The 115,343-nt window shown below is 36.3% G+C and carries 119 protein-coding genes (1 of these 119 running past the window's edge); 111 read left to right on the forward strand and 8 right to left on the reverse strand.

The window, feature by feature from the left end; all coding sequences use genetic code 11:
- The 59 genes from fliF to dapA all read left to right on the forward strand — a co-directional run.
- Window positions 1–1,228: flagellar basal-body MS-ring/collar protein FliF (fliF, locus tag VIG73_RS09845; protein WP_331641445.1), on the forward strand; the 1,228-nt coding region annotated here is incomplete at its 5' end.
- Window positions 1,229–1,238: 10 nt separating this feature from the next.
- On the forward strand, window positions 1,239–2,252 hold the full coding sequence (fliG, locus tag VIG73_RS09850) for a flagellar motor switch protein FliG (protein ID WP_331641446.1): 1,014 nt from the start codon (window positions 1,239–1,241) through the stop codon (window positions 2,250–2,252).
- On the forward strand, window positions 2,245–2,982 hold the full coding sequence (fliH, locus tag VIG73_RS09855) for a flagellar assembly protein FliH (protein WP_331641447.1): 738 nt from the start codon (window positions 2,245–2,247) through the stop codon (window positions 2,980–2,982). The genes fliG and fliH overlap by 8 nt, the downstream gene beginning before the upstream one ends.
- Entirely contained in the window at window positions 2,979–4,298 is a 1,320-nt protein-coding gene (fliI, locus tag VIG73_RS09860) for a flagellar protein export ATPase FliI (protein ID WP_331641449.1), read from the forward strand. The genes fliH and fliI overlap by 4 nt, the downstream gene beginning before the upstream one ends.
- Window positions 4,298–4,738: a flagellar export protein FliJ gene (gene fliJ, locus VIG73_RS09865; RefSeq protein ID WP_331641451.1), complete on the forward strand. Its 441-nt coding sequence runs from the start codon at window positions 4,298–4,300 to the stop codon at window positions 4,736–4,738. The genes fliI and fliJ overlap by 1 nt, the downstream gene beginning before the upstream one ends.
- A 5-nt stretch (window positions 4,739–4,743) precedes the next feature.
- Entirely contained in the window at window positions 4,744–5,337 is a 594-nt protein-coding gene (locus VIG73_RS09870; RefSeq protein WP_331641453.1) for a MotE family protein, read from the forward strand.
- Window positions 5,338–5,364: 27 nt separating this feature from the next.
- Window positions 5,365–6,714, forward strand: coding sequence for a flagellar hook-length control protein FliK (locus VIG73_RS09875; RefSeq protein ID WP_331641455.1), 1,350 nt, complete (start codon window positions 5,365–5,367; stop codon window positions 6,712–6,714).
- A gap of 8 nt (window positions 6,715–6,722) precedes the next feature.
- Entirely contained in the window at window positions 6,723–7,175 is a 453-nt protein-coding gene (gene flgD, locus VIG73_RS09880; RefSeq protein ID WP_331641457.1) for a flagellar hook assembly protein FlgD, read from the forward strand.
- 5 nt (window positions 7,176–7,180) lie between these two features.
- Complete coding sequence (locus tag VIG73_RS09885; RefSeq protein WP_331641459.1) at window positions 7,181–7,552, forward strand: TIGR02530 family flagellar biosynthesis protein; 372 nt, start codon at window positions 7,181–7,183, stop codon at window positions 7,550–7,552.
- Window positions 7,553–7,628: 76 nt separating this feature from the next.
- Window positions 7,629–8,498: a flagellar basal body rod protein FlgG gene (gene flgG, locus VIG73_RS09890; protein ID WP_331641461.1), complete on the forward strand. Its 870-nt coding sequence runs from the start codon at window positions 7,629–7,631 to the stop codon at window positions 8,496–8,498.
- Window positions 8,499–8,652: 154 nt separating this feature from the next.
- Window positions 8,653–8,871, forward strand: a complete 219-nt coding sequence (locus VIG73_RS09895; protein ID WP_331641463.1) for a flagellar FlbD family protein — start codon at window positions 8,653–8,655, stop codon at window positions 8,869–8,871.
- Window positions 8,864–9,286, forward strand: coding sequence for a flagellar basal body-associated FliL family protein (locus VIG73_RS09900; protein ID WP_331641465.1), 423 nt, complete (start codon window positions 8,864–8,866; stop codon window positions 9,284–9,286). The genes VIG73_RS09895 and VIG73_RS09900 overlap by 8 nt, the downstream gene beginning before the upstream one ends.
- A gap of 44 nt (window positions 9,287–9,330) precedes the next feature.
- Window positions 9,331–10,329 carry a flagellar motor switch protein FliM gene (gene fliM, locus VIG73_RS09905; protein ID WP_331641467.1) on the forward strand — a complete coding sequence of 333 codons (999 nt, stop codon included), beginning with the start codon at window positions 9,331–9,333 and terminating at the stop codon, window positions 10,327–10,329.
- On the forward strand, window positions 10,319–11,458 hold the full coding sequence (gene fliY / locus VIG73_RS09910) for a flagellar motor switch phosphatase FliY (protein ID WP_331641469.1): 1,140 nt from the start codon (window positions 10,319–10,321) through the stop codon (window positions 11,456–11,458). Before fliM ends, fliY begins: the two co-directional genes overlap by 11 nt.
- Window positions 11,459–11,469: 11 nt before the next feature.
- The gene (locus VIG73_RS09915; protein WP_331641471.1) at window positions 11,470–11,832 is read left to right on the forward strand and encodes a response regulator; all 363 of its coding nucleotides are present in this window, start codon (window positions 11,470–11,472) and stop codon (window positions 11,830–11,832) included.
- Window positions 11,833–11,838: 6 nt separating this feature from the next.
- Window positions 11,839–12,477, forward strand: a complete 639-nt coding sequence (gene fliO, locus VIG73_RS09920) for a flagellar biosynthetic protein FliO (protein WP_331641473.1) — start codon at window positions 11,839–11,841, stop codon at window positions 12,475–12,477.
- Window positions 12,470–13,135, forward strand: a complete 666-nt coding sequence (gene fliP, locus VIG73_RS09925; protein WP_331641475.1) for a flagellar type III secretion system pore protein FliP — start codon at window positions 12,470–12,472, stop codon at window positions 13,133–13,135. Before fliO ends, fliP begins: the two co-directional genes overlap by 8 nt.
- A gap of 23 nt (window positions 13,136–13,158) precedes the next feature.
- On the forward strand, window positions 13,159–13,428 hold the full coding sequence (gene fliQ / locus VIG73_RS09930) for a flagellar biosynthesis protein FliQ (protein WP_331641477.1): 270 nt from the start codon (window positions 13,159–13,161) through the stop codon (window positions 13,426–13,428).
- 7 nt (window positions 13,429–13,435) lie between these two features.
- Window positions 13,436–14,215 (forward strand): flagellar biosynthetic protein FliR, encoded by a 780-nt coding sequence (gene fliR, locus VIG73_RS09935; protein WP_331641479.1) that lies wholly within the window; start codon window positions 13,436–13,438, stop codon window positions 14,213–14,215.
- 1 nt (window position 14,216) lies between these two features.
- The gene (gene flhB / locus VIG73_RS09940; protein WP_331641481.1) at window positions 14,217–15,314 is read left to right on the forward strand and encodes a flagellar biosynthesis protein FlhB; all 1,098 of its coding nucleotides are present in this window, start codon (window positions 14,217–14,219) and stop codon (window positions 15,312–15,314) included.
- The gene (flhA, locus tag VIG73_RS09945) at window positions 15,311–17,344 is read left to right on the forward strand and encodes a flagellar biosynthesis protein FlhA (protein ID WP_331641483.1); all 2,034 of its coding nucleotides are present in this window, start codon (window positions 15,311–15,313) and stop codon (window positions 17,342–17,344) included. Before flhB ends, flhA begins: the two co-directional genes overlap by 4 nt.
- Window positions 17,341–18,453: a flagellar biosynthesis protein FlhF gene (gene flhF / locus VIG73_RS09950; protein WP_331641485.1), complete on the forward strand. Its 1,113-nt coding sequence runs from the start codon at window positions 17,341–17,343 to the stop codon at window positions 18,451–18,453. The genes flhA and flhF overlap by 4 nt, the downstream gene beginning before the upstream one ends.
- The gene (locus VIG73_RS09955; protein ID WP_331641487.1) at window positions 18,446–19,315 is read left to right on the forward strand and encodes a MinD/ParA family protein; all 870 of its coding nucleotides are present in this window, start codon (window positions 18,446–18,448) and stop codon (window positions 19,313–19,315) included. The genes flhF and VIG73_RS09955 overlap by 8 nt, the downstream gene beginning before the upstream one ends.
- Window positions 19,316–19,320: 5 nt before the next feature.
- Window positions 19,321–20,379, forward strand: coding sequence for a chemotaxis-specific protein-glutamate methyltransferase CheB (gene cheB, locus VIG73_RS09960; RefSeq protein ID WP_331641489.1), 1,059 nt, complete (start codon window positions 19,321–19,323; stop codon window positions 20,377–20,379).
- Between the two features lies 1 nt (window position 20,380).
- The gene (locus tag VIG73_RS09965; RefSeq protein WP_331641491.1) at window positions 20,381–22,408 is read left to right on the forward strand and encodes a chemotaxis protein CheA; all 2,028 of its coding nucleotides are present in this window, start codon (window positions 20,381–20,383) and stop codon (window positions 22,406–22,408) included.
- 29 nt (window positions 22,409–22,437) lie between these two features.
- Window positions 22,438–22,917 carry a chemotaxis protein CheW gene (locus VIG73_RS09970; protein ID WP_331641493.1) on the forward strand — a complete coding sequence of 160 codons (480 nt, stop codon included), beginning with the start codon at window positions 22,438–22,440 and terminating at the stop codon, window positions 22,915–22,917.
- A gap of 4 nt (window positions 22,918–22,921) precedes the next feature.
- Window positions 22,922–23,557: a chemotaxis protein CheC gene (locus tag VIG73_RS09975; RefSeq protein ID WP_331641495.1), complete on the forward strand. Its 636-nt coding sequence runs from the start codon at window positions 22,922–22,924 to the stop codon at window positions 23,555–23,557.
- Window positions 23,550–24,047 (forward strand): chemotaxis protein CheD, encoded by a 498-nt coding sequence (locus tag VIG73_RS09980; RefSeq protein ID WP_331641497.1) that lies wholly within the window; start codon window positions 23,550–23,552, stop codon window positions 24,045–24,047. Before VIG73_RS09975 ends, VIG73_RS09980 begins: the two co-directional genes overlap by 8 nt.
- A gap of 30 nt (window positions 24,048–24,077) precedes the next feature.
- Complete coding sequence (locus tag VIG73_RS09985) at window positions 24,078–24,857, forward strand: FliA/WhiG family RNA polymerase sigma factor (protein ID WP_331641499.1); 780 nt, start codon at window positions 24,078–24,080, stop codon at window positions 24,855–24,857.
- A 28-nt stretch (window positions 24,858–24,885) separates the two neighbouring features.
- On the forward strand, window positions 24,886–26,256 hold the full coding sequence (locus tag VIG73_RS09990; RefSeq protein ID WP_331641501.1) for a FapA family protein: 1,371 nt from the start codon (window positions 24,886–24,888) through the stop codon (window positions 26,254–26,256).
- Window positions 26,257–26,270: 14 nt separating this feature from the next.
- Window positions 26,271–26,579, forward strand: a complete 309-nt coding sequence (locus VIG73_RS09995; RefSeq protein ID WP_331641503.1) for a hypothetical protein — start codon at window positions 26,271–26,273, stop codon at window positions 26,577–26,579.
- Between the two features lie 10 nt (window positions 26,580–26,589).
- Entirely contained in the window at window positions 26,590–27,036 is a 447-nt protein-coding gene (locus VIG73_RS10000; RefSeq protein WP_331641505.1) for a DUF6115 domain-containing protein, read from the forward strand.
- A 182-nt stretch (window positions 27,037–27,218) separates the two neighbouring features.
- Window positions 27,219–27,989: a 30S ribosomal protein S2 gene (rpsB, locus tag VIG73_RS10005; RefSeq protein WP_331641507.1), complete on the forward strand. Its 771-nt coding sequence runs from the start codon at window positions 27,219–27,221 to the stop codon at window positions 27,987–27,989.
- Between the two features lie 102 nt (window positions 27,990–28,091).
- Window positions 28,092–28,976 carry a translation elongation factor Ts gene (gene tsf / locus VIG73_RS10010; protein ID WP_331641509.1) on the forward strand — a complete coding sequence of 295 codons (885 nt, stop codon included), beginning with the start codon at window positions 28,092–28,094 and terminating at the stop codon, window positions 28,974–28,976.
- Window positions 28,977–29,050: 74 nt separating this feature from the next.
- A complete protein-coding gene (gene pyrH, locus VIG73_RS10015; RefSeq protein WP_331641511.1) occupies window positions 29,051–29,773 on the forward strand; it encodes a UMP kinase in 723 nt (240 codons plus the stop codon).
- Between the two features lies 1 nt (window position 29,774).
- A complete protein-coding gene (gene frr, locus VIG73_RS10020) occupies window positions 29,775–30,332 on the forward strand; it encodes a ribosome recycling factor (protein WP_331641513.1) in 558 nt (185 codons plus the stop codon).
- Between the two features lie 228 nt (window positions 30,333–30,560).
- Window positions 30,561–31,328 (forward strand): isoprenyl transferase, encoded by a 768-nt coding sequence (locus VIG73_RS10025; RefSeq protein WP_331641515.1) that lies wholly within the window; start codon window positions 30,561–30,563, stop codon window positions 31,326–31,328.
- Window positions 31,329–31,346: 18 nt separating this feature from the next.
- Window positions 31,347–32,123: a phosphatidate cytidylyltransferase gene (locus VIG73_RS10030; RefSeq protein ID WP_331641517.1), complete on the forward strand. Its 777-nt coding sequence runs from the start codon at window positions 31,347–31,349 to the stop codon at window positions 32,121–32,123.
- A 101-nt stretch (window positions 32,124–32,224) separates the two neighbouring features.
- On the forward strand, window positions 32,225–33,490 hold the full coding sequence (rseP, locus tag VIG73_RS10035) for an RIP metalloprotease RseP (RefSeq protein ID WP_331641519.1): 1,266 nt from the start codon (window positions 32,225–32,227) through the stop codon (window positions 33,488–33,490).
- Between the two features lie 74 nt (window positions 33,491–33,564).
- Complete coding sequence (locus VIG73_RS10040) at window positions 33,565–37,854, forward strand: PolC-type DNA polymerase III (protein WP_331641521.1); 4,290 nt, start codon at window positions 33,565–33,567, stop codon at window positions 37,852–37,854.
- A gap of 369 nt (window positions 37,855–38,223) precedes the next feature.
- A complete protein-coding gene (rimP, locus tag VIG73_RS10045) occupies window positions 38,224–38,697 on the forward strand; it encodes a ribosome maturation factor RimP (protein ID WP_331641523.1) in 474 nt (157 codons plus the stop codon).
- A gap of 14 nt (window positions 38,698–38,711) precedes the next feature.
- Complete coding sequence (gene nusA / locus VIG73_RS10050; RefSeq protein ID WP_331641525.1) at window positions 38,712–39,806, forward strand: transcription termination factor NusA; 1,095 nt, start codon at window positions 38,712–38,714, stop codon at window positions 39,804–39,806.
- Between the two features lie 12 nt (window positions 39,807–39,818).
- Window positions 39,819–40,091, forward strand: coding sequence for an RNase P modulator RnpM (rnpM, locus tag VIG73_RS10055; protein ID WP_331641528.1), 273 nt, complete (start codon window positions 39,819–39,821; stop codon window positions 40,089–40,091).
- Entirely contained in the window at window positions 40,084–40,386 is a 303-nt protein-coding gene (locus VIG73_RS10060) for a YlxQ family RNA-binding protein (protein ID WP_331641693.1), read from the forward strand. Before rnpM ends, VIG73_RS10060 begins: the two co-directional genes overlap by 8 nt.
- 22 nt (window positions 40,387–40,408) lie before the next feature.
- Entirely contained in the window at window positions 40,409–42,490 is a 2,082-nt protein-coding gene (gene infB / locus VIG73_RS10065) for a translation initiation factor IF-2 (protein ID WP_331641530.1), read from the forward strand.
- Entirely contained in the window at window positions 42,487–42,765 is a 279-nt protein-coding gene (locus VIG73_RS10070; protein ID WP_331641532.1) for a DUF503 domain-containing protein, read from the forward strand. Before infB ends, VIG73_RS10070 begins: the two co-directional genes overlap by 4 nt.
- A 27-nt stretch (window positions 42,766–42,792) precedes the next feature.
- Window positions 42,793–43,134, forward strand: a complete 342-nt coding sequence (gene rbfA / locus VIG73_RS10075) for a 30S ribosome-binding factor RbfA (protein WP_331641534.1) — start codon at window positions 42,793–42,795, stop codon at window positions 43,132–43,134.
- 99 nt (window positions 43,135–43,233) lie between these two features.
- Complete coding sequence (gene truB, locus VIG73_RS10080; RefSeq protein WP_331641536.1) at window positions 43,234–44,124, forward strand: tRNA pseudouridine(55) synthase TruB; 891 nt, start codon at window positions 43,234–43,236, stop codon at window positions 44,122–44,124.
- A 27-nt stretch (window positions 44,125–44,151) separates the two neighbouring features.
- On the forward strand, window positions 44,152–45,096 hold the full coding sequence (locus tag VIG73_RS10085) for a bifunctional riboflavin kinase/FAD synthetase (RefSeq protein WP_331641538.1): 945 nt from the start codon (window positions 44,152–44,154) through the stop codon (window positions 45,094–45,096).
- A gap of 129 nt (window positions 45,097–45,225) precedes the next feature.
- Window positions 45,226–45,495: a 30S ribosomal protein S15 gene (rpsO, locus tag VIG73_RS10090; protein WP_331641540.1), complete on the forward strand. Its 270-nt coding sequence runs from the start codon at window positions 45,226–45,228 to the stop codon at window positions 45,493–45,495.
- Between the two features lie 117 nt (window positions 45,496–45,612).
- The gene (gene pnp / locus VIG73_RS10095) at window positions 45,613–47,733 is read left to right on the forward strand and encodes a polyribonucleotide nucleotidyltransferase (RefSeq protein WP_331641542.1); all 2,121 of its coding nucleotides are present in this window, start codon (window positions 45,613–45,615) and stop codon (window positions 47,731–47,733) included.
- A 105-nt stretch (window positions 47,734–47,838) separates the two neighbouring features.
- Window positions 47,839–48,777 (forward strand): polysaccharide deacetylase family protein, encoded by a 939-nt coding sequence (locus VIG73_RS10100; protein WP_331641545.1) that lies wholly within the window; start codon window positions 47,839–47,841, stop codon window positions 48,775–48,777.
- A 28-nt stretch (window positions 48,778–48,805) separates the two neighbouring features.
- The gene (locus tag VIG73_RS10105; protein WP_331641547.1) at window positions 48,806–50,032 is read left to right on the forward strand and encodes a pitrilysin family protein; all 1,227 of its coding nucleotides are present in this window, start codon (window positions 48,806–48,808) and stop codon (window positions 50,030–50,032) included.
- 55 nt (window positions 50,033–50,087) lie between these two features.
- Window positions 50,088–50,321: a YlmC/YmxH family sporulation protein gene (locus tag VIG73_RS10110; RefSeq protein ID WP_331641549.1), complete on the forward strand. Its 234-nt coding sequence runs from the start codon at window positions 50,088–50,090 to the stop codon at window positions 50,319–50,321.
- A 165-nt stretch (window positions 50,322–50,486) separates the two neighbouring features.
- A complete protein-coding gene (gene dpaA / locus VIG73_RS10115; RefSeq protein ID WP_331641551.1) occupies window positions 50,487–51,380 on the forward strand; it encodes a dipicolinic acid synthetase subunit A in 894 nt (297 codons plus the stop codon).
- Window positions 51,370–51,960: a dipicolinate synthase subunit B gene (locus VIG73_RS10120; protein WP_331641553.1), complete on the forward strand. Its 591-nt coding sequence runs from the start codon at window positions 51,370–51,372 to the stop codon at window positions 51,958–51,960. Before dpaA ends, VIG73_RS10120 begins: the two co-directional genes overlap by 11 nt.
- A gap of 47 nt (window positions 51,961–52,007) precedes the next feature.
- Window positions 52,008–53,054, forward strand: a complete 1,047-nt coding sequence (gene asd, locus VIG73_RS10125) for an aspartate-semialdehyde dehydrogenase (protein WP_331641555.1) — start codon at window positions 52,008–52,010, stop codon at window positions 53,052–53,054.
- A 46-nt stretch (window positions 53,055–53,100) separates the two neighbouring features.
- Window positions 53,101–54,336 carry an aspartate kinase gene (gene dapG, locus VIG73_RS10130; RefSeq protein WP_331641557.1) on the forward strand — a complete coding sequence of 412 codons (1,236 nt, stop codon included), beginning with the start codon at window positions 53,101–53,103 and terminating at the stop codon, window positions 54,334–54,336.
- Window positions 54,333–55,196, forward strand: coding sequence for a 4-hydroxy-tetrahydrodipicolinate synthase (gene dapA, locus VIG73_RS10135; RefSeq protein ID WP_331641559.1), 864 nt, complete (start codon window positions 54,333–54,335; stop codon window positions 55,194–55,196). The genes dapG and dapA overlap by 4 nt, the downstream gene beginning before the upstream one ends.
- A gap of 64 nt (window positions 55,197–55,260) precedes the next feature.
- On the opposite strand, the gene VIG73_RS10140 is transcribed toward dapA, so the two are convergent.
- Together VIG73_RS10140 and VIG73_RS10145 are read right to left on the reverse strand one after the other, a co-directional pair.
- Complete coding sequence (locus tag VIG73_RS10140; protein WP_331641561.1) at window positions 55,261–55,488, reverse strand: YlzJ-like family protein; 228 nt, start codon at window positions 55,486–55,488, stop codon at window positions 55,261–55,263.
- Entirely contained in the window at window positions 55,485–56,213 is a 729-nt protein-coding gene (locus VIG73_RS10145; RefSeq protein WP_331641563.1) for a ClpP family protease, read from the reverse strand. The genes VIG73_RS10140 and VIG73_RS10145 overlap by 4 nt, the downstream gene beginning before the upstream one ends.
- Before the next feature lie 174 nt (window positions 56,214–56,387).
- Here VIG73_RS10145 and VIG73_RS10150 point away from each other — a divergent pair, with 174 nt between their 5' ends.
- From VIG73_RS10150 to VIG73_RS10290, 29 genes are all read left to right on the forward strand, one after another.
- Window positions 56,388–58,640 (forward strand): FtsK/SpoIIIE family DNA translocase, encoded by a 2,253-nt coding sequence (locus VIG73_RS10150; protein WP_331641565.1) that lies wholly within the window; start codon window positions 56,388–56,390, stop codon window positions 58,638–58,640.
- A gap of 232 nt (window positions 58,641–58,872) precedes the next feature.
- Entirely contained in the window at window positions 58,873–59,589 is a 717-nt protein-coding gene (locus VIG73_RS10155; RefSeq protein WP_331641567.1) for a GntR family transcriptional regulator, read from the forward strand.
- Between the two features lie 93 nt (window positions 59,590–59,682).
- Complete coding sequence (locus VIG73_RS10160; RefSeq protein WP_331641569.1) at window positions 59,683–60,789, forward strand: BMP family protein; 1,107 nt, start codon at window positions 59,683–59,685, stop codon at window positions 60,787–60,789.
- A gap of 160 nt (window positions 60,790–60,949) precedes the next feature.
- Complete coding sequence (locus VIG73_RS10165; protein ID WP_331641571.1) at window positions 60,950–62,482, forward strand: ABC transporter ATP-binding protein; 1,533 nt, start codon at window positions 60,950–60,952, stop codon at window positions 62,480–62,482.
- Window positions 62,479–63,531, forward strand: a complete 1,053-nt coding sequence (locus VIG73_RS10170; protein WP_331641574.1) for an ABC transporter permease — start codon at window positions 62,479–62,481, stop codon at window positions 63,529–63,531. The genes VIG73_RS10165 and VIG73_RS10170 overlap by 4 nt, the downstream gene beginning before the upstream one ends.
- Window positions 63,528–64,484, forward strand: a complete 957-nt coding sequence (locus VIG73_RS10175) for an ABC transporter permease (RefSeq protein ID WP_331641576.1) — start codon at window positions 63,528–63,530, stop codon at window positions 64,482–64,484. Before VIG73_RS10170 ends, VIG73_RS10175 begins: the two co-directional genes overlap by 4 nt.
- A gap of 103 nt (window positions 64,485–64,587) precedes the next feature.
- A complete protein-coding gene (gene yfmF / locus VIG73_RS10180; protein ID WP_331641578.1) occupies window positions 64,588–65,880 on the forward strand; it encodes an EF-P 5-aminopentanol modification-associated protein YfmF in 1,293 nt (430 codons plus the stop codon).
- Window positions 65,873–67,156 (forward strand): EF-P 5-aminopentanol modification-associated protein YfmH, encoded by a 1,284-nt coding sequence (yfmH, locus tag VIG73_RS10185; protein ID WP_331641580.1) that lies wholly within the window; start codon window positions 65,873–65,875, stop codon window positions 67,154–67,156. The genes yfmF and yfmH overlap by 8 nt, the downstream gene beginning before the upstream one ends.
- A gap of 10 nt (window positions 67,157–67,166) precedes the next feature.
- The gene (gene ymfI / locus VIG73_RS10190) at window positions 67,167–67,883 is read left to right on the forward strand and encodes an elongation factor P 5-aminopentanone reductase (RefSeq protein ID WP_331641582.1); all 717 of its coding nucleotides are present in this window, start codon (window positions 67,167–67,169) and stop codon (window positions 67,881–67,883) included.
- Window positions 67,884–67,967: 84 nt separating this feature from the next.
- Window positions 67,968–68,216, forward strand: coding sequence for a DUF3243 domain-containing protein (locus VIG73_RS10195; protein ID WP_331641584.1), 249 nt, complete (start codon window positions 67,968–67,970; stop codon window positions 68,214–68,216).
- Window positions 68,217–68,413: 197 nt separating this feature from the next.
- Window positions 68,414–69,193, forward strand: a complete 780-nt coding sequence (locus VIG73_RS10200; RefSeq protein ID WP_331641587.1) for a YmfK family protein — start codon at window positions 68,414–68,416, stop codon at window positions 69,191–69,193.
- Between the two features lie 22 nt (window positions 69,194–69,215).
- Window positions 69,216–70,109 carry a helix-turn-helix domain-containing protein gene (locus VIG73_RS10205; RefSeq protein ID WP_331641590.1) on the forward strand — a complete coding sequence of 298 codons (894 nt, stop codon included), beginning with the start codon at window positions 69,216–69,218 and terminating at the stop codon, window positions 70,107–70,109.
- A 77-nt stretch (window positions 70,110–70,186) separates the two neighbouring features.
- The gene (gene pgsA, locus VIG73_RS10210; RefSeq protein WP_331641592.1) at window positions 70,187–70,765 is read left to right on the forward strand and encodes a CDP-diacylglycerol--glycerol-3-phosphate 3-phosphatidyltransferase; all 579 of its coding nucleotides are present in this window, start codon (window positions 70,187–70,189) and stop codon (window positions 70,763–70,765) included.
- Window positions 70,765–72,018 (forward strand): competence/damage-inducible protein A, encoded by a 1,254-nt coding sequence (locus tag VIG73_RS10215; protein WP_331641594.1) that lies wholly within the window; start codon window positions 70,765–70,767, stop codon window positions 72,016–72,018. The genes pgsA and VIG73_RS10215 overlap by 1 nt, the downstream gene beginning before the upstream one ends.
- A gap of 149 nt (window positions 72,019–72,167) precedes the next feature.
- Window positions 72,168–73,211 carry a recombinase RecA gene (recA, locus tag VIG73_RS10220; protein ID WP_331641596.1) on the forward strand — a complete coding sequence of 348 codons (1,044 nt, stop codon included), beginning with the start codon at window positions 72,168–72,170 and terminating at the stop codon, window positions 73,209–73,211.
- Between the two features lie 283 nt (window positions 73,212–73,494).
- Window positions 73,495–75,060, forward strand: coding sequence for a ribonuclease Y (gene rny, locus VIG73_RS10225; RefSeq protein ID WP_331641598.1), 1,566 nt, complete (start codon window positions 73,495–73,497; stop codon window positions 75,058–75,060).
- A 105-nt stretch (window positions 75,061–75,165) separates the two neighbouring features.
- Window positions 75,166–75,963 (forward strand): TIGR00282 family metallophosphoesterase, encoded by a 798-nt coding sequence (locus VIG73_RS10230; protein WP_331641600.1) that lies wholly within the window; start codon window positions 75,166–75,168, stop codon window positions 75,961–75,963.
- 105 nt (window positions 75,964–76,068) lie between these two features.
- On the forward strand, window positions 76,069–76,329 hold the full coding sequence (locus VIG73_RS10235) for a stage V sporulation protein S (RefSeq protein ID WP_146935820.1): 261 nt from the start codon (window positions 76,069–76,071) through the stop codon (window positions 76,327–76,329).
- A 157-nt stretch (window positions 76,330–76,486) separates the two neighbouring features.
- Window positions 76,487–78,061, forward strand: coding sequence for a tRNA (N6-isopentenyl adenosine(37)-C2)-methylthiotransferase MiaB (gene miaB / locus VIG73_RS10240; RefSeq protein WP_331641604.1), 1,575 nt, complete (start codon window positions 76,487–76,489; stop codon window positions 78,059–78,061).
- The gene (locus VIG73_RS10245; RefSeq protein ID WP_331641606.1) at window positions 78,062–78,502 is read left to right on the forward strand and encodes a RicAFT regulatory complex protein RicA family protein; all 441 of its coding nucleotides are present in this window, start codon (window positions 78,062–78,064) and stop codon (window positions 78,500–78,502) included.
- A 140-nt stretch (window positions 78,503–78,642) separates the two neighbouring features.
- Window positions 78,643–79,206, forward strand: a complete 564-nt coding sequence (gene cotE / locus VIG73_RS10250) for an outer spore coat protein CotE (RefSeq protein ID WP_331641608.1) — start codon at window positions 78,643–78,645, stop codon at window positions 79,204–79,206.
- 136 nt (window positions 79,207–79,342) lie between these two features.
- Window positions 79,343–81,901: a DNA mismatch repair protein MutS gene (gene mutS, locus VIG73_RS10255; RefSeq protein WP_331641610.1), complete on the forward strand. Its 2,559-nt coding sequence runs from the start codon at window positions 79,343–79,345 to the stop codon at window positions 81,899–81,901.
- Between the two features lie 167 nt (window positions 81,902–82,068).
- Entirely contained in the window at window positions 82,069–83,904 is a 1,836-nt protein-coding gene (mutL, locus tag VIG73_RS10260; RefSeq protein WP_331641612.1) for a DNA mismatch repair endonuclease MutL, read from the forward strand.
- 59 nt (window positions 83,905–83,963) lie between these two features.
- The gene (locus VIG73_RS10265; RefSeq protein ID WP_331641614.1) at window positions 83,964–84,413 is read left to right on the forward strand and encodes a DNA starvation/stationary phase protection protein; all 450 of its coding nucleotides are present in this window, start codon (window positions 83,964–83,966) and stop codon (window positions 84,411–84,413) included.
- Between the two features lie 27 nt (window positions 84,414–84,440).
- Entirely contained in the window at window positions 84,441–85,376 is a 936-nt protein-coding gene (gene miaA, locus VIG73_RS10270) for a tRNA (adenosine(37)-N6)-dimethylallyltransferase MiaA (RefSeq protein WP_331641616.1), read from the forward strand.
- 41 nt (window positions 85,377–85,417) lie between these two features.
- The gene (gene hfq / locus VIG73_RS10275) at window positions 85,418–85,636 is read left to right on the forward strand and encodes an RNA chaperone Hfq (protein ID WP_331641618.1); all 219 of its coding nucleotides are present in this window, start codon (window positions 85,418–85,420) and stop codon (window positions 85,634–85,636) included.
- A 107-nt stretch (window positions 85,637–85,743) separates the two neighbouring features.
- The gene (spoVK, locus tag VIG73_RS10280) at window positions 85,744–86,679 is read left to right on the forward strand and encodes a stage V sporulation protein K (protein ID WP_331641621.1); all 936 of its coding nucleotides are present in this window, start codon (window positions 85,744–85,746) and stop codon (window positions 86,677–86,679) included.
- Between the two features lie 70 nt (window positions 86,680–86,749).
- Window positions 86,750–87,994, forward strand: coding sequence for a GTPase HflX (gene hflX, locus VIG73_RS10285; RefSeq protein WP_331641623.1), 1,245 nt, complete (start codon window positions 86,750–86,752; stop codon window positions 87,992–87,994).
- Complete coding sequence (locus VIG73_RS10290) at window positions 87,991–89,238, forward strand: methionine gamma-lyase family protein (protein ID WP_331641625.1); 1,248 nt, start codon at window positions 87,991–87,993, stop codon at window positions 89,236–89,238. The genes hflX and VIG73_RS10290 overlap by 4 nt, the downstream gene beginning before the upstream one ends.
- Window positions 89,239–89,282: 44 nt before the next feature.
- On the opposite strand, the gene lexA is transcribed toward VIG73_RS10290, so the two are convergent.
- On the reverse strand, window positions 89,283–89,906 hold the full coding sequence (gene lexA, locus VIG73_RS10295) for a transcriptional repressor LexA (protein WP_331641627.1): 624 nt from the start codon (window positions 89,904–89,906) through the stop codon (window positions 89,283–89,285).
- Window positions 89,907–90,346: 440 nt separating this feature from the next.
- On the opposite strand from lexA, the gene VIG73_RS10300 reads away from it, so the two are divergent.
- The 9 genes from VIG73_RS10300 to VIG73_RS10340 all read left to right on the forward strand — a co-directional run bounded on the left by VIG73_RS10300 (window position 90,347) and on the right by VIG73_RS10340 (window position 96,884).
- Window positions 90,347–90,985 (forward strand): YneB family resolvase-like protein, encoded by a 639-nt coding sequence (locus VIG73_RS10300; protein WP_331641629.1) that lies wholly within the window; start codon window positions 90,347–90,349, stop codon window positions 90,983–90,985.
- A 273-nt stretch (window positions 90,986–91,258) separates the two neighbouring features.
- Complete coding sequence (locus VIG73_RS10305; protein ID WP_331641631.1) at window positions 91,259–91,492, forward strand: DUF896 domain-containing protein; 234 nt, start codon at window positions 91,259–91,261, stop codon at window positions 91,490–91,492.
- Between the two features lie 129 nt (window positions 91,493–91,621).
- A complete protein-coding gene (gene tkt, locus VIG73_RS10310; RefSeq protein ID WP_331641633.1) occupies window positions 91,622–93,625 on the forward strand; it encodes a transketolase in 2,004 nt (667 codons plus the stop codon).
- A 126-nt stretch (window positions 93,626–93,751) separates the two neighbouring features.
- Window positions 93,752–94,204, forward strand: coding sequence for a sporulation inhibitor of replication protein SirA (gene sirA, locus VIG73_RS10315; protein ID WP_331641635.1), 453 nt, complete (start codon window positions 93,752–93,754; stop codon window positions 94,202–94,204).
- A gap of 51 nt (window positions 94,205–94,255) precedes the next feature.
- On the forward strand, window positions 94,256–94,477 hold the full coding sequence (locus tag VIG73_RS10320) for a YneF family protein (RefSeq protein ID WP_146935852.1): 222 nt from the start codon (window positions 94,256–94,258) through the stop codon (window positions 94,475–94,477).
- A gap of 218 nt (window positions 94,478–94,695) precedes the next feature.
- Window positions 94,696–95,400 carry a cytochrome c biogenesis CcdA family protein gene (locus VIG73_RS10325; protein WP_331641638.1) on the forward strand — a complete coding sequence of 235 codons (705 nt, stop codon included), beginning with the start codon at window positions 94,696–94,698 and terminating at the stop codon, window positions 95,398–95,400.
- A gap of 140 nt (window positions 95,401–95,540) precedes the next feature.
- Entirely contained in the window at window positions 95,541–95,981 is a 441-nt protein-coding gene (locus VIG73_RS10330; protein WP_331641640.1) for a Na(+)/H(+) antiporter subunit B, read from the forward strand.
- Between the two features lie 32 nt (window positions 95,982–96,013).
- Window positions 96,014–96,370 (forward strand): response regulator, encoded by a 357-nt coding sequence (locus tag VIG73_RS10335; RefSeq protein ID WP_331641643.1) that lies wholly within the window; start codon window positions 96,014–96,016, stop codon window positions 96,368–96,370.
- Between the two features lie 31 nt (window positions 96,371–96,401).
- Window positions 96,402–96,884 carry a cytochrome c biogenesis protein CcdC gene (locus VIG73_RS10340; RefSeq protein ID WP_331641645.1) on the forward strand — a complete coding sequence of 161 codons (483 nt, stop codon included), beginning with the start codon at window positions 96,402–96,404 and terminating at the stop codon, window positions 96,882–96,884.
- 30 nt (window positions 96,885–96,914) lie between these two features.
- Here VIG73_RS10340 and VIG73_RS10345 read toward each other — a convergent pair whose 3' ends face one another.
- Window positions 96,915–97,385, reverse strand: a complete 471-nt coding sequence (locus tag VIG73_RS10345; RefSeq protein WP_331641647.1) for a DUF2621 family protein — start codon at window positions 97,383–97,385, stop codon at window positions 96,915–96,917.
- A gap of 203 nt (window positions 97,386–97,588) precedes the next feature.
- Between VIG73_RS10345 and VIG73_RS10350 the strand changes: the two genes are divergently transcribed.
- The 6 genes from VIG73_RS10350 to VIG73_RS10375 all read left to right on the forward strand — a co-directional run bounded on the left by VIG73_RS10350 (window position 97,589) and on the right by VIG73_RS10375 (window position 103,714).
- Window positions 97,589–98,680: an ATP-binding protein gene (locus VIG73_RS10350; protein ID WP_331641649.1), complete on the forward strand. Its 1,092-nt coding sequence runs from the start codon at window positions 97,589–97,591 to the stop codon at window positions 98,678–98,680.
- Between the two features lie 287 nt (window positions 98,681–98,967).
- On the forward strand, window positions 98,968–101,670 hold the full coding sequence (acnA, locus tag VIG73_RS10355; protein WP_331641651.1) for an aconitate hydratase AcnA: 2,703 nt from the start codon (window positions 98,968–98,970) through the stop codon (window positions 101,668–101,670).
- Window positions 101,671–101,812: 142 nt separating this feature from the next.
- Window positions 101,813–102,382 carry a TlpA disulfide reductase family protein gene (locus tag VIG73_RS10360; RefSeq protein ID WP_331641653.1) on the forward strand — a complete coding sequence of 190 codons (570 nt, stop codon included), beginning with the start codon at window positions 101,813–101,815 and terminating at the stop codon, window positions 102,380–102,382.
- A 117-nt stretch (window positions 102,383–102,499) separates the two neighbouring features.
- Complete coding sequence (gene tlp, locus VIG73_RS10365) at window positions 102,500–102,727, forward strand: small acid-soluble spore protein Tlp (protein WP_331641655.1); 228 nt, start codon at window positions 102,500–102,502, stop codon at window positions 102,725–102,727.
- 253 nt (window positions 102,728–102,980) lie between these two features.
- The gene (locus VIG73_RS10370; RefSeq protein ID WP_331641657.1) at window positions 102,981–103,412 is read left to right on the forward strand and encodes a thioesterase family protein; all 432 of its coding nucleotides are present in this window, start codon (window positions 102,981–102,983) and stop codon (window positions 103,410–103,412) included.
- Window positions 103,412–103,714: a hypothetical protein gene (locus VIG73_RS10375; RefSeq protein WP_331641660.1), complete on the forward strand. Its 303-nt coding sequence runs from the start codon at window positions 103,412–103,414 to the stop codon at window positions 103,712–103,714. The genes VIG73_RS10370 and VIG73_RS10375 overlap by 1 nt, the downstream gene beginning before the upstream one ends.
- Window positions 103,715–103,917: 203 nt before the next feature.
- Here VIG73_RS10375 and VIG73_RS10380 read toward each other — a convergent pair whose 3' ends face one another.
- The 4 genes from VIG73_RS10380 to plsY form a co-directional block, all read right to left on the reverse strand.
- Window positions 103,918–104,211 (reverse strand): hypothetical protein, encoded by a 294-nt coding sequence (locus VIG73_RS10380; RefSeq protein WP_331641663.1) that lies wholly within the window; start codon window positions 104,209–104,211, stop codon window positions 103,918–103,920.
- Window positions 104,192–104,455 carry a membrane protein insertion efficiency factor YidD gene (gene yidD, locus VIG73_RS10385; protein WP_331641665.1) on the reverse strand — a complete coding sequence of 88 codons (264 nt, stop codon included), beginning with the start codon at window positions 104,453–104,455 and terminating at the stop codon, window positions 104,192–104,194. The genes VIG73_RS10380 and yidD overlap by 20 nt, the downstream gene beginning before the upstream one ends.
- The gene (gene folE2 / locus VIG73_RS10390; RefSeq protein WP_331641668.1) at window positions 104,452–105,390 is read right to left on the reverse strand and encodes a GTP cyclohydrolase FolE2; all 939 of its coding nucleotides are present in this window, start codon (window positions 105,388–105,390) and stop codon (window positions 104,452–104,454) included. The genes yidD and folE2 overlap by 4 nt, the downstream gene beginning before the upstream one ends.
- Window positions 105,391–105,489: 99 nt before the next feature.
- The gene (plsY, locus tag VIG73_RS10395) at window positions 105,490–106,071 is read right to left on the reverse strand and encodes a glycerol-3-phosphate 1-O-acyltransferase PlsY (protein ID WP_331641670.1); all 582 of its coding nucleotides are present in this window, start codon (window positions 106,069–106,071) and stop codon (window positions 105,490–105,492) included.
- Between the two features lie 182 nt (window positions 106,072–106,253).
- On the opposite strand from plsY, the gene VIG73_RS10400 reads away from it, so the two are divergent.
- The 8 genes from VIG73_RS10400 to VIG73_RS10435 form a co-directional block, all read left to right on the forward strand.
- Window positions 106,254–106,670 (forward strand): CoA-binding protein, encoded by a 417-nt coding sequence (locus VIG73_RS10400; RefSeq protein ID WP_331641672.1) that lies wholly within the window; start codon window positions 106,254–106,256, stop codon window positions 106,668–106,670.
- 163 nt (window positions 106,671–106,833) lie between these two features.
- A complete protein-coding gene (gene parE, locus VIG73_RS10405) occupies window positions 106,834–108,789 on the forward strand; it encodes a DNA topoisomerase IV subunit B (protein WP_331641674.1) in 1,956 nt (651 codons plus the stop codon).
- A 15-nt stretch (window positions 108,790–108,804) separates the two neighbouring features.
- Window positions 108,805–111,261 carry a DNA topoisomerase IV subunit A gene (gene parC / locus VIG73_RS10410; protein ID WP_331641676.1) on the forward strand — a complete coding sequence of 819 codons (2,457 nt, stop codon included), beginning with the start codon at window positions 108,805–108,807 and terminating at the stop codon, window positions 111,259–111,261.
- Window positions 111,262–111,400: 139 nt separating this feature from the next.
- Window positions 111,401–111,949, forward strand: a complete 549-nt coding sequence (locus tag VIG73_RS10415) for a TetR/AcrR family transcriptional regulator (RefSeq protein ID WP_331641694.1) — start codon at window positions 111,401–111,403, stop codon at window positions 111,947–111,949.
- A 112-nt stretch (window positions 111,950–112,061) separates the two neighbouring features.
- Window positions 112,062–113,204, forward strand: coding sequence for an acyl-CoA dehydrogenase family protein (locus VIG73_RS10420; protein ID WP_331641678.1), 1,143 nt, complete (start codon window positions 112,062–112,064; stop codon window positions 113,202–113,204).
- 14 nt (window positions 113,205–113,218) lie between these two features.
- Complete coding sequence (locus VIG73_RS10425; protein ID WP_331641680.1) at window positions 113,219–114,571, forward strand: acetyl-CoA carboxylase biotin carboxylase subunit; 1,353 nt, start codon at window positions 113,219–113,221, stop codon at window positions 114,569–114,571.
- Window positions 114,572–114,584: 13 nt separating this feature from the next.
- On the forward strand, window positions 114,585–114,797 hold the full coding sequence (locus VIG73_RS10430) for an acetyl-CoA carboxylase biotin carboxyl carrier protein subunit (protein ID WP_331641682.1): 213 nt from the start codon (window positions 114,585–114,587) through the stop codon (window positions 114,795–114,797).
- A 15-nt stretch (window positions 114,798–114,812) separates the two neighbouring features.
- Window positions 114,813–115,343, forward strand: partial view of an enoyl-CoA hydratase-related protein gene (locus VIG73_RS10435; RefSeq protein ID WP_331641683.1) — the 5' portion only. It continues 246 nt past the right edge of the window; only the first 531 of its 777 coding nucleotides appear in the window; its start codon is at window positions 114,813–114,815; its stop codon lies beyond the right edge, outside the window.

The following is a 115,343-nucleotide window of genomic DNA, read 5'->3' on the forward strand; positions in this document are numbered from 1 at the left end:
TGCTATGCAAACAGAATTAGCTAACCTCATAAAAGGTATTGACGGCATTCAAGATGCTCAAGTGATGATTAACATACCTAAAGACCCATTGTTTGTAAATGAAGAAACCGAACCTGCAAGTGCATCAATCGTATTACATACAGAACCAGGATATCAATTTGAAGGTAACCAGATTAATGCGCTATATACACTCGTTTCAAAAGCCGTTCCCAATTTAGCACAAGAGAATATTGCCATTATGAACCAGTACTTTGAATATTTCGATCTCGATGACATAAGGAGTTCGGCATCAAAGCAAGATGCACATACATACCAGCAATCCATTAAAAAGGATGTCGAACGTGACTTACAGCGTCGTGTTCAACAAATGTTAGCTACGATGGTAGGAAGTGAAAATGTTGTTGTATCGGTTACTGCTGATATCGACTTTACACAAGAAAATCGAGTAGAAGAAATTGTTGAGCCGATAGACGAGGAAAATATGGAAGGGTTACCTGTTAGCATCGAACGGATCCAGGAAACATATAGTGGAAACCCTGATGAAGTTGGTGGCATTACCGGTACAGGAGAAGAAGATATTGCGGGATATCAAGGGATAGATGAGACGGCTGATGGTGATTATGAACTGGTAAAAGAAACGATAAATAATGAATTTAATAGAATACAAAAAGAAATTGTAGAAAGTCCATACAAAATTAGAGATCTCGGCATTCAAGTAGCTGTTAATAATGTTAGATTACGTGATGGTGAGAATATTGAATATCTGACAGCTCAAGAACAAAATGTTGTCGAAGAAGGCATTGCAAGCATACTTGAATCAATGGTGCAAACATCAATTGATAAAACATATGAAAATGACGAAGTTGGTGAAGATGTCATAAATGAAGGTCATATTTCTGTTGTTTTTCAAGAATTTACCGAAAAGCCTTTAACAACAGGCGAACCATCACAGTCATTGCCAACCTGGGTCTATTTCGTCGGCGGAGGATTATTATTACTCGTTATCATATTAATCATTCTCTTAGTTCGCCGTAAACGAGCATCTGAAACGGAAATGGACTATGTTGAAGATGTACCGATGATTAAAAACGAAGAAACATCTATTAGTGACATAGAAATTGATCAGAATTCAGACCAAGTCGTCCGGAGAAAGCAATTAGAAAAAATGGCAAAAGAAAAACCAGAAGAGTTCGCAAAACTATTAAGAAGCTGGATTGGGGAAGAATAGGAGGGATATCATGGCAAGAAAACGAAGTACATTAACTGGTAGACAGAAAGCAGCAATCTTATTAATATCCCTCGGCCCTGATATTTCTGCACAAATATATAAATATCTAACTGAAGAGGAAATTGAAAAATTAAGTTTAGAAATATCGTCTGTGAAAAAGGTAGATTCAGATATAAAAGAGGAAATTATTGATCAGTTTCATCAAATCGTCCAGGCTCAGGACTTTATATCTCAAGGCGGCATTGGTTATGCGAAAACAGTTTTAGAAAAAGCTTTTGGGAAGCAAGAAGCATCAAATATTATTAATCGGCTAACCCAATCTTTACAAGTACGTCCATTTGACTTTGCTAGAAAAGCTGATCCACAACAAGTACTTAATTTTATTCAAAATGAGCATCCACAAACGATTGCACTTGTTTTATCCTATTTGGATCCAGAACAAGCGGGACAAATTCTGTCTGAATTACCACAAGAAGTGCAAGCGGATGTAGCAAAACGAATTGCAACGATGGATTCTACATCACCAGAGATCATTAGCCAAGTTGAACATGTGCTAGAGCGCCATATCTCGTCTTCCTTTACAGAAGATTATACACAAGCAGGTGGTATTCAGGCCGTTGTTGAAGTACTTAATGGAGTCGATCGGAGTACAGAAAGAACAATCTTAGACGCATTAGAGGTCCAAGATCCTGAATTAGCCGAAGAAATTAAAAAGCGGATGTTTGTCTTTGAAGATATTGTCATATTGGATAACCGAGCCATTCAACGTGTGATTCGTGAAGTTGATAATGAAGATTTGCAATTAGCTTTAAAAGTTTCTAGCGAAGAAGTAAAGGAACTCGTCTTTCAAAATATGTCAAAACGAATGGCAGAAACATTCAAAGAAGAAATGGAGTTTATGGGCCCCGTTCGATTGCGTGATGTTGAAGAGGCACAGACTCGCATTGTATCTGTTATACGTCGCTTAGAAGAAATTGGTGAAATCATTATAGCTCGCGGTGGAGGAGACGATATCATTGTCTAATATATCGCTAAGACAGATTAAGATTAAGCCCATTCAACCTTCTGTTCGAGATGTTCTAAAAAAAGAACAAATAGATGATGAATCTAGTAATCTTTTCGAACAAGTAAAACACGCTAAAACAGAACTAGAGCAGATAAAAGAGCAACAAAAACAACTTATAGATGCGACAAACCGAACAATACAAGAAGAAAAAAGTAAATGGGCGGATGAAAAGAAGCTGCTTAAAGAACAGGCTCATAAAGAAGGATATAGAGAGGGATTTAATCAAGGTGAACAACAAGGGCGCGAACAATACGATAAAGCGATACGACATATAAACAAACTAAGCCATCAAGCCCTAGAAGACTATGATCAAACAATTGCTCAAGCAGAACCAGATATCCTTCATATCGCTGTAAACATAGCGAGTAAAATTTTACAACATACATTAAAAGACGATCCTCGCTTATTTCAAGAACTTGTAAAAAAGGCGATTACGGATATAAAAAACAAGCAGCTGATTACAATCCATGTCTCAGAACAACAATTTGGGATGATGCTAGAACAAAAAGATGAGCTCATGCGCATATTAGAGCATGATAGTAAGCTTTCTATTAAACTTAATAAAGATTTGCCAGATTTCGGATGCCAAATCGAACATAAAGCCGGCATGTTAGATATCGGAATTGACACCCAGCTAAATGAAATACGACATGTTTTAAATGAATTCGTATTGGAGAATCGTCAATGAATATAGGAGCAATTACATCATTAATTGAAGAAACAACGACTTATAAATCATACGGTAAAGTGATTCAGGTTATTGGGCTTATGATTGAATCACTTGGTCCACGCGCCCATATCGGTGAGGTATGCTATATCCATACAGAAAATGAACAAAAACAGCCAGTTATGGCAGAGGTTGTTGGGTTCAAAGAGGATAAAATTATTTTAATGCCTTATACAGAAGTCAATGAAATTGCTCCAGGTTGTTTAGTGGAATCAACAGGTAAGCCATTAACTATTAAAGTGGGAAGAAGTTTATTAGGTCATGTTATCGATCCATTAGGAAAAAACTTAGATCAAACCATTCTACCAAATGGACTGCAAGATTATGTTACCGATCAAATCCCGCCTAACCCCATGCTTAGAAGCCCAATTAATGAGCCGATTCAAACTGGTGTCAAGTCAATCGACTCACTATTAACGGTTGGAAAAGGGCAACGGATTGGGCTATTTGCAGGTAGTGGTGTTGGAAAAAGTACGCTATTAGGTATGATTGCTAGAAATAGTAATGCCGATATTAATGTCATCGCCTTAATTGGAGAACGTGGTCGTGAGGTTCGGGAATTTCTTGAAAAAGAACTAGGTGAAAGTGGCTTAAAAAAATCGATTGTAGTTGTTGCTACATCAGACCAACCCGCTTTAATGCGGATTAAAGGTGCCTATACAGCGACAGCTATTAGTGAATATTTTCGCAATCAAGGATATGCTGTTAACTTACTTATGGACTCTATTACCCGTGTTGCTATGGCGCAAAGAGAAGTTGGCCTTGCAACAGGTGAGCCACCGACAACAAAGGGTTATACGCCATCTGTTTTTAATATATTACCAAAGCTCTTAGAACGAACAGGAACCGGTGAAAAAGGGACGATAACAGCATTTTATACAGTTCTTGTTGATGGAGATGATATGAATGATCCGATTGCTGATGCAGTTAGAGGGATATTGGATGGCCACCTTATTTTAGATCGTAAATTAGCTGAACGAGGTCATTTTCCGGCTATCAACATATTGAAATCGATAAGTCGTGTCATGAATCAAATTGTCGATACAGATCATATTAAAACGGCTCAACAAATGCGTAACTTCCTAGCAACGTTTGAAGAAAATCGAGAATTAATTCAAATTGGAGCATATAAAAAAGGAACTAATCGTGATATCGATCAAGCTATTCTAATGCAACCCAAAATAGAAGCATTTTTAAAACAAGGTATTAATGATTATCATTCGTTTCAAGAAACAGTAAAAATGATGGGTGATCTGATTCATGGGAGGAATCATTAATGACCACTAATAATGTGTTTTCTAAACTACTTGATTTAAAAGAAAGAGAAAAAAAGAATGCCCAAAAAGCCTATCATCGGTCTATGGAGAATTTTGAAGACGTTGCTATGAATCTTTACACATTACTGAAAAAGAAAGAAGACGCCGAACAAGCATATGATACATCGCTTCAAGGCAACATGACAATCGAAGAAATTAGAAGGCAAAACCGTTATATCAATACACTAACAAAGCAAATTGCGGCAGTACAATATGATGTACAAATGGCAAGACAAGATATGGAAACAAAACAAACCCAATTAACGGATGCCTATGTTGAAGTTAAAAAATATGAAAAAATCATTGAATACCGTGAAGAAGATAGAAAACAAAAACTTAAGAAAACAGAGCTTCAGACAATGGACGATATTTCAATCCGCCAATACTTAGCGACTAGGTGAAATAGATGAGTAATCAATATAATGAAAAAGAGAATAAAATGAACCCGTTAGTTTGGTTTTTCTTTGCAATTATTGTTCCCTTGATCGTAGCTATTACATTAGCATTTATTATCATTGCGGTGACAGGATTCGATGCTTGGGGTTGGGTTAAATCTACTGGTAAAAATATTCCGGTGATTTCTTCTTTAATACCAGCTGATGAAAACGAGAAGCGAGAAGCATTAGAAAAAGAACAAACCGAATTAGTTTTAAAAGAAAAAGAACAAGAAATTGAAGATTTATTATTAGAAAATAATGATTTAAAGGCTCAAATAAAACAAATGAAACAAAAACAAGCAAAACTTGAAAAATCAATCGAAACGAATCTTGAATCAAGGAATCTTAAAGAAGATGATACAAATCAAGTGGACCAATTTGTTGGGGCGTTCAAAGATATGAAGGCTGAGCAAGGGGCGCAAATCATTGAAAATATGAATGAGGAATCAGCACTATCCTTGCTTAAGAAAATGCCGAATAAAGTACGAGGGAAAATACTAGAGGCGATGGACTCTAAAAAAGCCGCCATATTAACTGAAAAGCTGATTGATTTCAATGAATAATCACTGCTTTAGGAGGAGGTGAGGGAAATGATAGATAAATTATTGTTTACGAATCACTTTACGTCTCATAATCAACCGAAACATCATAAAAATAACACGGAAACAAATGGTAATAAACTACTGTTTATGGATAACCTGCTTGAAGCACAAGAAACATTAAGCAAGCCAATTCAAGATATTGATTTTACTGAACAGCTTGCTCGAAAAAACAGCATAAAAGAAGCCGTACTATCAAAGCCACTTGTAGAAACAGATCAGCAAATTTTTGACATGATGGATGATGAAATAAATCAACAAGATGTTATCCGAGATATTATGTCTACCGTTATATATGATGATGTTAAACAAATCGCTGATCATGACATATCACCAGAGCAGATGAAGGATGAAAATGAGACTCTTTCTATCTCGATGTTACAACATCTTCCAATAAAAAACGTACAGCCCTTAACAACAAATGAAAATATGACTGATGGTACATATGATTTGTTATATCAGACAATCGAAAAAATTGCAGAACTGATAACTAAACCAAATGACGAACAGCTAATGATGAAAGCTGTCGCATTAGTTAAAGAGTGGCTAAACCATGGAAGGGTGTATTCAAATCAGGCTATACTTTCGGAGACAATGAATACAACTAAAGCCTTAGAAATTTGGCAACAACTTGTTCGACGTTTTGAACAAAGAGATCATCAATTGATTTCAAGAGGATATGGCATTGAATCACGTGTTACAACATCAGAAATTACAAAGTGGCTCTCATTATTAATAACAAACAACATGAAGAACAATGAATATCAAATTCCTAAAGGCGATTCATTCCATACACATCAAGCTGATAGTCAAGAAATCCTTAAACAAAAAGCAGTTATCGAACAACCAATTCAATCCTTACCGCCCGTTGCTATGTCAAATGTTGAACAATATATTGTTCATGTGAATCACGGTTCCCAGCAACATAATGGTGTAGAGATTATTAAGCAATTAGAGAAGATAATCAACGTGAGTCAATTTATGATTAAACCAGGGAAAACCCAATTATCTATTTCATTTAGGCCTGAAAATCTAGGGGAGATGATGCTTCGTTTTACACAAATAAATGGTGAAACGACTGTAAAGATTGTTGTCACAACACAGGTTGCACAAAAAGCGCTTGAAGCCAACATGCATCAACTCAAACATTTGTTCATGCCACACCAAGTAGTAATTGAAAGACAAGATATGGCTATGAATCAAACGATCGAAACAGAACAAGAAGCGGAAGATTTTAATCAAAATCAACATGAACAAGAACATAACCAATCAGAGCAGCAGAAGGAATCGAGTCATCATTTTGAAACAGAATTAGAGCAATTTTTGAATGAGAAAGTGTAGGTGTTTCGATGAATACAATAGATAAATCTTCTTTATATTTAAGTAATCAGCCAAAAACACGTGTCCCAAGTCCTGAATTAGGAAAAGATGAATTTTTAAAAATTTTAATGACACAATTACAAAATCAAGATCCTTTAAACCCAATGGAAGATCGTGACTTCATCGCACAAATGGCATCTTTTTCAACGTTGGAACAAACAATGAACATGGCAAATTCAATTGAAACACTCGTTCAAAGTCAGCTCGTTTCTCCTGTTATACAGTACAGTCATATGATAGAGAAAATTGTAACATATCATCAACATGACGAAGAAACAGGAAAAATAATTGGAAAAGAATCAAGCCAAGTCGTTGCTGTTAGTCAAAAAGACGGATGGGCAATCTTAGAATTAAAAAACGGAGATCAAGTCTATGCAGACGCGGTACTGGAAGTGAGGGATTCCGTTAAAGGAAGTGATTGAAACATATGGATGAAAAAGTTAAACACGTTCAACCATTTCACTTCATGCCAGTAAAAACTGTTCCTTTAAAACAGAATAAAAACGATAAGACAACGTTTAATGAATTATTAAAGGATGAACAAATCAAGATGAGTAAACATGCCCAAGAGCGTTTTTTAGAAAGAAATATAGAAATTGATGAAAAACAATGGAAAAAAATTGCTCATCATATGCAACAAGCTAAACAAAAAGGGATTACAGATTCATTAGTGATTTTAAATCATGCCACACTTCTTGTAAGTACTAAGAACAATACGATTGTGACCGCATTAGATCACAATGAAGTGAGCAATCGAATCTTTACGAATATCAATGGAGCGATTGTTATTAATGATTAAGGCTGGACCCGATTGGGGAGCCAACTAACTGTGAAATGACCGAAACAGTTAAATTATATTAAAGGAGACTGATAACATGTTACGTTCAATGTATGCTGGAATTTCTGGGATGAAAAACTTTCAAACAAAATTAGATGTCATTGGTAATAATATTGCAAATGTGAACACCTCCGGATTTAAAAAAGGACGTACAACATTTCAAGATATGATGAGTCAAACGGTTGCAGGTGCACAAGGGCCAACTGAAAACCGTGGAGGAGTAAACCCATCGCAAGTTGGTCTTGGCTCACAATTAGGTACAATCGATAATGTTCATACACAGGGGTTCCGCCAAACTACAAATAACCCACTTGATTTTGCAATTGAAGGTGATGGGATGTTCGTTGTGGCAAGTGGGAATATCCCTAATGATATTTTTGCTGATGGTGCCGATGATGTGGCTATTCATTATACACGAGCTGGGAATTTTTACTTAGATGAAGATGGTTATATTGTTAATCCACAAGGACTCTACTTAGTCGGATTTCAAGCAAATGATACGAATGATGATATAACAAATAATCATGGGAGAATTCAGTTACCTGAAGGATTTAAAAGCTTCAGTGTGCAAACAAATGGAACGATTTCATATATTGATGAGACAGGTGAACCTAAAGTGGCAGGGCAAGTGGCACTTGCTTTATTCTCAAATGCACCAGGATTAGAAAAAGCTGGAAGTAATCTCTTTTTAGACAGTAATAATGCGGGTCGCTACAATACGTTACAGCGTCCTGAGACAGATGCAGGTGCAGGTGCTATTGTTAGTAATTCACTCGAGATGTCTAATGTGGATTTAGCCGAAGAATTTACAGAAATGATTACCGCACAGCGTGGTTTTCAGGCCAACACAAGAATCATTACGACATCGGATGAAATATTACAGGAATTGGTTAATTTAAAACGATAACAAGGAGGCGAGGGCTGGGAAAAAATAATATGCTCAAGTTAAAGGCAAATATTGTATTATTTTAGCGATATATTTATTCGAAGCGGTGTATATACACTTCGTTCGAACTTTTTCTTAACAAAACACTTTTTGTCCCAGTCCTACCAATTAAAAAATGATTCAACTGACACGTCTTAATAATGATCAATTTACATTAAATGCCTGTATGATTGAACAAGTTCAATCATTTCCTGATACAACCATTACATTAATCAATGGTAAGAAACTTGTTGTCAAAGAATCAGAGACAGAAGTCATACAATTGACCACTAAATTTTATAAACAGGTTGGTCTTGTTCCATTTACTGAGAAAGCTGGTGATTTGGATGAATAAGTTTTTAAAAGTGATGCTCATGTCACTAATCGGATTAGTTTTTGTAACTGGTGTTGCTGTCATTATCGTTTTATATATTCTTGATAAAGAGGAAACTAAAGGAAAAGGGATGACCATCGATGAAATTGTAGAGTATTCCTATGAAACACCTGAAGTAACAACAGATCTGGATGATGGGACTTTTGTACGGATTCAATTTCAAATACTGACAGATGGGAAGAAGGCAAGAGAAGAATTAGAAAAGCGTGAATTTCAAATAAAGAACATTTTACTAAAAGAGCTATCTCTTATGGATGAAGAACATTTTAAAAAAGATTTAACAGGCATTGAAAAGTCATTACAAGAAAAATTAAATGAAGTGATGGTCGATGGAAAGATTACTGACGTTTATACAATCAGTAAAATCACGCAATAGATACATATAGAATACGTTATTTTCTCCATAATGGAGGTGGGATTTTGGTTGATGAAGTATTATCACAAAACGAAATTGATGCACTATTATCTGCATTGTCTACCGGAGAAATGGATGCAGAAGAGTTGAAACAAGAAGAAGAAAATAAAAAAATCCGCGTTTATGATTTTAAACGAGCCTTACGATTTTCAAAGGATCAAATTCGAAGTATTGGGCGCATATATGAAAACTATGCTCGTCTATTGACAACGTACTTATCTGGACAGTTAAGAACTTACGTGAATATTACGGTTGCATCTGTCGACCAGTTACCTTATGAAGAGTTTATTCGTTCAATCCCTAAGATGACAATATTAAATGTTTTTAGTATGGAACCATTAGATGGCAAAATCATCATGGAAGTAAACCCAAATATAGCTTATACAATGCTTGATCGAATGCTAGGGGGACAAGGAACGAGTAGTGCAAAGGTAGATTCATTAACAGAAATTGAAACGATTATTATGACACAGTTATTTGAAAAAACGAGCACTATATTGAAAGAAGCATGGTCTTCTCTCATAGATATTGATCCTAACTTAGACGAATTTGAGAATAACCCACAGTTCCTCCAAATGGTTTCGCCAAATGAAACGGTTGTTGTTGTTTCTTTTAATACAACGATTGGAGAAGTTAGTGGCATGATTAATATCTGTATCCCACATATGGTGTTAGAACCAATCATACCGAAACTTTCTGTACATTATCAAATGCAGACGGAAACGAAGGAACGGGATCCGGAAGCTTATGCGAAAATATCGGAAAACCTTAAACGATCAACAGTAGAAGCCAAAGCGATTCTAGGAGAAACTACTATAAATATTCAACAGTTTCTAAATCTAGACACCGGTGATTTGATTACCTTAAATCGTTCAATAGAGGATCCAATCGCATTGAAATTAAACGATATTCCTAAATTTAATGTACAGATTGGTAAGGTAGGTCATCATGTGTCTGTTCAGATATTGGAAGAAATAGAAGGGGGAGAAGAGCATGATAGATGATGGAATGCTTTCTCAAGATGAGATTGATGCACTCTTAAATATAGGATCTGATGATTATGATGAAAATAATGATCAAGTCCTAACGAGCATTGAAGAAGATACAATTGGGGAAATTGGTAATATTTCATTTGGGAGTTCAGCAACAACACTTTCAACATTACTTGGCCAAAAAGTTGAAATAACGACACCTGAAGTTTCAATTGTTAGCCGAGCTGATATAAATGCAACGTTTAATTTTGACCATGTATGTGTCTCAGTACAATATGTAGCAGGATTTTCAGGAGACAATTTATTTGTGATTAAAACACATGATGCAGCTGTAATCGCAGATATTATGCTTGGTGGAACTGGAGAAAACCCTGAATCAGAGTTAAACGAAATCCATCTTAGTGCTGTTCAAGAGGCAATGAATCAAATGATGGGAACCGCTGCAACGAGTATGTCGACTGTTTTTGAAAAGAAAGTTGATATCTCACCACCGAAAATAGAAACAAAGACAGTGGAAGAGTTAGAAAAAATGAATTCGCTCGGTGATAACGAATTATTAGTAAAAGTAGCCTTTCAATTAAAAGTGGGTGATTTAGTCGATTCAAAAATCATGCAAGTGATTCCATTCCCATTTGCAAAGGAAATGGCTAATGAGCTATTAGATATGTCACAAGCAGAACGAGAAATAAGTGCAACAGAGACTGTTATTGGTGAACAAGAACATGATGTAATAAATGAACAGCCAGTTTCGGTTACGCAAGTAGACCAAAAAGTCCAACAATCAAGTCAGTTTATCGGACAACCTGTTAACAAAGGGAATGCCCATGTTGAAAAAGCTGTGCTTTCGGAATTCCCAAATGTTCAGTTAGAGAAACAAGAACAGAGAAACCTGGATATGCTTTTAGATATTCCACTAAGAGTCACAGTAGAACTCGGACGCACAAGAAGAACCGTTAAAGATATATTAAGCTTAACATCAGGTTCTATCGTCGAACTCGACAAGCTTGCAGGTGAGCCCGTCGATATCTTAGTCAATGAAAAATTAATTGCTAAAGGTGAAGTTGTCGTCATTGATGAAAATTTTGGTGTAAGGATCACAGATATTATGAATCAGTCAGATCGAATAATGAATTTGAAATAGGGGGAGTTTTCATGGGTAAAAGAATATTAATTGTTGATGACGCTGCATTTATGCGCATGATGATTAAAGATATATTAACAAAGAATGGTTTCGAAGTTATAGGTGAAGCACAAGATGGTGCACAAGCTGTTGAAAAGTATGAAGAACTATCACCTGATTTAGTTACAATGGACATTACAATGCCGGAAATGGATGGGATTACTGCATTAAAGAAAATTAGAGAAAAAGATCCAGCCGCTAAAATTATAATGTGTTCGGCAATGGGCCAACAAGCAATGGTTATTGATGCCATTCAAGCAGGGGCAAAAGACTTTATTGTTAAACCCTTTCAAGCAGATCGTGTTATTGAAGCGATTCAAAAAGTTTTGGAGTAGACACTTATGAAAAAAGTGAGTCATAAAAGATGTACGATCGTCACGATAATCGGAATCATGATATTCATCTTATTTCCGATTATTTCTTATGCAGAAACAAATGTGGAGGATTGGTTAGACCAAGAAAAAACAGATGATTCGACCCAGACAGAAACGCCTGAGCAAGTTGATTCGACGAAGTCGATTTCGGGAACGTCAAGTTTAATAGGTGGGATTATTAAAACAATCGTTCTATTAGGCTTGATACTTGCCCTAATCTATCTATCACTTAAATTTCTAAATAAGAAAAATCGTTTGTTTCAACACTCAAATACATTGGAAAATCTTGGAGGCATACCACTTGGTCAAAATAAATCAATTCAAGTCATTCGTATTGGTGAAAAAATGTATCTCATTGGTGTAGGGGATAATGTCCAATTACTTCAAGAAATTGACGATGTAGCAACTAGAAAAGAATTGCTCGATCGTGCTAGCCAAAAACAGACTTACACACCTGCTAAGCTTTTAGAAAGATTAAAAAAACAGCCTAACACAGAAGAGAACAACAATTTTTCTAAATTGTTTCAAGAAGAATTAACGAAAATGAAACAACGAAGAGAAACGATTAAACAGCAGCATGATCAAGGGAAAGATGTAAATGAATGATATGATAGAACTCTTTTCTAGTTCGAATCCAGAATCAATTGCGACATCAATTAAGCTATTATTATTACTTACGGTATTATCACTTGCACCGGCTATTTTAATTTTGATGACAAGCTTTACGAGAATTATTGTTGTTTTATCATTTGTTCGTACGTCTTTGGCAACGCAACAAATGCCACCGAACCAGGTGTTAATCGGATTGGCGCTATTTATGACTTTTTTCATTATGGCGCCCACTTTTTCAGATGTATATGATGATGCATTAAAACCATTATTTGATGATGAATTAACACTTGATGAAGCATATGACCGGGCAAGTGAACCAATGAAAGAATTCATGGCAAAACATACACGTCAAAAAGATTTAGCATTATTTATGAACTACAGTCAGTTGGAAAAACCGGAGTCCATTCAGGAAATTCCACTTACAGCATTAGTACCAGCGTTTGCTATCAGTGAATTGAAAACGGCTTTTCAGATGGGTTTTATGATTTTTGTTCCCTTTTTAATTATTGATATGGCGGTTGCTAGTGTCTTAATGTCTATGGGGATGATGATGTTACCACCCGTTATGATTTCATTACCGTTTAAGATATTATTGTTTGTTCTTGTTGATGGTTGGTATTTAATTACGCATTCTATCTTATCCGGTTTTTAATTTATATAAAGAAGGTGTATCTGGTGACAACGGAATTTGTTTTAGGACTTGCCGAAAAGGGAATCTGGACAATCATTCAAGTCACGGGGCCGCTTTTAATACTTGCATTATCTGTCGGGTTATTAGTTAGTATCTTGCAGGCAACAACACAAATACAGGAACAAACGTTAGCATTTATACCGAAAATCATCGCTGTTTTAGTAGGAATGGTGTTTTTTGGACCGTGGATGCTATCTAAAATGGTCGAATTTACAGTCGAACTCTATAAAAATATTAACTTATTTGTAGGGTAAAGATATGATGTTAGAGTTATTAAATTTATCATTGTTCCCTGTGTTTTTACTTGTGCTTGTCCGGATTTTGGCATTCTTTATCGTCACGCCATTGTTTTCATATCGAACGGTTCCTACTCTTTTTAAAATAGGAATGAGTTTTTTCTTAGCTCTAGTCTTTACCGCTACGCTTCCACTAACGTCACTTGTTTTTGAGGAGCCTTATATCATTATCTTTTTAAAGGAAATAGTTGTCGGATTAATGCTTGGTTGGCTCAGTTATATGGTTGTTTCCGCTGTTCAAATTGCTGGTGGCTTCATTGATTTTCAAATGGGATTTGCCATTGCGAATGTTGTTGATCCACAAACTGGTGCTCAAAGTCCGATCATTGGCCAATACTTTTATATGATTTCACTATTATTCTTATTATCGGTTGATGGGCATCATTTGTTAATCGATGGTATCTATGGAAGTTTTCAAGTTGTTCCAATTGATAAACTGATCACATTCAATCAAGAATCTATCGTGACATTTATCATCCAAACGTTTAGTCAAATGTTTATTATTGCTTTTCAGATTGCTATACCGATTGTTGGATGCCTTTTTTTAGTGGATTTGGCACTTGGAATTATTGCAAGGACTGTCCCGCAACTGAATGTCTTTGTCGTCGGATTACCATTAAAGATTTTTGTCAGTTTTATCGTGTTGTTCCTTTTCATGGCACTTTATATTTCACTTTCAAAAAAGCTCTTTCAAACAATGTTCGAAACATTACATGGTTTAATGCAGCTAATCGGAGGTGCCTAAGGTGTTACGACTTGATTTACAATTTTTTGCTGGAGAAAAAACCGAAAAAGCAACACCGAAAAAAAGACAAGATGAACGTAAAAAAGGGAAAGTTGCTAAAAGCCAAGATGTCAATACCGGCATTTTATTACTGTTTTCATTTATTATTCTATTCGTATTTGGACCACAGATTGTCGATGGGATGATGTCCTTATATACCCATACATTTACCGAGAACATTCATAGGGACGTGACCGAACAATCCGTCCATGAGATTTTTTCTGAAGCGACGTTCGCAGTCGCCAAATGGCTACTTCCTATTATGGTGATCGCTATTATCGCTGGACTTAGCTCCAACTTATTGCAAATTGGTTTTTTGTTTACGACAGAACCATTAAAATTCGACTTAAAAAAAATCGATCCCGTTCAAGGGGCAAAGCGGATTTTTTCTATCCGTGCTCTTGTTGAACTGCTTAAATCATTATTGAAAATTGTTGTTATCGCCGCTATTACTTTTATGGTTATTTGGATCTATAAAGATGATATGATGATGCTCGCTTTTAAAGATATATATGGAGCGACAGCGTTTTTCGGTAAAACAACGATCATCATGGGTATTTCAGCTTCAATTGGACTACTAATTTTATCTGTATTTGATTATGCCTATCAACGTTATGATTACGAAAAGAACATGCGAATGTCAAAACAAGATATTAAAGATGAACATAAAAATATTGAAGGGGATCCACTGATTCAATCAAAAATAAAGGAAAAGCAACGTCAAATGGCTATGCAACGTATGATGAGTGATGTTCCAAAGGCTGATGTGATTATTACAAACCCGACGCATTTCGCCGTTGCACTTAAGTATGATGAAACAAAAGCACCAGCACCATATGTGGTGGCTAAGGGATCAGATTATCTAGCCTTGAAAATTAAAGAAATTGCAAAAGTACATAATGTGATCACAGTAGAAAACCGGCCATTGGCGCGTTCGCTATACCATCAAACCGATATTGGTGAATGCATTCCAGAACAAATGTTTCAGGCCGTTGCCGAAGTGTTAGCCTATGTTTACCGAGTAGAAAAAAAGCTAGGCAATAAGGAGAGAAATCGATGAAGGCTAAAGATTTATCAGTATTACTAGGTGTTATATTAATTATTATTATGCTTGTTATTCCGCTACCAGGTTGGTTATTAAGTGTCCTCATCTTATGCAATATTTCGTTGGCGCTTATCGTCATCCTTGTTTCGATGAATACACAAGAGCCGTTACAATTTTCCATTTTCCCTTCTCTCTTGTTGCTATTAACATTGTTTCGCTTAGGTTTAAACGTATCGACGACAAGGTCTATTCTATCTAAGGCTGACGCTGGTGGTGTCGTTGATACATTCGGAAGCTTCGTTATTGGAGATAATCCACTTGTTGGTTTTGTTGTTTTTATTATTTTAGTCATTATCCAGTTTTTAGTTATAACAAAAGGGGCCGAACGTGTTTCAGAAGTATCGGCACGATTTACGCTAGATGCGATGCCTGGTAAACAAATGAGTATTGATGCCGATTTAAACGCGGGTCTTATTTCAGAACATGAGGCAAGAGAACGTAGAGAAAAAGTTGAAAATGAAGCAGATTTTCATGGATCGATGGATGGCGCAAGTAAATTTGTTAAAGGCGATGCCATAGCAGGTATTATTATCGTCTTAATTAATATTGTCTTTGGGATTATTATTGGTATGGTCCAAATGGATTTAACTTTTCAAGAATCTATTAATACATTTATGCGATTAACGGTAGGGGATGGCTTAGTAAGTCAAATCCCAGCCTTACTGATTTCGACTGCTACGGGCATTGTCGTGACAAGAATATCTACAGAGGGAAATCTAGGTAGTGATGTAACAGATCAACTTTTACAATACCCTCGACTTTTATTTATTGCAGCTGGAACCATTTTCTTGCTTGGCCTAACGCCAATTAACTTTCTCTTAACAACATCAATTGCAAGTGTCTTAGCGCTGTCAGGTTATTTATTGTTGAAAAAACCTGCAAAGGGTACGGAAGATCCTTTAGAAGAAGAGGATCAATCAGAGTCAGAGGCAATGAAAGCACCAGAAAATGTTGTGGAACTGATTAGCATGGATCCGATTGAATTTGAGTTCGGTTATGCGCTCATCCCATTAGTTGACACGAAGCAAGGGGGCGACTTACTTGATCGTGTCGTGATGATTCGCAGACAATTAGCGATTGAGCTAGGACTTGTCATTCCAGTTGTAAGGATTCGTGACAATATCCAATTAAATCCTAATGAATATAAAATTAAGATTAAGGGTAATGAAGTTGATAGCGGGGAATTGTTATTGAATCATTATTTAGCAATGACACCTGATTTGGAAGACGACAGTATCGATGGAATTGAAACGAAAGAACCGGCATTTGGCTTACCGGCTAAGTGGATTAGTGAGGAATTAAAGGATGAAGCAGAGATGTTAGGCTATACAGTTGTTGATCCGCCATCTGTTGTTTCAACCCATTTAACAGAAATAATTAAAAAACACGCGCATCATTTGCTAGGGCGACAAGAAACAAAACAACTGATTGACCATCTCAATGAATCATATCCAATTTTAGTAGACGAAGTGACTCCTGATCCATTGGCTGTTGGAGATATTCAGAAAGTATTAAGTAAGTTACTTAAGGAAAATATATCGATTCGTAATTTACCCGTTATTTTTGAAACATTGGCAGATTACGGGAAAATGACAAATGACTCTGATTTATTAACAGAGTATGTGAGACAATCTTTGTCATCACAAATTACATCGCAATTTGTTAAAGAAGATCAATCACTAAAAGTAGTAACCCTTTCTGCAAAAGTTGAAACGTTGTTTGCCGAAAGTATCCAACAAACCGAGCATGGAAATTATTTGGCGATGGACACGAGCTATCAAGAACAAATTTTGCATTCTGTTAAAGAACAAGTTGATCAGCTATCTATACAGCAAGAAACACCAATTATTCTTTGCTCACCTCCGATTCGAATGTATGTGAGACAACTCTTGGAACGCTTTCTTCCACAAGTGGTTGTCCTGTCGTATAACGAACTAGAAGCACATGTCGAAGTCCAAAGCATAGGGGTGGTGGATGTTAAATGAAATTGAAAAGATTTGTTGTCAAGAACATGCCTGAAGCGATACAACTCATTCGTAAAGAGCTAGGGCCTGATGCAGTTATACTACAGTCGAAGGAAGTAAAGCAAGGTGGATTTCTAGGGCTATTTAAAAAAAGAAAGCTAGAAGTGATTGCTGGACGGGATCCAAACCCTATCCAACATGGTATAAATAGTCAAAAAGCAACTCAGAAAATACCAATCAAACAGACGCGTTTGGTAGAGAATCATATTTTAGAAGAAATACGACAATTGAAAAATTATGTTCAAGATCAAACCCAAACACAATCTGTTATATTCCCAGACCAATATCAAGCAGTCTATGAATATTTAATCTACCAAGAAATGGACCATAATCATGCCGAACGTATGATAAAAGCAGTGATGGAAAAGCACCAATTTAAACAAAAAGAAATAACAAGACACATCGTCGGGGAAGATACGTTGAATGAAATTGAAAATCAACTCTTCCATTATGTAGGTGAAGGTATTACCTATGATAAAAAGATAGTCCATTTCGTTGGTCCAACAGGTGTTGGTAAGACAACAACGTTAGCTAAAGTAGCTGCGAAGAGCATCCTACAACATAAAAAAAGGGTAGCATTTATTACAACAGATACATATCGAATTGCTGCAGTAGAACAATTAAAAACATATGCCAAAATATTAGATGCTCCACTAGAAGTTGCTTATTCAGTTGAGGATTATAAAAAAGCACTTGAGAAATTTATGATATACGATTTAATTTTAGTCGATACGGCTGGGCGAAACTTTCGTGAAGATAAATATATGAATGAAGTAAAAAATAGGATTAATTTCCATCAAGATATCGATATTTATCTCGTTTTATCTTTGACTGCTAAACCGAATGACTTACGCTATATCGGTGAACAATTTGCCGATATTCCAATCAAGGAATTAATATTTACAAAGTTAGATGAGACGCGCCAATATGGTAGTATGATTTCATTTGCTATAAGACATGAAAAAAAAATCGCCTATATAACGAATGGACAAGCTGTCCCGGATGATATTATGGTCCCAACTTCAAGACAAATGAGCGAGCTCATTATGGAGGATTACTTGAATGCATGATCAAGCTACAAATCTGCGTCAACAATTAGATTCAGTAAAACAACATCCCTTAGCGAAGACAATCGCCTTTGTTAGTGGCAAAGGTGGTGTTGGTAAATCAAATATCGCACTTAATTTCGCTATAGAATTACAGAAAAGACATAAAAGCGTTCTATTAATAGATTTAGATATTGGGATGGGTAATATAGAAGTTATGTTAGGGTTACAAGCTCAGTATTCAATCGTTGATCTATTAGAGTCGCATTATCGGCTTCAAGATATTATACAGAACGGACCGAACGGGTTATCATTTATTGCTGGTGGTTCAGGTCTTCTAGACATTTTTTCTATGAATGAACAAGACTTCTCTTTCTTTTATGAAGAATATAGTCAAGCGGTCAGACAGTTCGATTATATTTTATTTGATATGGGTGCAGGTATTAATGAATGGAGTGTGTCTTTTATTCTAGCTGCTGATGAATGTGTTGTTGTCACAACACCTGAGCCGACTGCGATAACAGATGCTTACAGCATGATTAAACATTTACTCCAACGTAATGAGAAGTTACCAATGTCGATCATCATGAATCGAGTGTCTGAAGTGAGGAAAGGTGAAAAAACTGCCCAACAATTTCAACACATCGTTGAGAAGTTTTTGAACTATAACATTGTGATAAGGGGTGTCATTCCATATGATACACAAGTTACAAAAGCCGTTATTAAACAAACACCATATCTTCTATTAAATGAACGATCTCGAGCATCTCAAGCAATTAAACGCCTTGTCGACCTTTATACATCAACAAGTGACTCGGTAGAACAAACGGCAAATAATCCGTTATCGTTTATTGATAAACTTAAAACGTTTCTAAGAAAGAGGTAACCTGTATGTCGTCCATTAAAATCGTCGTTATTATTCATTCTCCAGAAGTTTTACAAATGGTTTTAAAATCTCTTTCGGAACGACAAGTTGAAGTCGTCGCAGTCGCTACAAATGGTGTTGAAGGATTTAATAAAGTGATTAAATATTCACCTGATATTGTTTTACTCGATTTAGAAATACCGGCTATGGATGGTGCACGCGTATTGAAAAATATGTTAGCTAAAAAATCCTTACCCGTTATTGTATTTGGTAGTGATACACCAAACGGCCGCTCAGCTATTAAACAGGCTTTAAAGACAGGTGCTATGGACTTTATCAAAAAACCTCGGGGAGAACTCGATGATGCAACATTTGATTGCTTGCAAACGGAATTAATCAATAAGATTACGACAAGTACAGAGCTACTACCAACAGAGGAACAAATCGCTAAAATCTCAGATCTTTCGCCTATCATGACGATGGAGAAAAATCGCTATCAATCACTTATTGTGATTGGTACATCGACTGGGGGACCGCGAGCACTACAAACCGTTTTAACGAATTTACCAGACGATTTTAATACACCGATATTAATTGTCCAGCATATGCCCCCAGGTTTTACTAAATCCTTAGCAGAACGTCTTAATCACCTATCTCCTGTTCATGTAAAAGAAGCGGAAGATGGTGAGAGGATTAAAGAAAAAACGGCATATATTGCCCCCGGTGGAAAACATATGACAATTAAACAAATCGCTACAAAACAAGTCATACAGCTAAGTATTGAACCAAATGATCATATTCATCGTCCATCAGTCGATGTCCTATTTCGTTCCTTAGCACATATTGACCAAGTAAATAAAATTGCTGTCATTTTAACTGGAATGGGTAAGGACGGAAAGGAAGGAATTATTCAGTTGAAAAAACACGATTCCCAATCAATAATTATTAGTCAATCGAAGGATAGTTCAATTGTGTATGGAATGCCAAAAGCAGCCGTTGAAACAAATCTTGTTGATTATACAATACCACTTGGTCAAGTTAGTCATACGCTCGTTCAGTTAGTAAAAAAACTTGGAGGGAATTAAGATGGATACAACCCAATACTTAAGTATATTTATTGATGAAAGTACGGAGCATCTTAATACGATGTCTGATTATATGTTAGAGTTAGAGAAAAACCCATCGGACAAATCCATCATTGAAGAAATCTTCCGAGCTGCTCATACTTTAAAAGGGATGTCAGCCACAATGGGATATAACGATATGGCGGACTTAACTCATAAACTTGAAAATGTTTTTGACGCCATTCGCTATGATAAACTAAATGTTCAAGTTGACATGATGGACGTATTATTTGAGGTGCATGAACAATTATTAGCAATGGTTGAAGATATTGCAAATGGTGGTACTGGTGAACAAGATATTTCTGATTTAGTAACTAAATTAGAACAACTGGAAAAAGGAGAACAACCTGGTCCTATCTCAGAATCACCTACTAAGGAAGATATTCATCAGGAAACCTCGTATGAACAAGCAATAACTGATTTAGATGAATTCGAATTATCAATTCTCAATGAATCTTCTGAGCGCGGATTTAGTAATTACGAAATTACTGTTCAACTAAGTGAAGACTGTTTACTAAAAGCAGCGAGAACATTTATGGTTTTTGAAGTACTTGAGAAACATGGTGAAGTCATTAAGGCAGACCCACCTGTGAATGATTTAGAAGAAGAGAATTTTGATTTTCGGTTTAAAGTGTTATTTATAACTAAACATCCAGAGGACGAATTGAAAAAGAAATTAAAGAAAATTTCCGAAGTAAACGACGTCATCATAAGTTCATTTTCTATTAATGCGTATAAAAAAGAAAAAGAAAAACAACTAGAAACGAATCAAAAGGACATCAAGAAAAAGAAAAAAGCAAAAGAAAAATCGCCATCTTCTCCTGCAGGACGTCAGGTTTCGAAAACGATTCGTGTTAATATTGAACGGCTCGATATTCTCATGAATTTATTTGAAGAGCTTGTTATTGACCGAGGGCGCTTAGAGCAGATTGCTAGTGAGTTAAATCATCAAGAGTTACAAGAAACCGTAGAGCGTATGACAAGAGTGTCAGGTGATTTGCAAAATATTATTTTAACGATGCGAATGGTTCCTGTTGAACAAGTATTTAGTCGTTTTCCAAGAATGATTCGCAAATTAAGTCGCGAAATGAATAAAGATATTGCTATTAAAATTATTGGAGCAGAAACAGAGCTAGATCGAACTGTTATCGATGAGATAGGTGATCCACTTGTCCATCTATTACGGAATGCCGTTGACCACGGAATAGAAAAGCCAGAAGAACGCAGAAGAAAAGGTAAACCCGAACAAGGAACAATTGAGTTAAAGGCATACCATAGTGGAAACCATGTTTTTATTGAAATTACAGATGATGGCGCGGGTATTAATAGAGAAAAAGTGCTAAAGAAAGCAATAGAAAATGGCGTTATCCATGAAAGTCAAGCTGATACGCTGAAAGATCAAGAAGTATATGAATTAATTTTAGCGAGTGGCTTTTCAACGGCTGAAGTTGTATCGGATGTTTCTGGGCGTGGTGTCGGCTTAGATGTTGTACGTACAAAAATAGAATCTTTAGGTGGTCGTGTCTCGATTGACTCTGAATATGATAAGGGTTCTGTATTCTCGATTCAACTCCCATTAACCTTATCAATCATGTCAGTACTCTTAGTAGAAATTGAAAAAGAAAAGTATGCAATTCCATTATCGTCCATTATTGAAACAGCGATTATTGAGAAAAAGCAAATTTTATCTGCTCATCATAAGAAAGTTATCGATTTTCGTGGAAATGTTGTCCCACTGGTGTTTTTAAAAGACATTTTTGATGTACCACAACAATCTAATCATGAAGAAGATGAGTACGAATCCATTGTTATTGTTAAAAAAGGTGAAAAAATGGCTGCTCTTGTTGTTGATTCATTTATTGGGCAGCAAGAGGTCGTATTAAAATCACTAGGCAAATATTTACAAGATGTCTTTGCTATTTCAGGGGCAACCATATTAGGTGATGGTCAAGTAGCACTCATAATTGATACAAATGCTCTTGTAAAATAAATAAATAATGATGAAGGGAGATTGTCTTGATGGAACATACAGAATCTGAGGATAAAAAAGTTATCGTTTTTCAGTTAGGTGAAGAAGAATATGTGATTCCGGTACGCCACGTCGGTGGAATTGAACGATTACATTCAATTACTAGAGTTCCAGGAACTGCTAACTATATTAAAGGTGTTATTAATCTACGTGGAGTTGTTACACCGATTATTGATCTAAGGACGCGCTTCGGTATGGAATCTAAACCGTATAATGAAGCTACTAGAATCATTATCGTCCATGTGAATGAGATAGAAGTTGGCTTTATTGTTGATGGCGCAAATGATGTGATTGATTTACCAGATGAAGCGATCGAACCTTCACCAGACGTTATTGGAACAGAAGTATATGATTATATTCGTGGTGTTGCCAATATGAACGAACGATTACTCATCTTATTAGACCTTGAACAAGTATTAACACAACAAGATGTCGAACAGGCCCAACAATTATCTCAGATGGAAGGTTAGAAAAATGGATATGTTCTTAACTTCGATTCAAAAGGACGTGCTACGTGAAATCGGTAATATTGGTGCAGGTAATGCTGCCACGTCTTTATCACAACTATTGCAGAAGAAAATAGATATGGAAGTGCCGTCAATACGGATTGTTGCTCTTAATGAACTGATTGAACAAATTGGTGGACCTGAGCAAATCATTGCAGCTACCGTCTTTCGTGTTGAAGGAGACGCACCAGGAACGGTCTATTTTATCATGTCAATAACAGAAGCGGAAAATCTCGTCCATGAATTATTACATGATAATATATCGATTTTTGACTCTGAAACAATGAAGCAAAACGAGATGGCAACCTCGGTCCTAAAGGAAATCGGAAATATATTAACTGGCGCGTATCTTTCTGCGTTATCTGATTTTACAAGGCTTGATATGCGTCCATCAATTCCTTATCTAGGCATTGATATGGCAGGTGCGGTTATTGTTGATGGTTTATTAGAATTATCCGAAGTTGTTGATTATGCATTGATTATTGACACGAAGATAAGTAGTAATGACCCGACAAATGGAATAAATGGACAATTTTTCTATATTCCGGATGCTGATTCCTTTAATAAGTTATTTTCTTCATTGGGGATTAATGGGCATGAATAAACATGATCAAATCATTAAAGTCGGAATAGCTGATTTAAATATCGCCAAAGCTCCAGACAAAATTCGCACCTCTGGATTAGGCTCATGTGTAGGTGTCATTATTTACGATGAAAAGATGAAACTAGGTGGACTTGCCCATATCATGCTACCAGACTCACAACAAGCGAAATTAACGAATAAAAACAATTACAAATATGCCGATACAGCCATTCAAATATTAGTTAAGAAAATGCTTCGACATGGAGCTAGACAGTTTGCATTACAAGCTAAACTTGCTGGTGGGGCCCAAATGTTTAAGTTTGCTAATGGCAATGACATGATGCGAATTGGACCACGGAATATTGCAGCCGTTAAAAAAATACTAGCCCAGTACCGCATACCGATTATTGCTGCAGATGTTGGTGGTAGTAGTGGTAGAACAATCGAATTTGATCCAGCAACGAATCGATTAAAAATACGAACGGTTAATAAAGGTGAAACTTTTATATGAGTTCTATTAATAGAGAGGAGTATCATTATCGTGTCATTAAATCTATCTTCTCTAGAGGAAAAACTATGGGACAATTGGACAACAGATAAAGGAAGTGATGCGGCAAATCAATTAATAGATAATTATATGTATCTCGTGCATTTTCATGTTGAAAGAATTGCGACACATCTACCACCAAATGTTATAAAGGATGACTTAATCAGCTTTGGGATGGTAGGGTTGTATGATGCTATCAAAAAATTTGAACGTAAACGTGGATTAAAATTCGATACATATGCTTCATTCCGGGTTAGAGGCGCCATTATTGACGGGTTGCGAAAAGAAGACTGGGTACCCCGATCCATGCGAGAAAAAATGAAAAAAGTTGAAGAAGCTTCACGTCTACTTGAACAGAAATTTCAAAGACAACCAACAGCTAAAGAAATAGCTAAAGAGGTCAATATGACGATTAATGAAGTTGAAACTGTCATGCGAGATACGCTCTTTTCTAATATTATGTCTATTGATGAACAGCTGAATGAGCATTATTCGGATCAAAAAGAAGGGATTGGAAATGCCATACCTGACCCTATGGTTGTCCAACCTGAAGAACAACTCATACAGCATGAGTTACTCGATGAACTCGAAGATGCTTTAAAAACATTAAATAAAAATGAGCAATTAATTATTAATCTATTTTACCATGAAGAATTGACTTTTACTGAAATAGGTAAAATACTAGAATTAACGACATCACGAATTTCTCAAATTCATAAAAAGGCTATTTTCAAATTAAATAAAACCCTCTTAAAATTAATTGAACACGGATAACAAAATGATAATAAAGGAGATAAAGGCTATGGAGGACATGGGATCTTATTTCTTTATTGAATATACACGTGACCGAATGCAAGCAGAACTCCATTGTAAACAAGACCTAACAAAACTCCCAGAAACAATAAAAGAAGAGGATTTATTGCGGTTTCTAAACAAGAATCAAATTAAACATGGTATTATTCGAAAACACACGAAACAATTTGAGGTAGATTTATCGACAATTACCTTTCCTATATTGATCGCAAAGGGAACGGACCCAAAACATGGAACAGATGGGACAATTACTTATACAGTTCAAACAACAGAGCAAGTAAAAGAACATGATGTTTGGAATTTTCGTGAAGTCATGCAGATTCCAATGGTTAACAAAGGTGACAAACTGGCTGTCATAGCATTACCTAAACAAGGTGAACAAGGAATAGATATATTCGGCAATCCAATCCCTGCCAAAAAAGGCAAACCTGTTTTATGCCGCGCCGGTAAAAACGTTATTTTTAATGAAGATGAATTAACTTTTTATGCAAGCGCTTCAGGACAAGTAAGTGTAGCTAATCACACCATTCACGTTCATGATGTTTATGAAGTGCATGAATCATTGTCAATGAAAATAGGTAATCTTAATTTTAATGGTTCAGTTATCATTCATGGTGATGTCCCATCGGGCTATTCAGTCAAGGCGGATGGCGATATTAAAATTTACGGAATGGTAGAAGCGGCAGAAGTTGTTAGCGGGGGATCTGTTTATATATCAGAAGGAATGGCTGGTTTGAAAACTGGAAAAATAGATGCAGCTGTCGATGTTCATATTGGATATGTTAATCAAGGCAACATTAGATGTGGGCGCAATTTATTCGTTGAAAATTCTATTTTGCATAGTGATTGTAAGGCAAAAAATACAATTTATTGCCAACGTGGGAATATCATTGGTGGGCAAGTAAATGCGGAAGAGAAAATTGAAGTAAATGACCTGGGAAACCGAATGAATACACAGACTGAAATATATTTAGGAAATCAAAATACGTCGGATCAGAGTTTAAAGACTTTATTGTCAGAGCGAAAGCAAGCCGAAGCAACTGTAAAGCAATTAGAAATGATTGGTCAGAAAATTATTCGCTCGAAAGACCAGATGAATCCCGAGCAATTAAAATTGATGTTAAGTAGGCAACAACATTCGCTTAAAAAGACAAAACAACAGATTGATGATATCAATCAGCAAATTGTAGAACAAGCACAACTAGTGGATGAAACAATTGATAGAGAAATCATTGTAAGAAATAATCTCTATGCTAATACAATTCTAATCTATGGAAAGTATAGACATACTGTTGATAAAGATCAACAACATATGAAAATCACTTGGAATAATAATGAGTTTAATTTTCAACCTTTATAAAGGACGTGATTGAAATGGGCTTAAAAGCAATTGAAATGCAAGTCGCTTTACCACGAACTCAAAATGCAGGTAAATCAGCAGATCATATGCAGAAGCAACATCAACAATTTCAAGACACGTTAGCGCAAAGTCAGCTTGAAAAAGAAAAGGTAAAACGTAAACAAGTTCAAACATATAGTGAAGTTCGTGATCCCGTCATAAAAGATGAAAACAAACAGAATCAAAAAGAACAGCTATTACCAACAAAACAACAGAATAAACGACGTAAACAATCCCATGCCCAGCACCCCTATTTGGGAAACAGGATTGATTTAACGAAGTAAGGAGAAGGCAATGACTTTTTTTCTGTTAACAATTAGCTTTTTGTTACATGCGATTTCAATCTATTTAATCTATCATTTATATGTATTAAATAAACAAAATGAACACGAAAATCATACGGAAATCATACGTATCTTTGACACATATCTCAAGGAAATAAAAGAAGAAAACAAACGACTATTATCATATAATAATAATGAAGACCGCATCCTTGAAAACGAACCAGTTACCAATTCAAAGCCGAAGCATAAAGAACATCACCTGTTATATGATGAAACGGACTCAAACCATATTACTGATTTCTTAAAAGAAAAACCAAATGATTCAATTGAAACATCCATACATGCTAAAGTGTTACAGCTCTATCAGAAAGGTTTGAGTGTTGAGGAAATTGCTAAACAATTAGATTGTGGTAAGACAGAAGCTGAATTAATAATAAAATTTTACGGATCAAGATAATATAATGCTTGCTTGACTGAAGTTGTTATGGTATAGTAATTTTTGGTGTAACATGATGTCTATTATAAAGCATAGACATAGATAAATACACACGTTTATGGATTTGTTGCTAGGTGCCAGGTAACTGGTCGGTCTACAAACATGAAGTAAACGGAGGAATAAAACCAATTAGGAGGATTATTATGTCAATCATTTCAATGAAACAGCTTTTAGAAGCTGGTGTTCATTTCGGACACCAAACACGCCGTTGGAATCCGAAAATGAAGAAGTATATCTTTACTGAGCGTAATGGAATTTACATCATTGACTTACAAAAAACAGTCAAAAAAGTAGAACAGGCGTACAACTTTGTTAAAGATATTGCTGCTAATGGAGGTACCGTATTATTTGTTGGTACTAAAAAACAAGCGCAAAACACGGTTAAAGAAGAAGCAACACGTTCTGGTATGTACTATGTCAACCAACGTTGGTTAGGCGGTACATTAACAAACTTTAAAACAATCCGTAAAAGCATTAATCGCTTAAAATCAATTGAGCGTATGGAAGAAGACGGCACATTCGACGTTCTACCTAAGAAAGAAGTCGTCGACCTATTAAAAGAAAAAGCACGTCTCGTGAAATTCCTTGGTGGAATTAAAGAGATGAAAAAGCTTCCAGATGCTATTTTTGTCATTGATACACGTAAAGAACGCATCGCAATTGCTGAAGCACGTAAATTAAATATCCCGATTATCGGAATTGTTGATACAAACTGTGATCCGGATGAAGTAGATTATGTTATTCCAGCAAACGATGATGCGATTCGTGCAGTGAAACTGTTAACATCGAAAATGGCGGATGCCATCCTTGAAGTTAAACAAGGTGAAGAATTAGATGAAGTTGAAGCCGAAAAAGCAAAGACTGATGAAAAAGAAACAAACAAAGAAGAAACAGTAGAAACAACACAAGAGTAATGATGAAAGGTGATAAGGGGGAATACCTTTTATCACCTTTTTTAAAGACATGATTCATTTTTTGAAAATGGAACAGGATAATAATAAGGGAGGATTTAACAAATGGCAATAACAGCTAAAATGGTAAAAGAATTACGTGAAAAAACAGGTGCAGGAATGATGGATTGTAAAAAAGCACTTGTTGAAACAGATGGTAATATCGATGCTGCTGTTGACTACCTACGTGAGAAAGGTATTGCAAAAGCAGCTAAAAAGGCAGATCGTATTGCTGCTGAAGGAGCTACATATGTAGAAGTTGACAACAATACTGCGGCTCTATTAGAAGTAAACTGTGAGACTGACTTCGTAACGAAAAACGACCAATTCCAAAAGTTACTAACAGAACTTGGTAAGCATATCGTTTCACAAAAGCCAGCAACTGTAGAAGAAGCATTACAACAAAAACTTCACGGTGATGGTGACACGGTTGAAACTTACATCAACTCAATGATTGCAACAATAGGTGAGAAAATCTCTCTTCGCCGTTTTGAAATCATTAATAAAACAGATAATGATGTGTTTGGTTCATACCTTCATATGGGTGGCAGAATTGGTGTATTAACTCTTATTGAGGGAACAACTGAAGAAGAAGTTGCAAAAGATATCGCTATGCACGTAGCCGCTTCAAATCCACGTTATGTTTCTCGAGACGATGTTCCAGAAGAAGAAGTAAACCATGAACGTGAAATATTAAAAACACAAGCATTAAACGAAGGAAAACCAGAGCATATTGTTGAAAAAATGGTTGAAGGTCGTCTAGGTAAATTCTTTGAAGAAATTTGTGTACTTGACCAACCATTTGTTAAAGATCCAGATGTTAAAGTTAAAAAACATGTCGCTAACCACGGTGGAACAATGAAAACATTCGTTCGTTATGAAGTAGGCGAAGGAATGGAAAAACGTGAAGAAAACTTTGCCGAAGAGGTTATGAGTCAAATTAAAAAATAAGTCATAGGGAACACAATGTTCCCTATTCTTGTATAACATCTAATCTTTTTAAAAAACTTGCTATGGAGGTTATTATGACAACAGCTTATTACCGCAGAATTGTATTGAAATTAAGTGGAGAAGCCCTAAGTGGTGAACAAGGTTTTGGAATCGAACCAAAAGTAATCCAATCCATCGCAAACCAAGTGAAAGAAGTGGCAGATTTAGGTGTTGAGATTGCTGTCGTTGTCGGTGGTGGAAATATTTGGCGTGGAAAAGTTGGTAGTGAGATGGGAATGGATCGAGCTACTGCGGATTATATGGGCATGCTTGCTACCGTAATGAATTCATTAGCTTTACAAGATGCATTAGAGAAAATCGGTATTCCAACACGTGTTCAGACATCAATTGAAATGCGTCAAGTAGCTGAACCGTATATAAGAAGAAAAGCTATTCGTCATCTTGAAAAGAAGCGTGTTGTCATATTTGCTGCCGGTACTGGAAACCCATATTTTTCAACAGATACAACAGCTGCATTACGGGCAGCAGAAATCGAAGCAGAAGTTATTTTAATGGCTAAAAACAATGTTGACGGTGTCTATACAGATGATCCGAAAATCAATAAAAACGCACAGAAATATGACAATCTCTCATACTTAGATATGTTGAATGAAGGATTAGGTGTGATGGATTCAACAGCGTCAACCCTCTGTATGGATAATGATATACCTTTAATTGTTTTTTCGATTACAGAAGAAGGAAATATTAAACGTGTTGTTCAAGGGGAAACCATTGGAACAACGATAAGGGGGAATTAAGATGAGTTCGGAAATTTTTAAAGCAATGCGTGAAAAAATGGAACAAGCGATTCAAGCATTTTCTAGGAATATTGCCACTGTACGTACCGGTAGAGCAAATCCTAATATTCTCGATAATGTCTATGTTGATTATTATGGTGCAGCCACACCACTTAATCAACTAGCGACGATTTCAACACCAGAAGCAAGACTTCTATCTATTACACCATATGATAAATCCGTTATTAGCGACATTGAAAAAGCGATTCAAAAAGCTGATCTTGGCTTATCACCATCTAGTGATGGTCATATTATTCGTATTAATATTCCTGCATTAACAGAAGAACGCAGAAAAGACTTGGTTAAAATTGTTGGGAAGTACGCAGAAGAAGGTCGCATTCAAGTACGTAATTTCCGCCGTGAAGCAAATGATGAGTTGAAAAAGTTAGAGAAAAATGGCGATATTACAGAAGACGAGTTACGAACATTCCAAGATGATGTTCAAAAAGAAACAGACGAATACATCGCAAAAATTGATGAACTGACGAAAGAAAAAGAAGCAGATATTATGGAGGTTTAACCCATAAATATCCTGTTTTAAATAGAGCCCTCTTTGTATAAGGGGGCTTTTGTGTTATTATTGGCTAGCGGGCATCAAAATTAAAGAATTGCACCATTAATTGCTAATTTATAATACAAACTTAATTGGTAATGTATTATAATAAGATGTATATAACTTTTCATTTATTCATATCAAATATATAAGATGTATTCCGCATGTAATTCAATAATAATCGGAGGACAAATTATGTCATTTAGACTTCCTTTTTTAAGAAAAAGAGAAAAAGAATTTCAAGAATCAGGTAAACTAAAAAATATCCCTTCTCATGTTGCCATCATCATGGATGGAAATGGCAGGTGGGCCAAAAGACGTGGATTTCCTAGAGTAGCTGGTCATAAAGAAGGTATGGAGGCGACCCAGCGTGCTGTACGTGCAGCAACAAAATACCATGTTGATACATTAACTTTATTCGCATTTTCAACTGAAAACTGGAAACGCCCAACTTCCGAAGTAGACTTCTTAATGCGTCTCCCCAAAGAATATTTACATATATATTTACCAGAGTTAATGGAAAAAAATGTACGTATTGATACAATTGGTGATTTAGCTCATTTACCAAAACATACACGAGAAGCAGTGAAAAATGCTAAAGAGCAATCGAAAGATAATGATGGTATGTTACTAAATTTCGCGATTAATTACGGATCACGGTTAGAAATCGTACGTGCGGTTAAACAATTAATCAAAGACTATAAAGACAATCAAATAGCGATTAAAATAGACGATTTAGATGAAGAGACTTTTTCTAAATACTTATATACTAACGGATTGAGTGATCCCGATTTACTTATACGTACAAGTGGAGAACAACGTTTAAGTAACTTTTTATTATGGCAGTGTGCATATTCTGAGTTTTATTTTACAGATGTCCTATGGCCTGATTTTACAGAAGAAGTTTTTTACGAAGCATTACTTGATTATCAAAAACGGAAAAGGCGCTACGGAGGAATTTAATAAGGTGTGTCATAAATTATGAAACAACGGATAATTACAGCGTTTATTGCATTACTCATATTTGTTCCAATATTAATATATGGGAAACTCCCTTTTATTATTTTGACCTATTTAATGGCATCTATTGGCTTATTTGAGCTACTACGAATGCGTAACATATCGATAAGTTCATTTCCAGCTATCATAACACTCATTTTCCTGTGGTTTTTACTGTTACCGAACACGGTCGAATTAAGCCTCGGAAAAACAGAAATAGTCATTTTTTATGTCATTATTATGTTGTTCTATACGGTTCTTTCAAAGAATCGTTTTAGCTTTGACGAAGTAGGATTTACATTAATAGCGATGCTCTATTTGACGATGGGCTTTTTGTTTTTTATGGAGACCCGTTTAGAAAGTTTAGCTTATGTGTTCTATTTATTAGTCATCGTCTGGTCAACAGATACGGGAGCTTATTTTACTGGTCGTGCTTTAGGTAAACATAAATTATGGCCGGATATTAGCCCAAATAAGACTATAGAGGGCGCCATTGGCGGTATTGTTTTTGCTTGTGTATTTGGTTTGGTTTTCCAACTCATCTACCCACTTCCATTACCTAAACATGTTATGTTAACAGCCACAATCTTTCTATCGATGGCTGGTCAAATTGGTGATCTAGTTGCTTCAGCTTATAAAAGGCATTATGATGTAAAAGATTCTGGAAAGTTACTTCCGGGACATGGTGGCATACTAGACCGAATGGACAGTTTATTATTTGTGTTTCCTATATTTCATATTATTTACGTTTTGCTGTAAACTAGAAAGAGACGCCTGTTCAACAAAGTATGTTTCGATAATAAAGTAGATATTGATATAATAAGGCGTAATAAATGATTGCGAAAAGGTAGGTGCCTGCATTGAAAACAATTTTGGCTTTTATTTTCATGTTTGGTTTACTCGTTTTTATCCATGAATTTGGCCATATGATTTTTGCTAAGCGTGCAGGAATGCTTGTACGTGAATTTGCTATTGGATTTGGGCCAAAAATTTTCTCGTTCAAAAAAAATGAAACAGTTTATACGATCCGTCTCCTACCAATGGGTGGATACGTAAGAGTGGCAGGAGAAGATCCGGAAATTATCGAATTAAAGCCAGGCCATCATATCGGTTTGGAGTTTAATGATGGTGGCAAAGTAAATAAAATTATCGTCAATAATAAAGCAAAACACCCAAATGCTCGGGTGATCGAAGTAGAACATGTTGATTTAGATCATCAGCTAGTCATTGAGGGCTATGAAGTAGATGATCATGAAGAGAAACATGTCTTTTCCGTAGATGAGAAAGCATTTTTTATCATGGATGAAAATGAAACACAAATTGCACCATATGATCGGCAGTTTGCATCAAAAACGCTTGGACAACGTGCAATGCAATTATTCGCAGGCCCGATGATGAACTTCCTTTTAGCGATTGTTATTTTCTTTATTTTAGGTTTTACAGAAGGTGTTCCGGTAGAACAAGCTAAGATTGACCAAATACAGCCAGGAAGTCCTGCTGAACAAGCTGGATTTGAAAACGGTGATGAAATTATTAAAATCAACGGGACAATAATTGAAAGCTTTACCGATTTTCAATCATTTGTGCGTGAAAACCCAGGTACCGAATTAGATATGACTGTTCAACGAGAAGGTGATCAAGTCGAATTATCTGTCGTACCTAATGCGGTTTATATAGAAGAGATAGATGAAGAATTTGGTCAGATTGGCGTATACCAAGCCTTTCATAAATCTGCTATTGGTACAGTAAAATATGGGTTTACAAAAACATATGAAATTACAACATTAATCCTGACCAATTTAGGGAAGTTAATCACTGGGCAATACTCCATTGATATGTTGTCAGGACCTGTTGGGATATATGATGCAACTGACCAAGTGGTCAAATCTGGTATATCGAACTTCTTTATGTGGACGGCTATTTTAAGCATTAATTTAGGGATTATTAATCTCGTTCCATTACCAGCTTTAGATGGAGGAAGACTGCTATTTATTGCGATTGAAGCTGTTAGAGGAAAACCAATTGATCCCCAAAAGGAAGGCCTTGTTCACTTTATAGGATTTGCTATGCTCATGTTACTCATGATTATCGTAACATGGAATGATATTCAAAGATTATTTCTTTAATATTAATGTGTTTAGGACGCCCTTGTCTTTTGTTTGACAAGGGTTCACCTATTTGAAGCACTGGGGGAAGAACAATGAGTATGTCAACAAATGATAAAATGAAGATCTTATTAGATCAAATTGGATTGTCTCACTTAGAACAAACATATTTTAAAGATGCGAAACTAACGCAACTCGATGTTTTTAAACAAGAAAAGTTATGGCATTTTCATATTGAAATCGAGACGCTACTGCCATTTAATATATTTCAATCCTTTTTATCCGCAATAAAAAAATCCTTTCAAAATCTAACTCAAGTAACGTTTACTTTCTATACCCAATCAAAGGAATTTGATACCGAGCAAATAGCGGAGTATTGGAAATACTTTACACAAGTGACAGATTTATCTCCAGCATACAAAGATTTTATTCTACAGCAAATACCTGTTATTCAAAATCAAAAGATATCAATTAAAGCTCGAAACGATGCTGAGGCCGTAGCAATTAAAAAACGGCTTGAAAGTGATTTTCAAACATTTTGTAAAAGGATTGGCGCCCCTCTTTTTTCTTTAGATGTCCAAGTTGCTAATCAGGAAAATAATATTCGTAAGTTTAAAGAAGAACAAGCATTACAGGATCAAGAAATGGTCCTTAAAACGATTCGCCAAAAAGAAAAACGCGAGAAAGATAAACATCATGCTGAGAAAAACCGTACCTTTACGATTGGTTATCAAATTAACGATGAACCGATACAGATGGAAAATATTATCGAGGAAGAACGTCGTGTAACTGTACAAGGTTATATATTTTCAGTCGATATTCGTAAATTACGCTCTGGGCGCAGTCTATTAATCGTTAAAGCAACAGATTATACAGACTCATTAACAATTAAAAAGTTCTCTCGTGGAGAAGAAGATGCCGAGATTTTTGAACAATTAAAAAAGGGCATTTGGATTAAAGCACGTGGTAGTATCCAAACTGATATGTATACGAATGAATTAACGATGATGGCGAATGATATGAATGAAATCAAAGTAGCGACCCGAGTAGATACAGCACCAAAAGATGGAAAGCGTGTTGAATTACATGCTCATACGACAATGAGTCAGTTGGATGCTGTTGTTTCACCTAGTCGACTTGTTGAACAAGCTGCAAAATGGGGGCATTCAGCTATTGCAATCACAGATCATGCTGCTGTCCAAGGATTTCCAGAGGCACATAATGCAAGTGAGAAACATAATATTAAAGTTATTTATGGTGTCGAAGCTAATCTTGTAGATGATGGTATTCCGATTGCTTATAACGAGGCAGATGTTACGCTCGACGCAGCAACATATGTCGTATTTGACGTTGAAACAACTGGATTATCAGCTGTCTATGACACGATTATCGAAATTGCTGGTGTAAAAATACATCGCGGTGAAATAGTCGATCGTTTCGAATCTTTTGCTAATCCACATCATCCATTATCACAAACAACAATCGACTTGACTGGAATTACTGATGATATGGTAATGGATGCACCAGAAATAGGTGATGTTCTAAAAGACTTTCATGCCTGGGCGGGTGATAGTATACTTGTAGCTCATAATGCTAGTTTTGACATTGGATTTTTAAATCAAGGATATAAAAGAATCAACTATGATAAAATTACTCAACCTGTCATTGACACGTTAGAATTAGCGCGCTTTCTTTTTCCGGAACTACGAAATCATCGTTTAAATACATTATGTAAACATTTAAATATTGAGTTAACCCAACATCACCGCGCGATTTATGACGCGGAAGCAACAGGATATTTATTATGGAAGCTTGTTGAAAAATTATTAGAACAAGAGATTGATAATCATCAGTACCTTAATAATCATATGGGTGAAGGCGATGCCTATAAACGCTCCCGGCCATTTCATTGCATTATTTTAGCAAAGGATGAAATAGGTTTAAAGAATCTTTATAAACTCGTATCATTCGCCCATATAGACTATTTTTATAGGGTCCCACGCATACCGCGCTCCTTATTAGAAAAATATCGTGATGGACTCTTAATCGGTTCGGCATGTGATCAAGGTGAAGTATTTGAAACAATGATGCAACAGTCCATGGATGATGCAGAGCGAGTAGCTGAGTTTTATGACTATATCGAAGTTCAGCCACCAAGCAATTATACACATCTCATTGAGAAAGAATTAGTCCAAAATGAAGCACAAATACTAGACATTATCCGTAAGCTAGTAGAACTCGGAAATAAAATGGATAAACCGGTTGTTGCGACAGGCAATGCCCATTATATTGAAAACCATGAAAAACAGTATCGACAAATATTAATTGCTTCTCAAGCTGGTAATCCGTTAAATCGTCATCGGTTACCAGATACTCCGTTTCGGACAACCGATGAAATGCTTGATGAATTTCATTTTCTTGGTGAGACATTAGCTGAAAAGATTGTTGTAAAAAATACCAATCTCATTTCAGAAATGATTGAGGATATCTCGCCAATCAAGGAAGACCTTTATACACCGACAATCGAGGGAGCAGATCAAGAAATACGTCATCTCTGTTATACAAAAGCTAAATCAATCTATGGTGATCCAATACCAGAAATTGTAGAGAAACGGTTAGAAAAAGAATTATCGAGCATCATTAATCATGGATTTGCTGTCATTTATTTAATATCACATAAACTCGTGAAAAAATCTCTCGATGATGGCTATCTTGTAGGTTCAAGGGGATCAGTCGGTTCATCATTAGTCGCTACAATGACAGATATAACCGAAGTGAATCCTTTACCACCTCATTATGTATGTTTGACATGTCACTATCATGAATTTATTACAGACGGTTCATATGGTAGTGGATTTGATTTACCAGATAAAGAATGTCCTAATTGCGGAAATGAATTAACTAAGGACGGACAAGATATCCCATTTGAAACATTTTTAGGTTTTAAGGGGGATAAAGTACCAGATATTGACCTTAACTTCTCAGGACAATATCAACCGAAAGCCCATAATTATACGAAGGTTTTATTTGGCGAGGATAATGTATACCGCGCAGGAACAATCGGTACAATTGCCGAAAAAACAGCTTATGGGTATGTGAAAGGTTATGCTTCAGACCATTCTCTCGTTCTAAAAGGTGCAGAAATTGATCGGCTTGTACAAGGATGTGCTGGTGTTAAACGAACAACGGGACAACATCCAGGTGGAATTATTGTTGTACCAGATGAAAAAGAGATATTTGATTTTACACCGATTCAATATCCAGCTGATGATAGAAATAGTGAATGGAGGACAACACATTTTGATTTCCATTCAATCGAAGATAATTTATTAAAACTAGATATTCTTGGACATGATGACCCAACAGTCATTCGAATGCTACAAGATTTAACCGATATTAATCCGAAAACAATCCCAGTGGACGATCCAGAAGTGATGAAAATATTTTCAGGTCCTGAGCCGCTCGGGGTAACACCTGAACAAATAAATGATTGTCATACAGGGACTTTAGGTGTTCCAGAATTCGGAACTAGATTCGTGCGCCAAATGTTGGAAGACACGAAACCAACTACTTTTTCAGAACTCGTTATTATTTCAGGACTTTCACATGGGACTGATGTATGGTTAGGGAATGCTCAAGAACTTATCAATGAAGGAATATGTGAACTCCCTGATGTTATCGGATGCCGTGATGATATTATGGTCTATTTAATGCAAAAAGGGCTAGAAGCGTCAACAGCTTTTAAAATCATGGAATCCGTCCGTAAAGGTCGCGGTCTAACAGATGAATGGATTGAAGAGATGAACAAACACGGTGTCCCTGGCTGGTATATTGAATCATGTAAAAAAATAAAATATATGTTCCCGAAAGCCCATGCCGCCGCATATGTTTTAATGGCTGTACGGATTGCATACTTTAAAGTGCATCACCCAATTTATTTTTATGCAGCATATTTTTCAGTTCGTGCAAATGATTTTGATTTAGATACAATGATAAAAGGTGCAGATGCAATCAGACAACGTGTGACTGAAATAGATCAAAAAGGAAATGATGCGACACCAAAAGAGAAGAGTTTGTTAACTGTATTAGAGGTCGCACTTGAAATGTGTGAGCGGGGCTACTTCTTTAGTAAAGTTGATTTATATCGTTCAAGTGCAACAGATTTTATCGTTGAAGGAAATTCACTTATCCCACCATTCAATGCGGTAGATGGCTTAGGCACAAATGCGGCACTTAATATTGTGAAAGCAAGGGAAGAAGGAGAATTTCTCTCCAAAGAGGATTTACGTGAACGTAGTAAGATTTCAAAAACAGTTTTAGAATATCTCGATCAACATGGATGTTTAGAAGGAATGCCAGATCAAAATCAACTATCCTTATTTTAAATGGATTAGATTACGAAAATGGTATGAGTACATTTTTTATGGGGTTATCATTCAATTATCTAACAAATTAGGAGAAAAGAGGAAAATCAAACAGGTGGGGGAGTTCTCGTATATACTGACAGATTTATTACAATGACGAGGTTTGCATGTTTACTTATACTATGTTATAATTCCTTTGTAGCTAAGGAATTTTCGAGAAAAGAGTGGGTGATCCCCACTCTTTCTTCATACATTGTGCTTACACCAGCTTCCCTTGCCACTTTTCAATAGGCAAGGGTTTTATATTGAATGGTTTAAATGACCCTCGTGTAGAAGAATTGTAAATCGTACATAATAATACAAACGACATATTGTAAAGGAGGAAGACAATTGGGACGACAAGATATTATTAATATGACGGAGGAAATCGTTACGCCTATTTTACAAGAAGAAAATTTAGACTTAGTTGATATTGAATATGTCAAAGAAGGAAAAGACTTCTTCTTACGTATTTTCATCGACAAAGAGGGTGGTGTCGGTTTAAATGAATGCGAGCTCGTATCAGAAAAGCTCAGTGAACAATTAGATCAACATGATCCGATAAAAGGTGCCTATTTCTTAGAAGTCTCCTCACCAGGGGCAGAACGTCCATTAAAGACAAAGGCTGATTTTGAAAAACATGTGAATAAAAATATCTATGTCTCTTTGTATGCACCGATAGATGGTGAAAAGGAATATGAGGGAATATTAACACGTTTTGAAGATGACACTGCAACAATAGAATATAAAGTTATGACTAGAACAAAGGAAGTTAGCATTCCATTTGATAAAATTGCTCAAGCGAGATTAGCAGTTGTATTTTAAGGGGGAATAAACGAGTGAGTAGTCAACTGTTTGATGCAATCGATGCGTTAGCAAAAGAAAAAGGAATTGAAAAAGAGACATTACTAGAAGCATTAGAGGCCGCGTTGATTTCTGCATATAAGAAGAATTTTCAATCAGCAACAAATGTACGCGTAGAATTAAATGAAGACAAAGGTAGCATGCAATTGTTTTCTCGAAAAACAGTTGTTGAAGAAGTGGAAGATGAACAACAAGAAGTGAATCTTGAGGAAGCACAATCACTTGATCCGAATTATGAATTAGGCGATGTGATTGAAGTAAAAGTAACGCCGAAAGACTTCGGGCGTATTGCTGCCCAAGCTGCTAAACAAGTTGTAACACAACGGGTGCGCGAAGCAGAACGAGGTGTTATTTATCATGAATACATCGATCGTGAAGAAGATGTGATGACTGGTATTATTCAACGCCACGATTCACGCTTTGTTTATGTTGACCTTGGTAAAATTGAAGCAAAACTTCCACTATCTGAACAAATGAGTAATGAACAATATCATGCTCATGATCGGATAAAAGTATATGTAACGAAAGTTGAAAACACGAATAAAGGTCCACAAATTCTTATTTCTCGATCGCATCCGGGTTTATTAGTAAGATTGTTTGAGATGGAAGTTCCGGAGATATATGATGGAGTTGTAGAAATCAAATCAGTTGCGAGAGAAGCTGGAGACCGTTCAAAAATCGCAGTTCATGCAGAAGATCCGGAAATTGATCCAGTTGGGTCATGTGTCGGTCAGAAAGGACAGCGCGTGCAGGCTATAGTAGATGAACTTAATGGTGAAAAAATTGACATTGTTGAATGGTCTGAAGACCCTACTGTATACGTTTCAAACGCATTAAGTCCATCGAAAGTCATCGATGTCATTCTTGATGAAGATGAACGAGCAACAACGGTAATTGTACCTGACTATCAACTATCATTAGCAATTGGAAAGCGTGGACAAAACGCACGCTTAGCGGCAAAGTTAACTGGTTGGAAAATCGATATTAAAAGTGAATCAGAAGCCTTAGAAGAAGGGATTTTAAACGAAACAGACACTTATTCTGACATGGAAGAAGATTTGTTTGAATAAGGAGGGATTCAGATGGTTAAGAAAAGAAGAATACCGCTACGTAAGTGTGTTGTCACATCTGAAATGAAATCTAAAAAAGATATGATTCGCATTGTACGGGATAAAGAAGGAAAGGTATCTGTTGATCCAACTGGTAAATTGAGTGGACGGGGCGCCTATGTTTCTAAAGACTTGGTTGTGATTGATCAGGCAGAAAAAACAGGTGTATTAAAACGCCATCTGAATACAGATATCGACCAGCATATCTATGATGAATTGCGACAATTCGTTGATTCCGATGAATAATAAGCCGTATTTAAACCTTATTGGATTGGCATATCGAGCACGTAAATGCTCACTAGGTGAAGAAGCGATTATTAAGGATATACAAGAAAGTCGGGCTAAGTTAGTTCTCTTGGCGAATGATACAGGGAAACAGACGAAAAAGAAAATGACTGATAAATGTCATTTTTATAATGTTCCCCTTTATGTAGTTGATGATCGTGACACATTGTCAAAAGCAATTGGAAAAACAGATCGTGTTGCTATTGCAATACTTGATGACGGTTTTGCCAACAAACTTAAGACATTATTAGATTAGAAATTATTTTGGGGGTGAATATATGCGTAAAATGCGTATATATGAGTATGCAAAACAAGCAAAATTATCAAGCAAAGAAATCATTCAACACTTGAAGGAATTAAACATTGACGTATCTAACCATATGTCTACGATTACTGAGGATGTCGTGCAAAAGTTGAATCAAAAATTAAATCCAAAAAAAGAACAAAACAAACCGAAGTCAGAAGTAAAAACAAAACCTACAGAAAGTAAGCAACAAAAGAAAAAACACGAAAATAAAAAAGCAAGAAGCGCGAATAAAAAGAAAAAACAGAAACACGTACAGCAAGAACAAAGTAAACAACAGAAACCGAAAGAACAACCATCAACCCCGAACAAAATTGTATATAGTGGCACACTAACTGTTAGTGAACTGGCTAAAAAATTAAACAAAGATTCATCTGAAATTATTAAGAACTTACTCTTTTTAGGTGTTATGGCAACTAAAAATCAAGATTTAGATGATGATGCGATTGAACTCATTTGCTCAGAATACAATGTGGAAGTAGAAAAGGAAATCATTCTTGAAGATACGGACTTTGATAAATATATTCAAGAAGATAATCCAGAAGACTTACAAGAAAGACCAGCTGTTGTAACCATTATGGGTCATGTTGACCATGGTAAAACAACATTACTAGATGCGATTCGCCAATCTAAAGTAACGGCGGGTGAAGCTGGCGGTATTACACAACATATCGGTGCTTATCAGATTGAAGTCGAAGATAAGAGAATCACATTTTTAGATACACCGGGACACGAAGCTTTCACAAGCATGCGTTCACGTGGTGCAGAAGTAACGGACTTGGCTATCTTAGTCGTTGCTGCCGATGACGGTGTCATGCCACAAACTGTCGAAGCATTAAATCACGCCAAAGCCGCTGAAGTACCAATCATAGTAGCGGTCAATAAAATGGATAAAGAGACGGCAAATCCTGAAAGAGTAATGCAGGAATTAACAGAATATGAAATCATCCCTGAGGATTGGGGTGGCGATACCATTTTTGTACCGATTTCTGCACTAACAAATCAAGGAATCGCTGAACTCCTTGAAATGATATTACTCGTTGCTGAAATGCAAGAACTAAAAGCAAATCCTAAAACACATGCATTTGGCACTGTAATCGAAGCAGAACTTGACCGTGGCCGCGGGGCAGTTGCTACATTATTAGTTCAAAATGGTACACTTCATGTCGGAGATGCAATTGTTGTTGGTAATACATTTGGCCGTGTTCGTGCGATGCTCAATGATATTGGAAGACGGGTCCAAGAAGCAGGTCCATCAACACCTGTGGAAATAACTGGATTGAATGAAGTACCACAAGCAGGAGATCAGTTTCTTGTTTTCGCAGATGAGAAAAAATCTCGCCAAATAGGTGAGGCAAGGCATCAACAAGCTATTTTAGAAACTCGAAGCGAACATACAAAAGTAAGCCTTGACGACTTATTTGAGCATATTAAACAAGGTGAAATGAAAGCTGTTAAAGTCATCATAAAGGCAGATACCCAAGGTTCTGCTGAAGCACTTGCTGCTTCACTTCGCAAAATCGAGGTAGAAGGCGTGCGCATTGACATCATTCATTCTGGTGTTGGTGCTATTAATGAATCAGATATTTCATTAGCATCTGCTTCAAACGCTGTCGTTATTGGCTTTAATGTTCGCCCTGATGTAAATGCAAAGAAAGCAGCAGAAACTGAAAAGGTCGATGTACGTCTCCATCGAGTCATCTATAAGGCCATTGAGGAAATTGAGGCAGCTATGAAAGGTATGCTTGATCCAGAATATGAAGAACAAGTGATTGGTCAAGCAGAAGTACGTGAAACATTTAAAGTATCCAAGATTGGAACAATTGCTGGATGTTATGTCACAGATGGAAAAATCACACGTGATTCTGGTGTACGTTTAATCCGTGACGGTATTGTCCTTTATGAAGGCGAAATCGGTACATTAAAGCGATTTAAGGATGATGTCCGAGAGGTCGCACAAAACTATGAATGTGGTTTAACAGTGGAGAATTTTAATGATATTAAAGAAGGGGACATCATAGAAGCATTCATTATGAAAGAAATCGAACGTGTATGATTATATACGCCGAAGTAGAATGTCTATTGTATGAAGGGAACTCATTAAAACATAAACGGTCTCTGTTAAAGAAAGTGATGACTAAACTTAAAAACGAATTTAATGTTGCTATTGCTGAACTAGATTTTCATGATTTATGGCAACGTACGAAATTAGGTATTGTTACGATTTCGAATGAAAAGGCACATGCAGAGAAAGTGATGCAAACTGTATTGCAAATGATCGATACCTTTCCGGAATTGGAACGTACGTTAACGGAAATCGAACATGTGTGAGATATGGTATAAGTTGAGGTGAGAAGTGTGAGTAAGATTCGTGCAAATCGTGTTGCTGAACAAATGAAGAAAGAACTTGGCGATATTTTAACACGAAAAATTAAAGACCCACGCATCGGATTTGTAACTGTGACTGATGTTGAAGTAACGGGTGATTTACAACAAGCTACTGTTTATGTTTCGATTTTAGGGAGTGAGGAAGAGAAAAAGGAAACTCTTCTTGGCCTATCAAAGGCAAAAGGATTTATTCGCTCCGAAATCGGTAGTCGCATTCGCCTACGCAAAACACCTGAAATCACGTTCGAGTTTGATGAGGCATTAGAATATGGCAATCGCATTGAAACCATTTTAAAGAAATTGGATCAATGAGCATGTGTAGATGGTCAAAATAAGAGTAAAATTAATCTGACTTATCTTGGATAAGATAAGTCAGATTTTTCCATAACATGCTTAAAATGGGGTGGAAAGATGGACGGAATATTACCATTATGGAAACCAAAAGGGATGACTTCTCACGATTGTGTGATTCAAATAAGAAAGATGTTTAAAACAAAAAAAGTCGGTCATACAGGGACACTCGATCCAGAAGTTGAAGGGGTTTTACCGATTTGTATTGGAAAAGCTACAAAAATCGTCCCCTATCTAATGGATACAACAAAAACATACGTCGCTGAAGTAACATTAGGTGTGGCTACTGAAACGGAAGATGCGCATGGTAAGGTAATCGAACAAGCGGATATTGAAAAACCACTTACAGTTGCAGATATTGACGACACATTACAGTCTTTTGTTGGGGAAATAACGCAAATACCACCCATGTATTCAGCTGTCAAGGTAAAAGGAAAACGGCTTTATGAATATGCACGCGAAAATAAAATGGTGGAGCGCCCTGAACGACAGGTAACTATTTATCAAATCACTCGTAAAGAAATATCTGATGATCGTCATGTTTTCTCCTTTGAAGTCGTCTCTTCTAAAGGAACTTATATTCGGACTTTATGTGTTGATATAGGTCGGAAGCTCGGATATCCAGCACATATGTCACATCTCGTAAGAACTGAAACTGGGGCATTTCATAAAGAAAATTGTGTCACATTTGATATGATAGAACGAGCAGTACTCAAGCAAAAACAAATGGATTTACTAGTTCCTATTGGTGATGGACTGAAACATTTACAAAGAATAACGGTTGACGCTCTTACAAAACAAAGGGTATTATATGGACAGAAATTACCAATACTGGATCAATTATCTACAGATAAACCATTTGCTATTTTTTATGAGAATGAATTGCTTGCAATCTATCAAAAAGATCAAAATAATCCTAAGCAAATACGGGCATTACGCGTTTTTAATTGAACTGGAAAGCGTAGGTGATGATGTAAATTGAGAACGATTGAATTAACTTACCCACATATATTATCAGAGGATAGTTTACCGGAAACAGTCGCAGCAATCGGCTTTTTTGATGGGATACATAAGGGACATCAAGAAGTAATAAATGCTGCGATTTTAAAAGCAAGAGAAAAAAACATGGAAAGTGCTGTTATTACATTTCATCCTCATCCGTCAGTTGTTTTAAATAAACAAAAGAAAAACGTTAAATATATTACACCTATTCGTCAAAAACAGGAAATTTTACAACAAATGAACGTTGACCGTTTGTATATTATTAAATTTAATAAAGAGCTATCAAGTTTATCACCACAGCAGTTTATCGATCATTTTATTATTGGCCTTCATATTAAACATGTTGTTGCTGGATTTGACTTTACTTTCGGTCATAAAGGAAGCGGAAATATGGAAAACATAAGTCAATTTACACGAGGTTCATTTACATATACGACCGTTTCTAAAGTGGAAAATGATGAAGAAAAAATTAGCTCGACAAGAATTCGCAACCTATTAGCAAGTGGGGATGTCACTCAAGTGAATGAACTATTAGGTCGGCCGTTATCATTATATGGAACCGTTTTATCTGGTGCAAAACGTGGGAGGAAACTCGGATTCCCAACAGCCAACTTAAATGTTGAAGAAGATTTATTACTTCCTAAGCCAGGCATTTATGCTGTTAGAGTTCTTTACAAGAATAGAACGTATGAAGGAATGGCGAGTTTAGGAACAAATCCTACATTTCCGGAAGATGAGTTCCGTTTATCTTTAGAGGTTAATATCTTTGATTATAATCATGATATTTATGGTGAGGAATTATTACTTGAATGGCATGCCTATATACGAGATGAAGCTAAATTTCCATCTGTAGAGGCATTAATAAAACAATTAGAAGATGATGAAAGAACCATTCGGGCATATTTCCAATCCGAAAATTAATTAACTTTATGACTTGCATTTTTTTTGGAAAACAGGTAATCTAGAAAAGATAGAACCATCGCTTGGCAAATCGTAACTCCGACGTTTGCTAGGGGATTGGTGCTCTAATAATACTAGGAGGTGTGCCAGATGGCATTAGCAAAGGAACGTAAGAACGAAATAATCAATGAATATAAAATTCATGAGAATGATACAGGATCACCTGAAGTACAAATTGCTGTTCTTACAGAAGAAATTAATAATCTGAACGAACATTTACGTACACATAAGGGTGACCATCATTCACGTCGCGGTTTAATGAAAATGGTTGGGAAACGCCGTAATCTTCTCGTTTATTTACGTAATAAAGATGTAACCCGTTACCGTGATTTGATTAAAAAACTTGGTTTACGTAGATAATATAGAAAAGCAGGAGAGATCCTGCTTTTTTTGTATCTTAACTTTTACTCCATTTACAATTTTAAAAAATAACTATAGTATAGAGATAGAAAGATATTGAAAGGAGTTCTTATTTATATGTCAGCAAATAAGAAAGTATTTTCCACAGAGATAGCTGGAAAAAAATTCACAGTTGAAATCGGAGAATTAGCTAAACAAGCAAATGGCGCCTGTATGATTCAATATGGAGACTCTTCGGTTTTAGCAACAGTAACTGCATCGAAAACAGCAAAAGACTTACCTTTTTTTCCATTAACAGTTAACTATGAAGAACGTTTATATGCTGTTGGAAAAATTCCAGGAGGATTTATTAAACGAGAAGGACGACCGAGTGAAAAGGCTATTCTCGCATCACGTTTAATTGATAGACCACTACGTCCATTATTTCCAGAAGGGTTCCGTAATGAGGTACAAGTGATTAGCACCGTTATGAGTGTTGATCAAGACTGTTCTACTGAAATTGCTGCAATGATAGGTTCATCAATCGCCTTATCAATTTCAGATATCCCATTTGAACAACCAATCGCTGGTGTACAAGTAGGTCGTATCGATGGTGAATTCATTATTAATCCAACCGTTGAGGAAGCAGAGAAAAGTGATCTTGAATTAACGGTAGCTGGAACAAAAGATGCTATTAATATGGTTGAAGCGGGAGCAAATGAATTACCTGAAGAGGTCATGTTAGAAGCAATCATGTTCGGCCATGAGGAAATTAAGCGAATCGTTGCCTTCCAAGAGGATATTATTAAAGAAGTTAGTAAGGAAAAGATGGAAGTCGAGCTTTTTGATGTTGATGAATCATTAGCAAAAGAAGTAAGAGAAAATGCTGAAGCTAAGCTTAATGAAGCAATTCAAGTTCATGAGAAACATGCACGAGAAGAAGCGATTGAACAGGTTAAAGAAGACGTTCTTCTTTCATATGAAGAAAAGGCTGAAGAAGAACCAACAATTCTTGGCCGTGTGAGTGCTGTTCTAGATCAAATCATTAAAGAAGAAGTCCGTCGTTTAATCACGCAAGAAAAAAAGCGTCCTGACGGAAGAAAACCAGACGAAATCCGTCCGCTGTCATCACGTGTCGGTCTATTACCACGTACACACGGCTCTGGTTTGTTTACACGTGGACAAACACAAGCTTTAAGTGTATGTACACTGGGTGCGTTAGGTGATGTGCAAATACTGGATGGATTAGATTTGGAAGAATCTAAGCGGTTTATGCATCACTATAATTTCCCACATTTTAGTGTAGGCGAGACAGGCCCAATTCGTGGACCAGGCCGCCGAGAAATTGGCCACGGTGCATTAGGTGAACGTGCATTAGAATATATTATCCCTTCTGAGAGCGAATTTCCTTACACGATTAGACTTGTCTCTGAGGTTTTAGAATCTAATGGTTCAAGTTCACAGGCAAGTATATGTGCAAGTACTTTGGCGATGATGGATGCAGGCATTCCAATTAAAGCACCAGTTGCTGGTATAGCGATGGGGCTTGTAAAGAATGGTTCCGATTATACAATTCTGTCAGATATTCAAGGCATGGAAGATGCTTTAGGTGATATGGACTTTAAAGTAGCTGGAACGGAAAAAGGAATTACTGCTCTTCAAATGGATATAAAGATTTCTGGTCTATCGGAAGAAATACTAAGTGAAGCACTCGCCCAAGCGAAAATTGGTCGTATGCATATTTTAACATCCATGTTAGAAACGATTCAGAAACCACGTGAAGAATTATCACCATATGCTCCAAAAATCTTAACAATGGAAATTAATCCAGATAAAATCCGCGATGTCATTGGACCAAGTGGAAAACAAATTAATCAAATTATTGATGAAACCGGAGTTAAAATTGATATTGAACAAAATGGTGAGATTTTCATTTCATCTGAGAATTCGGCTATGAATGAAAAAGCCAAGAAAATAATAGAGGACATCGTTCGCGAAGTTGAAGTTGGTGAAATGTATTTAGGAAAAGTTAAACGGATTGAAAAATTTGGTGCCTTCGTAGAACTTTTCAAAGGAAAAGATGGACTCGTACACATTTCAGAACTCGACGTCAAACGGACGAATAAAGTAGAAGATGTCGTTAAACTTGGTGATGAAATCATGGTGAAAGTAATCGAAATTGATTCACATGGTCGCATTAACCTCTCACGTAAGGCTGTTTTAAAAGAACAAGAAAAACAAGCAAAACAAAATCGGTAACACAACAATGAAGAAGCTGGAAAACCAGTTTCTTTTTATTTCGAATAAGTGCTTGCATATCTAATCCCCCCCTTTCATATAATTGAACCAGGGGAGGGACAAGACATGATCCGATGGCAACAGTTTGCTCAACTGTTTCTTTTTATTTTATTGGTCATCCTAACATGGAAAGTACCAAATCATCCGTTCATTAAAGACGGCGCATTTATTACAGTAAGTAAGCAGAATGATTCATTATATAAAGAAATTGAACAAAAGGCTAAACAGTATGATGAAAAGCCAGAAGATGCTTATATTGATGATGTATGGAAGAAAACTCCAGGACGTAATGGAGTAAAAGTCAATATTAATAAATCATATAAAAAAATGATGAAAAAAGGTATGTTTGATGAATCGTATCTTGTGTTTGATGAAATTCCACCGCAACAATCACTCAAAGATTTAGCTGCCTCTCCGATTTACCGTGGTCACCCTAAAAAGGAAATGGTTGCCTTTTTAATCAATGTGTCATGGGGAACAGAACATGTCCCGAAAATATTACATACATTAAAGAATAATCATGTTAAAGCGACATTTTTTATTGAAGGGAAATGGGCTAAAGAACATGTTGACTATGTGCGTATGATAGCTGAACAAGGACACACGATTGGTAATCATGCCTACAATCATCCGGATATGGCTCGTATGTCAAAACAAGAAATTGAAAGCCAAATTGTTCAAACAAATGAGATATTACATTCCATTACTGAAAAGGAGCCAAAATGGTTTGCTCCACCTAGTGGCAGTTATTCTAACTTAGTTGTCGCGACCGCACATCAATTGAAGATGGAGACGATTTTATGGACAGTAGATACAATCGACTGGAAGAAACCATCCGTATCTGTTATGCTGAATCGCGTGATGAATCATATTCATCCTGGAGCCACTATATTAATGCATCCTACACCCGTCATTGAGAATGGCCTAGAACAATTAATCGAATTAATAAAAGCAGAAGGATATCGCATTGGTACGATAGACGAATTATTATCGGAAAAAAGATAAAGTAAGTTCATATTAGGGGGACATGCCAGTGATAGAGAAACATGTTTGTAAAAATGGATTGCGGATCGTTTCAGAATTTATCCCAAGTGTTCGTTCCGTAACAATGGGAATATGGGTATTATCGGGATCTAGACACGAAACGAAGGAAACCAATGGGATTTCACATTTTATTGAGCATATGTTTTTCAAAGGAACAAAGTCAAAAAATGCTCAAGAGATTGCCGAAGCGTTTGATTCTATTGGAGGCCAAATCAATGCCTTTACATCAAAAGAATATACGTGTTACTATGCTCGGGTTCTAGATAATCATAAAGAATATGCACTGAATTTATTAGCAGATATGTTTTTTAATTCAATTTACGAACAAGATGAAATGAATCGTGAGAGAAAAGTGGTCATGGAAGAAATTAAAATGTATGAAGATACACCAGATGATATTGTTCATGATTTATTAGCACGAGCATCATATGGGGATCATCCATTAGGCTATCCAATTTTAGGTACAAAAGATCAACTTGATTCTTTTACTAAAGATACGATTCTAGATTATATTGGTAAACGTTATCATCCAGAAAATGTTGTCATATCGATTGCGGGCCATTTTGATGAACAGTTTATTCATTTAATCGATGATTTATTTGGTGGATATGAAAAGAAACATGCATGCGAACAAATGCAAGCAGCACCAACTTTTTTAGCAAAACATATTAAACGAGCTAAAGAAACAGAACAAGCCCATCTTACTTTAGGATATAATGGATTGTCAGCCCATGATGATTCTTTGTATAGTATGGTTGTGTTAAATAATGTATTAGGTGGTAGTATGAGTTCGCGTTTATTTCAGGAAGTAAGGGAAAAACGCGGCCTAGCTTATTCTGTTTTTTCATATCATTCGTCTTTCTTAGATAATGGCTTATTAACCATTTATGCAGGTACAGGAAATGCTCAGCTTCCATTACTGAAGGAAACCATTTTTCAAACAATCGAAGAACTTGTTGAAAATGGGATAACCGAAAAGGAACTCCGAAATAGTAAAGAACAACTTAAAGGAAATATCGTCTTAGGCTTAGAGAGTACAAATAGTAGAATGAGTCGTAATGGAAGAAATGAACTCCTACTCGGGCGTCATCGTACGATGGATGAAGTGATTCACATGATTGATCAAGTAACATTAGGTAGTACACAAGCAGTCATTCAGCGTGTATTTAACCAAAACTACGCCTCAGCACTTATTGCGCCTGAAGTTAAGAAATAATTTTTAATTTGCTGCATAATCATATATTAAGTAAGGTGCATTAAAGGAGGCGGCTATGCGGTATAAGGAAATAAGTGGCAAGGAAATTGTTAACATTCATTACGGAACAAGGCTAGGAATTCTCGGACAGACAGACTTAGAAATTGATATTAAAACTGGAAAAATTAATGCTTTTATAATACCTGATTACAAGTGGTTTGGTCTCAAGAAGCAAGGAGAAGAAATGAAGATTCGCTGGGACGATATCAAGAAAATAGGCGAAGATATGATTATGGTTGAATTTGAATAATTGAAAGTTACAGTGAAAAAACGGACAGTTATAATGGCTGTCTGTTTTTTTTGCCTATTTATTACTAGTCATTACGTATCAGGCACTCTCTAACACCTTTTACATAAACTATATAGAAGTAATTATAGGGGCTTATTTTTTTAGATGTGGAGAGGATGAGTTAGTATGTCGGAACTTACCATTTCTGTCATCGGTGGAGATGCAAGGTATATTGAGCTAATAAGACAACTACAATTTATTCCACAGATTAAAACAGTCATATCCGGATTTAATAAATTGGAACAAGGTTTTATTGGTGCTAAACATGTTGATTATTCTGATTTAAGACCAGAAGAGTTAGATGCCATCATTTTACCGATTACAGGTACAAAATTAAAAGGCCAAGTTGAGACTGTTTTTTCAGACGAAACGATTATACTAACTGAAGAATGGTTTAAACGGTTAAAAAAACCAACGCCTGTATTTACAGGAATTACGAATGATTATTTAACGACTGTCACAAAAGATACGTTTGCCCAGGTTATTCCGTTATTAGAGCGGGATGATGTGGCGATATTTAATTCGATTCCGACGGCAGAAGGAACGATATTAATGGCAATGAAACACACTGATTATACTATTCATTCTTCACGTGTTATCGTCGCTGGGTTTGGAAGAGTAGGTCATACAGTTGCAAACAAGTTTGCTGCATTAGGTGCTCATGTTTCTGTAGCGGCAACACGAATAAAGGATCTGGCACGTATCATTGAAATGGGGCTTAACGCGATACCTATCGATCAACTCCATCAATATACGAATGAATGCGACATATTAATCAATACGATTCCTGCACAAGTTATTAATGAAAGGGTTATACAATATTTACCATCACACGCACTTATATTTGATTTAGCATCAAAACCTGGAGGAACTGATTTTGATTTCGCTAAACAACGCGGGATAAAAGCAATTTTATCGGAAAGTTTACCCGGTGTTGTTGCCCCTAAAACAGCTGGTAAAATACTGGCGGATGTCATTATTCAATTACTACAAGAAAGGGGTTCAACAAATGAATCTTAAAGGGAAACGAATTGGGTTTGGATTAACAGCATCTCATTGTACGTACGAAGCTGTTTTTCCACAAATGGAAAAGTTAATCGAATTAGGTGCCGAGGTGGTACCGATTGTTTCATATAATGTGTTAAATGTCGATACAAAATTTGGTAAAGCAAAAGACCATATTGCTAGAATTGAAGAGATAACAGGTGAAAAAGTCATCGCAACGATTCCAGAGGCAGAGCCATTAGGTCCAATTAAACCTTTAGATGTTATGGTCATTGCACCGTTAACAGGGAATTCTATGAGTCGGTTAGCAAATGCGATTACAGATACCCCCCCATTAATGGCCGCAAAAGCAACGATGCGTAACCAAAAACCTGTTGTTCTGGGGATTGCAACGAATGATGCCCTTGGGTTAAATGGAGTAAATTTAATGCGGCTGATGTCGAGTAAGTTCATATATTTCATCCCGTTTGGTCAAGATGCCCCTGTAAAAAAGCCAAATTCACTCGTTGCTAATATGCAATTATTACCAAATACAGTTATTCAAGCATTAAAAGGGGAACAGCTTCAGCCAGTAATTATACCATTTGAAAGCTAAATGTTGTATGATAAACTAGTAGGACTAGATAGAAAGGGAGTCATATAATGAATAATAAAACAGCTTATCACGTAGCAATTGTTGGAGCAACTGGTGCAGTTGGTCAAAAGATTATGGATGTACTAGCGGCCCGAAAGTTTCCTATCCAATCATTGAAACTTTTATCCTCAGAGCGCTCAGCAGGGACAAAAGTAGACTTTAATAATAAACAGATTGTTGTAGAAAAAGCCACTCCCGATAGCTTTAAAGACATTGATATTGCATTTTTTTCAGCGGGAGGTACGGTTTCAGAAGCTCTCGTGCCCGAAGCAATCAAACGTGGTGCCGTTGTTATTGATAACACAAGTGCATATCGCATGAATGCCGATGTCCCGTTAGTGGTCCCTGAAGTTAATGCAAATGATATGAAACACCATCAAGGTTTAATTTCTAATCCAAACTGTTCCACGACTCAAATGGTCGCTGCATTAAAACCAATCGATGCTGCATTTGGTTTAAAACGTGTTGTCGTTTCAACATATCAGGCTGTTTCAGGTGCTGGTTCTGAAGCTGTTGATGAATTAATTCAACAAACAGAAGCCTTTTTAAAAGATGAAACAATCGAAACAAATATTTTACCGGTAAAAGGTGACGAGCGTCATTATCCAATTGCTTTTAATGCTTTACCACAGATTGATATTTTTGAAGAAAACGGCTATACAAAAGAAGAAATGAAAATGATTAATGAAACAAAGAAAATCATGAACAGACCTGATTTACAAATCGCAGCTACTTGTGTCCGCTTACCATTTTTCACATCTCATGCTGAAAGTATTTACATTGAAATTGAAAAAGAAGGGATAAATGTAAAAGAGCTTTGGGATGTATTAGAGAAAGCTGACGGCGTTATGTTACAAGACGATCCCGAAACACAAACATATCCGACACCAATAAGTGCAGCTAATAAAGATCATGTATTTGTTGGGCGGGTAAGGCAGGATTTAGATTGCCAAAAAGGTTTTCATCTTTGGGTCGTATCGGATAACTTATTAAAAGGCGCAGCATTAAATACGGTACAAATAGCTGAAAGCTTAATTAAAAACAAGTGGTTATAATAAACAAAACAACTAATCGATTATTATTGAGGTGTGATTATCAATTATGCAGATTTTAGTACAAAAATTTGGTGGTACTTCTGTACAAAATGAAAATAGTAGAGCGCATGTATTGAAACATATAAAACATGCGCTCATGCAGAAGTATAAATTAGTTGTCGTTGTATCTGCTCTAGGTCGAAAACCAGATCCATATGCAACCGATTCGTTACTCAATCTCGTTCAATTTCCAGCGAACTATAATTCAAAACGGGAACTTGATTTACTCATGTCATGCGGAGAAATCATTGCTTCAGTCGTTTTATCAAATGAACTGCAAAGAAACCATATCCGCTCAATTGCCTTAACAGGTGCTCAAGCAGGCTTTATAACAAATGATGATTTTACACAGGCAAAAATAAAACAAGTCAATACAAAGCGAATTATCGATGAATTCGAATTACATGATGTCATCGTTGTTGCTGGATTTCAGGGTCAGACAGAAACAGGTGAAATGACAACAATAGGTCGAGGAGGCAGCGATACGACTGCTGCCTCCTTAGGTGCTGCATTACAAGCAGACCGAATCGAAATTTTTACGGATGTTAATGGTGTCATGACAGCCGACCCTAAAGTTGTTGAAACGGCTTGTCCACTTGACACAGTGACTTATACTGAGATATGTAATCTAGCATATCAAGGGGCTAAGGTGATCCATCCGCGTGCGGTTGAAATTGCCATGCAAGCGAAAATCCCCATGCGTGTTCGATCAACTTATGCAGAAGACGGGGGTACCTTAGTCACAGCTTCAGCCGATATTCCAGATCGGTTAATTACGGGAATCGCCCACATATCTTCAATTACCCAAATAAAAGTTGATATGGAAGAAGACCATGCCAGACAGTCAGATGTATTTAAGGCAATGGCTGATGCTGGAATATCAGTTGACTTTATTAACATCTCGCCAACAGGTGTCATTTATACAGTTGCTGATTCCGATACGGAAAAAGCTGTGGACATATTAAAAACATTAGGATTTAATCCATCTCTTACACCTAATTGTGCGAAAGTCTCTGCCGTAGGAGCAGGAATGACCGGTGTACCTGGTGTTGCTTCTAAAATTGTTCAGGCCTTAACAGGCGCTGGTGTACAAATCCTTCAATCAGCAGACAGTCACACAACGATTTGGGTCTTAGTCCATGATAAGGATTTAAAAGTAGCAGTCAATGCACTTCATGATGCATTTCAATTGAGTAAGATTAATGGCTCAAAGAATAATGATAGGAAGGTGTTGAAATCATGAATTTCGGTCGTGTTTTAACCGCAATGGTGACACCATTTGATGAAAATGGTGCAATTGATTTTGATAAAACAACAATTCTAATCGAACATTTATTAAAAAATGGAACTGACGGCTTAATTGTGTCTGGTACGACAGGTGAATCACCAACACTCACTTATGAAGAGAAAATAGCATTGTTTAAACACGTTGTTAAAGTCGTTGATAAACGTATCCCTGTTATTGCAGGAACAGGAAGTAACAATACACACGATTCAATTACATTAACAAAAGCAGCTGAAACGTGTGGGGTTGACGGGATTATGCTCGTTGTCCCATACTATAATAAAACAGACCAACGTGGCTTATATGCACACTTTACTACGATTGCGAATGAAACATCATTACCCATTATGTTATATAATATTCCAGGACGGTCCGGTATTAATATGACAGCTGAGACTGTTATTGAATTAAGTAAAGTAGACAATATCGTTTCGGTAAAAGAAGCATCAGGTGATTTAGATCAAGCGACAAAAATCATTGCGGAAACAGATGAAACATTTACTGTGTACTCCGGTGATGATGGTCTCACCATTCCAATGCTTGCAATAGGGGGAGATGGGATTGTCTCTGTAGCATCTCATATCATTGGACTAGAGATGCAAGATATGATTCAAGCTTTCTTACGTGGCGATCATAAAGAAGCGGCTACACGACATCAAGCTTTACTTCCTATTATGAATGGACTTTTCCAAGCCCCATCACCAGCACCCGTTAAAGCTGCACTGAAAATGAAAGGGATTGACTGTGGTGGTGTTCGCCTACCTTTAGTAGAATTAACTCAAGAATCATACGATGCCTTAGAACAATTACTCAAATGAACTATTATGAAATAAATTCAAATAAGCAAATGAAAAACATCGGTTTTTACCGATGTTTTTCTCTTTAATGCTGTTCTGAATCATTATAGGAAATTAATGTTCCTGGGGTATAATTTTTATTTAGAAAATCGTTTGGGTCGGTCGATAGAAGCTGGATAATTTTATAATTTCCATCTGTCATATTTTCTACATACATGCTTTTCCCTTTAAATGAAATGGAACGGAGCTTCGTATAATCCGCATCAGAAGTCGGAAAGATATCTAATTCTGTAAGGGGGGTATATAGAATCATTGGATCACCTCTTGACTTTTTTTCATACTAATTAATTGATTCACTTTTTCCATGGCATTTTTAACACCACCAACCTCATCAATTAACCCATGTTTAACTGCCTCCGTCCCAACGATGTTTGTACCTATATCACGTGTTAAATTACCTTTAGCAAACATTAATTCTTTAAATTGACTTTCCTTAATACCAGAATGTTCGACAACAAATTGAATCACACGCTCCTGCATTTTATCTAGGTATTCAAATGTTTGTGGGACGCCGATAACTAACCCAGTTAACCGGACTGGATGGATGGTCATTGTAGCTGTTGGGACGATATAGGAATAATCGGCTGCGACGGCAATTGGAACACCGATACTGTGTCCGCCTCCTAATACAATAGACACGGTCGGCTTAGATAAGGAAGCAATCATTTCTGCTAAAGCTAATCCTGCTTCTACATCACCACCAACCGTATTAAGTAAAATGATAAGCCCTTCAATTTTAGGGTTTTGTTCAATAGCAATTAACTGTGGTAACATATGTTCATATTTAGTTGTTTTATTTTGTGGAGGCAGTTGGATATGTCCTTCTACTTGACCGATTATCGAAAGCACATGAATATTTGTATCTGGTGCTTGGGCAACTGATGTTTGCCCAAGCTGTTGTATTTTTTGTACTAAATCAGACGTCTGCTCCGTCTGTTCCTTTTCTTGTTGTTTTTTTTGCATATGATCTTTATCCATAACGACGCTCCTTTATTGTTTCTAGCTATAGTATGTTCAAATGATATGGGAACATGCAGATATATCAATTTAGGTTTTAAAAAAAGAAGAAAACAGGGCATATTTCTGTTATACTAAAACATAGTACAGTACTTTTTTATTTATTGTGATTAACCCTTTTGGGGAGGTATATAGATGGCGAGGAAAGGAAAAAGGAAACGAAAAAAATTAAAACAAAAAGTTAAGTTCGAATTACTCGGCTTACTTTTTATATTTTTGGCTATATTTGGAAGTGGCGCCTCAGCCATAAGTGATGGCATCATTCCCGGTGGATTAGATTACATATTCCGTTTCTTCTTGGGGATTTGGTATTTTGTCGCTTCTGTTTTTTTATTAATAACAGGAGTGATTTTACTTGTAAAACGAAAATATCCTGATTTCACTCATAAAAAAATGATCGGTTTTTATATATTATTTGCTGGGATTCTTTTATTAACACATATATATACGCTTGAACAAGTTGATGTATTAGGACAAGATATATCGATTATCAAAGCATCTTGGAACTTGTATATTACATATGTCAATGGACACGGATCTTCCCTTCAGGTTGGAGGGGGAATGGTTGGTGCACTCATATCAGCTTTTTGTTATTATTTATTTTCATCTATCGGGACGAAAATTGTTGCATTATTTGCGATGGTTGTCGGCCTCATATTCTTAACTGAATTATCGGTAGGTGATGTGACGAAGAAAATCTATCAACAGTGTTTACGCTTAATCGGTTTCTTTAAAAATAAATGGGTAACATATCAAGCTCAAAAGACGGATCACACCATTGAAAATGTAGAGTCAGATGATTTAGTTCAGAATGAGTTTGAAGATGAACCAGTTATTCGTGATTTTACAGACGGTTTCACTCAACAAGAAGAAGAGCAAGTTGAACTATTACAGGAAATACAGGAAACTGAACAAATAGACATGAAACGAGAAGAAGATCCGTCCTTTTCGATAACAGAAAAAGAAAATCATGATTATATCCTTCCGTCTTTTGCTTTGCTAAAGGAACCTATTCACCAATCGCAACAACGTGAAAAAGGTAATATACAAAAAACGGTAAAAAAATTAGAACGTACTTTTCATAGCTTTGGTGTACAAGCAAAAGTAACGAAAGTTCATGTTGGACCAGCTGTTACGAAGTATGAAGTATACCCCGGGACAGGTGTGAAAGTAAGTCGGATTGTTAGCTTACACGATGATTTAGCTTTAGCATTAGCCGCAAAAGATTTACGAATCGAAGCCCCCATTCCTGGGAAGTCTGCTGTTGGCATTGAAGTGCCAAATCAAGAAATTGCGATGGTTTCCTTACGAGAAGTATTAGAAGATATTCCGGATAAGCGTTCATCCAAATTATTAATTGGGTTAGGGCGCGATATTTCTGGAGAAGCTGTCGTTGCAGAATTAAATAAAATGCCCCATTTATTGATTGCCGGCGCAACTGGTAGTGGAAAAAGTGTCTGTATCAATGGTGTGATTACATCTATTTTAATGCGAGCAAAGCCACATGAAGTGAAAATGATGATGATTGACCCGAAAAAGGTAGAATTAAGTATCTATAATGGGGTGCCACATTTAATTGCGCCTGTTGTAACAGACCCTAAAAAAGCATCCCGGGCATTGAAAAAAGTAATTGATGAAATGGAAAGACGTTATGAATTGTTTTCAGAAACAGAAACGCGTAATATAGAAGGGTATAATGCCTATGTACGTAAGCAAAAAATGGGAAAAGATGATGCGGTACTACCTTATATTGTTGTTATTGTCGATGAATTAGCGGATTTAATGATGGTCGCATCAACTGATGTAGAGGCATCGATTACACGATTAGCGCAAATGGCACGTGCAGCAGGAATTCACCTTATTATTGCTACACAACGCCCTTCCGTCGATGTCATCACAGGTCTTATTAAAGCAAATATTCCGTCTCGAATTGCCTTTAGTGTATCTTCAGCAACCGATTCTCGAACAATTTTAGACTCTGGCGGAGCAGAAAAATTACTCGGGCGCGGCGATATGCTATTTATGCCAGTCGGCGCATCAAAACCAGTCCGTGTACAGGGCGCATTTCTATCTGATGATGAAGTCAAACGGGTTGTTGATCATTGTATTGAACAACAAAAAGCGAATTACCAAGAAGAAATGATTCCTGAGGATCATGATGAAGAATTAACTGAAGTTGATGATGAATTGTATGATGATGCTGTACAACTTGTTTGTGATATGCAAAGTGCAAGTATTTCCATGTTACAGCGCAGATTTCGAATCGGCTATAACCGGGCGGCACGGTTAATTGATGCAATGGAAGAACGTGGAGTTGTTGGACCATACGAAGGTAGTAAACCGAGAACCGTCTTAATTAATAACGAAACAGAAGAAGCCAATGTGTAAGCTTAATCATTTATAACACGAAGGACAGTGTGTATCTCGTCTATTTACACACTGTCGATTTTTGTGTGAACAGTGTATAAATGTTTAAAAAATTTGTTAACAGATAAATGAAAACTTTATGAAACAGCCTATTTAGTATTTATTTATTAATAGTGTAATGGTATATTTATAATAGATATGAGCTCATGTCAGATGTCTGACGACACAAGCTATATTTTAAGGGGTGTTTTTCGTGAGTATACGATCTGATTCTCGTCAGCTATATTTACAAGTCATTGATAAAATAAAAGATGATATTGCAAAAGGTAAATATAAAGAAAACGAGAAACTTCCTTCAGAATACGAATTATCAAAACAACTCGGCGTATCACGAGCAACTTTAAGAGAAGCGTTACGCCTCCTTGAAGAAGAAAATGTGATTACACGTAAACATGGTGTTGGAACATTTATTAATTCAAAGCCGATATTTTCTTCCGGAATAGAACAACTTAGTAGTGTAACCGATATGATAATCCAATCAGGGAAACAGCCTGGAACATTATATTTGGCTACTCATATTGTGGAAACATCGGACACGATTTCTCATTATTTTCCCAATGAAAGAATGCTGAAGATTGAACGTGTCCGCACAGCAGATGCTGAACCGGTTGTTTTCTGTATTGATCAACTTCCAGAAGGTATTATTCCAGTAGAACATATTGCTAAAGAAGAATCATTATTCCAGCTTTTAGAGAAACAGACGACAATCAGAATTAGCTACGCTGTTACATATATTGAGCCCGTCTGTTATGACGAACGTATTTATAATATTTTAAACTGTCGAAGTAATCAACCGGTTCTTCTTCTAAAGCAAATGCATTATACAGGCGAGGACAAGCCAGTCTTATATTCACAAAACTATTTTCGCTCAGATATGTTTAGCTTCCATGTATTTAGAAAAAGAATATAAGCTAAATTCTTTAAGGGGGTGATATTCGAGGGTTTTGTAGGAAGATGACTTATTTATTTGACAAGGTAATTAAAATACAAGGAGGGTTTATTAATGAAGAAAAGATGGTATTTACTTATCGTAGCACTTGTGTCATTAAGCATGGTGTTAGCGGCATGTGGTGGTGGAGCAGATAAAAAAGAAGGAACATCAGACAATGCCGGAAAAGATGAAAAAACAGAAGCAACAGAAGATTTTAAAGCAGCAATGGTAACGGATATTGGTGGAGTTGATGATAAATCATTTAACCAATCCGCTTGGGAAGGTTTAAATGCATGGGGAGAAGAGCATGGATTAAAAGAAAAGGAAAACTTTGATTATGCTCAATCAACAACTAAAGCAGATTATATGCCGAATATCACTCGTTTAGTTCGTGATGATTACAACATGATTTTTGCCATTGGATTTGAACTTAAAGAAGACGTTGAAAAGGCAGCTGATCAATACAAAGACACACATTTTGCCATTGTTGATGATATTGTTGAAAAGGATAACGTAGCAAGTGTTGTGTTTAAAGAACATCAAGGCTCATTCTTAGTTGGTGTTGCAGCAGCAATGAAAACTAAAACAAATAAAGTTGGATTTGTCGGCGGAATTGATTCACCATTGATCAACAAATTCGAATCCGGTTTTATCGCAGGTGTTAAATCAGTTAACCCTGATATTGAAGTCGACGTTCAATATGCAGAAAGCTTTGGTGCAGCTGATAAAGGAAAAATTATTGCTTCAAACATGTACAACAATGATATCGATATTATCTATCATGCTGCTGGTGGTACAGGTAACGGTGTCTTCAATGAAGCAAAAGACTTGAAGAAAAGCGATCCAGACCGAGAACTATGGGTAATCGGTGTAGACCGTGACCAGCATGAAGAAGGACAAATTGGTGATCACAATATCACATTAACATCTATGGTAAAACGTGTTGATGTAGCTGTTCATGATATAACGAATAAAGCAATGAATGGTGAACACCATGGTGGTGAAACACTTGAATATGGTATTGAAGAAGAAGGTATTAGTGTCGCTACAACAAACGAAGATGCGATGACTCAAGATATCATCGATAAAGTTAAGGAATGGGAAGAGAAAATCCTGAACGGAGAAATTGATGTTCCGAAGACACGTGAAGAGACAGAAGAATTTATTAAAGGCCTCTAATTATAATGGAAAAGGTTGGGCGACCAACCTTTTCCGATTAGGATTAAAGTCATTAGATCAAATAAATAATTGAACTCATATTATTTATTTGATCTGGTGATTTTATAACACTAGTACTAATAAAAAATAAACTTAATTGCCATAAAGGGGTGATTAAACAGTGGAATACGTTATAGAAATGTTGAATATTAGAAAAGAATTCCCAGGTGTTATTGCTAACGATAATATCACACTTCAGTTAAAAAAAGGAGAAATTCACGCATTATTGGGTGAAAATGGTGCAGGAAAATCTACTTTAATGAACGTTCTATTTGGATTATATCAGCCAGAAAAAGGCCACATTCGTATTCGTGGTAAAGAAGTAGAAATTACGAATCCAAACATTGCCAATGAGTTAGGAATAGGGATGGTACACCAACATTTTATGTTAGTTGAACCTTTCACTGTCACACAAAATATTATTTTAGGTAAGGAGCCTAAAACAAAAACTGGGCGCATTGATATTAAACGTGCAGAAAATGAAATACGTGAGTTGTCAGATCGCTATGGTTTAAAGGTCGATCCAACAGCTAAAATACGTGACATTTCTGTTGGAATGCAACAACGAGTAGAAATCTTAAAAACATTGTACAGAGGAGCAGAGGTGCTTATATTTGATGAGCCAACAGCCGTTCTAACACCTCAAGAAATCAATGAATTAATGGATATTATGCGTTCATTAGTTAAAGAGGGCAAGTCCATCATATTGATTACACATAAATTGAAAGAAATTATGCAAGTTGCCGACCGCTGTACAATTATTAGAAGAGGTAAAGGGATAGGCACAGTTAACGTTGCTGAAACAAATGTCAATGAATTAGCATCTTTAATGGTTGGCCGTGAAGTGAGCTTTGAAATTGATAAAAAGCCTGCGGAGCCGAAAGAAGCGGTTCTAGAAATTAAAGATTTACAGGTTAAAGACGCCCGTAAAGTCGATATGGTAAAAGGTTTGGATTTAGAAGTACGTGCGGGTGAAATCGTCGGAATTGCTGGTGTCGATGGGAATGGTCAATCGGAATTAATCGAAGCCATTACTGGTCTAACACGTGTACAATCAGGGCAAATCCTTTTAAATAATGAAGATATAACAAATAAAAGCCCAAGGAAAATTACCGAAAGTGGTGTAGGACATATTCCTCAAGACCGACATAAATTTGGTCTTGTATTAGATTATACGGTTGGAGAGAATATGGTGTTACAAACATATTATAAAGAACCTTTTTCGAAACGTGGTATTTTAAATCTAAAGGAAATATATCGTTATGCGAAAAAAATGATAGGCGACTATGATGTAAGAACGCCAAATGCAAATACAAAGGCACGTTCATTGTCCGGTGGTAACCAACAAAAAGCGATTATTGGCCGAGAAGTTGATCGGTCTCCAGACTTACTCATTGCCGCGCAACCGACCCGTGGTTTAGATGTTGGTGCAATTGAATTTATTCATAAAAAATTAGTAGAAGAACGTGACAAAGGACGAGCTGTCTTGTTGATTTCATTTGAACTTGATGAAATATTAGATGTTAGTGATCGTATAGCTGTTATGTTTGATGGGAAAGTTGTTGCAGACCTCAAACCAGAAGATACGAATGAACAGGAATTAGGACTATTAATGGCTGGTAGCGAATCACAAAGGGCAGGTGAAGGGAAATGACGACAAATCAAAAACGATATGCAATATTAATACCGATCATTTCCGTATTACTTGGTATCATTGCCGGTGCAATCATTATGCTTCTTTCTGGGTATAATCCGATAGCAGGTTACGCTGCTCTTTTTAGGGGAGCATTTGGAGATTCTTATGCGATTGGCGAAACGATTCGACGGACAACCCCTTATATTTTATCTGGATTAGCGATTGCTTTTGCCTTTCGTGCCAGCTTATTTAATATTGGTGCAGAAGGTCAAGTTATTGTTGGTTGGTTAACTGCTGTTTGGGTAGGTATGAGTATTGATGCTCCAATGATTATTCATTTACCGCTTGCTCTATTAGCTGCAGCCTTTGCTGGTGCTTTATGGGGATTTATTCCAGGTCTATTAAAAGCAAAACTAGGTGTTCATGAGGTTATTGTAACGATTATGATGAACTATATTGCTTTATTTACAACTAATGAAATTATTCGTAATGTGTTAACAGATCATAAAACAACAACAGAATCGATTAAAGGTTCAGCTTCTATGGCATCTGAATGGCTTAGTAGCATGACTTATTATTCGCGCCTTCATTATGGTATCCTACTCGCTTTATTTATTGCTGTCGTTATTTGGTTTATTATCGAACGAACAACATTAGGCTACGAAATTAAAGCTGTCGGATTTAACCCACACGCATCTAAATATGCAGGGATGAATGTCAGTAAAAACATCATTCTTGCTATGGTAATCTCAGGAGCACTGGGTGGATTGGCTGGAGCAATGGAAGGTCTGGGTACGTACGGAAACATTTCAGTCATGTCTGGTTTCTCAAATATCGGTTTTGATGGAATTGCAGTTGCGCTTTTAGGTGCTAATACGCCACTTGGTGTTGTTTTAGCGGCCTTGTTATTTGGTTCATTAAAAGAAGGAGCAAACGAGATGCCGACTGGAGCTGGGGTGCCAACGGAACTAGTTGATATTATTATTGCATTGATCATCTTCTTTGTTGCATCAAGCTATATTATTCGCTGGGCCTTACTTCGTTATAAAGGGAGGAAAGCAAAATGATTGACGTATTGCAATCAATTATCCCAACAGCCTTATTCTTTTCCGCTCCATTAATATTTACGGCACTTGGTGGTGTCTTTAGTGAGCGTTCTGGAGTTGTAAACATCGGATTAGAAGGATTAATGGTAATGGGTGCTTTTGTCGCTGTTGTCTTTAACCTAACATTTGCAGACGTATTTGGTAGTTTGACACCTTGGATTTCGATAGTCGTCGCGATGATTGTTGGAGCGATATTTTCAATTATTCATGCTGTTGCTTCTGTTTCATTTCGAGCAGATCAAGTTGTAAGTGGTGTTGCCATTAACTTCCTTGCTTTAGGTATAGGAATATATTTAACAAAACAATGGTATGGTAAAGGGCAAACAGATATGGTCGCACAACCATTCTTTACGGTTAAAAGTGTTCCCGTTTTATCAGATATCCCAGTTATTGGACCGATGTTCTTTAAGGGAATCTATACAACATCTTATATCGCTATCTTATTTGCAATTGTCGCTTGGTATATTCTTTATAAAACGCCATTTGGTTTAAGACTTCGCTCAGTCGGAGAACACCCTATGGCAGCAGACACCAACGGAATTAATGTTTATAAAATGCGTTATATAGCGGTTATTATTTCTGGTGCATTAGGTGGTTTAGGGGGCGGTGTCTTTGCGCTTACTATTGCTTCAAACTTTTCACAAACTACGATTGTAGGGCAAGGATTTATTTCATTAGCGGCTGTTATTTTTGGTAAATGGCATCCATTAGGTGCCATGGGGGCAGCTTTATTCTTTGGATTAGCACAAAGTTTGAGTGTTGTTAGTTCAAGTATTCCGCTGTTATCTAATGTCCCAGACGTCATCTTACTCATCGCACCATATGTCTTAACAATTCTAGCTTTAGCCGGGTTTATTGGACGTGCCGAAGCACCGAAAGCAAATGGTGTTCCTTATATTAAAGGAAGTAGATAATTTTAATAAAAAATCGACTTGTGTATTGACAAGTCGATTTTTGCTTAGAATAAAGAGAAAGTCTATGATTAATATTTAACATTGATATTAGGAGGGTTATGACATGATTCGTGAAAGGGAATATATCTATGACATAAACGGGTATTCATTACATATTGTTCCGACAAAAAAGTTTAAAACCATTCATCTTGTTGCTAAGTTTAAAGCACCTTTAAACCGGGAGGACATTACAAAACGGGCGCTCATACCTTATTTATTAGTTCAAGGAACAATTCATTATCCAACACGTAAAGATTTAGAAGAAAAACTCGATGATTTATATGGATCGGTGTTAACGGCAGACAGTAGTAAAAAAGGAAATGAGCATATTATTAGTGTTCGTTTTGATATGGCCAATGAAAAATTTGTTAAATCAAATACACTTTTTCAAGATGCCTTACGATTATTTTCAGAAATAATATTTAAACCTCATATTAATAACGGAGCCTTTCCTACAAAAATCTTTCAACGCGAAAAAATGACATTAAAAAGAAAGATTGAAGCTGTTGTCGATGATAAAATGACCTATGCCAATATGAGGCTGATTGAAGAAATGTGTGCTAATGAACGATATCGTATGCCAGCTCATGGGTTTGGAGAAGATTTAGATGGCTTGACATCACAATCTGTTTATCAATATTATCAGGAAATGCTTTCAAAAGATGGATTGGATCTCTATGTTGTCGGGGATGTTGAACAAGATGATATTGTGGAACTTTTTTCAAATCATTTAAAGCGAGAAATATTTAAATCGAATCATATTGACAAGGACATAGAAGAACAAATTATCACAAGGGATAAAGAGAAAATGATTGTCGAATACCAAGATATTCAACAAGCTAAACTGCATATGGGTTATCGCACCTCTTTAACATTTCGAGATAAGTTATATCCAGCATTGCATGTTTTCAATGGATTATTTGGTGCCTTTCCAAGCTCAAAACTATTCATTAATGTCCGTGAGAAAAATAGCCTCGCGTATTATGCAGCTTCGAGAATAGAAAGTCATAAAGGGCTCTTATTTGTATTTAGTGGTATTGCCCCTGAAGATTATACAGCTGCCAAAGTAATAATTGATGAACAGTTAAAAGCAATGCAGGCGGGCGATTTTACCGAAAATGACATTCAGAAAACAAAAGAGCTTATTATTAATCAAATTAAAGAAACGTTTGACCATCCACAAGGCATAATTGAGCTCTTATATCAGCAAGTAGTTGGTAAAGCCGATTTATCGCCCCAAAACTTGTTAGAGGCAATTCGCCAAGTGACAAAGCAAGACATTATCCGTGTCGCTCAAGCCATTCAACTCGATACGGTCTATTTATTAACGAAAGAAGGAGTTGAAATAGATGCGTAAACAATATTATTCTTTAATTGATGAAACACTCTATTCTGCAAAGCTTGAAAATGGTCTATCCGTCTATTTATTACCACGAGCAGATATGTCAAAAGCATATGGCATCTTTACGACTAATTACGGCTCGATTGACAGGACGTTTATTCCTATTGAACAAAAAGAAAAAATAACTGTTCCAGATGGAGTGGCGCATTTTTTAGAACATAAATTATTTGAAAAAGAAGACCGTGATGTCTTTACCGACTTTAGTAACTATGGAGCGTCAGTTAATGCTTATACATCATTTTCAAAAACGGCGTACCTCTTTTCGGCGACGAACCAAATTGAAAAGAATGTCGAAATATTACTTGACTTTGTACAAGACCCTTACTTCTCAGATGCATCTGTCGAAAAAGAGAAAGGGATTATTGCTCAAGAAATTAAAATGTATGATGATCAACCAAATTGGCGTTCATTTATGGGAACCATCCAAGCTTTATTTCACTCACATCCGATTACAATTGATATAGCAGGTACAGTTGAATCTATTTCATCTATTACAAAAGAAGATTTATACACTTGCTATAATACCTTTTATCATCCAGAAAACATGATTCTTTTTATTGCGGGGCGATTTGATGTTGAAGATATGTTTGATCTTATTCAACAAAATCAAGCCAAAAAGACATTCCCAACATTTACCGCAATCGCCCAAGAGTATCCGGATGAACCACAATATGTAAAAATAAAGGAAAAAGTGATAAACATGCCTGTCTCTGTTCCTAAATGTACGGTTGGTATTAAAGAGTCAACTCAAAGGTTGAAAGGGGAGGCATTTTTAAAGAAGGATTTACTAAAAACGATGTTATTAGAACACTATTTCGCACAAGGTGGCGATTGCTTTGAAATGCTTTATGATGCTCAGTTAATCGACGATAGTTTTTCATTCCAATCAACATTAGATAAAAACTACGGTTACTCGTTAATTAGTAGTAATACCGAAAATCCTGAATTATTTGCACAAAAAGTGACAGAATGTCTTATGTCTTTACAGAAGCAGAACATGACAGAAGAAGCAATTGAACGAATGAAAAGGAAAAAGATTGGCCAACTATTACGTTCAATGAATTCACTAGAATATATAGCTAATAATTATATACATTATACATTGCAGGGCATTGATTTTTTCAAGATGATTCCAGCTATTCAAGCGATATCACGGGATGATATCGATCACTTTCTACAAAACTGGATCACTGAAGAACGTTTAGCAGTTTGTACAATTATGCCTCAATAAGGAGAGAATGATGGGGAAAAACGTATTAATTATCGGAGCAAGTGGAGATATTGGAAAACATATAGCTATAAATTTAGGAGAGGCTGGTCATCAATTAATCCTTCATTATAATCAAAACGATGCCGCTATCGAAGAAATTAAGTCCCTTTTACCAGACGAAACAATCTTATCGGTGATACAGGCGGACTTACAGACAACGAAGCATATCCAAGTATTTATAAAGCAAGTTGTTTTTTCAGTTGATGCAATCGTTTTTGCTTGTGGTAATGCCCATTATAGTCTATTTCAAGATACATCTGAACAAACGATGGATACATTGATTCAATTGCATATTAAAGCACCGTGGCTTATTTGCCAAGCTTTTTTACCAGAAATGATTGAAAGGCGAAGTGGACATATTATCATGATAACTTCTGTATGGGGAGAGGTAGGTGCTAGTTATGAAGTTGCCTACTCATCTGTTAAAGGTGCGCAAATTAGTTTTATTAAAGCACTAGCTAAAGAAGTCGGATCCTCTCATGTTTTAGTGAATGGTGTCAGTCCAGGCTGGATTGATACGAAGATGAATGATTTATCGAAAGAGGAGAGAGAAAAACTTAAAATGGAAATACCTCTCCAACGCCCAGGTTCACCAAATGATGTTAGTGATCTCGTTCATTTCTTGCTATCAGATAAAGCCAATTATATTCATGGTCAGATTATCCGTGTAGATGGTGGGTGGCAATAAAAGATAAAAAACCTCCTTCACGATGTATAAACGATTAACAACATCAAATACTATACACGACTAATTGAAGGAGGAATGAATCTCATGTCTGTACTAGATAATTTTGAAACATGGAAAGAATTTCTATCCAATCGTTTACAACAAGCTCAACAAGAAGGTATGAATCAAGATACCATCTCAAATATGGCTTATGAAATTGGGGATTATTTAGCTAACAGTGTAGATGCTAAGAATGATGAACAAGCCATGTTACGTGAGCTATGGAATGCAGCTTCTCGTGAGGAGCAGGAATCGATTGCAAATGCAATGGTAAAACTCGTGCAAAAAGGATAATGATTTAATTAACAAAGAAGCTGGTCATCAGCTTCTTTTTCATCTTATGTATGAAATGATACAATTTGATGAAATTTGTATGTCTTTACTTTCATCAATGACAAAAATGATTTATGATAAAGAATAGGATTGCATTTATTTTATTGATTCGTTAACATGAGTATAATAGTAAAGTACACCTTCTAAAGGAGAAGACGATGAAAAAAACAGAGTGGTATCTTGAATATGAAATTATAATCAACCGCCCAGGATTATTAGGAGAAATTTCATCGCTTTTAGGTATGCTTTCAATTAACATTATCATGATTAACGGTGTTAAACATGCCCGCAGAGGATTATTGATTTTAACAAAAGATGATGTTCATATTAAAAGATTAAAAACGATTCTCGAAACAATGGATACGATTCAGTTAATTAAATTGAGGAAACCGAAACTAAGAGATCGTTTAGCAGTACGGCATGGAAGATATATACAGAGTGATCAGGACGATCGAAAAGTTATCCGTTTTGTTAGAGACGACTTAGGTATCTTGGTTGATTTTATGGCAGAGTTATTTAAGAAAAATGAACATAAACTGGTCGGCATACGTGGGATGCCGCGAGTCGGTAAAACGGAATCAGTTGTCGCTGCTAGTGTTTGTGCCAATAAACGTTGGGTATTTGTATCGAGCACCTTATTAAAACAGACTGTACGCAATCAATTGGTCAAAGGGGAATATAGCCCTGAAAACACATACATTATTGACGGGATTGTCTCGAAACACCGAGCCAATGAAAAACATTGGCGTTTGATTCGGGAGATTATGCAACTTCCAGCAGTAAAGGTAATTGAGCATCCTGACATTTTTGTCCAAGCTACGGAATATACTATGGAAGACTTTGATTACATTATAGAGCTGCGTAGTCATGAGGAGGAAGAAATTACGTATAGAGATTTAGAGTTAAATCAATTCCCGCATGACCATGGATATATGTAGCTGTATTAGGATGGTGTTGTTCATGGAAATAGGAGAAAGATTAAAAGAAGCGAGAAAGGAAAAGAATATTTCTTTAGAGAGTCTGCAAGATATTACAAAGATCCAAAAACGCTATTTAATGGCCATAGAAGAAGGTAATTTTGATGTACTGCCGGGAAAGTTTTATGCTAGGGCGTTTATTAAAGAATATGCACTCGTTGTAGGACTTGACCCAGATGAACTATTAGAAGAGTTCAAATCACAAGTCCCTATGCCAAATGAAGAAGAACAAGTGCAATACACACGTCTGAGCCGGTCACAAAAGGACAAAGGTAAAGGGAACTCAATATTTTCATTTATTCCGACATTAATCGTTGTTTTACTAATTATTGGGATCATTTTATTAGTTTTTTATTTTATGAATCAGAAGACTGATAAAACGTCAATTGAAAATGAAGATGGTCAAATGGATGATAATGAATTTTATGTATCTAATCCAGATGATAAAGATGATGAAGATGATGAAGAACAGCCCGTTGATGATGATGCAGATACAACAGATGAAACGAAAGACGATAATGAAACGACAGAGCATCAATCAGAATTAAAATTAGTCGAAACAGGTTCAGGAAATCGCCCAGAATCGACATTTGAACTTGTGAATCCTGGTGATGAAGTAAAAATAACATTTGAATCTAAAGAAAAAACTTGGCTTGAAGTTTCAAATACGGCAGGTGAACGTTTGTTTTATAATAACTTAACAAAAGAATCGTCACCTTTAGAATTAGATGTCACAAGTGAAGAAAAGGTTTATATTCAAGTTGGTTATGCTCCTGATTTGACAATCACTGTCAATGGTACGGAGTTAGAGTACCCTGTTGATCCAAATGAAGCAGTGACACAAAAAATATGGGTTCATATGGTAGAAGAAAGTTAAAATTCTATATTTAAGCCCTTCCCCATGTGGAAGGGTTTTTTTAAGGCGATATCTAAATGACAGGAGGAAATGGAACAATGAATATTCCAAATCGTATTACTTTATCACGGATTATGTTAATTCCAGTATTTATCATTATCATGAGTGTGTCGTTTGAATGGGGAGAATGGGAAATCGGTCATGACGTATTACCTGTTTCTCATTTTGTAGCTGCCATTATTTTTGCGATTGCTTCCTTAACAGATTGGATTGATGGCTATTATGCAAGGAAATATCAACTTGTAACAAATCTCGGTAAGTTCCTTGATCCCCTAGCTGATAAATTACTTGTATCCGCAGCTCTAATTTTATTAGTACAAATTAATCTTGCCCCCGCATGGGTAGTTATTCTCATTATTAGTCGAGAGTTTGCTGTTACAGGGTTAAGACTAGTTGCAGCTGGTGAAGGTATTGTCCTAGCGGCAAGTAATCTTGGGAAAATTAAAACAGCTTCACAATTATTAGCGATTACTTTATTGTTATTACATAATTTCCCATTCTCATTTATTAATTTTCCATTTGCAACCATCATGCTATATATTGCGCTGTTTTTTACAGTTTTATCTGGCCTCGATTATTTCATTAAGAACTGGCATGTTATGGAGGAATCCAAATAATGAAAGACTATCAAGCCGAAATTATTGCGGTAGGTACCGAACTTTTACTGGGGCAAATTGCTAATACAAATGCACAATGGATTTCTAAACAATTAGCGAAAAATGGTATCAATATTCATTTTCACCAAGTGGTAGGTGACAACTTACGACGGGTAAGCAAAACATTTTCTGAGGCACAGGATCGGTCTGATATTATTATTGTGACTGGTGGCCTTGGTCCTACAGAAGATGATTTGACACGTGAAGCATTTCAGAGTATTAGTGGTTTAGACCTTGTTATACATGCACCTTCTTTAAACAAAATTAAAGCATATTTTAATAAACATGATTCAGAGATGACTTCTAACAATATAAAACAAGCGCGTGTGTTTCGAGGGGCGAATGTATTAATTAATGAAGCTGGTATGGCACCAGGTATGATCGTTCAATTTAAAGAAAAAACATGGGTATTCTTACCAGGTGTTCCTGGCGAGATGATGCGTATGTTTTCAGATGATGTTATTCCGTACTTAGGCAAACTAACAGGTCAAGAACAACTAATTAAATCAATGATTTTGCGTTTTATTGGTATTGGTGAAGCAAAACTAGAACATGAATTGTATGACCTCATACGAGGCCAATCCAATCCAACGATTGCACCATTAGCCCAGCAAAATGGTTTAATCATTCGTTTAACAGCAAAAGCATCTTCTAACGATGAAGCGAATACCCTTTTAGAGCAATGTAAAGCACATATTTTAGAACGTGTCGGTGATCATTATGTCGGCTTTGACGATGAAACGATTGAAAAAAAGGCATTGTTTTTATTAAATCAACACGGAAAAACAATTGCCGCCGCGGAAAGTCTGACGGGTGGAAAGTTTACAGAATCTCTTATTTCTGTTCCTGGGGCGTCACAGGTCTGTAAAGGCGGCATTGTTTGTTATGATGCAGAAGTGAAACGGGATCTTCTAGGTGTTTCAATAGAAACTCTTCATCATGAAGGTACTGTGAGTAGTGCTTGTGCAAGTGAGTTGGCTCAATCTGTTTTACGTCTTTTAAAAACAGATATTGGAATTAGTTTTACTGGGGTTGCTGGTCCGAAAGCATTAGAAGGTAAGCCAGCTGGTACAGTGTTCATTGCGGTTGCTAATCAGCAAGGGGAATTAATTGTCGAAGAGCATTTATTCACGGGAGATCGTGATGCGATCCGAAGAAAGTCAGTACATAAAGGATATGACATGCTTTTCAATTTCTTAAGGTCAAAAGAATAGACAATTGAATATTTATGAATTAATTAATACAAAATTTACATTTTCATATATTTTTACTCTGCAAAACACAAGAACATTCATTCGGTTTTTTCTTGGCAAAATGAAAAAAAAGATGTATGATAGAGATAGTTTATAAAGGAGGCTATGCCATGAGTGATAGAAAGCAAGCTTTGGATAAAGCATTACGTGACATAGAGAAGCAATTTGGTAAAGGTTCCATCATGAAATTAGGTGAAGACGCCCACCAGAAGATTGAAACAATTCCTAGTGGGTCATTGGCATTAGATATTGCATTAGGCATCGGTGGTTATCCACGTGGCCGAGTTGTTGAAATTTATGGTCCAGAATCATCAGGTAAAACAACAGTCGCGCTCCATGCAATAGCAGAAGCACAGAAACTTGGGGGCCAAGCCGCATTTATTGATGCAGAACATGCATTAGATCCTAATTATGCTAAAGCCTTAGGCGTGAATATTGAAGAGCTCCTTTTATCACAACCAGATACAGGGGAACAAGCATTAGAAATTGCTGAAGCACTGGTTCGTAGTGGTGCGATTGATATTATTGTCATTGACTCTGTTGCTGCACTCGTTCCTAAAGCAGAAATCGAAGGGGAAATGGGTGACTCGCACGTCGGTTTACAGGCACGACTAATGTCGCAAGCTCTAAGGAAATTATCAGGAGCGATAAATAAATCAAAGACAATTGCCGTCTTTATCAACCAGATCCGAGAAAAAGTGGGTGTTATGTTTGGGAATCCAGAGACAACACCAGGTGGTCGCGCCCTCAAGTTCTATTCATCTGTTCGACTAGAGGTACGTCGTGCAGAAACATTAAAACAAGGAACAGATATGGTTGGAAATCGCGCGCGCATTAAAGTTGTTAAAAATAAGGTTGCCCCTCCATTTAAGCAAGCGGAAGTAGATATTATGTACGGAGAAGGGATTTCTAAAGAAGGCGAACTACTTGATATAGGTTCTGATTTAGATATTGTTCAAAAAAGTGGTGCATGGTATTCTTATGAAGGCGAACGACTTGGTCAAGGGCGCGAAAATGCGAAACAATTTTTAAAGGAAAATCCTGAAATGCTAGATGAAATTCACCAAGAGATTCGTAAGCATTATCAGTTAGATGAAGATGTTGAGTCAGATGAAGCAACAGAAGAAGCGAATCAAGCTACTCTCGATGTATAAGATGCTTTCTTAAAATATATGTTATTTTTCACAAGGGACTCCTACAGTCATTAGTAATGGCTTGAAGGAGCCTTTTTTTATGTTCTCAGTGAATATCATCACGAAAATAGTGTAGAAAAGCAATACTTGTGAAGATTTCTTGACAATCATTCAATTGACAATTAAAATTGAAGATGTATAATTATATATTTCAAATTATACACGCTGTATTATTATTTATTTGAATATGGTACATGCCGACAATATGAAATTAACAATTTTATAGCAATAGGAGGTGAGAACCGTGGAACATCCCTTAATCATCTCCATTTTGCTTGCCTTGTTCCTGATCGTCGGTATTGTTGTTGGTTATCTAATTCGTAAAAAAATTGCTGAAGCTAAAATTTCCAGTGCTGAAACACTGGCCAAACAGATACTTGAAGAAGCAGATCGTAATGCAAAGGCGGCTAAGAAGGAAGCTCTTTTAGAGGCAAAAGATGAAATTTATCAATTACGCCAAGAAACAGAAAAAGAGTTACAAGTACGTCGTGCGGAACTGCAGAAGCAGGATAACCGCCTCATGCAAAAGGAGGAAAATCTAGATAAAAGAAGCGAGACGCTAAATAAGCGTGAGCTGATGTTAGAGGAGAAAGACACTTCACTAACAGTAAAACAACAACAAATTGAAGAAATGGAAAGCAAAGTGGAAGCTCTAATTGAAGCACAAGAGACTAAGCTTGAGCAAATTTCTGGATATACGACTGAAGAAGCAAAACAAATCATTCTAAAACGGATAGAAAAAGAATTACGCCATGAATCAGCCGTGATGATTAAAGAAACCGAAAACCGCGCACGTGAAGAAGCTGATAAAAAGGCAAAAGAAGTTTTATCTACGGCATTACAACGCTGTGCAGCTGATCATGTTGCCGAAACAACGGTATCTGTTGTTAACTTACCTAATGACGAAATGAAAGGCCGTATTATCGGACGAGAGGGCCGTAATATTCGTACATTAGAAACACTTACAGGTATTGATCTCATCATTGATGATACACCTGAAGCGGTTATTTTATCCGGTTTTGATCCAATTCGAAGAGAAATTGCTCGTCTAGCATTGGATAATCTTGTTCAGGATGGTAGGATTCATCCTGCAAGAATTGAAGAAATGGTGGACAAGGCTCGTCGTGAAGTCGATGAGTATATTCGTGAAGTTGGAGAAGAGGCAACCTTTGAGGTCGGTGTACATGGGTTGCATCCAGATCTAATTAAAATTCTCGGTCGTTTGAAATATCGTACAAGCTATGGTCAAAACGTTTTAAAACATTCAATTGAAGTAGCCTATTTATCTGGGCTTTTAGCAGCTGAATTGGGAGAAGATGAAACACTCGCTAGAAGAGCGGGTCTCCTTCATGATATTGGTAAAGCAATTGACCATGAGGTTGAAGGTAGTCATGTTCAAATTGGTAAAGAATTAGCTATCAAATATAAAGAGCATGAGATTGTCATTAATGCAATTGCCTCACATCACGGCGATGAAGAGCAAACATCGATTATCTCAGTTCTAGTAGCTGCAGCAGATGCTTTATCTGCAGCAAGACCTGGTGCTCGTAGCGAATCGTTAGAAAACTATATTAAACGATTGGAAAAACTAGAAGCCATTTCTGAATCATTCGCAGGAGTAGAAAAATCATATGCGATCCAAGCAGGTAGAGAGATTCGTATTATTGTTAAACCTGATGAAATTGATGATGATGCCTCTGTCCATATCGCACGAGACATTCGTAAGCGGATTGAAAAAGAGTTGAATTATCCAGGTCATATTAAAATAACGGTTATTCGTGAGACACGAGCAATAGAATATGCAAAATAAAGGGATTAAAAGCGGAGAAAATTCTCCGCTTTTTTCATTCCTTTTTTGACATTCCATCTAAGTTATGAAAAACTATATTTACTATATTTATTTAGGATGATAGAAATGAACATACTATTCATAGGGGATGTTGTTGGTTCTCCAGGGAGAAAAATGGTCCAAGAATATTTACCGAAATTAAAAAGGAAATTTCGTCCTCATTTAACAATCGTAAATGGTGAAAATGCAGCAAGTGGAAAAGGCATTACGGAAAAAATCTATAAACAGCTCTTAGAATGGGGCGCTCAAGTTATCACGATGGGGAATCATACATGGGATAAGAAAGAAGTGTTTGACTTCATTGATGATGCAAAATATATGATTAGACCAGCCAATTTTCCCGAGAATAATCCGGGAAAAGGGATTGTATATGTTAATATTAATCGTACCGAGGTAGCTGTGATAAATTTACAGGGGAGAACGTTCTTGCCTGCTATTGATGATCCGTTTAAGACTGCAGAACTATTAATTACCGAAGCTAGAAAGCGTACTCCTTTTATATTTGTTGATTTTCATGCTGAAACAACGAGTGAAAAACAAGCGCTTGGCTGGTACTTAGATGGTAAGGTAAGCGCTGTCGTTGGAACACATACACATGTTCAAACAGCCGATGAGCGAATTCTTTCAAATGGTACTGCATATATTACAGATGTTGGCATGACAGGGCCATATGATGGCATATTAGGGGTGCAAAAAGACATCATATTAAAACGCTTTCTTACTAATTTGCCAATGCGTTTTAATATTGATGAAAAAGGACGAAGACAATTAAGTGCTGTTGTTTTAACACTTGATGATGAAACAGGCTTTGCGACTGACATTCAACGCATCGCTATCAATCCTGATCGTCCATTTTTAGACTGAGTATTTGAATTTTTTGACTACTTCATTCATAATAAGGTAATAAGGAATCATTTATAGGAATAGACTAGGATAAGAAAGATATTAGCTAATGAGGAGGAACTAGGAATGGAAATATTAAAAGTTTCAGCTAAATCAAATCCAAATTCAGTAGCGGGAGCACTTGCAAATGTACTACGGGAACGTGGTTCAGCAGAGATACAAGCAATCGGTGCGGGAGCTTTAAACCAATCCGTAAAAGCAGTGGCCATTGCGAGAGGTTTCGTTGCCCCAAGTGGAGTTGATTTAATTTGTATTCCTGCTTTTACTGATATTATGATTGACAACGAAGAGCGTACGGCGATTAAATTAATTGTAGAACCAAGATAAAGAGATAAATAGAATGAATGTAAAGACAATGCCATGGCATTGTCTTTTTATTTTACCTATATGAACATCTGTTGTTTATTTATTGATTACCATTTATACTAATGTAATGGAAACCAATTATTTATATGAACTTGTTTATATAGAAAGGAGCATGAGAATGAACGAACAACAGCGCAAAGAACAGGCACAAATTAAACAAGTTGACGTGGCAACGGACCAAAAATCCGATAAAGAGAAGCCACTTCATGAAAAAACAACTGCAGACTTTGCAAAATACTTCGAAACAACATATAAACCACCGAATATTAATAAAGCACGAAAAAGGGGCCGTGAAAAAGTCGAAGTTCATTATGATTTTGACATTCCTGAGGATATGCGACATATCGGTAGTGGAAAAAAATTCTTAATTCGCACTTATGGTTGTCAAATGAATGAACATGATACAGAGGTTATGGCAGGTATTTTAACAGAAATGGGATATGAGGCTACTTCTGTGACAGAAGAAGCTGATTTAATATTACTAAATACATGTGCCATAAGGGAAAATGCTGAGAACAAAGTATTTGGTGAAATTGGCCATTTAAAACCTTTAAAAACAGAAAAACCCGATTTGATCCTTGGTGTATGTGGATGTATGTCCCAACAAGAGACAGTTGTTAATCGTATTATGAAAAAGCATCAGCATATTGATTTAATCTTTGGTACACATAATATCCATCGTTTACCTCACTTGTTAAAAGAAGCCATGTTTGGCAAAGCCCAAGTTGTGGAAGTGTGGTCAAAAGAAGGAGATATTATTGAAAACCTTCCTAAAGTGCGTCATGGTAAGATAAAAGCATGGGTTAATATTATGTATGGTTGTGATAAATTCTGTACGTACTGTATTGTTCCGATGACACGTGGAAAAGAACGGAGTCGTCGACCAGAAGATATTATCCAAGAGGTGCGGCAACTAGCAGCTGAAGGATACCAAGAAATAACGTTACTTGGTCAGAATGTTAATGCGTATGGGAAAGACTTCGATGATATTGACTATCGTTTTGGCGATTTAATGGATGACGTTAGGAAAATAGATATTCCACGGGTTCGATTTACGACATCACATCCTCGCGACTTTGATGATCATTTGATTGAAGTGCTAGCTAAGGGTGGTAATTTACTTGATCATATCCACCTGCCCGTTCAATCAGGGAGCAGTGAAGTGCTTAGAAAAATGAATCGAAAATATACACGTGAAGACTTTTTGGAACTCGTTCGCAAAATTAAAGCGGCGATTCCAAATGTAACACTTACCACAGATATCATTGTCGGGTTCCCTAATGAAACAGAAGAGCAGTTTCAAGAAACACTATCATTAGTTGAAGAAGTGGGCTTTGAATCAGCTTATACGTTTATTTATTCACCACGAGAAGGAACACCAGCTGCACGGAAAAAAGACGATGTAACAGAAGAAGAAAAGAAAGATCGCCTATATCGCCTAAACCATCTCGTTAATCAACAATCCCGAGAGGCTATGAAAAAGTATCAAGGGCAAATTGTCAATGTTCTTGTAGAAGGTGAGAGTAAGAAAGATCCGGATATTTTGGCAGGTTATACAGAAAAAAGTAAACTAGTAAACTTTAAAGGCCCTAAAGAAGTCATTGGACAAATTGTTCCAGTTAAAATAACTGAAGCTAAGACATGGTCATTAGACGGTGTTATGGTCGAAGAAAAATCATTAGAGGTGAATTAAATGTCACAATATACCCGTAAACAAGTACTTGATGAAGCGAAAAAGTTAGCGTCCATGATTGCTAACACAGAAGAAATTGAACGTTTTAAAGCAGTAGAAGCAAAAATTAATGAGAATGAAAAAGTTCAATCACTTATGACTAAAATAAAAGCTTTACAAAAGCAAGCCGTTAATTTACAAGCTTATGGTAAAGAAGAAGCATTAAAAAGAGTTGAAGAACAGTTAGAACGTCTAGAAAATGAATTAGATGCTATGCCAATTGTAGAAGAGTTTAAAGAGATTCAAGTAATTGTCAATGATATCTTGCAACTCATTTCTGGAACGATTGCCCGTTCTGTAACAAAAGAAGTGATTGAATCAACTGGTGGCGATGTTTTAGCAGGTGAAACCGGTTCAAAGGTTAAGAATAAAGACACATCATCATGTGGATGTGGTCATTAATGAAAAAGACTAGTGATATGATATCGCTAGTCTTTTTTTGTTAAAGAAAATTTATATTTTGAACTATCATTAAAAGCTATGCACCTTAGGTATTCGCCTTGCATAAAATGACAATGAAAAAAGAGGAGGTAAACAAAATTATGAGCTTTTTAAATAAGGAGTATCGGGAAATCATCACAAAAGCTGTATGTGGCAAGGGCAAGAAATTCACCAATGAAACACATACTGTTAAACCACCACATAAACCATCGAGTATTTTAGGATGCTGGATTATAAATCATCGTTACCACTCAAAGAAAAAAAAGAAAAATTCCGTAGAGGTCAGTGGTCATTATGACATTAACATATGGTATTCCTATCAAAATAACACAAAAACTGAAGTAGTAACCGACCGTGTAAATTATCGTGATATCATACCTTTATCCATTAAAGATGATCACTCGATTAGCGATGATTTTGATGTAGTTTGTCGAGCAACACAGCAGCCAAACTGTTTAGAATGTGAAATAACTGAAAAGGGTGATGAAATTAAAGTTGATACAGAACGTGAATTCATCGTCCAAGTGATTGGTGAAACAAAAATTTATGTCAAAGTTGATCCAGAAGGCTATAAGTTTGTAGATGAAGAGGATCAATGGGATTTTGAAGTGATTGATGAAGAGTTAGAGGACGTTAATCCAGATTTTTTAAAGAAAAATGAATAATGACATAACTAAAACTTACGGGGAAAAAATCCTGTAAGTTTGTTTTTTTGTTCTTAATAAATCTATGCACATTCTATCTCTCTTTCATTTTATGATATAATGACATAATAAAGATGACTGCTTTGGAGGATCAAATATGACAAATCATACACCGATGATAAAACAATACTTACAAATAAAAGCAGAGCATAAAGATGCTTTTTTATTTTTCCGCCTTGGTGATTTTTATGAGCTATTTTTTGATGACGCTATAAAAGCAGCCCAAGAGTTAGAAATTACTTTAACAAAACGTGATTCAGGTCAAAAAGAGGCCATACCAATGTGTGGTGTACCTTATCACTCAGCAGAAAATTACATAAAAATATTGATTGATAAAGGATATAAAGTGGCAATATGTGAACAAGTAGAAGACCCAAAAAAGGCAAAAGGAATTGTAAAACGTGAAGTCATCCAGATTGTTACACCAGGAACTGTGATGGAAAGTAGTATGCTAGATGAACGTGATAATAATTATATTGCTAGTCTATCCCATTTTAATGATGGTTCATTTGTTATTGCCTATAATGATTTATCTACTGGGGAAAACCTTCTTGCTTTAATAACAAATGGTTGGGATCAAGTTATTCATGAACTGTATAATCAACCGATTAAAGAAGTCGTCATTGCCTCTACTTTACCAGAAACATATCAAAAGCAACTCGCCAACCGTTTACAAGTCACGCTATCTTATGAAGATCAAGTTGATTTTAGTGCAGAATACCGCTATTTAAGTGAAAATTTAAATGACGAACGGTTAATGCAAGGGTTTAGTCGTTTATTAAATTATATTCAACATACACAGAAACGCTCACTAGAGCATTTGCAACAGGCGAAAATGATTGAACTTAACCATTTTTTATCACTTGATATGTATTCGAAGCGTAATCTTGAATTAACCGAAACGATTATGCGAAAAGGAAAACGTGGTAGTTTATTATGGATACTTGATCAAACCGTTACAGCAATGGGATCTAGATTACTAAAAAAATGGATTGAACGTCCGTTACTCGATAAACAACAAATTGAAACACGTTTAAATATTGTCGAGGGTTTTTTGGAAGGATTTATAGAACGCGATCAACTAAGGGAAGATTTACGTTCTGTTTATGATTTAGAGCGGTTAGCAGGTCGTATCGCATATGGGAATGTTAATGGACGCGACTTAATTCAAATGAAGCAATCATTAAAACAAATTCCAAAATTGAAAGAAACACTTTCTCAGTTTAAAGAGGAAGAAATTCTTCGGCTTAAGGAGCAACTTATTTATCCCAATCATTTAGTTGATTTATTGGAAATGAGTATTAAAGATGATCCACCCGTTTCAATTAAAGAAGGTTCATTGATAAAAGACGGATATAATGAAAAGCTTGATCGTTATCGTGATGCATCGCGTAATGGAAAGAAATGGATTGCTGAATTAGAAAAGGAAGAAAAGGAAATAACGAAAATCCGTTCCTTAAAAATAGGCTATAATCGTGTCTTCGGCTATTATATTGAAGTGACAAAGCCTAATCTACATCTATTACCTGAAGGCAGATATGAGAGAAAACAAACGTTAACAAATGCTGAACGATTCATTACACCTGAGTTAAAAGAGAAAGAACAACTCATATTAGAAGCTGAAGAAAAAAGTATTGATTTAGAATACGATTTATTTATCGAAATCCGTGAAAGAATTAAAGAACATATTCCAGAACTACAAGCTTTAGCAGAAACAATAAGCCAAATGGATGTTTTACAATCGTTTGCAACGGTTAGTGAAACGAATAACTATGTGCGACCGGAATTTGACGAAAATCAATTAATTATAAAGAATGGGCGACATCCAGTTGTCGAAGAAGTGATGCAGGATGGTTCATATGTGCCGAATGATATCATGTTAGATAAAGAGACTGATATATTACTCATCACAGGACCGAATATGTCAGGTAAAAGTACGTATATGCGGCAATTGGCTTTAATCATCATTATGGGACAATTAGGTTGCTTTGTACCAGCAGACAGGGCAAAACTAAAAGTATTCGATCAAATCTTTACTCGAATTGGTGCTGCAGATGATCTCGTTTCAGGGCAAAGCACATTTATGGTAGAGATGTTAGAAGCAAATCATGCATTAAAACATGCGACGGACAAGAGTTTAATTTTATTGGATGAAATAGGGCGTGGAACAAGTACGTATGATGGTATGGCTTTAGCACAAGCGATAATTGAACATATTCATGATCATGTTCATGCAAAAACATTGTTCTCAACACATTATCATGAATTAACCACATTAGAAAAATCATTGAACAAACTTAAAAATATCCATGTTCGTGCTGAAGAATATGATGGCAAGGTTGTTTTTTTACACCAAGTCAAAGAAGGGGCTGCTGATAAAAGCTATGGTATCCATGTTGCTAAACTCGCCGAATTACCAGATCCATTAATAGAACGTGCGACACGTTTATTAACAGAGTTAGAAGCACAACCTGTAAAGGAAGATAATGAGAACGGGCAGTTATCATTTTTCAATGAAACAACAGTTGAAGAAAAGCCGAAGCTAGATAAAAAGGAATTGAAGGTCATTAACGAATTAAAAGGTTTAGAACTACTCGATATGACACCGATTGATGCATTAAATGTGCTCTATCGTTTACAAAAAAATCTTAAGTAATAGCTTCGCATTTATCTAGGAACATCTCGGAACGTCCTAGACATTTGACATATTATTTAAGGTCTTTACTCATTCATGAATTTGCCAAAACTAAGTTACTTGAAACGGAAAGTGTCCAGCCTGCATTGAAAAGTAACACATTAACATCTGTAATAGGAGGTGTACCGATGACAATTATTCAAATGCCAGAATCGTTAGCTAATATGATTGCTGCAGGTGAAGTTGTTGAACGACCTGCATCAGTTGTGAAAGAATTAGTAGAAAATAGTATTGATGCTCATAGTACATGGATTAAAGTCGACTTAAAAGAAGCAGGTATCCAAGAGATAAAAGTAACAGATAATGGTGATGGTATCTCTCAAGCAGATTGTGAAACAGCCTTCCTTCGTCATGCAACGAGTAAAATAAAAGACGAAAATGATTTATTTCGTGTGAACACCCTCGGATTTCGCGGGGAAGCCTTAGCAAGTATTGCGTCTGTCAGTCGCTTATCGCTTAAGACATCGACTGGTGAACAAGCAAGTACATTTCTTGGTCTCGAAGGTGGCACAATTAAAGAAAGAAAAATTAGTGATGCTAGAAAAGGCACAGAAATAACTGTAAAGGACTTATTTTTTAATACGCCTGCCCGGTTAAAATATCTAAAAACACTCCATACAGAATTAGGGCATATAACAGATGTGATGAATCGACTTGCGTTTTCACATCCAGATATTCGATTTGATGTCACACATAATGGAAAGCGATTATTTCAAACATCAGGTTCTGGGGACTTATTACAAGTGATACGAGATGTGTACGGAATGAATGTAGCTAAGAATATGTTGCCCATTAAGCAAGAAACGCTTGATTATAATATACATGGCTATATTGGTAAACCAGAAGTAACACGTTCAAATAGAAACTTTATAACAGTCATCGTAAATGGACGATATATTAGGAATCATTTATTGACAAAAGCGATTATTCGGGCGTATGATACATTACTTATGATTGGACGCTTTCCTATTACTGTGATTAACATTGAGATGGATCCATATCTCGTTGACTTTAATGTCCATCCTGCAAAATTAGAGGCAAGATTTAGTAAAGAGAAAGATTTAATGACTGCTATTGAAAAAGCCATTAAAGAGCAATTCCGTACAACGACATTAATACCAACAATCCAATCAAAACCAGTCGTTAAAAATGAATCAGTCCAATATAAAATGGAATTCCCGGTTGAAAGAAGAAAAAGCATCCCCGTTATCCATGAGCCTGATCTCCCTACTGTTGGACTGAATGACATAGAACGGGAAGAACGAGCGCAGGAAGAAAAAGTAAATCAACTCATAAACGATATCTCGATGAAACCAAAAGTCGAATCACCCGTATATACAAATGAACAAGAAAATAAAACAGAAAGTGAAAAAGAAAATCCGCGGGTGCCAACGATGTATCCAATTGGACAATTACATGGAACGTATATTTTGGCGCAAAATGATACAGGGCTTTATATGATTGATCAGCATGCAGCTCAGGAACGAATCAAATATGAATTTTACAAAGATAAATTAAGCGATCCTGACCATGTTGTTCAAGAACTCTTATTGCCATTAACATTTGAGTTTTCGAAGCAGGAGACCCTATTCATTAACAAATTTAAAGATAAATTAGCAGATGTAGGTCTGTTTTTTGAACCGTTTGGTGATCAAACCTTTGTTATTCGTTCCTATCCGAATTGGTTTCCAGAAGGTTACGAGGAACAGGTTATCCGTGAAATGGTGGAGCAAATAATTGAAGAAGGACAAGTTGATATAACTGCCCTGCGTCAAGACATGGCTGCGCTTATGTCTTGTAAACGTTCAATCAAAGCAAATCATTACTTAAATCGAGATGATATGTTTCAACTATTAGAAGATTTGAGGCGTACAACAGATCCATTTACATGTCCACATGGTCGTCCGATTATCGTCCACTATACAACGTATGAAATTGAGAAAATGTTTAAACGTATTCAATAAGGTATAATTAAGAATGAATCGGTTCAAACTATGGTCATATAGTAGGAGGCGATTCATTCATGGATAATCAAAAATTAGTTAACTATCTCAATCAATTACTTTCTAATCAATTTGTCATGTATGTTAAATTACATCGTTACCATTGGTACATACAAGGAAGTCACTTTTTCCAATTACATGATTTATTTGAAGAAATGTATGATGAGTTTGCTAAACAGCTCGATGAAACAGCCGAACGTTTATTAATGATTCGCGGAAAACCATTGGCAACGATGGCGTCATATCTAAAAGTAGCATCGCTCGTTGAAGCGTCAGCTGATAATACGGAAGAAGAGATGATGACGCAATTACTATCAGACTTGAATCAATTGATAAGTGAAATTCGTGATCTCGGTTTACCATTAGCAAATGATGGTCAGGACGAAGTGACCATTGATACGTTAATCGGTTTCCAACGTTATTATGAAAAAATGCAATGGATGTTACAAGCTTATTTACATCAATTATGAGGATTTATCAAAATTAGGGGAATAAAGATGAAACCAAAAGTCGTCGTTATTGTCGGCCCTACAGCTGTAGGTAAAACAAAACTAAGTATAGAAATAGCTAAGAAATTTAACGGAGAAATCATCAGTGGTGATTCGATGCAAGTTTATCGCGGGATGGATATTGGAACAGCCAAAATATCAAGAGAAGAAATGGCGGGCATCCCACATTATATGCTAGATATAAAAGACCCTGATGAAGCATTTTCGGTCGCAGATTTTAAAGAACATGTTCAATCATATATCGCTCACATCGATTCCAAGTCAAAGTTACCCATCTTGGTCGGTGGGAGTGGCTTATATATCCAAGCCATACTTTATGATTATCAATTTACGAATCATAAAAGAGATGAAGCCTATACAACAAAATTAGAAGAGCGAATTAAGTTAGAGGGTATTGCCCCAGTCTATGAACAATTGAAACGAATCGATCCAGAACAAGCTAAGAAAATTCATCCGAATAACCATCGCCGCGTCATTCGAGCGCTAGAAATCTATAGACAAACAGGTAAAACGATGAGTGAATTATTACGAGATGAAGAGAGTCAGAAATCACCTTATGACCCAATCATAATTGGCTTGGAAATGGATCGTCCACTTTTGTATGAACGTATCAATCAGCGTGTCGATAGGATGTTAGAGGAAGGTTTACTAGAAGAAGTTCATACACTTTATAAAAAAGGTTATGAAAATACACAAGCGATGCGAGCAATCGGTTATAAAGAATTCATTCCGTATTTTAAAGAAGAGTATTATTATACACGTGCAATAGAGCTTTTAAAACGAAACTCAAGGCGCTATGCTAAAAGGCAGTTTACGTGGTTTAAGAATAAAATGAAAGTTGATTGGTACGGCATTAGGCCAGAAACAATCAATAAACAATTTCAAATCATTTTGCAAGATTTAGCAGGATTATTAAAAGATTAGTAGAATTAAATATATAGAGAGAAAAGAGGAGGAAAAATAATATGGCACAGACTGGGAATATCCAAGATCACTACTTAAATACGTTAAGAAAGGAACATGTATTAGTAACTGTGTTTTTAACAAATGGCTTTCAATTAAGAGGCGTCATCAAAGCCTTTGATAATTTCACTATTCTACTAGAAACCGAGGGTAAACAACAACTTATTTTCAAACATGCAATATCAACATTTGCTCCAATTAAAAATATTTCCATCGAATAATGTTTAAGTGAACACAATCCGTGTTCACTTTTTATTTTTTACAATAATTGGGCGATTGTCACCATTTTACCTATCCAACGTATAATGTGGTAACTAGGGGTGATGATGTGACTGCAAGATTAACAAATAATAAAATTGGTCAAATCAATATAGTATTAGAACCTAATAACAATAGAGGATTAACAACAAATAATCATCGCTATAATGGGAAGAATCCATTTTCTAAAATTGAAACGGCCTTCAATTCTATTATCGGAATGAATCATTTAAAGAAAAAGGTACAAGAAATATATGCAACAATTGTTATTAATCAACGACGTCATGAATCAGGTCTTCAATCGCAAAAGCAAGTTCTGCATATGTTATTTAAAGGTAATCCGGGAACAGGTAAAACAACTGTAGCTCGAAAACTGGCTACATTATTTAAAGAGATGAATCTGTTATCAAAAGGTCACTTAATTGAAGCGGAAAGAGCGGATTTGGTCGGTGAATATATCGGGCAAACCGCTCAAAAAACAAGAAAGCTAATCCAACAAGCATTAGGCGGAATACTGTTCATTGATGAAGCTTATGCATTAGCACGTGGTGGAGAAAAGGATTTTGGTAAAGAAGCGATTGACACATTAGTAAAACAAATGGAAGATTATCAGCATGATTTCGTACTCATTCTAGCAGGATATCCAAATGAAATGGATAACTTTTTATCACTTAATCCAGGGCTGAAATCACGATTTCCTTTTATCCTTGACTTTCCGAACTATACAGCCAAGGAACTGTTAGAAATCGCCAAACAAATGATTGAAGAAAGAGAATATAAACTAACAAAAGAAGCTGAATGGAAACTTCATATCTATTTATCAGATGTATTAAAAAATGAAAGATCAAACTTTTCAAATGGTCGATTTGTACGTAATCTCATAGAAGATGCAATTCGAAATCAGGCACTTAGGTTGATTTATAAGGTGAGTTGTACACTTGATGATCTCGTCACGATTAAATCCGAGGACATTATTTTTCCAACAAAGAGTTACTCATCTTTGTAGTTCTACGCTATATTTGCTATGATATCTTCACATAAGACGTTGATTATAGGCTATAGAAAGAGGTAACTATATGGCGAAAGAAAAAGTAATTATTATAGCAGTCAAACAACAAGAACATGAAACAGAGCAATTTAATTCATCTCTTGAAGAGTTAGTTTCCCTTACTGATACGGCTGGCGGTGTCGTAAAGCAAATAATGACACAAAACAGAACACATATTCATCCAGCCTATTATATTGGCACGGGGAAAATTCAAGAAATCAAGAGGGAAATCGAAGCACATGAGATAGATCTTGTCATTTCGAATGATGAACTATCCCCCGGACAACTACGGAACTTAGAAGGGCATTTTAATATCCGTGTAATCGATCGCAGTCAGTTGATTCTTGATATTTTTGCTAGTCGTGCGAAAACGAAAGAAGGTAAATTACAAGTAGAGTTAGCGCAGCTCGAGTATAATTTACCACGTTTGCGCGGAAGAGGGATTGAACTCTCTCGACTTGGTGGTGGAATTGGAACAAGAGGCCCTGGTGAAACAAAATTAGAAACGGATCAACGTTATATTCGCCAACGGATTCATGATATTAAGAAGCGTTTAAAACTTGCCGATAAACAACGTGATCTCTATCGTCATCGAAGAAAGAGAAATGATGTTTTTCAAATAGCAATTGTAGGTTACACGAATGCGGGCAAGTCAACACTGTTTAATCAATTAACTAATAGTGCTTCTTTAGAAGAAGATAAACTGTTTGCGACTTTAGATCCTCTTACTCGCCAGATCACATTACCATCAGGGTTACACGCACTAGTCACAGACACGGTCGGTTTTATTCAAGATTTGCCAACAACCTTAATTGCTGCATTTCAGTCCACATTAGAGGAAGTGACAGAAGCTGATTTTATTTTACATGTTATCGATGGATCACATCCGAATATGGAACAACATCAAGACACAGTTAATCATCATATAAAACAATTAGGTGCTGAACATATTCCAATGTTAACCGTTTATAATAAAAAAGATAAATTCAAAGAAGATCTAATTCCTATGGCACAGCCTGCGATTATTATTAGTGCTTATGAATCGGATGATTTTGAACGCCTATTATTAAAAATAGAAACTGTCTTGAAACAAATCTGGGAACCTTTTACAATAAGATTAGAACCCGACCGAGGCTCAATATTGTTTCAGCTTTTAAATGAAACGATTATAGAGGAAAAATATTTTAATGAACAAAACAATCAATATGTTATTTCTGGCTATATGCGTGAAAATTCCCCACTAAATAGACTTAAAGGAGATATTGAAGAATGATAGAAGACGTTGTTAAACAAGCAGAAAAAGATATCCAAGAAAAACATAACGAAATCAACGAAATCGTTGAACATAATCAAAGACGTGTATTAGAGGCATTCCGCAATAATCGGGTGAGTGATAATCATTTTCAATCGACGAGTGGTTATGGATACAATGATATGGGACGTGAAGTGCTTGATCAAGTTTATGCTGATGTATTCGGTGCGGAAAGCGCTATTGTACGGCCGCATTTCGTGTCCGGGACCCATGCGATATCAACGGCACTTTTTGGTGTGTTACGTCCAGGAGATGAATTATTATATATTACTGGGAAGCCGTATGATACTTTAGAAGGTGTCATAGGGAAATCAACAGAACATTTTTCAGGTTCATTAAAGGAGTTTGGTATTCATTACAATGAAGTACCCTTAAAAGCCGATGGTACGATTGATTTTTCTGGGATTAAGAATGCGATTCATGATGGCACACGTGTCATCGGTATCCAACGCTCTAAAGGTTATGATAATCGCCCTTCATTTTTAGTAAAAGAAATTGAGGAAATGACTGCATTTGTTAAGGATATTAATCCCGAACTAATCGTCTTTGTTGATAATTGTTATGGTGAATTTGCGGAAACACTTGAACCAACCCATTTTGGCGTAGACTTAATGGCCGGATCATTAATTAAAAACCCAGGTGGGGGAATTGTTCGCTCTGGTGGCTATATTGTGGGGAAAGAAAAGTGGGTCGCACAATGTGCTAATCAATTGACAGCCCCAGGTTTAGGTGGGGATATGGGAGCGACATTTAATATGTTACAAGAAATGTTCCAAGGATTCTTTCTAGCCCCACATGTTGTTGGAGAAGCATTAAAAGGAGCTGTTTTCACATCACGGTTTTTAGAACTTATGGGCTTTGAAACAACCCCAAACTATCAAGCGAAACGAACCGATTTAATTCAATCGGTCACATTTGATACGAGTGAACAAATGATTACTTTCTGTCAAATGATTCAAAAGAACTCACCAGTTGATGCATATGTGTTACCTGTACCGAGTGAAATGCCTGGCTATGATGATGAAGTTATCATGGCTGCTGGAACATTTATTCAAGGATCCAGTATTGAATTATCTGCTGATGGACCAGTCCGTCCGCCTTACACCGCCTATGTTCAAGGTGGACTCACTTATCACCATGTTAAAATTGCTATTATCGATGCTGTTAAACATATGCTCGAAAAAGGATATGTTAATGTCATATAAAACAAAATAAAAAACCGCCCTGTGATTAATTAGGGCGGTTTTTCTTATTGAATGTGTCGATATAACCCGATTACTTTTCCCAAAATGGATACATTATTAAAAATAAGTGGGTCCATGGAGGAATTCTCAGGTTGTAGACGAATATGGTCTTTTTCTTTATAAAAACGTTTTACTGTTGCTTCATTCTCTTCAGTCATGGCAACGACAATTTCACCGTTTTCAGCTGTGTTCTGCTGTTTGACAATGACATGATCTCCATCTAAAATACCTGCCTCAATCATACTATCGCCATCAATGATTAAAATAAATAACTGATCATCAGGACTTGCTGCAGAATTTGGGACCGGTACAAACTCTTCGACATTTTCGATTGCTGTAATAGGTAATCCAGCCGTTACCTTACCGATAACCGGTGCATAACGTGCATCATCTTTTGGCACATGGTCATCCTCTGTTCGGTCAAGTATTTCAATCGCACGTGGCTTCGTTGGATCTCGGCGAATATAGCCTTTTTTCTCTAACCGTGAAAGATGCCCATGGACCGTCGAACTTGAAGCAAGACCCACAGCCTTTGCAATTTCACGTACAGAAGGTGGGTAACCCTTTGTTTGCACTTCGCTTTTAATAAAACTTAGAATAGCGGCCTGTCTCTTTGACATCTTAGTCATTATGTATCCACCTCACTCATATAGATTTATTAATAGTCTATCATTTTATATTTGCAAAAGCAAACATTCGTTCTAAAATCTATTGACAGGAACAATTGTTCTGTTATAATGTTTATAAGAACATAGGTTCTGTAGCGGAAGGGGTGAGAAATATGTTTGAAAAGTTGTTTCGAACAGATTTAATTTATGTTATTATGTTCATTATTTCTTTAATCTTTTTGTATTTCTCTCTAATCATGGCTTAAAAATCCGTTTGGATAGATTCAAATGAATAGATGCACTGCATTGCTGTGATATAATACATGCATGTAGCTTTAATTTACAAAATACATGCTTCAGCTAAAGAAGGAAGTAAAGTATCTTACTATCATGGATTTATGATGATTTATTCGTTCATGATTCAAATAGGGAATAAGTCTTTTTCGTCAAGGGGATTTTCAATGAAAGCCATTATTTATTGTCGTGTAAGTACAAACAAACAAACACAAGAAACATCATTAGAAAGACAAGAACAGGAATTAACCGAACTAGCTAACCAATTTGATTTTAATGTCATTAATATCATTACAGAAAAAGCAAGTGGATATGATATTGAACGAGAAGGTATTTTACATATATTACAATTGTTTTCTGAGAAAAAGGCAGATTGCCTTCTCATTCAAGATGAAACACGTTTAGGTCGTGGCAATACAAAAATCGCCTTGCTTCACCAATTAAATAAATTGAATGTAACCATATATACAGTCATCCATAATGGGAAATTAGAAGTATCTGAGGCTGATTCCATGGTGCTAAAAATCGTTAGTATTGTCGAGGAATATCAAAGACAGATTCACAATGCAAAAATCAAGCGCGGAATGAAGCGGGCCATATCCAAGGGATTCCACCCTGAAAAAAACCTTTCTAATCGGAACAAAGCTCCTGGTCGCGATCGTAAAGTATTTCCAATCGAAGAAGTTATCAGGTTGCGTGAGAAAGAGTTAACATTTGAAGAAATAGCTCATACTTTAAAAGGCTTAGGTTATAATGTATCTAAGGCAACTGTACATCGACGATATCAAGAATATCATAAGACTTGAATGGATAAACAGATATGCGTATGATAAAAAAGCAAGAGTCTCCATACTCTTGTTTTTTTATCATTGTAATAGATGGATTTCATCATTTTAAGACTCTATACAGGATAAGACCTATAAGGTAAAAGAAGACTTTAAACATCATACCACTGTGGGGTCATCGGTTACATCCCTTTAGAATGAGTCTTTAGTTAGTGCATTAAAATTATGTATGTTTTAAAAGAAGTTATTATGGAATTAATAATGACGTAAACAAACAAACGAGGTGGAAAGTATATGTTAGATAAAAGTAAAATAGACCGCATTAATGAGCTAGCAAGAAAGAAAAAGATAGAGGGATTAACAGAGGCAGAAAAAAAAGAACAACAAGAATTAAGACAAGAATATCTCCAAAATATTCGTCAATCGTTTAAAAACCAACTAAAGTCGATGACGGTCATTGATCCAGAAGGAAAAGACGTTACGCCTCAAAAAGTACGTGACCTACAAGAACGTAGTCGTAAACATTAAAAGATTCATTAAATTGTTGGAATCTTCCACACTACATTAAGAGAAACTTATTATTACTTGTCGTACGTGGGAATTCATTATAATATGAAGGAAGCGAGGCTTATATCGTAATTGAAAGGGGCTTATCAAATGGACATCGAAAAACTTTCTGTTAATGCAATACGTACGCTTTCAATTGATGCAATCGAAAAAGCGAATTCTGGTCACCCAGGCTTACCTATGGGTGCGGCTCCAATGGCTTATGTACTCTGGACTGATTTTATGAATCATAATCCTAATCATGCTTCATGGTTTAACCGTGACCGTTTTGTACTATCAGCAGGACACGGTTCAGCATTATTGTATTCCCTACTCCATCTATCCGGCTATCAGGTTTCAATAGATGACTTAAAGCATTTCCGTCAATGGCAATCGAATACACCGGGACATCCTGAAGTACTAGATACAGACGGTGTTGAAGCAACGACAGGTCCATTAGGCCAAGGGATTGCCATGTCCGTCGGTATGGCTATGGCAGAAGCACATTTATCTGGAAAGTATAATAAAGAAGATTTCCCAATTATTGATCATTATACATACGCCCTTGTCAGTGATGGTGATTTAATGGAGGGCATTTCTCATGAAGCAGCCTCCCTTGCTGGACATTTGAAGTTGCATAAACTAATTGCTCTATATGACTCTAACGACATTTCATTAGACGGCGAATTGAACCAAGCATTCTCTGAAAACACAGCAAAGCGTTTTGAGGCGTATGGATGGCAAGTTTTACGGGTTGAAGATGGAAATGATCTTGAAGCTATTCGTCAAGCTATTCGACTAGCAAAACAGAACAAAGAACAACCAACATTAATCGAAGTTAAAACAGTTATTGGTTATGGTTCACCAAATAAAGCGGGTTCTTCTCAATCACATGGATCTCCGCTTGGGACAGAAGAAGTTAATTTAACAAAATCCTATTACGGTTGGGAACATGAGCCATTTGAGGTTCCACAAGCTGTTTATAATGATTTTAAGCAAAAAACTATCGATAAAGGTGAAAAACTCGAAGAAAACTGGAATCATTTATTTAATGAATATAAAAATAAATATCCTGAAGAGGCAAATGAATTAGGACAAGCTATAGCAGGAAAACTACCAGAGCATTGGGATGCTGAATTACCTACGTTTGAAACGAACAAAGATTCTTTAGCTACACGCGCTGCTTCTGGTAAAATGATTAATGCAATAAGTAAAACTGTACCTAACTTTTTCGGTGGGAGTGCAGACTTAGCCAGTTCTAATAAAACAATGATGGCTGAAGAAGGCGATTTTTCACATGAAAATTATGCAGGAAGAAACATTTGGTTCGGGGTGCGCGAACATGCGATGGGTGCAGCATTAAACGGAATGGCTTTACACGGTGGTCTAAAAGTTTACGGTGGAACATTCTTTGTTTTTAGTGATTATTTACGTCCAGCAATCCGGATGTCAGCATTAATGCACACACCAGTAACGTATGTATTCACACATGATTCCATTGCTGTTGGTGAGGATGGGCCAACTCACGAACCAATTGAACAGCTTGCTTCATTACGTGCCATGCCTAATTTATCTGTCATTCGCCCAGCAGACGGTAACGAAACACAAGCTGCTTGGCGTTTAGCGCTTGAATCAGAAAGTAAACCGACAGTATTAGTACTTACACGTCAAGATTTACCGACTCTACCTTCGACAAAAGAAAGAGCATATGAAGGGGTAAGTCGAGGAGCCTATGTTATTCGTCATGCCGATAAAGATAAGCCAGATGCGTTGCTACTCGCAACTGGTTCTGAAGTTCAACTTGCTCTAAAAGCACATGAGACCCTTAAAGAAAAAGGAATTGATGTATCTGTCGTAAGTATGCCTTCGTGGGATCGCTTTGAGGAACAAGATGAAGCATATCGAAACAAAGTGCTTCCGAAAGATGTGACTAAACGGGTCGCGATTGAAATGGCGTCTTCTTTAGGTTGGGAACGATATACGGGTACTGATGGTGTAATAATGGGAATTGATAGATTTGGTGCCTCAGCTAAAGGAGAAAAGCTAATAGAAGAATTTGGTTTTACAGAAGAGCGAGTCGTTGAGACAGTTGAGCAATTAATGAAGGCTAAATAGGTATTCGCACTAAAGAAACAATACAAATGATAATTCGACAAAACTAGTTGAATTTGTTTGACAGTAATTGACAGTTTATTCCTCCTCTATTTTATATAATCTAATATAAATAGAGGGGGAGATTGGATGCAGATATATTCTATTTATTGGATTAAAGAAACCTTTGCTAAACATTTCTTCTATAAAAGCGATATCGTATACCGATTTATTAAAACTTATCATGCTACTAAACGGGATGATTTAGTAAGACAGTTTCAGTTTATAACGCATTCTTTTTCAGAAGCGACGGTTCAATCACAGCTTACCAAGTATTTAGCGAAGAAATATCAAATTCAGTATGAAGGAAATAGTGTTATTATAACATCAACAACCTTTACAATGACTGTTTATATTTATGAAAAATATATTGTATTATATTGTCATTCACTAGAAGAGGCTGAGGCGGTATTGTTTCCGATTTTTCGTCTATTAGATTTGAATTTTTTTATCATGAGTCATACACATCCTCGTTTTGGCTGGATCGCTTCACTTATGGATAAAAAAGACAAAAGAAGTCGAAATGAAGTATTGTATTCCTAGCATGAATCAACTATACTGGACTAGGAACAACATGAAGGAGGAAGTGTTTTAATGAGTTGGTATTGGGTAGTACTACTAGTTATTGCAGCACTCGTAGCTGGTGTTGCTCTCGGATTTTTTATTGCTCGAAAATATATGATGAAATATTTAAAAGAAAATCCACCCATTAATGAGCAAATGCTCCGCACATTAATGATGCAAATGGGACAAAAACCATCACAAAAGAAAATCAATCAAATGATGCGTGCTATGAATAACCAAATGGATAAATAATGACGACTGCTTGTCATATCGTCATATCATAAAGCATCAACTTAAATCACTGGTTTATGAACAATGAATCAGTGATTTTTGTTTTTTGACAGCGTTAGTTTGCTGTCTATGATTGATGCGAGTCGATAATATGTCGTTTAATTGTCATATTCATTTTTTGTTTCAGGACGATTGATTTGGTAAAATATAGACAGCTTATGAAATTTGGGGGTTTTTTAATGGCCGATATTAATGTGTTTATTGCGTTTGGGGCAGGCTTTCTATCATTTATTTCACCATGTGTTTTGCCGTTATATCCAGCATTTTTATCATATATCACTGGTATGAGTGTTTCTGAACTGACAGATGATAATAAAATGATAAATCGGAAAAGTCTATTGCATACGATCTTTTTCTTAATTGGTTTCTCAAGTATATTTATTATGCTCGGTTTTGCAACTTCTGCTATTTCCGAATTCTTATTAACATATCAAGACCTTATTAGGCAAGTAGGAGCCATATTAATTATTTTCTTCGGTCTTGTGATTGTTGGTATTTTTAACTTTGAATTCCTCATGAAGGATAAAAAAATTACATTTAAGAATAAGCCAGCCGGTTACTTCGGTTCATTTATTATTGGAATGGCCTTTTCACTCGGCTGGACACCGTGTACAGGTCCTATACTAGCAATTGTCTTATCTTTAGCTGCTACTCAACCTCAATTAGGTATGGTCATGATGATTAGTTACGTCCTTGGATTTTCATTACCATTCTTAATTCTGTCATTCTTTATTGGGAGAATGAATTGGATTAAAAAACATAGTCAAAAGTTAGTAAAAATCGGTGGTTACATTATGATTTTTATGGGAATTGCTTTGTTCTTTGACTGGATGACTAAATTAACCTCTTATTTATCTAGTCTGTTTAATTTTTCAGGGTTTTAAATAGAAAACTCTTGCGCTTCATTTAGCGTAGGAGTTTTTCCTATCAATGGAACGTTCATAGAATTGAATTATTTAATGCAAAATAAGATTGAACTATGTTAAACTATAATTTAGTACTTCTAGTGAAAGGGACGTTTCGAATGTACAAGCCAAACAATATTATTTTAAGAACAACAACATCATTAATTGCATTTATATTATTAGGTTTTGCCATTTACTTGTTACTTGCTGGTCATAATTCACCTGGTGGTGGTTTTGTTGGCGGACTTGTGACTTCAGCCTCAGTTATTCTACTGTACATGGCATACGGTCGAGAAACAGTAAATGATATGTTACCAATTAATTTTCGATCATTAATACCTGTTGGCTTATTAATAGCACTCTTAACAGGTTTAGGTGCATTACTTTTTGGTTTTCCCTTTTTAACACACACATTTGGTTCTATTCATGTGCCAGTATTTGGCGACATTGAACTTGCTACAGCGATGTTATTTGACTTGGGAGTATATTTTACAGTTTTAGGATCAACGATTACGATTATTTTAAATATAGCTGATGACAGAAAAACAACGTCATCATAACATAGTTGCTATTATAAATGGGGGATCATAGTATGGCGACAATCTTAATCGTCGATGATGCGAAATTCATCCGGTTAACTCTCGCAAATATATTAGAAAAAGAAAATCATGAAGTGGTAGGCGAAGCGGAAAATGGTGAAGAAGCTCTCCAGCTGTATCAACAACTAAAACCGGATCTTGTATTTATGGATATCACCATGCCGATAATGAACGGCGTCGAAGCTACAAAGAAAATAATTGAAAAAGATCCGAATGCAATAATTATCATATGTTCTGCGATGGGACAGCATAAAATTGTTGTTAGTGCGATTGAAGCAGGGGCTAAAGATTTTATCGTTAAACCATTTGATGAAAATCGTGTTTTGGAAACTGTTCAACAATTTATATAAAGAAGAGTTGAATTGAAAAGAGTGGTTCAATATGTTTTGGGTAATAGCTAGTACGATTGTAGCAGCTTTTATGGCTACAATGATGATTATCGTCCGACTTAAAGCATCACAACAACCTGCTTCCGTTAAAAAGATTATTTTACCACCGGTTTTTATGAGTACTGGAGCATTGATGTTTGTTTTTCCAGTTTTTCGTGTTGCATGGACTCAAGTTATAGAAGCACTTGTTGTTGGGATGATTTTTTCTGTTTTTCTCATTAAGACATCTAAATTTGAAATAAAAGGTAAACATATATACTTAATACCATCTAAAGCATTTGTTTTTATTTTGTTCGGTTTACTCGCTATTAGATTGTTAGCCAAGACGTATTTAGGTACAAAAATATCTCTTGGTGAAACGAGTGGCATGTTTTTTCTGTTAGCTTTTGGAATGATCGCTACATGGCGAGTTGCCATGCTTATTAAATTTAAAAAGCTAGAAAGAGAAATAAGCAATCATGCTTCACTAGATTAAAAAAATGCGCTTTATAAGAAGCGCATTTTTTTATTTATATCGTTCTTGCCAATTTGGAGCGTAATCCTCATTTGCCATATTAAATAGAGGCTCATAAGGTGTTACATCAATATTCTTTTCATGAAGTTTCTTGCGTAGAAAGCGATGATCCCGTTTTGGTGTCGCGACAATATATCCTTCTATAACAAGTTCTTGAGTAATTTTATCTTTATTTTTTTTAAGTGCGATTTCCCCAATTTTACTGGCTATTTTATGTCGAGCTACATCTCTAAATAACTCTGGTATAGGTGAAACGAGGTCTTCTAATAAATCTTTTTCGGACTCATCCCACATATGTTTCGTTTTATCCATATAATAGACTTCCCAATCCATATCTGATTTACCATCGGCTTTAGGCAGCTGTTTTAAAAACTTGCGAAACATAAAAAACCCACCGATGGCCATCGTGCCTATTAAAAAGATTCCCCAAAAAATGAGCACATAGTTCATAATCCCTGACATTTTACCACCCTTTTTAAAGTAAATCATTAATATTTTAGTATTTATATTTATTTATTGACCCAATTATAGTATATTACTAATAAATAATTGTTTTAAAATGGAAATAACAACGATAGATACCTACATAATAATTATAGAGAATTATATCAGATAAACAAGTATCAGCTATCCCTTTAATAAAACACACTAAAGGAGGTAACACATTGACGGGGGAATATACTGAATCAGGCGGAGAGAAAGCGCTTTCGTATCATCTGAATAATAAGAAAACACTATCACATTCGGATTGCATTAATATTATCAATAACTACACATATGATGTGATATCGATATGGAATCACGATGGTAATTTAGCGTTTGTATCGAATTCCTTGAAACAAGTATTTGGTTATAAACTATCGGATATTCAAATGAAGTCATGGCGATACTTTTTGCCTAGGAGTGACGTAAAACTAATTCTAGATGAATATAAAGACAAACATGAACATCAGCAACAGTTTGAGTTGCAAATTCGTCATTCTAAAGGACATTATGTCTGGTGTGAGATACGAATCATTAAATGTTTTAATCATGAGAAGGAATGTCCGTATTTCATTGGGATTGTCAGAGATATTACCGAGCGAAAAGAAGTGGATCGTTTAATGACCCATTCTGAAAAGATGGCGATTGCAGGGCAATTAGCAGCTGGAATAGTCCATGAAATCCGAAATCCATTAACCTCTCTAAAAGGTTTCTTACAGCTCATTCAATCAGGAATAGCTCAGAAAGATATTTATTTTGATATTTTAATAGATGAGATTGAAAAGATAGAAGTAATCACCTCAGAACTACTCTACATTTCAAAGCCAACTACAAATCGTGTGCAGTGTGAATCTGTGAATTCGATGCTATTCGAAGTCATTGAATTACTTAAACCTCAGGCGAATTTAAAACATATTTCTTTAGAAATGCATATAGACAATGAAGAGCACTTAATAATCAAATGTGATCGCTCACAAATAAAACAAGTTTTTATAAATCTCATCAAAAATGCGATTGAAGCAATGGATGCTAAAGGACTGATTCAAATAATAGCCAAGCGCCAAGATGAACATATTATAATAGATGTTGTTGATGAAGGTATTGGAATAAGTCAAGATCACATTGATCATTTAGGAGAAGCGTTTTTTACAACAAAAGACACAGGTACTGGGCTCGGTCTTGTCATTACTAAGCAGATTCTAGAACGCCATAAAGCTAAATTACAAGTATTTCAAAATAAAGAAAAAGGAAGTACTTTTCGTATCGTATTTTAGTGAGGTAAACATGATGATTATAATCATATTATTGATAAATTCATATCTTATAAGAAAAAGTTATCACAATAAATAAGTTTTTAATATCGGTTAGAATACTTGTTTCATTTGTTTTATTATTTTAATTGATTTAATATAATAGTAGAGGAGTGTTTGAAATACAATGCTCCCTATGTTTAACAAAGGAAGGAGAAGATTTTCAAACATAGGGTTATAGAAAATCTATTCTTTCTCTTTTTTATGGTTTATAACAGATAAAAAAGTAACAAGAGAGGGGAAAAGTGAAAATGGCTAAGTACAATGCGAAAAAGCAGTTTGAACTTGACGGTAAAACATATAACTATTACCAGCTAAAAGCACTCGAAGATGCGAATATAGCAAATATTTCTCGTTTACCATATTCCATTCGTGTCCTTTTAGAGTCATTGCTCAGACAGTATGATGGGCACGTGATTAATGATCAACATGTAGAAAGTTTAGCTAAATGGGGGTTGAATGAAGGAAATAACGAGGATGTTCCATTCAAACCATCCCGTGTTATTTTACAAGACTTTACAGGTGTACCAGCAGTCGTTGACCTTGCTTCTTTACGTAAAGCGATGGTCGATATGGGTGGTGAGCCTGGAAGTATTAATCCTGAAGTACCAGTTGACCTCGTTATTGACCACTCTGTACAAGTCGATGAATATGGTACACCGAACGCATTACAAGCAAATATGGAATTAGAATTCAAACGTAATGCTGAGCGTTATGAATTCTTACATTGGGCTCAAAAGGCGTTCGATAATTACCGTGCTGTGCCACCAGCTACAGGTATTGTTCACCAAGTTAACTTAGAATATTTAGCAAATGTTGTTCATGGTGTGGAAAATGAAGCTGGTGAATATGACGCTTATCCAGACACATTAGTCGGTACGGACTCACATACTACGATGATTAACGGATTAGGTGTACTCGGATGGGGTGTTGGTGGTATTGAGGCGGAAGCTGGTATGCTTGGCCAACCATCATATTTCCCAGCACCAGACGTTATTGGTGTTAAATTTACAGGTGAATTCCCACAAGGAACAACAGCAACAGACTTAGCTCTAAAAGTGACACAAGTCCTTCGCGAGAGAAATGTTGTTGGTAAATTTGTTGAATTCTTTGGACCAAGTTTAAGTGATATGCCACTTGCTGACCGTGCAACGATTTCTAACATGGCACCTGAGTATGGAGCAACATGTGGTTTCTTCCCTGTTGATGAAGAAGTACTGAGTTACTTACGCTTAACAGGTCGCAGTGAAGATCAAATCAAGTTAGTTGAAACATACTGTAAAGCAAACGATCTCTGGTATTCAGCAGACCAAGTCGACCCTGAATATACTGAAGTTGTTGAGATTAATCTATCAGAGCTTGAGCCAAACTTATCTGGACCAAAACGTCCACAAGATTTAATTCCATTGTCTGAGATGCAAAAGGAATTTAATAAAGCTATCACAGCTCCACTTGGAAACCAAGGCTTTGGCTTAGATGAAAAAGAATTCGACAAAGAAGCAACCATTAACCATCCAGATGGTGGTACTTCAGTTATGAAAACAGGTTCTGTTGCTATCGCGGCAATTACATCATGTACGAACACGTCAAACCCTTATGTGATGGTAGGTGCGGGTCTACTCGCTAAAAAGGCAATTGAGAAAGGCCTTGAGGTCCCAACATACGTTAAAACATCACTAGCACCAGGTTCTAAAGTAGTTACACGTTATCTGGAAGATGCTGGATTAATTAAATATCTTGACCAATTAGGCTTTAATACGGTAGGTTACGGATGTACAACATGTATCGGTAACTCTGGTCCATTACGTCCAGAAATTGAAGAGGCTATTCAAAAAGATGATTTAACAGTTGCTTCTGTTCTATCTGGTAACCGTAACTTTGAAGGTCGTATCCACCAGCTTGTTAAAGCCAACTACTTAGCTTCACCACCATTAGTTGTAGCATATGCATTAGCTGGTACGGTTGATATTAACTTAACTGAAGATGTTCTTGCCACAAATGCTGATGGTGAAGAAGTTTACTTGAAAGATATTTGGCCAACAATGCAAGAAATTAAAGAAACAGTTGAATCAGTTGTTGTGCCAGAAATATTCCGTAAAGAATATGAAACAGTATTCGATAGTAATGAAAAATGGAATGAAATCGAAACAACAGATGAACCACTCTTTGAATGGGATAGTGAATCAACATATATTCAAAACCCACCATTCTTTGAAGGGTTATCTAAAGAAGCTGGAAAAGTTCAGGCATTAAATGATTTACGTGTTCTTGGTAAATTCGGTGATTCTGTAACAACAGACCACATTTCACCAGCCGGAGCAATTGCAAAAGACATGCCAGCAGGGAAGTATTTACAAGAAAAAGGTGTCACACCACGTAACTTTAACTCATACGGATCACGTCGTGGAAACCATGAAGTAATGATGCGTGGAACATTTGCGAACATCCGAATTCGTAACCAAATCGCACCTGGTACAGAAGGTGGCTACACAACATATTGGCCAACTGAAGAAGTTATGCCAATTTATGATGCAGCTATGAAGTACAAAGAAGACGGAACAGGCTTAGTTGTACTTGCAGGTAAAGATTATGGTATGGGTTCATCCCGTGACTGGGCAGCAAAAGGTACAAACTTACTTGGAGTTAAAACTGTCATTGCTGAAAGTTATGAACGTATCCACCGTTCTAACTTAGTTATGATGGGTGTCTTACCACTCCAATTTGAAAAAGGTCAAAGCGCTGAATCATTAGGTTTAACAGGTAAAGAAACGTTTAACGTCGAAATTGACGAAAATGTTAAACCACATGACCTAGTTCAAGTTACAGCTGTTGATGAAAACGGCAAAGAAACAGCATTTAAAGCCGTTGTTCGTTTCGATAGTAGCGTAGAAATCGATTACTATCGCCATGGCGGTATTTTACAAATGGTTTTACGTCAGAAATTAAATGCGTAAAAACAAACAGAAAAAACTCTCCACCTTATAGGTGCGAGAGTTTTTTTCGACAGTTTAATGAACAATGACTCAAATACTTTACTCTCAAAATTAATCACCGTACAATAGTTAATAGATTAACTTAGACAAGGGAGTTTATAGCATGAATAAACGCATCATTGGTGTTGTCCTACTTCTTGTATTAGGTGGTATTTTTGTTTATAATGCTTTTATAAAAAATGATGATTCGACATCTTCAAATGATCAAAATACTGAAGGTGGCGTCATTATGCCGAAAGAAGCAGCAGGCATTGCTGTTGGAGAGAAGGCACCAGATTTTGAACTATCTAACTTAGATGATGATAAGATTCGATTATCTGATTTAAAAGGAAAGAAAATCATTTTAAACTTTTGGGCATCATGGTGTCCACCATGTAAAAAAGAAATGCCAGAAATGCAAGCCTTTTATGAGGAACACCATGAAGATATCGTCATTTTAGCTGTTAATACAGCCGAGAAGAACCCAGATAATGCAAAGAAATTTGTTGAAGAAAACGGCTTTACATTTCCTATTTTAGTTGATGATGAATCGAAAATAGGTGGCGATATGTATAAAGCACTTGCATTGCCTACAACTTATTTTATCGGTACCGATGGGAAAATCCAGCTTGAACGTAAAATTGGACCAATGACTTTTGATGATATGGTTGAAATAATGAATAAACTAAAATAAGTGGTTTACAAGCATCGCCTCAGTGGGTGATGCTTTTTCTGTGTGAGTCGTTTACATGAATAACAATAAAATAACAGGATAAAGTAAACATGTTGGCATCTTCAAGGAGGTTTTAGAATGAGTGATAAACGTCCCAAACCAGATGATCGGTCTGATAATGTTGAAAAACTACAGCAAATGGTTCACGACACAATCGAAAATATTCATGCTTCCGAAGAAACATTATCGAATGTTACGGGTGATGAGAAAGAGCAAATTCTCGCTAAAAATAGGCGGAGAAAAGAAGCTATAAAAGGGATGCGTGAAGAAATTAAAGATGAATACAGACACGATCAACAGCAGTAGGTTAAGAAGGCTGGGACAAAACCGAGCTAAATAGAAAAAGGAGTTCAGTTGATGATAAAACTGGACTCCTAATTTTTATGAAAAAACTCAACCCTTTATAGAGCCATGTTGACTTTCACTTCAGACAGTTGATTTCCACGGGCGGGACTTAAACTTTTGTGGCTCCTCTGTCGAGAGGGGATGGGTGACTTCTGTCTCATTACGTTAAATATGGTAAACTGTTTTTATATGTCAAATATGAGGAGGAACAATTGTGAAAAAAACGACTACTCCACTCGAAGTGAGATACCAAGAAACAGATCAAATGGGGGTTGTTTACCACGCAAATTATTTAGTGTGGTTTGAAATTGGTCGGACAAAATTTATCGAATCTCTTGGCTTTCGTTATGCTGATATGGAAAAAGAAGGGGTCGTATCCCCAGTAACAAATGCTAATATAAGTTTTAAAAAGCCGATTAGGTACGGTGAAAAAGCCTCGATTGAAACATGGCTAGATCATTATGATGGCTTACGAACGATATATGGTTATCATATACTAAATGAACAAAACGAAGTGGCTGTTTGTGGTAAAACAGAACATGTTATCGTTAAAAAGGCTAATTTTCGTCCACTCTCCGTAAGAAAAGCATTTCCAGATTGGCATGAAGCATATATGAATGCTTTAAGTAAAGTGGGGAATGTTTAATGGCGTTTGGAATTAATCGGAAGGAGCTTGAAGAGTGGAAGAACTGTGTTATAAATGGTGGTATTTGTTTTTTAACACATTATTGGCAAGATTCCCGTTTTCCAGAAGCTTATACAGTCACGAAAGTAGGTTGTTATGACTTAGAGAAATTAATTCAATGGGGTTATATATATAACTTAAAACCAGAATGGATTGACCAACACAATACCTATCCACATTTTGATTTATTTGGTAAATGGCAACGCGACATACTGATACAAGAAAAACAGTGGAAGCAACTGAGACGTTTTCGCTTGCTATAAAATTACAAGTGATTAACAGAGTTGCTACTTCTCTAGGTTTTTACCAAAGTGTAAAATGATGGCATATATCATGTCTGACAAAATAAAAAGTAACCCCTTATCTGTTTGGCAAGGCCACAGGGGTTACTACTTATGGTGTGCCTACCCATCTTATAGGTTATACAACGTCGTTTAAATTAATTTTTACCACGAAATAGATTCCTTCAACTTATTTTCTCATAAATAAAGATGGGTTCATTTAAATTTTTATCAAAATTAACAATTAAATCTTTATCTTCAAAGTACCAAGCATCGGTTTCTTCAACATAATACGTAATACCATTTAACTGTACTGAAGCATGTGGCTGATGGGGTTCATCTTGTTTAATAGCTAATGAAAACCCTGGAACATTCCCAGCTCCACCATATCTTACGAAGAATCTTAAACAACTATTTTCATCCATTTCTAACTCTTTTTCATACCAAGTAGCAGCAGCTTCATTGATTTGTAGTTTCATCAGACACAGCCCCTTTAGGATGTTTTTGTTTTTTCTCTGGTACGAGGTCAACACCACCCGGATGGAATGGGTGGCATTTACCTATTCGTTTAATGGCTAGAAATCCACCTTTTAATGCACCATATTTTTTAATGGCTTCTAAACTATAACTTGAACATGTCGGATAGAATCGACATGTAGGTGGCTTTAATGGACTAATCGCTTTTTGATAAAACTCTATTAACTTTATTAGAAGAAATTTCATTCGGTACTTTCCTTTAGTTTATCATATGTCAAAGATGCAATGGCATCATGCATATGGATTGATTCCTCGTTACGGCAAGACACTTTGAACTTCCTTACAAAATTCAGCTCATAAAGATCGGCAGCCACTAATCGCACCATATCTTCAACAAACCGAGGATTTTCATAAGCTTGTTCGGTAACCATTTTTTCATCTGGTCGTTTTAAAACAGGGTGTAGTCTCGCACTTGCATTACTTTCTGCCGCTTCTAAAAGCTTTTCCTTCCAAGCGACTTCTTCAACATCTATGTTTTCCATAAAAGAAATTTCCATTGTCACATTGCCCCGTTGGTTATGAGCACTGTATTCACTAATTTCTTTAGAACATGGGCAAAGCGTTGTTACTTTTACAGTCAATCCAGCAGATAATGTGTATCCCTTTACTCGATCATAGGTTACTGTCATGTTAACATCTGCATGGTTTAAACCAGCTAAATCAGACTGAGGACCTCGACGTTCATAAAACCAAGGAAACTGAACCGATATCGTCGCATCATCTTGTTTTAAACGTTCAGAGAGTTCTTGTGCAAAATGTTTGAGTGTTGTAAAATCGGCAATAAACCCACGTTCATGATAGGCATGTAATTGCTCTGTAAAACGACTCATATTTGTTCCTTTACTCATCTGTTTAATCTTAGACGTAAACGTAAAGCTTGCAATGGTTGTCTGTTCATGAGGTGTCATTTGACTCGTGACAATGATTGGATGTTTAACACGGTCAATACCTACAGCATCCAATTCAAATAAAAAGTCTTTTTGCATATTTTGAATATCAGTCATTTGAAATTTATCAACAGGCTTCGTTTTAGGGCCTGGTTGTACAGAACCAAATAATTTATGTCTTTCTTCTTTATTTGGTAATTGTTTTTTTCTAATAAAATGTGCATGTTTATCCATGATAAGTCCCTTTCTAATATAAAAAGTAAGTAATAATTTACCCTAAAGTATACTGAACTCATACGTATTATTCAAACAAACAAGACTACAATTTCGTGATTACATCCACTTTATTTTAGGTTCTGTTTTATTCTTTATTCGTTTTATATTTTCCCGATGCCGAATTAAAACAAAAATAGTTAGAAAGGAAGTAACAATGATTAAACCAATATCTTTCATAATAATCGTGACAATCACTGTGACAATACCTGTTATTATAGAAGAAAGTGATACATATTTAGTTAAATATAGCGTTAACAGAAATGAGCCAATCATAATTAAAAACAAAATCGGTTGAAAGCCTAAAATAATACCAGCCGATGTAGCAACTGCTTTACCACCCTTAAATTTAGCGAAAATTGGATAGGTATGACCTAATACAGCAAACACACCGATGATTAAGCGGTGAACATCAGCATCGAATAACAATGGTAAAAGTGTTGCGACTGTTCCTTTTAATATATCGGCTACTGTAACAATCGTACCCGCCTTAACCCCTAAAACTCTAAACGTGTTCGTCGCACCCATATTCCCACTTCCATGCTCACGAATATCCAGATTATATCCTAGTTTTCCGATAATAAGTGCAGATGGAAGCGAGCCTAATAAATAAGCAATCAGGCCAAATAAAACATAATCCATAGATACTTTCCTACTTTCATTAATATTCTTTACTCATTTTATTTTACCACGAACATGGTTATGAATGAATATAATCTTTAAATATACGTCCTTCAAATGACCATTATGATATCTTGAACTTACACGGTTTGGTAACCTATGGTAGAATAAAATATATAGATAGATATAAAGGAGGATGTAAGATGGCTTGGAAAAATCCTGATAATGAAGAAATAAAACGAATTCTTAAGGAAACGAAAACGATTGCAGTCGTTGGATTATCTAATAATCCCGAACGGACGTCTTATCAAATTGCTAAAGCGATGCAAGATGCAGGATACAAAATCATTCCTGTTAACCCAATGATTGATGAAGTACTAGGTGAAAAAGCTTACTCATCCTTAACAGATATCGAAGAAGGCATTGATCTAATTAATGTATTTCGCCGTTCTGAATTTTTACCAGAGATTGCAAAGGAAGCTGCGCAAACGAAATGTAATGTTTTTTGGGCACAACAAGGAGTTATTAATGAAGACGCATACCATTATTTAAAAGAAAAGGGCTTTAAAGTAATTATGGACATGTGTATTAAAGTAGCCCATTCGGTCTTAGTTAAATAAAGCAACTATGCAACAAAAGGGTAGACTACTTGTCACCCTTTTGTTTTCACTTCAGTCTACAATTTAATTATAGTATACTAAAACAAGTTTATAAGAGGTTTACAATTACAAACATTTGTTCTATCATAGAAGTGATTCGAGGATGAAAGGGGTTCGATGGAATATGAACAAGGATCCTCAACAATATACAGACGATTCGATTCAAATTTTAGAAGGATTAGATGCTGTAAGAAAACGTCCTGGTATGTATGTTGGAAGTACGGATATTAGAGGGTTACATCATCTCGTTTTTGAAATCGTAGATAATGCTGTTGATGAAGCGTTAGCAGGTTTTGGTGACGTCATTGGTGTAACAATACATAAAGATGAAAGTATTTCAATTGAAGACCATGGTAGAGGTATTCCAGCGGGGATGCATCATACCGGGAGACCAACATTAGAAGTTATCTTTACCGTTCTTCATGCAGGTGGAAAGTTCGGTCAAGGTGGATATAAGACAAGTGGAGGTTTACATGGTGTCGGGGCATCTGTCGTGAATGCATTATCACAATGGATGGAAGTAACAACATATAGAGATGGCCAAATTTATAGACAGCGTTTTGAAAAAGGAGGACATCCTGTTGCTCCCCCAGAGAATAAGGGAACAACGCGAAAGAGTGGTTCAATTATTCATTTCAAACCAGATGATGACATATTCTCAACAACTTCCTTCCAAGCTGAAACGATTAAAGAGAGATTAAGAGAAGCAGCTTTTTTATTAAAAGGCTTAAAACTTGTCTTTAACGATTTAAGAACAGACGAAAAGGAAACATTCCATTATCCAGATGGTTTAAAAGCCTTTGTTCACTATTTGAATGAAGAAAAAGATGTCCTCCATGAGGTTGTCTCATTTGAAGGTGAACAACTAGGAATTGAAGTTGATTTTGCATTTCAATTTAATGATGGTTTTACAGAAAGTATGCTCTCTTTTGTCAATCATGTCCGAACTAAAGATGGTGGCACACACGAATCAGGTGCCCGGGCTGCTATCACCCGTATTTTTAATGATCATGCGAGAAAGATTGGACTATTAAAAGAAAAAGATAAGAATCTTGAAGGTACAGATATTCGAGAGGGATTAACTGCGATTGTATCTGTACGAATCCCTGAGGAAAAACTGCAATTTGAAGGGCAAACGAAAGGGAAGTTAGGAACATCGGAAGCGCGCTCAAGTGTCGATCAAATTATTTCGGAACAACTTTCATTTTTCTTAGAAGAAAACCCAAAGATTGCTCAACTCTTAATCAGAAAATCAATCCGTGCGCGCGATGCCCGAGAAGCTGCAAGAAAGGCAAGGGAAGAAGCTCGTTCAGGTAAGAAACGTCGTCGCCGGGATAGTATATTAAGTGGTAAACTAACACCTGCTCAATCAAGAAACCCTAAGCGAAATGAATTATATCTTGTTGAAGGTGATTCTGCTGGTGGTTCTGCAAAACAAGGTCGGGATCGAAAATTCCAAGCTATTTTACCACTTCGGGGAAAAGTCATCAACACGGAAAAGGCAAAATTAGAAGATATTTTTAAAAACGAAGAAATTTCAACGATTATTCATACGATTGGTGCGGGTGTCGGTGGTGACTTTGACATCCATGATATTCAATACGATAAAGTGATTATTATGACGGATGCGGATACGGATGGTGCGCATATTCAAGTCTTGCTATTGACATTCTTTTACCGTTATATGCGCCCATTGATTGAAGCCGGCCATGTTTATTTAGCATTGCCACCTTTATATAAGATAGCTAAAGGAAGAGGTAAGAACGAAAAAGTTATCTACGCGTGGGATGAGGCTGGATTAGATGATGCGATCAAACAATTTAAAGACGGTTACACGATTCAACGTTATAAAGGTTTAGGGGAAATGAATGCTGATCAGTTATGGGAAACAACGATGAATCCTGAATCAAGAACGTTAATTCGCGTGACGATTGATGATTTAGCTCGTGCTGAAAGAAGAGTTACGACATTGATGGGGAATAAAGTTGCTCCAAGACGGAAATGGATTGAAAATAATGTGGAATTTGGTCTTGAAGAGGAAGATAGTATTTTAGAGAATGAACATATTCACACTGTATGATAGGGGGGCTGTCATTTGGCACAATCAGAAAAATTTTTAGATCTTTCTTTAGAAGAAGTGATGAGTGATCGCTTTGGACGATATAGTAAATACATTATCCAAGACCGTGCTCTACCAGATGTAAGAGATGGTTTAAAACCAGTACAACGACGGATTTTATATGCGATGTATCAAGATCGCAATACACATGATAAAAATTATCGTAAAGCAGCTAAGACGGTTGGTACGGTTATCGGTAATTACCATCCACATGGCGATACATCTGTATATGATGCGATGGTTCGTCTTAGTCAGGACTGGAAAATGCGTAATATTTTAATTGAAATGCATGGTAATAACGGGAGCATAGATGGCGATCCTCCCGCCGCTATGCGTTATACCGAAACACGTTTAGCGAGTATCGCATCAGAATTACTACGCGATATAGAAAAGGATACGGTAGATTTTATCCCTAATTTTGATGACACATCTAAAGAGCCGACCGTGTTACCTGCTAAGTTCCCTAACCTACTCGTCAATGGCTCGACAGGTATTTCAGCAGGCTATGCAACCGATATCCCACCTCATAACTTAGAAGAGGTCATTGACGCAGTCATTATGAAAATCGACCATCCGGATGCGACTGTCGATAAACTGATGACCGTCATTGAAGGACCAGACTTTCCAACCGGGGGAATCATCCAGGGGATTGATGGGATCAAAAAAGCATATGAAACCGGTAAAGGGAAAGTCATTGTTCGCGGGAAAGCAGATATTATTCAGGTGCGTGGTAATCGCGAACAAATTGTGATAGATGAAATTCCTTATGATGTGAACAAAGCGAATTTAGTCAAACGAATTGATGAACTACGTCTAGACAGAAAAGTAGAAGGCATTGTCGAAGTTCGTGATGAAACGGATCGTACAGGTCTTTGTATCGTAATCGAACTTAGAAAAGATGCGAATAGTGAAGGAATTTTAAACTATTTATACAAACATACCGACTTACAAGTGACCTATCATTTTAATATGGTTGCTATACAAGATAAAACGCCGAAACAGTTATCATTACCACAACTATTAGACGCTTATATAAATCATCAAAAGGATGTCGTCCTTAGACAAACTTCTTTTGATTTAAAAAAATCAAAAGACCGCGCACATATCGTTGAAGGCTTGATTAAAGCCGTATCTATATTAGATGACTTAATCGCTGTTATTCGTGGCTCTAAAAATAAACAAGATGCAAAAAATAATATTATAAATGAGTTTGGTTTTACTGAACAACAGGCTGAAGCAATTGTTACATTACAGCTATATCGTTTGACAAATACAGACATCATTTCATTAGAAAAAGAAGCGAAAGAATTAGAAAAAAATATAACCTATTACGAAAGTATTTTAAACAGTGAGAAGAAGTTACTTCAAACGATTAAAAAGGACTTAAGACATTTAAAGAAAACTTATAAAAGTGCTAGAAGAACAACCATTGAAAAGAAAATAGAAGAATTAACAATCGATATTGAAGTAACAGTAGCAAGCGAAGATGTGGTTGTATCTGTGACACGTGATGGATACATTAAACGGACAAGTATTCGTTCTTACTCAGCTTCAAACGGTGAAGATTTTCCGATTAAGGATGAGGATCACATCATTTCACTGATCGAGGTAAATACAACAGACCATCTCTTACTGTTTACAAACAAAGGGAATTACTTATATATTCCAGTCCATAAATTACCTGACATACGCTGGAAGGAAATTGGACAACATATATCAAACATCGTCACACTTGAAGAAGGCGATGACGAAATTGTTCAGTGTATTCCGATACGTGATTTTTCTAAAGAAGAGTTTTTAATTTTTGTAACCGAACAAGGTATGATTAAGAAATCACAACTCGATTTATATCAAGCGCAGCGTTATACACGCAGCTTAATCGCAATGAATTTAAATGACGGTGATCAAGTCATTGATGTTTATAAAACGGATGGAAGACAGGAGTTATTCATAGCAACAAATGTAGGATATGGGCTCTGGTTTAATGAGTCTGAACTGACGCCAATTGGTGTTAGAGCAAGAGGAGTTAAATCGATTGAATTAAAAGAGGGAGAAAAGGTCATTTCAGGTCAAGCATTTTCACCTAATAATACACCTCATTTAGTCGCTTTTACGCAACGCGGGGCATGTAAGCGGATGACAATTGAACAGTTTGAGCGTACAACAAGAGCGCGGCGTGGGGTGACGATATTAAGAGAACTTAAAAATAAGCCACACCGCTTAAGAGGATTATATCTTGTTAATGAAGCAGATGTCCTTCGCTTTAAAACGACAAAAGGCAAACAACAAGATGTGCATCCAATTGAACTACCTATAAGTGAGCGACAAAGCAATGGTTCATTTATCATTGATTCAGATAATGATGGTGAAATTACAGCTGTTTGGAAAAAGCAAACAGAGCCAATCGCTGTTTTTAAATATAATCAATCTTAATACTAACAAACAGTTCTAAACGTCCATTTTTAGAACTGTTTTTCTTTTTTATAAAAAAACCTTTGTGTTATCTGAAAACTATGATAAGATATAGGCAAAGGGGAAGGGAGGAGCATTTATTTCTGATTTAAAAAAAGAGATTTTTCAAACGGCATTAACATTATTTGACAAATACGGTTTTCATGGGGTGAGTGTAAAGAAAATAGTAGACGAAGTAGGAACTTCAAAAGGAGGCTTCTACCATTATTTTTCATCAAAAGATGAAGTGTTATTTTTGATACACGATGAATTTATTACATACGCTCTCCAAAAAGCGAATGAAGGTTTTAATAATCATGAGAGCCCAACGAATAAACTTCGTGATATCATCATTAATTTCGTAAAAGTATTCGATATTTATCAAGCACATATTTCGGTCTTTTACCAAGAACAAATTTATTTACCTGAGCGATATGAAACAATGATTAAAAAAAAGCGTGATCAATTTCGCGATATCATTATTGAAACGATTCAACTAGGCGTTGAATCTGGTGAATTTCGTAAAGAACTTCATCCTGTTATTACAGGAATGTCGCTTCTTGGTATGGTAAACTGGATTTACAAATGGTATCGGAAAGACGGAGAGAAATCAATTGAGGAAATCGCTCGATATTTTGAAGATATCATTATTCATGCGGTTATTAAATAAACTGTAAATTGTAAGCACTTTCAACAAATTTCTAAAGGATAGGAATTTATTTTTTGGCATTAACAGACCAATCAGTCTGTACATTATTTTTATGAAGGAGGTTTTAACATCTATGAATTTTGAACTGACACGAGAACAAGTAATGATCAAAAATATGGTACGCGAATTTGCGGAGGATGTCATTCAACCTGAAGCTATTCAAATTGATCAAGAAGCTAAGTTTCCTGAGCATATTTTTAAACAAATGGGTGAACTTGGATTGATGGGGATTCCTTTTCCAGAAAAATATGGGGGATCAGGTGGTGATACGATTTCTTATGCGATTGCCGTCGAAGAAATTGCTAGGGTTTGTGGTAGCACAGGACTTAGCTATGCGGCCAATGTGTCACTTGGTGCGAGTCCAATCTATTATTTTGGGACTGAAGAACAAAAAGAAACATACTTAGTTCCAATGGCTAAGGGGAAAGCACTTGGTTCATTTGGCTTAACTGAGCCAAATGCAGGTTCAGATGCAGGTGGAACACGGACAACGGCTACATTAGATGGCGATGAATACGTCATTAATGGGGAAAAATGCTTTATTACGAATGCTAGTTTTGCTAATACAGTTATCGTGACAGCCGTCACTGGTAAAGATAAGCGGGGGAAAAATATTATCTCAGCAATAATTGTTCCGACTGATCGTGACGGGTTAACGATTACGAGTAATTACGATAAGATGGGGGTTCGTGGCTCAGATACAGCTGAAATTGTCTTAGACAATGTAAGAGTTCCTAAAGATTATTTACTAGGTGATCCACAAAAGGGGTTTAAACAGTTTTTATACACATTAGATGGGGGCAGGATATCGATTGCGGCGCTCGGGGTAGGAATTGCGCAGGCAGCTTTAGATAAAGCATTAGCGTATGCCAAGGAACGAACACAATTTGGCCAATCGATATCGAAGTTTCAAGCGATTCAATTTAAATTAGCTGATATGGCAATGGAGCTCGAATTAGCAAGACAAATGGTTTATAAAGCAGCATGGTTAAAAGATCAAGATAAACCATTTACAAAAGAAGCAGCTTATGCAAAACTATTCGCTACAGAAACAGCTGTTCGCTCTGCCGATCAAGCGATTCAAATTCATGGTGGTTATGGGTATATGCGTGAATACGAGGTTGAGAGATATTTACGCGATGCCAAATTACTAGAAATTGGGGAAGGCACTTCAGAAATCCAACGTTTAGTCATTGCGAGACAATTAGGTTGTTAGAAGGGAGAGATTTGATGATCAAAAAAATCTTAATCGCTAACCGTAGCGAAATAGCTGCTCGTATTATCCGTTCTGCAAAAGAAATGGGAATAAAGACGGTGGCCGTTTATTCAGAAGCTGACAAAGAAAGTCCTTTTGTACAAATGGCTGATGAAAGTTATCTTTTAGGTCCTTCACGAGTGAATGAAAGTTACTTAAATGTAGATAAAATCATTGAGATAGCAAAGGAAAGCGAAGCAGACGCGATTCATCCAGGTTACGGCTTTTTAAGTGAAAATCATCTATTTGCAGAAAGATGTGAAAGAGAAAACATCAGATTTGTCGGACCGAATAGTCATGTTCTAAAAAAAATGGGGAGTAAAATTGAAGCACGAAAAATAATGAAAGAAGCCGGGGTACCTGTTGTTCCCGGAACAATGGAAGCATTAGATACAGTTGAAGAAGCTCAAGCATTTGCTAAGGAAATTGGTTATCCAGTCATGCTAAAAGCCTCACTCGGTGGCGGCGGTATTGGGATGCAAGTTGTGAATTCAGATGAAGAGTTGGAAAATGTTTTTCTTGATAATCAAAAACGTGCTAAACAATTCTTTGGTGATGGAGCGATGTTTATCGAAAAAAAGATTGACGATGCTCGCCATATCGAAGTACAAATCTTAGCAGACCAACATGGGCAAGTGATGCACTTATTTGAACGAGAATGTTCAATCCAACGCCGGAACCAGAAAGTGATAGAAGAAGCCCCATCACCATTCATTTCGGCAGCAACCCGAGAAAAAATGGGGGAAGCAGCGATTCGTGCAGCAAAAGCTGTTAACTATACAAATGCTGGTACAGTCGAATTTTTAGTCGATGCTGAAGAAAATTTTTACTTCATTGAAATGAATACACGTATTCAAGTAGAGCATCCGATTACAGAAGAAGTAACAGGTGTTGATTTAGTTAAAGAACAACTGCTTATTGCTAGTGGCAAAAAATTGTCTTTTGAGAAAAAAGATGTAACGATGAATGGCCACGCCATCGAAGCACGTATATATGCGGAGGATCCCGAGCGTTTCTTTCCATCCCCTGGAAGAATTACACGTTTAGATTTACCGGAAGGAGAACATATTCGTCATGAAATAGGTGTTTCAAGTCCTTTTCAAGTGACACCGTTCTACGATCCGATGATTGCTAAATTAATTGTATCGGGACAATCTCGCGAAGAAGCGATTGAGAGAATGAAAGATGCTTTAAACAATTATCATATTGAAGGTATTAAAACAAATATACCGATGTTAAAAACGATTATTGAACATGAGCAATTTAAAAAAGGAAATACAAAAATTTCATTTGTTGAAGAATTTTACTTACCTATTTTAAAACGATAAAGGAGCGATAAACATGAAAGAAATTACAGCGAGTATGGCAGGAAGTGTTTGGAAGGTATTAGTTCAAGAAGGCGATCAGGTAGAGAGTGATCAAGATGTTGTTATTTTAGAGTCAATGAAAATGGAAATTCCAATTGCAGCAGAAGATGATGGGGTCGTAAAAGAGCTTAAAGTCCAAGAAGGCGATTTCGTCAATGAAGGTGATGTGTTAATAACGTTAGAATAATGCAGGAGGTGCCAAATGTCTCATTTAATTACATGTGATGTGATGGATCATGTCGCTTTATTAACATTAAATCGTGAAGCTTCTCGAAATGCCTTGTCACAGCAATTATTGCGTGAATTAGCTGAGCAAATTGAAAAGATTGATCAAAACAATCAAATTTATTGTACAGTGATTACTGGAGCAGGTGATCGGGCGTTTTGTGCAGGTGCAGATTTAAAAGAACGACGAGGTATGTCAGATACAGAAGTTATTCAAGCCGTTAAACAGATTGGTGAAACAGTCCGTCGTGTAGAATGGATGAGAAAACCCGTCATCGCTGCGATTAACGGCGCTGCATTTGGTGGTGGTCTAGAATTAGCGTTAGCCTGTGATATTCGGATAGCTAAAGAAGGAGTGAAAATGGGATTAACAGAAACATCTTTGGCTATCATCCCTGGTGCTGGCGGAACACAACGGCTTTCTCGTTTAGTTGGGCTAGGAAAAGCAAAGGAACTCATTTTTACAGCTCAACCTATTACAGCTACAGAGGCTTTAGAAATCGGCCTT

Origin of the sequence: Cerasibacillus sp., assembly GCF_036516575.1 — a bacterium.
GTDB lineage: Bacteria > Bacillota > Bacilli > Bacillales > Amphibacillaceae > Cerasibacillus.

Excerpts from the sequence above, each read along its gene's own strand:
- fliG (WP_331641446.1), top strand. The coding sequence starts at position 1,239 with ATGGCAAGAAAACGAAGTACATTAACTGGTAGACAGAAAGCAGCAATC.
- fliI (WP_331641449.1), top strand. The coding sequence starts at position 2,979 with ATGAATATAGGAGCAATTACATCATTAATTGAAGAAACAACGACTTAT.
- fliJ (WP_331641451.1), top strand. The coding sequence starts at position 4,298 with ATGACCACTAATAATGTGTTTTCTAAACTACTTGATTTAAAAGAAAGA.
- VIG73_RS09870 (WP_331641453.1), top strand. The coding sequence starts at position 4,744 with ATGAGTAATCAATATAATGAAAAAGAGAATAAAATGAACCCGTTAGTT.
- VIG73_RS09875 (WP_331641455.1), top strand. The coding sequence starts at position 5,365 with ATGATAGATAAATTATTGTTTACGAATCACTTTACGTCTCATAATCAA.
- flgD (WP_331641457.1), top strand. The coding sequence starts at position 6,723 with ATGAATACAATAGATAAATCTTCTTTATATTTAAGTAATCAGCCAAAA.
- VIG73_RS09885 (WP_331641459.1), top strand. The coding sequence starts at position 7,181 with ATGGATGAAAAAGTTAAACACGTTCAACCATTTCACTTCATGCCAGTA.
- flgG (WP_331641461.1), top strand. The coding sequence starts at position 7,629 with ATGTTACGTTCAATGTATGCTGGAATTTCTGGGATGAAAAACTTTCAA.
- VIG73_RS09895 (WP_331641463.1), top strand. The coding sequence starts at position 8,653 with ATGATTCAACTGACACGTCTTAATAATGATCAATTTACATTAAATGCC.
- VIG73_RS09900 (WP_331641465.1), top strand. The coding sequence starts at position 8,864 with ATGAATAAGTTTTTAAAAGTGATGCTCATGTCACTAATCGGATTAGTT.
- fliY (WP_331641469.1), top strand. The coding sequence starts at position 10,319 with ATGATAGATGATGGAATGCTTTCTCAAGATGAGATTGATGCACTCTTA.
- VIG73_RS09915 (WP_331641471.1), top strand. The coding sequence starts at position 11,470 with ATGGGTAAAAGAATATTAATTGTTGATGACGCTGCATTTATGCGCATG.
- fliO (WP_331641473.1), top strand. The coding sequence starts at position 11,839 with ATGAAAAAAGTGAGTCATAAAAGATGTACGATCGTCACGATAATCGGA.
- fliP (WP_331641475.1), top strand. The coding sequence starts at position 12,470 with ATGAATGATATGATAGAACTCTTTTCTAGTTCGAATCCAGAATCAATT.
- fliR (WP_331641479.1), top strand. The coding sequence starts at position 13,436 with ATGTTAGAGTTATTAAATTTATCATTGTTCCCTGTGTTTTTACTTGTG.
- flhA (WP_331641483.1), top strand. The coding sequence starts at position 15,311 with ATGAAGGCTAAAGATTTATCAGTATTACTAGGTGTTATATTAATTATT.
- flhF (WP_331641485.1), top strand. The coding sequence starts at position 17,341 with ATGAAATTGAAAAGATTTGTTGTCAAGAACATGCCTGAAGCGATACAA.
- VIG73_RS09955 (WP_331641487.1), top strand. The coding sequence starts at position 18,446 with ATGCATGATCAAGCTACAAATCTGCGTCAACAATTAGATTCAGTAAAA.
- cheB (WP_331641489.1), top strand. The coding sequence starts at position 19,321 with ATGTCGTCCATTAAAATCGTCGTTATTATTCATTCTCCAGAAGTTTTA.
- VIG73_RS09965 (WP_331641491.1), top strand. The coding sequence starts at position 20,381 with ATGGATACAACCCAATACTTAAGTATATTTATTGATGAAAGTACGGAG.
- VIG73_RS09970 (WP_331641493.1), top strand. The coding sequence starts at position 22,438 with ATGGAACATACAGAATCTGAGGATAAAAAAGTTATCGTTTTTCAGTTA.
- VIG73_RS09975 (WP_331641495.1), top strand. The coding sequence starts at position 22,922 with ATGGATATGTTCTTAACTTCGATTCAAAAGGACGTGCTACGTGAAATC.
- VIG73_RS09980 (WP_331641497.1), top strand. The coding sequence starts at position 23,550 with ATGAATAAACATGATCAAATCATTAAAGTCGGAATAGCTGATTTAAAT.
- VIG73_RS09990 (WP_331641501.1), top strand. The coding sequence starts at position 24,886 with ATGGAGGACATGGGATCTTATTTCTTTATTGAATATACACGTGACCGA.
- VIG73_RS09995 (WP_331641503.1), top strand. The coding sequence starts at position 26,271 with ATGGGCTTAAAAGCAATTGAAATGCAAGTCGCTTTACCACGAACTCAA.
- VIG73_RS10000 (WP_331641505.1), top strand. The coding sequence starts at position 26,590 with ATGACTTTTTTTCTGTTAACAATTAGCTTTTTGTTACATGCGATTTCA.
- rpsB (WP_331641507.1), top strand. The coding sequence starts at position 27,219 with ATGTCAATCATTTCAATGAAACAGCTTTTAGAAGCTGGTGTTCATTTC.
- tsf (WP_331641509.1), top strand. The coding sequence starts at position 28,092 with ATGGCAATAACAGCTAAAATGGTAAAAGAATTACGTGAAAAAACAGGT.
- pyrH (WP_331641511.1), top strand. The coding sequence starts at position 29,051 with ATGACAACAGCTTATTACCGCAGAATTGTATTGAAATTAAGTGGAGAA.
- frr (WP_331641513.1), top strand. The coding sequence starts at position 29,775 with ATGAGTTCGGAAATTTTTAAAGCAATGCGTGAAAAAATGGAACAAGCG.
- VIG73_RS10025 (WP_331641515.1), top strand. The coding sequence starts at position 30,561 with ATGTCATTTAGACTTCCTTTTTTAAGAAAAAGAGAAAAAGAATTTCAA.
- VIG73_RS10030 (WP_331641517.1), top strand. The coding sequence starts at position 31,347 with ATGAAACAACGGATAATTACAGCGTTTATTGCATTACTCATATTTGTT.
- VIG73_RS10040 (WP_331641521.1), top strand. The coding sequence starts at position 33,565 with ATGAGTATGTCAACAAATGATAAAATGAAGATCTTATTAGATCAAATT.
- rnpM (WP_331641528.1), top strand. The coding sequence starts at position 39,819 with ATGGTTAAGAAAAGAAGAATACCGCTACGTAAGTGTGTTGTCACATCT.
- VIG73_RS10060 (WP_331641693.1), top strand. The coding sequence starts at position 40,084 with ATGAATAATAAGCCGTATTTAAACCTTATTGGATTGGCATATCGAGCA.
- infB (WP_331641530.1), top strand. The coding sequence starts at position 40,409 with ATGCGTAAAATGCGTATATATGAGTATGCAAAACAAGCAAAATTATCA.
- VIG73_RS10070 (WP_331641532.1), top strand. The coding sequence starts at position 42,487 with ATGATTATATACGCCGAAGTAGAATGTCTATTGTATGAAGGGAACTCA.
- truB (WP_331641536.1), top strand. The coding sequence starts at position 43,234 with ATGGACGGAATATTACCATTATGGAAACCAAAAGGGATGACTTCTCAC.
- rpsO (WP_331641540.1), top strand. The coding sequence starts at position 45,226 with ATGGCATTAGCAAAGGAACGTAAGAACGAAATAATCAATGAATATAAA.
- pnp (WP_331641542.1), top strand. The coding sequence starts at position 45,613 with ATGTCAGCAAATAAGAAAGTATTTTCCACAGAGATAGCTGGAAAAAAA.
- VIG73_RS10100 (WP_331641545.1), top strand. The coding sequence starts at position 47,839 with ATGATCCGATGGCAACAGTTTGCTCAACTGTTTCTTTTTATTTTATTG.
- VIG73_RS10110 (WP_331641549.1), top strand. The coding sequence starts at position 50,088 with ATGCGGTATAAGGAAATAAGTGGCAAGGAAATTGTTAACATTCATTAC.
- dpaA (WP_331641551.1), top strand. The coding sequence starts at position 50,487 with ATGTCGGAACTTACCATTTCTGTCATCGGTGGAGATGCAAGGTATATT.
- VIG73_RS10120 (WP_331641553.1), top strand. The coding sequence starts at position 51,370 with ATGAATCTTAAAGGGAAACGAATTGGGTTTGGATTAACAGCATCTCAT.
- asd (WP_331641555.1), top strand. The coding sequence starts at position 52,008 with ATGAATAATAAAACAGCTTATCACGTAGCAATTGTTGGAGCAACTGGT.
- dapG (WP_331641557.1), top strand. The coding sequence starts at position 53,101 with ATGCAGATTTTAGTACAAAAATTTGGTGGTACTTCTGTACAAAATGAA.
- dapA (WP_331641559.1), top strand. The coding sequence starts at position 54,333 with ATGAATTTCGGTCGTGTTTTAACCGCAATGGTGACACCATTTGATGAA.
- VIG73_RS10140 (WP_331641561.1), bottom strand. The coding sequence starts at position 55,488 with ATGATTCTATATACCCCCCTTACAGAATTAGATATCTTTCCGACTTCT.
- VIG73_RS10145 (WP_331641563.1), bottom strand. The coding sequence starts at position 56,213 with ATGGATAAAGATCATATGCAAAAAAAACAACAAGAAAAGGAACAGACG.
- VIG73_RS10150 (WP_331641565.1), top strand. The coding sequence starts at position 56,388 with ATGGCGAGGAAAGGAAAAAGGAAACGAAAAAAATTAAAACAAAAAGTT.
- VIG73_RS10160 (WP_331641569.1), top strand. The coding sequence starts at position 59,683 with ATGAAGAAAAGATGGTATTTACTTATCGTAGCACTTGTGTCATTAAGC.
- VIG73_RS10170 (WP_331641574.1), top strand. The coding sequence starts at position 62,479 with ATGACGACAAATCAAAAACGATATGCAATATTAATACCGATCATTTCC.
- VIG73_RS10175 (WP_331641576.1), top strand. The coding sequence starts at position 63,528 with ATGATTGACGTATTGCAATCAATTATCCCAACAGCCTTATTCTTTTCC.
- yfmF (WP_331641578.1), top strand. The coding sequence starts at position 64,588 with ATGATTCGTGAAAGGGAATATATCTATGACATAAACGGGTATTCATTA.
- yfmH (WP_331641580.1), top strand. The coding sequence starts at position 65,873 with ATGCGTAAACAATATTATTCTTTAATTGATGAAACACTCTATTCTGCA.
- ymfI (WP_331641582.1), top strand. The coding sequence starts at position 67,167 with ATGGGGAAAAACGTATTAATTATCGGAGCAAGTGGAGATATTGGAAAA.
- VIG73_RS10195 (WP_331641584.1), top strand. The coding sequence starts at position 67,968 with ATGTCTGTACTAGATAATTTTGAAACATGGAAAGAATTTCTATCCAAT.
- VIG73_RS10200 (WP_331641587.1), top strand. The coding sequence starts at position 68,414 with ATGAAAAAAACAGAGTGGTATCTTGAATATGAAATTATAATCAACCGC.
- VIG73_RS10205 (WP_331641590.1), top strand. The coding sequence starts at position 69,216 with ATGGAAATAGGAGAAAGATTAAAAGAAGCGAGAAAGGAAAAGAATATT.
- pgsA (WP_331641592.1), top strand. The coding sequence starts at position 70,187 with ATGAATATTCCAAATCGTATTACTTTATCACGGATTATGTTAATTCCA.
- VIG73_RS10215 (WP_331641594.1), top strand. The coding sequence starts at position 70,765 with ATGAAAGACTATCAAGCCGAAATTATTGCGGTAGGTACCGAACTTTTA.
- recA (WP_331641596.1), top strand. The coding sequence starts at position 72,168 with ATGAGTGATAGAAAGCAAGCTTTGGATAAAGCATTACGTGACATAGAG.
- VIG73_RS10230 (WP_331641600.1), top strand. The coding sequence starts at position 75,166 with ATGAACATACTATTCATAGGGGATGTTGTTGGTTCTCCAGGGAGAAAA.
- VIG73_RS10235 (WP_146935820.1), top strand. The coding sequence starts at position 76,069 with ATGGAAATATTAAAAGTTTCAGCTAAATCAAATCCAAATTCAGTAGCG.
- miaB (WP_331641604.1), top strand. The coding sequence starts at position 76,487 with ATGAACGAACAACAGCGCAAAGAACAGGCACAAATTAAACAAGTTGAC.
- VIG73_RS10245 (WP_331641606.1), top strand. The coding sequence starts at position 78,062 with ATGTCACAATATACCCGTAAACAAGTACTTGATGAAGCGAAAAAGTTA.
- cotE (WP_331641608.1), top strand. The coding sequence starts at position 78,643 with ATGAGCTTTTTAAATAAGGAGTATCGGGAAATCATCACAAAAGCTGTA.
- mutS (WP_331641610.1), top strand. The coding sequence starts at position 79,343 with ATGACAAATCATACACCGATGATAAAACAATACTTACAAATAAAAGCA.
- mutL (WP_331641612.1), top strand. The coding sequence starts at position 82,069 with ATGACAATTATTCAAATGCCAGAATCGTTAGCTAATATGATTGCTGCA.
- VIG73_RS10265 (WP_331641614.1), top strand. The coding sequence starts at position 83,964 with ATGGATAATCAAAAATTAGTTAACTATCTCAATCAATTACTTTCTAAT.
- miaA (WP_331641616.1), top strand. The coding sequence starts at position 84,441 with ATGAAACCAAAAGTCGTCGTTATTGTCGGCCCTACAGCTGTAGGTAAA.
- hfq (WP_331641618.1), top strand. The coding sequence starts at position 85,418 with ATGGCACAGACTGGGAATATCCAAGATCACTACTTAAATACGTTAAGA.
- hflX (WP_331641623.1), top strand. The coding sequence starts at position 86,750 with ATGGCGAAAGAAAAAGTAATTATTATAGCAGTCAAACAACAAGAACAT.
- VIG73_RS10290 (WP_331641625.1), top strand. The coding sequence starts at position 87,991 with ATGATAGAAGACGTTGTTAAACAAGCAGAAAAAGATATCCAAGAAAAA.
- lexA (WP_331641627.1), bottom strand. The coding sequence starts at position 89,906 with ATGACTAAGATGTCAAAGAGACAGGCCGCTATTCTAAGTTTTATTAAA.
- VIG73_RS10300 (WP_331641629.1), top strand. The coding sequence starts at position 90,347 with ATGAAAGCCATTATTTATTGTCGTGTAAGTACAAACAAACAAACACAA.
- VIG73_RS10305 (WP_331641631.1), top strand. The coding sequence starts at position 91,259 with ATGTTAGATAAAAGTAAAATAGACCGCATTAATGAGCTAGCAAGAAAG.
- tkt (WP_331641633.1), top strand. The coding sequence starts at position 91,622 with ATGGACATCGAAAAACTTTCTGTTAATGCAATACGTACGCTTTCAATT.
- sirA (WP_331641635.1), top strand. The coding sequence starts at position 93,752 with ATGCAGATATATTCTATTTATTGGATTAAAGAAACCTTTGCTAAACAT.
- VIG73_RS10320 (WP_146935852.1), top strand. The coding sequence starts at position 94,256 with ATGAGTTGGTATTGGGTAGTACTACTAGTTATTGCAGCACTCGTAGCT.
- VIG73_RS10325 (WP_331641638.1), top strand. The coding sequence starts at position 94,696 with ATGGCCGATATTAATGTGTTTATTGCGTTTGGGGCAGGCTTTCTATCA.
- VIG73_RS10330 (WP_331641640.1), top strand. The coding sequence starts at position 95,541 with ATGTACAAGCCAAACAATATTATTTTAAGAACAACAACATCATTAATT.
- VIG73_RS10335 (WP_331641643.1), top strand. The coding sequence starts at position 96,014 with ATGGCGACAATCTTAATCGTCGATGATGCGAAATTCATCCGGTTAACT.
- VIG73_RS10340 (WP_331641645.1), top strand. The coding sequence starts at position 96,402 with ATGTTTTGGGTAATAGCTAGTACGATTGTAGCAGCTTTTATGGCTACA.
- VIG73_RS10345 (WP_331641647.1), bottom strand. The coding sequence starts at position 97,385 with ATGTCAGGGATTATGAACTATGTGCTCATTTTTTGGGGAATCTTTTTA.
- acnA (WP_331641651.1), top strand. The coding sequence starts at position 98,968 with ATGGCTAAGTACAATGCGAAAAAGCAGTTTGAACTTGACGGTAAAACA.
- VIG73_RS10360 (WP_331641653.1), top strand. The coding sequence starts at position 101,813 with ATGAATAAACGCATCATTGGTGTTGTCCTACTTCTTGTATTAGGTGGT.
- tlp (WP_331641655.1), top strand. The coding sequence starts at position 102,500 with ATGAGTGATAAACGTCCCAAACCAGATGATCGGTCTGATAATGTTGAA.
- VIG73_RS10375 (WP_331641660.1), top strand. The coding sequence starts at position 103,412 with ATGGCGTTTGGAATTAATCGGAAGGAGCTTGAAGAGTGGAAGAACTGT.
- VIG73_RS10380 (WP_331641663.1), bottom strand. The coding sequence starts at position 104,211 with ATGAAACTACAAATCAATGAAGCTGCTGCTACTTGGTATGAAAAAGAG.
- yidD (WP_331641665.1), bottom strand. The coding sequence starts at position 104,455 with ATGAAATTTCTTCTAATAAAGTTAATAGAGTTTTATCAAAAAGCGATT.
- folE2 (WP_331641668.1), bottom strand. The coding sequence starts at position 105,390 with ATGGATAAACATGCACATTTTATTAGAAAAAAACAATTACCAAATAAA.
- plsY (WP_331641670.1), bottom strand. The coding sequence starts at position 106,071 with ATGGATTATGTTTTATTTGGCCTGATTGCTTATTTATTAGGCTCGCTT.
- VIG73_RS10400 (WP_331641672.1), top strand. The coding sequence starts at position 106,254 with ATGGCTTGGAAAAATCCTGATAATGAAGAAATAAAACGAATTCTTAAG.
- parE (WP_331641674.1), top strand. The coding sequence starts at position 106,834 with ATGAACAAGGATCCTCAACAATATACAGACGATTCGATTCAAATTTTA.
- VIG73_RS10420 (WP_331641678.1), top strand. The coding sequence starts at position 112,062 with ATGAATTTTGAACTGACACGAGAACAAGTAATGATCAAAAATATGGTA.
- VIG73_RS10425 (WP_331641680.1), top strand. The coding sequence starts at position 113,219 with ATGATCAAAAAAATCTTAATCGCTAACCGTAGCGAAATAGCTGCTCGT.
- VIG73_RS10430 (WP_331641682.1), top strand. The coding sequence starts at position 114,585 with ATGAAAGAAATTACAGCGAGTATGGCAGGAAGTGTTTGGAAGGTATTA.